109 protein-coding genes, 1 tRNA gene, 1 other RNA gene, 1 pseudogene and 1 riboswitch (2 of these 113 cut by a window edge) are annotated in these 115,343 nt (G+C 45.5%); of the genes and pseudogenes, 48 read left to right on the top strand and 64 right to left on the bottom strand.

The window, feature by feature from the left end; genetic code table 11:
• Nucleotides 1–235, bottom strand: partial view of a hypoxanthine phosphoribosyltransferase gene (hpt, locus tag C1710_RS07815; RefSeq protein ID WP_102281658.1) — the beginning only. Its footprint begins 305 nt before the window's first position; only the first 235 of its 540 coding nucleotides appear in the window; it begins with the start codon at nt 233–235; the stop codon falls past the left edge of the window.
• A 211-nt stretch (nt 236–446) separates the two neighbouring features.
• Here hpt and msrB point away from each other — a divergent pair, with 211 nt between their 5' ends.
• Nucleotides 447–878, top strand: a complete 432-nt coding sequence (msrB, locus tag C1710_RS07810) for a peptide-methionine (R)-S-oxide reductase MsrB (RefSeq protein ID WP_102281655.1) — start codon at nt 447–449, stop codon at nt 876–878.
• 34 nt (nt 879–912) lie between these two features.
• Here msrB and C1710_RS07805 read toward each other — a convergent pair whose 3' ends face one another.
• Nucleotides 913–3,135 carry a PBP1A family penicillin-binding protein gene (locus C1710_RS07805; protein WP_102281652.1) on the bottom strand — a complete coding sequence of 741 codons (2,223 nt, stop codon included), beginning with the start codon at nt 3,133–3,135 and terminating at the stop codon, nt 913–915.
• Nucleotides 3,136–3,146: 11 nt separating this feature from the next.
• Nucleotides 3,147–3,764, bottom strand: a complete 618-nt coding sequence (gene recU, locus C1710_RS07800) for a Holliday junction resolvase RecU (protein WP_102281650.1) — start codon at nt 3,762–3,764, stop codon at nt 3,147–3,149.
• Nucleotides 3,765–3,843: 79 nt separating this feature from the next.
• Between recU and C1710_RS07795 the strand changes: the two genes are divergently transcribed.
• From C1710_RS07795 to C1710_RS07780, 4 genes are all read left to right on the top strand, one after another.
• The gene (locus tag C1710_RS07795; protein ID WP_102281647.1) at nt 3,844–4,431 is read left to right on the top strand and encodes a DUF1273 domain-containing protein; all 588 of its coding nucleotides are present in this window, start codon (nt 3,844–3,846) and stop codon (nt 4,429–4,431) included.
• A 126-nt stretch (nt 4,432–4,557) separates the two neighbouring features.
• Nucleotides 4,558–4,929, top strand: a complete 372-nt coding sequence (gpsB, locus tag C1710_RS07790; RefSeq protein ID WP_180961330.1) for a cell division regulator GpsB — start codon at nt 4,558–4,560, stop codon at nt 4,927–4,929.
• 14 nt (nt 4,930–4,943) lie between these two features.
• Nucleotides 4,944–5,314, top strand: an RNA gene (rnpB, locus tag C1710_RS07785) — RNase P RNA component class B.
• An 84-nt stretch (nt 5,315–5,398) separates the two neighbouring features.
• A complete protein-coding gene (locus C1710_RS07780) occupies nt 5,399–6,538 on the top strand; it encodes a THUMP domain-containing class I SAM-dependent RNA methyltransferase (RefSeq protein ID WP_102281642.1) in 1,140 nt (379 codons plus the stop codon).
• A gap of 47 nt (nt 6,539–6,585) precedes the next feature.
• On the opposite strand, the gene C1710_RS07775 is transcribed toward C1710_RS07780, so the two are convergent.
• Nucleotides 6,586–6,975, bottom strand: a complete 390-nt coding sequence (locus C1710_RS07775) for a ribonuclease HI family protein (protein ID WP_102281640.1) — start codon at nt 6,973–6,975, stop codon at nt 6,586–6,588.
• A gap of 28 nt (nt 6,976–7,003) precedes the next feature.
• Between C1710_RS07775 and C1710_RS07770 the strand changes: the two genes are divergently transcribed.
• The 7 genes from C1710_RS07770 (at nt 7,004) to C1710_RS07740 (ending at nt 14,539) form a co-directional block, all read left to right on the top strand.
• Nucleotides 7,004–7,402, top strand: a complete 399-nt coding sequence (locus tag C1710_RS07770; protein ID WP_102281638.1) for an EbsA family protein — start codon at nt 7,004–7,006, stop codon at nt 7,400–7,402.
• Entirely contained in the window at nt 7,399–7,839 is a 441-nt protein-coding gene (gene lspA, locus C1710_RS07765; protein ID WP_102281636.1) for a signal peptidase II, read from the top strand. Before C1710_RS07770 ends, lspA begins: the two co-directional genes overlap by 4 nt.
• Nucleotides 7,840–8,751, top strand: coding sequence for an RluA family pseudouridine synthase (locus C1710_RS07760; protein ID WP_102281634.1), 912 nt, complete (start codon nt 7,840–7,842; stop codon nt 8,749–8,751).
• A 1-nt stretch (nt 8,752) separates the two neighbouring features.
• Nucleotides 8,753–9,832 carry a carbamoyl phosphate synthase small subunit gene (locus tag C1710_RS07755; protein ID WP_102281632.1) on the top strand — a complete coding sequence of 360 codons (1,080 nt, stop codon included), beginning with the start codon at nt 8,753–8,755 and terminating at the stop codon, nt 9,830–9,832.
• 1 nt (nt 9,833) lies between these two features.
• Entirely contained in the window at nt 9,834–12,335 is a 2,502-nt protein-coding gene (locus tag C1710_RS07750; RefSeq protein WP_180961329.1) for an ATP-binding protein, read from the top strand.
• 197 nt (nt 12,336–12,532) lie between these two features.
• Entirely contained in the window at nt 12,533–13,369 is an 837-nt protein-coding gene (locus C1710_RS07745) for a transporter substrate-binding domain-containing protein (RefSeq protein WP_102281628.1), read from the top strand.
• 15 nt (nt 13,370–13,384) lie between these two features.
• Nucleotides 13,385–14,539, top strand: a complete 1,155-nt coding sequence (locus tag C1710_RS07740) for an ArgE/DapE family deacylase (RefSeq protein WP_102281626.1) — start codon at nt 13,385–13,387, stop codon at nt 14,537–14,539.
• 48 nt (nt 14,540–14,587) lie between these two features.
• Here the strand turns inward: C1710_RS07740 and C1710_RS07735 are convergent, their stop codons facing one another.
• Nucleotides 14,588–16,273 carry an NFACT RNA binding domain-containing protein gene (locus C1710_RS07735; protein WP_102281624.1) on the bottom strand — a complete coding sequence of 562 codons (1,686 nt, stop codon included), beginning with the start codon at nt 16,271–16,273 and terminating at the stop codon, nt 14,588–14,590.
• Between the two features lie 180 nt (nt 16,274–16,453).
• On the opposite strand from C1710_RS07735, the gene C1710_RS07730 reads away from it, so the two are divergent.
• Both C1710_RS07730 and C1710_RS07725 read left to right on the top strand, forming a co-directional pair.
• Entirely contained in the window at nt 16,454–17,329 is an 876-nt protein-coding gene (locus tag C1710_RS07730) for a DegV family protein (protein WP_102281622.1), read from the top strand.
• Nucleotides 17,326–17,964, top strand: a complete 639-nt coding sequence (locus C1710_RS07725; RefSeq protein ID WP_146002386.1) for a hypothetical protein — start codon at nt 17,326–17,328, stop codon at nt 17,962–17,964. Before C1710_RS07730 ends, C1710_RS07725 begins: the two co-directional genes overlap by 4 nt.
• Before the next feature lie 240 nt (nt 17,965–18,204).
• On the opposite strand, the gene C1710_RS07720 is transcribed toward C1710_RS07725, so the two are convergent.
• A complete protein-coding gene (locus C1710_RS07720) occupies nt 18,205–19,038 on the bottom strand; it encodes an alpha/beta hydrolase (protein WP_102281617.1) in 834 nt (277 codons plus the stop codon).
• Between the two features lie 138 nt (nt 19,039–19,176).
• On the opposite strand from C1710_RS07720, the gene C1710_RS07715 reads away from it, so the two are divergent.
• The gene (locus C1710_RS07715) at nt 19,177–19,704 is read left to right on the top strand and encodes a GNAT family N-acetyltransferase (RefSeq protein WP_408065702.1); all 528 of its coding nucleotides are present in this window, start codon (nt 19,177–19,179) and stop codon (nt 19,702–19,704) included.
• 83 nt (nt 19,705–19,787) lie between these two features.
• On the top strand, nt 19,788–20,633 hold the full coding sequence (locus C1710_RS07710) for an alpha/beta hydrolase family protein (protein WP_102281614.1): 846 nt from the start codon (nt 19,788–19,790) through the stop codon (nt 20,631–20,633).
• A gap of 10 nt (nt 20,634–20,643) precedes the next feature.
• Here C1710_RS07710 and C1710_RS07705 read toward each other — a convergent pair whose 3' ends face one another.
• On the bottom strand, nt 20,644–21,513 hold the full coding sequence (locus C1710_RS07705; protein WP_102281611.1) for a LysR family transcriptional regulator: 870 nt from the start codon (nt 21,511–21,513) through the stop codon (nt 20,644–20,646).
• Between the two features lie 101 nt (nt 21,514–21,614).
• Here C1710_RS07705 and C1710_RS07700 point away from each other — a divergent pair.
• Nucleotides 21,615–22,401 (top strand): annotated as a pseudogene (locus C1710_RS07700) (PhzF family phenazine biosynthesis protein).
• A 133-nt stretch (nt 22,402–22,534) separates the two neighbouring features.
• On the top strand, nt 22,535–23,929 hold the full coding sequence (locus C1710_RS07695) for a DHA2 family efflux MFS transporter permease subunit (protein ID WP_235857995.1): 1,395 nt from the start codon (nt 22,535–22,537) through the stop codon (nt 23,927–23,929).
• A gap of 102 nt (nt 23,930–24,031) precedes the next feature.
• Here the strand turns inward: C1710_RS07695 and C1710_RS07690 are convergent.
• Nucleotides 24,032–24,104 (bottom strand) — tRNA-Ala (locus C1710_RS07690).
• 124 nt (nt 24,105–24,228) lie between these two features.
• Between C1710_RS07690 and C1710_RS07685 the strand changes: the two genes are divergently transcribed.
• A complete protein-coding gene (locus C1710_RS07685; protein ID WP_102281609.1) occupies nt 24,229–25,116 on the top strand; it encodes a LysR family transcriptional regulator in 888 nt (295 codons plus the stop codon).
• Between the two features lie 291 nt (nt 25,117–25,407).
• The gene (locus C1710_RS07680; protein WP_102281829.1) at nt 25,408–26,733 is read left to right on the top strand and encodes an ISL3 family transposase; all 1,326 of its coding nucleotides are present in this window, start codon (nt 25,408–25,410) and stop codon (nt 26,731–26,733) included.
• Between the two features lie 78 nt (nt 26,734–26,811).
• On the opposite strand, the gene C1710_RS07675 is transcribed toward C1710_RS07680, so the two are convergent.
• On the bottom strand, nt 26,812–28,179 hold the full coding sequence (locus tag C1710_RS07675) for a hemolysin family protein (RefSeq protein ID WP_102281607.1): 1,368 nt from the start codon (nt 28,177–28,179) through the stop codon (nt 26,812–26,814).
• Nucleotides 28,180–28,370: 191 nt separating this feature from the next.
• Between C1710_RS07675 and C1710_RS07670 the strand changes: the two genes are divergently transcribed.
• Nucleotides 28,371–30,380 (top strand): KUP/HAK/KT family potassium transporter, encoded by a 2,010-nt coding sequence (locus tag C1710_RS07670; RefSeq protein WP_102281605.1) that lies wholly within the window; start codon nt 28,371–28,373, stop codon nt 30,378–30,380.
• 69 nt (nt 30,381–30,449) lie between these two features.
• Nucleotides 30,450–30,935: a nitroreductase family protein gene (locus C1710_RS07665; RefSeq protein WP_102281603.1), complete on the top strand. Its 486-nt coding sequence runs from the start codon at nt 30,450–30,452 to the stop codon at nt 30,933–30,935.
• Nucleotides 30,936–30,997: 62 nt separating this feature from the next.
• Here C1710_RS07665 and C1710_RS07660 read toward each other — a convergent pair whose 3' ends face one another.
• The 5 genes from C1710_RS07660 to C1710_RS07640 form a co-directional block, all read right to left on the bottom strand.
• Nucleotides 30,998–32,722 carry an ABC1 kinase family protein gene (locus C1710_RS07660; RefSeq protein WP_102281601.1) on the bottom strand — a complete coding sequence of 575 codons (1,725 nt, stop codon included), beginning with the start codon at nt 32,720–32,722 and terminating at the stop codon, nt 30,998–31,000.
• Nucleotides 32,723–32,802: 80 nt separating this feature from the next.
• Nucleotides 32,803–33,342: a GNAT family N-acetyltransferase gene (locus C1710_RS07655; RefSeq protein ID WP_102281598.1), complete on the bottom strand. Its 540-nt coding sequence runs from the start codon at nt 33,340–33,342 to the stop codon at nt 32,803–32,805.
• 12 nt (nt 33,343–33,354) lie between these two features.
• Nucleotides 33,355–33,732, bottom strand: a complete 378-nt coding sequence (locus C1710_RS07650) for a VOC family protein (protein ID WP_102281595.1) — start codon at nt 33,730–33,732, stop codon at nt 33,355–33,357.
• A 13-nt stretch (nt 33,733–33,745) separates the two neighbouring features.
• Complete coding sequence (locus C1710_RS07645; RefSeq protein WP_102281593.1) at nt 33,746–34,426, bottom strand: TVP38/TMEM64 family protein; 681 nt, start codon at nt 34,424–34,426, stop codon at nt 33,746–33,748.
• 65 nt (nt 34,427–34,491) lie between these two features.
• Nucleotides 34,492–35,736 (bottom strand): DUF2075 domain-containing protein, encoded by a 1,245-nt coding sequence (locus C1710_RS07640; protein WP_102281591.1) that lies wholly within the window; start codon nt 35,734–35,736, stop codon nt 34,492–34,494.
• A gap of 177 nt (nt 35,737–35,913) precedes the next feature.
• Between C1710_RS07640 and C1710_RS07635 the strand changes: the two genes are divergently transcribed.
• The 18 genes from C1710_RS07635 (at nt 35,914) to C1710_RS07560 (ending at nt 56,680) form a co-directional block, all read left to right on the top strand.
• Nucleotides 35,914–37,686, top strand: coding sequence for a 1-deoxy-D-xylulose-5-phosphate synthase (locus C1710_RS07635; RefSeq protein ID WP_102281589.1), 1,773 nt, complete (start codon nt 35,914–35,916; stop codon nt 37,684–37,686).
• Nucleotides 37,687–37,804: 118 nt separating this feature from the next.
• A complete protein-coding gene (locus C1710_RS07630; protein WP_102281586.1) occupies nt 37,805–39,187 on the top strand; it encodes an LPXTG cell wall anchor domain-containing protein in 1,383 nt (460 codons plus the stop codon).
• A 239-nt stretch (nt 39,188–39,426) separates the two neighbouring features.
• Complete coding sequence (gene proB / locus C1710_RS07625) at nt 39,427–40,251, top strand: glutamate 5-kinase (RefSeq protein ID WP_102281584.1); 825 nt, start codon at nt 39,427–39,429, stop codon at nt 40,249–40,251.
• The gene (locus tag C1710_RS07620; RefSeq protein ID WP_102281581.1) at nt 40,248–41,492 is read left to right on the top strand and encodes a glutamate-5-semialdehyde dehydrogenase; all 1,245 of its coding nucleotides are present in this window, start codon (nt 40,248–40,250) and stop codon (nt 41,490–41,492) included. The genes proB and C1710_RS07620 overlap by 4 nt, the downstream gene beginning before the upstream one ends.
• Before the next feature lie 124 nt (nt 41,493–41,616).
• The gene (locus C1710_RS07615) at nt 41,617–42,996 is read left to right on the top strand and encodes an amino acid permease (RefSeq protein WP_235857994.1); all 1,380 of its coding nucleotides are present in this window, start codon (nt 41,617–41,619) and stop codon (nt 42,994–42,996) included.
• A 69-nt stretch (nt 42,997–43,065) separates the two neighbouring features.
• Nucleotides 43,066–43,881 (top strand): DNA/RNA non-specific endonuclease, encoded by an 816-nt coding sequence (locus C1710_RS07610; protein WP_102281578.1) that lies wholly within the window; start codon nt 43,066–43,068, stop codon nt 43,879–43,881.
• 182 nt (nt 43,882–44,063) lie between these two features.
• Complete coding sequence (locus C1710_RS08380; protein WP_235857993.1) at nt 44,064–44,297, top strand: MFS transporter; 234 nt, start codon at nt 44,064–44,066, stop codon at nt 44,295–44,297.
• Between the two features lie 18 nt (nt 44,298–44,315).
• Nucleotides 44,316–44,600 (top strand): MFS transporter, encoded by a 285-nt coding sequence (locus C1710_RS08375; RefSeq protein WP_235857992.1) that lies wholly within the window; start codon nt 44,316–44,318, stop codon nt 44,598–44,600.
• A 33-nt stretch (nt 44,601–44,633) separates the two neighbouring features.
• Complete coding sequence (locus C1710_RS08370; RefSeq protein ID WP_235857991.1) at nt 44,634–44,936, top strand: hypothetical protein; 303 nt, start codon at nt 44,634–44,636, stop codon at nt 44,934–44,936.
• A 343-nt stretch (nt 44,937–45,279) separates the two neighbouring features.
• Complete coding sequence (locus tag C1710_RS07600) at nt 45,280–45,735, top strand: GNAT family N-acetyltransferase (RefSeq protein ID WP_102281576.1); 456 nt, start codon at nt 45,280–45,282, stop codon at nt 45,733–45,735.
• A 121-nt stretch (nt 45,736–45,856) separates the two neighbouring features.
• Nucleotides 45,857–46,708 carry a hypothetical protein gene (locus tag C1710_RS07595; RefSeq protein WP_102281574.1) on the top strand — a complete coding sequence of 284 codons (852 nt, stop codon included), beginning with the start codon at nt 45,857–45,859 and terminating at the stop codon, nt 46,706–46,708.
• Between the two features lie 56 nt (nt 46,709–46,764).
• Nucleotides 46,765–47,994 carry a hypothetical protein gene (locus tag C1710_RS07590; RefSeq protein WP_102281572.1) on the top strand — a complete coding sequence of 410 codons (1,230 nt, stop codon included), beginning with the start codon at nt 46,765–46,767 and terminating at the stop codon, nt 47,992–47,994.
• Nucleotides 47,991–49,304 carry a hypothetical protein gene (locus C1710_RS07585; protein WP_102281569.1) on the top strand — a complete coding sequence of 438 codons (1,314 nt, stop codon included), beginning with the start codon at nt 47,991–47,993 and terminating at the stop codon, nt 49,302–49,304. The genes C1710_RS07590 and C1710_RS07585 overlap by 4 nt, the downstream gene beginning before the upstream one ends.
• A 12-nt stretch (nt 49,305–49,316) precedes the next feature.
• Nucleotides 49,317–51,206, top strand: coding sequence for an AAA family ATPase (locus tag C1710_RS07580; protein ID WP_102281566.1), 1,890 nt, complete (start codon nt 49,317–49,319; stop codon nt 51,204–51,206).
• Between the two features lie 608 nt (nt 51,207–51,814).
• Nucleotides 51,815–52,591: a triose-phosphate isomerase gene (gene tpiA / locus C1710_RS07575; RefSeq protein ID WP_102281564.1), complete on the top strand. Its 777-nt coding sequence runs from the start codon at nt 51,815–51,817 to the stop codon at nt 52,589–52,591.
• A 33-nt stretch (nt 52,592–52,624) separates the two neighbouring features.
• Nucleotides 52,625–53,521 carry a ketose-bisphosphate aldolase gene (locus C1710_RS07570; protein ID WP_102281562.1) on the top strand — a complete coding sequence of 299 codons (897 nt, stop codon included), beginning with the start codon at nt 52,625–52,627 and terminating at the stop codon, nt 53,519–53,521.
• Between the two features lie 16 nt (nt 53,522–53,537).
• Nucleotides 53,538–54,191 carry a histidine phosphatase family protein gene (locus C1710_RS07565; RefSeq protein ID WP_102281560.1) on the top strand — a complete coding sequence of 218 codons (654 nt, stop codon included), beginning with the start codon at nt 53,538–53,540 and terminating at the stop codon, nt 54,189–54,191.
• Between the two features lie 257 nt (nt 54,192–54,448).
• Nucleotides 54,449–56,680 carry a phospholipase D-like domain-containing protein gene (locus tag C1710_RS07560; RefSeq protein ID WP_235858019.1) on the top strand — a complete coding sequence of 744 codons (2,232 nt, stop codon included), beginning with the start codon at nt 54,449–54,451 and terminating at the stop codon, nt 56,678–56,680.
• A gap of 51 nt (nt 56,681–56,731) precedes the next feature.
• On the opposite strand, the gene C1710_RS07555 is transcribed toward C1710_RS07560, so the two are convergent.
• Nucleotides 56,732–57,058 (bottom strand): DUF454 family protein, encoded by a 327-nt coding sequence (locus C1710_RS07555; protein ID WP_102281557.1) that lies wholly within the window; start codon nt 57,056–57,058, stop codon nt 56,732–56,734.
• A gap of 137 nt (nt 57,059–57,195) precedes the next feature.
• Here C1710_RS07555 and C1710_RS07550 point away from each other — a divergent pair, with 137 nt between their 5' ends.
• Complete coding sequence (locus C1710_RS07550; RefSeq protein WP_102281554.1) at nt 57,196–58,056, top strand: alpha/beta hydrolase; 861 nt, start codon at nt 57,196–57,198, stop codon at nt 58,054–58,056.
• On the opposite strand, the gene C1710_RS07545 is transcribed toward C1710_RS07550, so the two are convergent.
• On the bottom strand, nt 58,053–58,919 hold the full coding sequence (locus tag C1710_RS07545) for a patatin-like phospholipase family protein (protein WP_102281551.1): 867 nt from the start codon (nt 58,917–58,919) through the stop codon (nt 58,053–58,055). The two genes, C1710_RS07550 and C1710_RS07545, sit on opposite strands and share 4 nt — an antisense overlap.
• A gap of 128 nt (nt 58,920–59,047) precedes the next feature.
• Here C1710_RS07545 and C1710_RS07540 point away from each other — a divergent pair, with 128 nt between their 5' ends.
• Nucleotides 59,048–59,545, top strand: coding sequence for a phosphatidylglycerophosphatase A family protein (locus C1710_RS07540; RefSeq protein ID WP_102281549.1), 498 nt, complete (start codon nt 59,048–59,050; stop codon nt 59,543–59,545).
• 70 nt (nt 59,546–59,615) lie between these two features.
• Here the strand turns inward: C1710_RS07540 and C1710_RS07535 are convergent, their stop codons facing one another.
• From C1710_RS07535 to parE, 7 genes are all read right to left on the bottom strand, one after another.
• Nucleotides 59,616–60,458 (bottom strand): IS3 family transposase, encoded by an 843-nt coding sequence (locus tag C1710_RS07535; RefSeq protein ID WP_235858018.1) that lies wholly within the window; start codon nt 60,456–60,458, stop codon nt 59,616–59,618.
• A 2-nt stretch (nt 60,459–60,460) separates the two neighbouring features.
• Entirely contained in the window at nt 60,461–60,994 is a 534-nt protein-coding gene (locus C1710_RS07530) for a helix-turn-helix domain-containing protein (protein ID WP_102281098.1), read from the bottom strand.
• Between the two features lie 605 nt (nt 60,995–61,599).
• The gene (locus C1710_RS07525; RefSeq protein ID WP_102281544.1) at nt 61,600–62,094 is read right to left on the bottom strand and encodes an ECF transporter S component; all 495 of its coding nucleotides are present in this window, start codon (nt 62,092–62,094) and stop codon (nt 61,600–61,602) included.
• A 34-nt stretch (nt 62,095–62,128) separates the two neighbouring features.
• Entirely contained in the window at nt 62,129–62,959 is an 831-nt protein-coding gene (locus tag C1710_RS07520; RefSeq protein ID WP_102281541.1) for a PfkB family carbohydrate kinase, read from the bottom strand.
• Between the two features lie 193 nt (nt 62,960–63,152).
• Nucleotides 63,153–64,085, bottom strand: coding sequence for a manganese-dependent inorganic pyrophosphatase (locus tag C1710_RS07515; RefSeq protein ID WP_102281539.1), 933 nt, complete (start codon nt 64,083–64,085; stop codon nt 63,153–63,155).
• A gap of 87 nt (nt 64,086–64,172) precedes the next feature.
• Nucleotides 64,173–66,644 (bottom strand): DNA topoisomerase IV subunit A, encoded by a 2,472-nt coding sequence (parC, locus tag C1710_RS07510; protein ID WP_102281536.1) that lies wholly within the window; start codon nt 66,642–66,644, stop codon nt 64,173–64,175.
• An 18-nt stretch (nt 66,645–66,662) separates the two neighbouring features.
• Nucleotides 66,663–68,708 (bottom strand): DNA topoisomerase IV subunit B, encoded by a 2,046-nt coding sequence (parE, locus tag C1710_RS07505; RefSeq protein ID WP_328587351.1) that lies wholly within the window; start codon nt 68,706–68,708, stop codon nt 66,663–66,665.
• A gap of 158 nt (nt 68,709–68,866) precedes the next feature.
• On the opposite strand from parE, the gene plsY reads away from it, so the two are divergent.
• Entirely contained in the window at nt 68,867–69,481 is a 615-nt protein-coding gene (plsY, locus tag C1710_RS07500; RefSeq protein ID WP_102281531.1) for a glycerol-3-phosphate 1-O-acyltransferase PlsY, read from the top strand.
• Between the two features lie 108 nt (nt 69,482–69,589).
• On the opposite strand, the gene C1710_RS07495 is transcribed toward plsY, so the two are convergent.
• The 10 genes from C1710_RS07495 to C1710_RS07450 all read right to left on the bottom strand — a co-directional run bounded on the left by C1710_RS07495 (nt 69,590) and on the right by C1710_RS07450 (nt 79,204).
• Nucleotides 69,590–70,465 (bottom strand): aldose 1-epimerase family protein, encoded by an 876-nt coding sequence (locus C1710_RS07495; protein ID WP_102281528.1) that lies wholly within the window; start codon nt 70,463–70,465, stop codon nt 69,590–69,592.
• Nucleotides 70,446–71,444 (bottom strand): tyrosine recombinase XerC, encoded by a 999-nt coding sequence (xerC, locus tag C1710_RS07490; protein ID WP_102281821.1) that lies wholly within the window; start codon nt 71,442–71,444, stop codon nt 70,446–70,448. The genes C1710_RS07495 and xerC overlap by 20 nt, the downstream gene beginning before the upstream one ends.
• Nucleotides 71,445–71,695: 251 nt before the next feature.
• Nucleotides 71,696–73,801 carry a type I DNA topoisomerase gene (gene topA, locus C1710_RS07485; RefSeq protein ID WP_102281526.1) on the bottom strand — a complete coding sequence of 702 codons (2,106 nt, stop codon included), beginning with the start codon at nt 73,799–73,801 and terminating at the stop codon, nt 71,696–71,698.
• 149 nt (nt 73,802–73,950) lie between these two features.
• Nucleotides 73,951–74,823, bottom strand: a complete 873-nt coding sequence (gene dprA, locus C1710_RS07480; protein WP_235857990.1) for a DNA-processing protein DprA — start codon at nt 74,821–74,823, stop codon at nt 73,951–73,953.
• A gap of 60 nt (nt 74,824–74,883) precedes the next feature.
• Nucleotides 74,884–75,663, bottom strand: coding sequence for a ribonuclease HII (locus tag C1710_RS07475; protein WP_102281524.1), 780 nt, complete (start codon nt 75,661–75,663; stop codon nt 74,884–74,886).
• Nucleotides 75,656–76,522 (bottom strand): ribosome biogenesis GTPase YlqF, encoded by an 867-nt coding sequence (gene ylqF, locus C1710_RS07470; protein ID WP_102281522.1) that lies wholly within the window; start codon nt 76,520–76,522, stop codon nt 75,656–75,658. Before ylqF ends, C1710_RS07475 begins: the two co-directional genes overlap by 8 nt.
• A gap of 11 nt (nt 76,523–76,533) precedes the next feature.
• Nucleotides 76,534–76,758, bottom strand: coding sequence for a YozE family protein (locus C1710_RS07465; RefSeq protein ID WP_102281520.1), 225 nt, complete (start codon nt 76,756–76,758; stop codon nt 76,534–76,536).
• Complete coding sequence (locus tag C1710_RS07460) at nt 76,748–77,371, bottom strand: YpmS family protein (protein ID WP_102281517.1); 624 nt, start codon at nt 77,369–77,371, stop codon at nt 76,748–76,750. The genes C1710_RS07465 and C1710_RS07460 overlap by 11 nt, the downstream gene beginning before the upstream one ends.
• Entirely contained in the window at nt 77,368–78,300 is a 933-nt protein-coding gene (locus C1710_RS07455; RefSeq protein ID WP_102281515.1) for an SGNH/GDSL hydrolase family protein, read from the bottom strand. Before C1710_RS07455 ends, C1710_RS07460 begins: the two co-directional genes overlap by 4 nt.
• Nucleotides 78,301–78,361: 61 nt before the next feature.
• Nucleotides 78,362–79,204, bottom strand: coding sequence for a DegV family protein (locus C1710_RS07450; protein ID WP_102281513.1), 843 nt, complete (start codon nt 79,202–79,204; stop codon nt 78,362–78,364).
• A gap of 177 nt (nt 79,205–79,381) precedes the next feature.
• Here C1710_RS07450 and trhA point away from each other — a divergent pair, with 177 nt between their 5' ends.
• Nucleotides 79,382–80,044, top strand: a complete 663-nt coding sequence (gene trhA, locus C1710_RS07445; protein WP_102281510.1) for a PAQR family membrane homeostasis protein TrhA — start codon at nt 79,382–79,384, stop codon at nt 80,042–80,044.
• Here the strand turns inward: trhA and C1710_RS07440 are convergent.
• From C1710_RS07440 to C1710_RS07425, 4 genes are read right to left on the bottom strand one after another with little or no spacing between them, the layout of a single operon-like run.
• Complete coding sequence (locus C1710_RS07440; RefSeq protein ID WP_180961328.1) at nt 80,024–80,521, bottom strand: dihydrofolate reductase; 498 nt, start codon at nt 80,519–80,521, stop codon at nt 80,024–80,026. The two genes, trhA and C1710_RS07440, sit on opposite strands and share 21 nt — an antisense overlap.
• Nucleotides 80,522–80,536: 15 nt before the next feature.
• Nucleotides 80,537–81,499, bottom strand: coding sequence for a thymidylate synthase (locus C1710_RS07435; protein WP_102281506.1), 963 nt, complete (start codon nt 81,497–81,499; stop codon nt 80,537–80,539).
• 14 nt (nt 81,500–81,513) lie between these two features.
• Entirely contained in the window at nt 81,514–83,409 is a 1,896-nt protein-coding gene (locus C1710_RS07430) for an ABC-F family ATP-binding cassette domain-containing protein (protein ID WP_102281503.1), read from the bottom strand.
• Complete coding sequence (locus tag C1710_RS07425) at nt 83,409–84,620, bottom strand: CCA tRNA nucleotidyltransferase (protein WP_102281817.1); 1,212 nt, start codon at nt 84,618–84,620, stop codon at nt 83,409–83,411. The genes C1710_RS07430 and C1710_RS07425 overlap by 1 nt, the downstream gene beginning before the upstream one ends.
• 140 nt (nt 84,621–84,760) lie before the next feature.
• Here C1710_RS07425 and C1710_RS07420 point away from each other — a divergent pair, with 140 nt between their 5' ends.
• Nucleotides 84,761–85,591, top strand: coding sequence for a phage integrase N-terminal SAM-like domain-containing protein (locus C1710_RS07420; RefSeq protein WP_102281500.1), 831 nt, complete (start codon nt 84,761–84,763; stop codon nt 85,589–85,591).
• A 46-nt stretch (nt 85,592–85,637) separates the two neighbouring features.
• On the opposite strand, the gene C1710_RS07415 is transcribed toward C1710_RS07420, so the two are convergent.
• The 11 genes from C1710_RS07415 to C1710_RS07365 form a co-directional block, all read right to left on the bottom strand.
• The gene (locus tag C1710_RS07415; protein WP_102281497.1) at nt 85,638–86,894 is read right to left on the bottom strand and encodes a tetratricopeptide repeat protein; all 1,257 of its coding nucleotides are present in this window, start codon (nt 86,892–86,894) and stop codon (nt 85,638–85,640) included.
• A 127-nt stretch (nt 86,895–87,021) separates the two neighbouring features.
• Nucleotides 87,022–87,297: an HU family DNA-binding protein gene (locus C1710_RS07410; protein WP_102281494.1), complete on the bottom strand. Its 276-nt coding sequence runs from the start codon at nt 87,295–87,297 to the stop codon at nt 87,022–87,024.
• Nucleotides 87,298–87,495: 198 nt separating this feature from the next.
• A complete protein-coding gene (der, locus tag C1710_RS07405) occupies nt 87,496–88,809 on the bottom strand; it encodes a ribosome biogenesis GTPase Der (RefSeq protein ID WP_102281491.1) in 1,314 nt (437 codons plus the stop codon).
• A 124-nt stretch (nt 88,810–88,933) separates the two neighbouring features.
• Nucleotides 88,934–90,163 (bottom strand): 30S ribosomal protein S1, encoded by a 1,230-nt coding sequence (gene rpsA, locus C1710_RS07400; protein ID WP_102281489.1) that lies wholly within the window; start codon nt 90,161–90,163, stop codon nt 88,934–88,936.
• A gap of 82 nt (nt 90,164–90,245) precedes the next feature.
• The gene (gene cmk, locus C1710_RS07395; RefSeq protein ID WP_102281487.1) at nt 90,246–90,920 is read right to left on the bottom strand and encodes a (d)CMP kinase; all 675 of its coding nucleotides are present in this window, start codon (nt 90,918–90,920) and stop codon (nt 90,246–90,248) included.
• 12 nt (nt 90,921–90,932) lie between these two features.
• The gene (locus tag C1710_RS07390) at nt 90,933–91,475 is read right to left on the bottom strand and encodes an SAG1386/EF1546 family surface-associated protein (protein ID WP_102281485.1); all 543 of its coding nucleotides are present in this window, start codon (nt 91,473–91,475) and stop codon (nt 90,933–90,935) included.
• A 49-nt stretch (nt 91,476–91,524) separates the two neighbouring features.
• A complete protein-coding gene (locus C1710_RS07385; RefSeq protein ID WP_102281482.1) occupies nt 91,525–92,997 on the bottom strand; it encodes a RecQ family ATP-dependent DNA helicase in 1,473 nt (490 codons plus the stop codon).
• Nucleotides 92,990–94,036, bottom strand: coding sequence for a helix-turn-helix domain-containing protein (locus tag C1710_RS07380; protein ID WP_102281480.1), 1,047 nt, complete (start codon nt 94,034–94,036; stop codon nt 92,990–92,992). The genes C1710_RS07385 and C1710_RS07380 overlap by 8 nt, the downstream gene beginning before the upstream one ends.
• Before the next feature lie 15 nt (nt 94,037–94,051).
• Nucleotides 94,052–94,624 (bottom strand): ECF transporter S component, encoded by a 573-nt coding sequence (locus tag C1710_RS07375; protein WP_102281477.1) that lies wholly within the window; start codon nt 94,622–94,624, stop codon nt 94,052–94,054.
• Nucleotides 94,625–94,717: 93 nt separating this feature from the next.
• Nucleotides 94,718–94,837: riboswitch (FMN riboswitch) on the bottom strand.
• An 81-nt stretch (nt 94,838–94,918) separates the two neighbouring features.
• Nucleotides 94,919–95,245, bottom strand: a complete 327-nt coding sequence (locus tag C1710_RS07370; protein WP_102281475.1) for a branched-chain amino acid transporter permease — start codon at nt 95,243–95,245, stop codon at nt 94,919–94,921.
• Nucleotides 95,235–95,618: a hypothetical protein gene (locus C1710_RS07365; protein ID WP_235857989.1), complete on the bottom strand. Its 384-nt coding sequence runs from the start codon at nt 95,616–95,618 to the stop codon at nt 95,235–95,237. The genes C1710_RS07370 and C1710_RS07365 overlap by 11 nt, the downstream gene beginning before the upstream one ends.
• A 155-nt stretch (nt 95,619–95,773) precedes the next feature.
• Between C1710_RS07365 and C1710_RS07360 the strand changes: the two genes are divergently transcribed.
• Nucleotides 95,774–96,697, top strand: a complete 924-nt coding sequence (locus C1710_RS07360) for an IS30 family transposase (protein ID WP_102279266.1) — start codon at nt 95,774–95,776, stop codon at nt 96,695–96,697.
• Here the strand turns inward: C1710_RS07360 and C1710_RS08365 are convergent.
• Nucleotides 96,681–96,860 carry an AzlC family ABC transporter permease gene (locus tag C1710_RS08365; RefSeq protein WP_235858014.1) on the bottom strand — a complete coding sequence of 60 codons (180 nt, stop codon included), beginning with the start codon at nt 96,858–96,860 and terminating at the stop codon, nt 96,681–96,683. The genes C1710_RS07360 and C1710_RS08365 overlap by 17 nt on opposite strands.
• A gap of 94 nt (nt 96,861–96,954) precedes the next feature.
• Between C1710_RS08365 and C1710_RS07350 the strand changes: the two genes are divergently transcribed.
• Nucleotides 96,955–97,653: an aminotransferase class I/II-fold pyridoxal phosphate-dependent enzyme gene (locus C1710_RS07350; RefSeq protein WP_102281470.1), complete on the top strand. Its 699-nt coding sequence runs from the start codon at nt 96,955–96,957 to the stop codon at nt 97,651–97,653.
• A 197-nt stretch (nt 97,654–97,850) separates the two neighbouring features.
• Here the strand turns inward: C1710_RS07350 and pgmB are convergent, their stop codons facing one another.
• From pgmB to C1710_RS07285, 13 genes are all read right to left on the bottom strand, one after another.
• Nucleotides 97,851–98,510, bottom strand: a complete 660-nt coding sequence (gene pgmB / locus C1710_RS07345; RefSeq protein WP_102281468.1) for a beta-phosphoglucomutase — start codon at nt 98,508–98,510, stop codon at nt 97,851–97,853.
• Nucleotides 98,511–98,522: 12 nt separating this feature from the next.
• Nucleotides 98,523–100,778 carry a glycoside hydrolase family 65 protein gene (locus tag C1710_RS07340; protein ID WP_102281465.1) on the bottom strand — a complete coding sequence of 752 codons (2,256 nt, stop codon included), beginning with the start codon at nt 100,776–100,778 and terminating at the stop codon, nt 98,523–98,525.
• Nucleotides 100,779–100,831: 53 nt separating this feature from the next.
• Nucleotides 100,832–102,178, bottom strand: a complete 1,347-nt coding sequence (locus C1710_RS07335; protein WP_102281462.1) for an SLC45 family MFS transporter — start codon at nt 102,176–102,178, stop codon at nt 100,832–100,834.
• A 135-nt stretch (nt 102,179–102,313) separates the two neighbouring features.
• The gene (locus tag C1710_RS07330) at nt 102,314–103,234 is read right to left on the bottom strand and encodes a LacI family DNA-binding transcriptional regulator (RefSeq protein ID WP_102281460.1); all 921 of its coding nucleotides are present in this window, start codon (nt 103,232–103,234) and stop codon (nt 102,314–102,316) included.
• Nucleotides 103,235–103,252: 18 nt separating this feature from the next.
• A complete protein-coding gene (locus C1710_RS07325; protein WP_102281458.1) occupies nt 103,253–103,969 on the bottom strand; it encodes a pseudouridine synthase in 717 nt (238 codons plus the stop codon).
• Nucleotides 103,941–104,573, bottom strand: a complete 633-nt coding sequence (gene scpB, locus C1710_RS07320) for an SMC-Scp complex subunit ScpB (protein ID WP_102281456.1) — start codon at nt 104,571–104,573, stop codon at nt 103,941–103,943. The genes C1710_RS07325 and scpB overlap by 29 nt, the downstream gene beginning before the upstream one ends.
• A complete protein-coding gene (locus C1710_RS07315) occupies nt 104,557–105,339 on the bottom strand; it encodes a segregation and condensation protein A (protein ID WP_102281454.1) in 783 nt (260 codons plus the stop codon). The genes scpB and C1710_RS07315 overlap by 17 nt, the downstream gene beginning before the upstream one ends.
• A complete protein-coding gene (locus C1710_RS07310; RefSeq protein WP_102281452.1) occupies nt 105,290–105,691 on the bottom strand; it encodes a reductase in 402 nt (133 codons plus the stop codon). Before C1710_RS07310 ends, C1710_RS07315 begins: the two co-directional genes overlap by 50 nt.
• Before the next feature lie 24 nt (nt 105,692–105,715).
• A complete protein-coding gene (gene xerD, locus C1710_RS07305) occupies nt 105,716–106,633 on the bottom strand; it encodes a site-specific tyrosine recombinase XerD (RefSeq protein ID WP_102281450.1) in 918 nt (305 codons plus the stop codon).
• Nucleotides 106,626–107,519 carry a CvfB family protein gene (locus C1710_RS07300; protein WP_102281448.1) on the bottom strand — a complete coding sequence of 298 codons (894 nt, stop codon included), beginning with the start codon at nt 107,517–107,519 and terminating at the stop codon, nt 106,626–106,628. The genes xerD and C1710_RS07300 overlap by 8 nt, the downstream gene beginning before the upstream one ends.
• 116 nt (nt 107,520–107,635) lie before the next feature.
• Nucleotides 107,636–108,313 carry a type 1 glutamine amidotransferase gene (locus C1710_RS07295; protein ID WP_102281445.1) on the bottom strand — a complete coding sequence of 226 codons (678 nt, stop codon included), beginning with the start codon at nt 108,311–108,313 and terminating at the stop codon, nt 107,636–107,638.
• Nucleotides 108,314–108,455: 142 nt separating this feature from the next.
• A complete protein-coding gene (gene pyk, locus C1710_RS07290) occupies nt 108,456–109,877 on the bottom strand; it encodes a pyruvate kinase (RefSeq protein WP_102281443.1) in 1,422 nt (473 codons plus the stop codon).
• A 128-nt stretch (nt 109,878–110,005) separates the two neighbouring features.
• A complete protein-coding gene (locus C1710_RS07285) occupies nt 110,006–113,377 on the bottom strand; it encodes a DNA polymerase III subunit alpha (RefSeq protein WP_102281440.1) in 3,372 nt (1,123 codons plus the stop codon).
• A 137-nt stretch (nt 113,378–113,514) separates the two neighbouring features.
• Here C1710_RS07285 and C1710_RS07280 point away from each other — a divergent pair, with 137 nt between their 5' ends.
• Nucleotides 113,515–113,709 (top strand): DUF2929 family protein, encoded by a 195-nt coding sequence (locus C1710_RS07280; RefSeq protein WP_102281438.1) that lies wholly within the window; start codon nt 113,515–113,517, stop codon nt 113,707–113,709.
• Between the two features lie 52 nt (nt 113,710–113,761).
• On the opposite strand, the gene pepT is transcribed toward C1710_RS07280, so the two are convergent.
• Both pepT and C1710_RS07270 read right to left on the bottom strand, forming a co-directional pair.
• Nucleotides 113,762–115,021, bottom strand: a complete 1,260-nt coding sequence (gene pepT, locus C1710_RS07275; protein ID WP_102281436.1) for a peptidase T — start codon at nt 115,019–115,021, stop codon at nt 113,762–113,764.
• 14 nt (nt 115,022–115,035) lie between these two features.
• A protein-coding gene (locus C1710_RS07270) for a Nif3-like dinuclear metal center hexameric protein (RefSeq protein WP_102281435.1) crosses the window boundary here: on the bottom strand, nt 115,036–115,343 show its 3' portion. It continues 520 nt past the right edge of the window; 308 of the gene's 828 nt are visible here — the last part of the coding sequence; its start codon lies off the right edge, out of view; its stop codon occupies nt 115,036–115,038.

Genomic DNA, 115,343 nt, shown 5'->3' with positions numbered 1-115,343 from the left:
CTTGACCGGTCGACTGATCGCCATTTTCATAACTAGAAACATCGACATAGTCAACATTCAACTTAAAATTCATTCGTTTAATCATGTCGGTCGCAAAAACCATTGCACCAGTCATAACGGAGACGATGACTGGGAATTGATCGCGGTATTTCTCAGTAATTGTGTTAGCCAACTGGTTTAGCCGTTGATTGATGTCGTCTTGACTGTACACAATTGTTTGAATGTCGTTATTCATGATGGGTCCTCTCAAGTATTGTTCGTAAATAACGAACTATTTTCTGGTTAATAATTATTGACGTTAGCATTTTAACATAAACATACGAAATTAAAAGCTTAAAAGTGAATTATCTCAACTTTTTTAGTGACGCCGAAACTAGGCAAATAATTAGGGGGTCCGTCCTGCTTCATCTTAGAATTAATAGTATAAGCTGAAGGAGGGCACCATAATGGATAAAGACGAATTAAAGAAAAAACTATCGCCGCTTCAGTATGCGGTGACGCAAGAAGCTGCCACGGAACAGCCCTTTACTGGGAAGTACGACCACTTTAATCAGCCAGGAATTTATGTTGATGTTGTGAGTGGTGAGCCACTCTTTTCTTCACTGGACAAGTATGATTCCGGTTGTGGTTGGCCAGCTTTTACTAAGCCCATTGCTAAACGGACGGTAAAAGAAAAACGGGACCAATCTTTTGGAATGGAGCGAACAGAAGTCCGAAGTCGCCAAGCCGATTCACACCTCGGCCACGTTTTCACTGACGGTCCAGTGGAACGAGGAGGACTCCGGTACTGCATTAACTCGGCTGCGCTCCGCTTTATTCCAGTTGATGAATTGGAAAAAGCCGGATATGGCGATTACTTAAGATTGTTTGACAAGTAAAAAACGGTTGGGAATTTTCCCAACCGCTTTTTTGCTAATGACCATCGTTACTTGGCTGTGTTGGCCCCGGTTGTGCAGATGACGATGACGACTCTGCAGAACTAGCACTGGAGCTTTCGGAACTGGAACTGGAACTATCTGAGCTGGAGCTTGATGAACTGTCGGATGAAGATGAGGACGAGTAAGAAGATGAGCTTTCGCTTGATTCTTCTCGTTCACTATCGGCAATCATCCCAATAGCCCACTTCGAATCCTTAATAACCAGTTCACGATGACCGTGGTAACGGACAGCTTCCACGGAGGAAGGCATTCGCCAGTTACTTGCGTGGTTACGATTATCTAGGTAAGCCATCACTGACTTGTACAGCAACTGCGCAGAGTTGACATAGGTGTCAGAAATGCCGCCACCAGCTGCCATCGGGTGATCATAGCCGGTCCAGACAGCAATGGAATAATTCTTGGTGTAACCAGCCATCCAGGAATCCATCACACCGCTATGCCCACTAGTAGGGAACTCGGTTGTCCCCGTCTTGGCTGCCTGGTGAACACCGCTAAGCCGGGCGGCAGTCCCGCTCCCCTGGGAACTGTTAATAACGCCCTTCAGCATGAAAGTCATCATGTACGCAGTAGCGCGGTTCATCACTCGCTGCCCATGCTTATGGTAAGTCTTGGTATTACCATCCTGGGTCGTAATTGACGAAATGTAGTAAGGGCGGTAGTAGATACCACCATTAGCAAAAGCCGCGTAAGCCGCTGATAGTTGGAGTGGCGAGATATAGAGGCCGATCCCGTTTTGCAGGGTGTAAGGCTTCTTTTGCGAAATCCCCAGTCCCTTCAAGAAATCGGTAGCCCGTGAAATCCCGACTGTTTGCAGGGTGCGGATTGCCGGCACGTTTCGTGACTGAATCAGGGCTTCACGCATGGTCATGGTTCCCTTGTACTGGTGGTCGAAGTCGTGAAGGACGATGTTTGTTCCCGGGTAGGTGAACTTAGTGTCCTTGACACTCTTATAGGTTGGCCACTGTAAGTATTCGATTGCCGGACCATAGTCCATAATTGGCTTAGCAGTAGAACCAGATGAGCGGTCAGTTTGAACTGCCCGGTTGAGACCAAAGACGGTTTTGCCTAAATGGCGTCCACCCAGCATGGCCACGATTTGACCGTTATGCGGGTCGGTTACGGCAACACCTGCTTGCATCTGATTGCTCTGGAATGGAATTGAATTATTGGCCGCATTGTAGAGGTGCTTTTGGGCACCCAGGTCCATGTTAGTGTGAACCTGTAGACCGTCAGTATAAGGATTGTATCCCTTAGCATACAACTGGGACATGACTTCCTTGACGTAAGGATCGATAACTTTTTCGTCAACGTTGGCGTCGCCGCTAGAAGTATCACCGTGGTCAGGGTCTAATCCATCGGTAACACTTTCCTTTTTGGCACTGTCAGCATCGGCTTGGCTAATGTATTTGCTGCGAACCATTGCATTTAAGACTTCGTTACGGCGTTTAGTGGCATTGCTTGTATCATTAGCCAGTGGGTTATAATACGTTGGTGATTGAGGAATGCCGGCTAACAACGCTAACTGCGAAAGGGACAGTTGATCCAGATCTTTCCCATAGTAGTACTGAGCCGCGGTCTTCATTCCGTATACGCCGTTCCCCATATAAACCTTATTAATGTAGAAATCTAAAATCTGGTTCTTGGAGAAATGGTGCTCAACGTTAATCGCTAACCAGGCTTCCTGGGCCTTCCGTTTGAAGGTACGGTCAGAAGCGGCCGTTGAAAAGACGGACAGCTTAACTAGCTGCTGTGTCAGGGTACTTCCGCCCTGCATTTCACCACTGGAGCGGCCAAAGACATTATTGACGGCCGCGCCAACGATCCGGACAGGGTCTACACCGTGGTGACGGTAGAAACGACGGTCTTCAATAGACACAACGGCGTGTTTTAAGTTGTCTGGAATTTGATCGTCTTTGGCGTAGTCACGCTTTTGGGCTCCCAAACGGGAAATTACCTTATCATCCTTATCGTAAATCGTCGTGGTCGTTTGACTAGCTAACTCATTACGGCTAATTTTTGGCGCGCTTGACGCATAATAGAAGAAGAGACAAGCACCGGCAAGAACTAAGAGAACGATAATTCCTAAGATCCACAGCAGGATCCGTTTGACCGAGAAGCCGTGATTATTTTTTCCCCCACGGGGTGGTCTTTTATCCATCAAGTAGTCTTCTCTTGACGGTTGATTATTATCTGCCATGTTTTACTCCTTTATTGCTGACTGGCGGCGATTAGCTGGTCGACTCCTGCGAGGTAGTCAACGCGAGGGTTTAAACCGCTATAGACCTCATAGCCGTCAGAAATAATTTTGGTTAAGGGAATCGATTTCTTTTGACCATTGCAGTAGTGATCCCAATCCGTTAACAAGCTGGAAGCGGGGTAGACAAATATTCTCTCCAACGTGGTAAAACGAATCAGAGCGAAACAAATCCCGTCTTGCAGCAGGCATTCTTTCAGATGGGTCACCTGGTGCTGGTGAAAATTTTTGAGTGGAAACGAGCACTTATTCCTGGTTTCCTTAGCATCGAAATCGAGGTAGTAGCCATGATATACACCGTTGTAGTCGGTAGTTGATGGGCGGCGAAAATATGCCTCCTTGATCACTGCCTTGCTACGTTTGGGGTAATCAACTTTCACTAATTGAATTGGTGTTGGCTTTTTGTGGACAACAGCAATATTGTGGGTGCGGTAGAAGATATTACTGTCATTAACCGCTTTTTCTAACGTCATTCCCCGTCGGGCAAAGCTCGACTGGTGAGGCGCCGGAATTTCATCTTTAAAGTTGCTGCCAACGTGAGGCCGCTGACCGTTCGGGTAATGAATAGAAATGGGTACTCCCTCCCTTGACTAGGTGCTATTATACCAGAGAAAGCGAAAGACGGCGGAGATATTAATACGGGGTAGAAAAATGAAAAGAATCTGGGTAACGGGCTATCGAGCGTTTGAGTTGAATGTTTTTAAGGATAATGACCCTAAAGTGACGGTAGTAAAGGAAGTAATTAGCGAAATACTAACTGAAAAGTTAAATGAAACTACTGATAGTTTCTGGTTGCTGACCGGGGCTAATCTTGGTGTTGACCAGTGGGCTGCCCAGGTGGGGACGGTCCTTAAAGACAAGTATCAGCAATTAAAGATCGCCATCATGACCCCTTATGAACAGTTTGGCCAGCGCTGGAACGAAAATAATCAGGCTAAACTAGCACAATTGCGCCGACAAGTAGATTTTGCTTCTTCTGTGACCAAGGGTCCATACCAGACGCCAGCACAATTACTGGCTTATACCGACTTTATGGTCAATTACAGCGATGAAGCAGTGATGATTTATGATCCTGATCACGAAGGTAAACCACAATGGGACTATGCAGCCATCAAAAAGGCTGGCCAAAACCATAACTACCCGTTACGTTTGGTAGACTTTGACGAATTGCAAACGGCAGCTGAAGAATGGAGCGAACGTCAACGGGAAAAGAATGAAGATGGTTGGCCTAATGATTAAATAGTAAAATTTAACAAAGATTGCGGATTTGATCATCATTTTCGTCTTTAACTCTTTGCAATAAAGCAATTTTTTGGTAACATAAAACTTGTTGACGGATAAATCAGCGAATGAGGTGTGAATAAGTTGAGTGAGATCAAATTTACTGCGCAGGATATCCTGCATAAGCAGTTTAAAGAAAAAAGAATGGGAAATGGGTACGATATGGCGGAAGTCGATGCGTACTTAGACGACATTATTAAAGACTACGATACTTTTCATTCTGAGTTGACCCAGCTGAAAAACGAAAATGAACGTCTCCGGGCCAAAGTTGATGAATTAAACCGTCAAGTTGCAGTGGGCTCTAACATGAGCCACAGTGTAAATGAAGGGTCACAGCCAGTTTCAAGTGCTACCAACATTGACATCTTGAAGCGGTTATCTAACCTTGAACGTCGTGTCTTTGGTACCCAAATGGGTAACGGTGAAAGCGACGATTCAGACTCACATTTACTCTAATAATTAGTTTTGCAAATCTTGGGTTATTGAGCGCAATCTCGCATTGCGTTAGGAAGGTCCATGCTCGCACGGACTGCGATGTCCGTAGTGTTTGTGCTCGCTGAAAAAATAAGGCGGGGCACCTTTTTAGGTGACGGCGAAAGAAACGGCTAAGGCTTCGGCTACGCCCGAGTATTTCTGAAAAGTGCCACAGTGACGATACTTGTTGGAAACAGCAAGGGTGGAACGCGGTAAACCCCTCAAGCGGTAAACCCAAACTTTGGTCGGGGAGCTTTGGATAGCGAATTGAAGCGATTCCAGGGGAGGGCAAATGCCCTGAGACAGATGATAACCTCGGTTCGGTTGTGCCTGACGACTGAATTACGACAAAACATGGCCTACAGAGGTTTGCAAACAGGCACCCGGGATTCTCCCGGGTTTTTTTGTGGAATTGAAAACTTAATGAAAGTTAATGAAGGTAGGGACACAGATGCAACAATACCAGTTAATTGCTACCGCAGCATCCGGCGTCGAAGCGTTAGTCGGTAAGGAATTACGCCGTTTGGGATACCAAACGCAAGTTGAAAACGGACGGGTCCGTTATCAGGGGACCATGAAGGACGTTATTAAAACGAATCTCTGGCTACGAACGGCGGACCGGGTCAAAATTGTCGTTGGTGAGTTTAAAGCAACGACTTTTGATGATCTGTTTGAGCAGACGCGCGCTCTTCCGTGGGACCAGTATTTGCCGGTGGATGCCCAGTTTCCGGTTGAAGGAAAAAGCCATCGCTCACAATTACACCACGTCCCTAGTGTTCAGGCTATTGTCAAAAAAGCGGTGGCTAAGTCATTAGCAGATAGTTATCACCGGCGGACACGTCTTCCTGAAAATGGGATGCTTTACCCGCTAGAGGTTGCCATCGTCAAAGACCACGTCATGCTGACGCTGGATACAACAGGAGATAGTCTTTTTAAGCGGGGTTATCGTCAGGAAAAGGGTGGCGCTCCTCTCAAGGAAACGATGGCGGCAGCCCTGGTTTTACTGGCGCACTGGTTTAATGATAATCCCTTCGTCGACCCCGTTTGTGGTTCCGGAACCATCCCGATAGAAGCCGGGTTAATCGGCCACAATATTGCACCGGGAATTAACCGTGATTTTCTCTGTGAGCGCTGGATAAACTTAGTGGGGCCAACCGAGAGTGATGATGTTCGTGATGAGGCAGATAGCCTTGCTGACTACGATGTGCAGTTGGACATTCATGGTTATGATATCGACCAGCAAATGGTCGATATTGCCAAACGCAACTGTCAGGCAGCCGGTTTAACTCACGATATTACCTTCAAGCAGCTGGCGGTCAAAGACTGGCGGACTGATGAACTGAATGGAGTTATTGTGGCTAACCCGCCATATGGTGAACGGTTAGGCGACCGTGAAGAAGCGCGCCAACTTTACCGCCAAATGGGAGCACTTTACCGGCCACTGACTTCGTGGAGTAAGTACATTTTGACTGCTGATCTTGAGTTTGAAAAATATTACGGTCAACAAGCAACCAAGCGACGAAAACTATACAATGGTGCCTTACGGACGGACCTTTTCCAATACTGGGGACACAAGGTGCGTCCACGCTAGTCCCTGTTTTCATGATTTTTTGCTATAATTTTGGGAAAGAGTATCAATCACTCAACTTGGCGAAGGGCCTGATTTGCGAGGTGATGGGCACCGTGGTTTTCCTTTTCGGGAATCCAGCGGGTAATTACCGTTTCGAACTGGTCCATCAGCTGGAGAAGGGTAGCCAGCTCATCCGCATAGTGTTTAGCATAGCTTTTACTAATTGCGTCTTTGACAAGTTGGCTGTCCGTGTGAAATATCACTACTTCTTGTCGAGAATAATTGGTAGTCAGATAGCGAAAACCGTGAATGGCCGCTTGAAATTCTCCCTCGTGGTTACTGGCTAGCGAGATGGTATCCGTTAATTGGAACTGCTTTTTATTAACGACAACTAGGATGCCAAGACCTGTTGGACCCGGGTTGCCCTTGGTTGCCGCGTCGGTATAAATAGAAATCATAAAATTACTTTCTTTCTGGAGGGCGAAGATGCAGGAAACAAAAAAATACTTTTATCAGCCTGACCTTACCAGTTCAATTATTGACTGGTGCTGGACGCTGTTGATTTTAATTGTTGGTGTTGTTGTTTGGTTGGAAATCACACACTTTCAGTGGATTTCAGCACTATTTATTCTGATTTTCTTGATTTTAACATTTTTCGCGATTCAGCGGCGGACGGTCACCGTTAATTCAGAATCGATGACGTTTAGTCGGTTATTGCAGCGTGACTTTTTAGTGGTGCCATTAAAAGATATTCGGCAGCAGCGGTTTACTAAGCACACCATGACAATGACTGTTAACGGCGAGGTAATGACTTATACTTTTTCGCACCGGTCCATCGTTGACCTTCAACGCACGCTGAAAAATGCTCAGCAAGGAGTTAAATGATGTTTTACTTCTTACTGACGGTGTTTTTTCTTGGTCTTGATCAACTGGTAAAGTGGCTGGTAGTGGTTAATATCCCTCTTAACCAGTCTCACCCGTTTATTCCGGGACTGTTTAACCTGACTAACCTTCGTAACCCTGGCGCCGCCTGGAGTATCCTGGAAGGACAACAGTGGTTCTTTGTAGTGGTGACGGTGGTTGCTTTGGTAGTAATTGGCTTGTTGATGAAACACTATCGGGGTTATCAGTGGGCCGAGGTCAGTTTGTGTCTGATTTTAGCGGGAACGTTAGGGAATTTTATAGATCGACTGCGGTTTGGCTACGTTGTTGATATGTTTGAACTTTTACCAGTGAATTTCCCTGTTTTTAACGTTGCTGACGCACTGTTGACGGTCGGCGTTGTCCTGTTGGCCATTCAGATTCTTAAAGAGGATGATTAAATGACGCCAATTCAACTGAAAATTGAACAGGGAGATAGTGGGCGATTAGATAAGGTTCTTGCTGGTCGACTAACTCAGTTTTCGCGTTCCAAGTTGCAGCGTTGGATTAGTAATGGTTTGGTGTTGGTCAACGGACAGCAAGTAGCCGATAAATACAAGGTGAAGATTGGTGACCAGGTCGTCGTGATGCCGGAAGGGCCGCATCCGATTGACCTAAAACCAGAAGACATTCCGCTTGATATTGTCTATGAGGATGATGATGTGCTGGTAGTGAATAAGCCGCAGGGAATGGTTGTTCATCCAGCGCCTGGTCATCCTGACCATACCTTAGTGAATGCCTTGATGTACCATAGCCCCTTGTCGACGATTAATGGAGAATTTCGTCCAGGTATTGTTCACCGTATTGATAAGGACACTTCCGGTCTGCTGATGGTAGCAAAAAACGATCGGGCTCATCAAAGTTTAGCGGCCCAGTTAAAGGCGAAAACTACTAAGCGGGAATATATTGCGCTGGTACACGGCCGAATTAAAGAGGAGAAAGGGACCATTGATGCTCCTCTCGGCCGTTCGCGAAAGGATCGCAAAAAACAGGCAATTGTCGCCAATGGGCGTCATGCGGTAACCCATTTTAAAGTTCTTGAGCGCTACCGCAATTACACGCTTATTAAGTGTCGGCTAGAAACCGGTCGGACCCATCAAATTCGTGTTCATCTAGCATCAATTGGTCACCCCCTGGCAGGTGACCCGCTTTACGGTCCACGCAAGACGTTACCAGGGAGGGGGCAATATCTTCATGCCCGTTTATTAGGGTTTGTTCACCCAACGACGGGAAAGGAAATGGTTTTTACAGCCCCGCTACCAGCTTATTTTCAGCAAATGATTGCAAATTTACGGCAAGGTGAGAAGGATTAACATGGCTGATCGTTATTTAATTCTAGAAGATGGCTCCGTTTTTCCGGGGACCGCTTTTGGTTCTCCAGCGGTCACTTTCGGGGAAATGGTCTTTACGACGGTAATGACTGGTTACCAAGAAATCATCACTAACCAGGTTTTTCATAACCAGATCGTTGTCTTTACGACCCCCAATATTGGTAATTACGGGATTGAACGTAATATTTACGAATCAATTGTCCCCACCATCAAGGGTGTTGTTGTGAAAAATGTCGCTAACGTTTCGACTAATAAGAAGCGCCGGTTGACGCTTGACCGCTACCTCAATTCGATGAACATTCCAGGAATTGCTAACGTTGACACACGGGCCTTAACCCATCGGCTGCGTGATGCCGGCAAATTGTTGAAGGGAAGTATTGTTCCCGTTCCCGACGAACACGCCTTTGACCAACTTCAGGCGACAGTATTAACTAACCAGCAAGTTGCACAGGTATCGGCGCCCAAGCCATACCCGAATCCTGACGTGGGGATGAGTGTCGTGGTGGTTGACTTTGGCCTGAAGAACGGGATTTTACGGGAACTGAGTCGTCGCAAGTGTAACGTCACGGTCTTACCCTACAACGCGACGGCTGAAGAGATTTTACGATTGGATCCGGATGGGGTCGTTTTATCGAGTGGTCCCGGTAATCCGGCGAGCTTACGGGCCTCAGTATTAGAAATGATTCGTGAGGTTGAAACGCGTGTTCCGCTCTTCGGCATTGGGCTGGGTCACGAGCTGTTTGCTATTGCGAATGGTTGTAGTTTGAAACCAATTATTCCGGACCATAGTGGGATGAACCACCCGATTAAAGAGGTCATTACGGGACACATCGTCTACGCGACCCAGAACCAGGGATATATTCTCACCCATGATGCGGTTGATCGTTCTCAGCTTTACGTTACTTATGTCGACTTGATTGATGGTTCCATCCAGGGCCTTCGCCACCGGGACTATGCGGCCTTTTCGGTACAGTTTTTCCCGGATGGGGCTCCAGGACCAGATGAGACCAATGGCTTATTTGACGAATTTATGGACACGATGCGCGTTCGGGAGGGGCGGTAATATGGCTCAAGATTGTGTCTTGTTGATTGGAACCGAATCCGATAACTTGCAACATGGTGACGAGCTCGATACGTTAACACTTGACATCGCGGCTAGTCTAAAGAAACAGGGGCTGACGACGGTCTTGATCAGTACCAACCCCTTTTCGTTTTCACTGGACGCCAAGCAAGCGGTCGACCATGCAGAAATTGTCCCCGTGACGAGCATTAATGTGGAAAATATTATTAATAAGTATCATCCTCGCTACATTGTTCCCACGTTAGGCGGACGTCACGCTTTTGAAGTAATTCAGGAAGTGGCCGAAAGCGGTACTCTCCAAAAAAATAACGTCGAATTGCTGGGTAGTCCCTTATCCACCATTCGTCAGATCAACAACCCGGTGATGTTGAGTAGAACACTGCACACGATGGATGCGCCAACAAAAAAGATTGCAACGGTTGATAATTATCAGGCTGCTGATGATACCGTTACTCAGATTGGGTATCCAGCAATTATTCGTTCAATCATGCCGAAGACGAGCAGCTTTTGGCGGATTGTGCATGATAAGAACGAGATGCATGAAGCCGTTACCATCGGTTTGCAACGATCCCGCGCCGGTCAAATTCTGATACAACAGAGCCTGGCAGGCCTTAAAGAAATAGAAGTCATCGTTTTGCGTGATGCATCAGGAACAATGATGCAACTGGCAATGGTGGAAGACATTGACCCCATTGGGACGCATGCTGGGGATTCCATTGCGGTAACCCCCGCGCAAACACTGCTTGATAGGGAAATTCAGGATATGCGTGATATTGCCTTTGCAATCACCCGGAAGTTAAGAGTGGTGGGGATCAATCACGTTCAGTTTGCTCTCGATGAAGAAAAAGAACAGTTTTACGTAATTAAGAACAGTCCCTACCTTGATCGGATGAGTACTTTTGTCGGCCAAGCGACTGGCTATCCGGTGGGGATGGTAGTAGGCCAGCTCTACGCGGGAATGAATCTGGTAGATATTCACCTTGACCATGGTTATTACCGGCACGCGGCAGTAACGGAACCGGTAATGGACCGGGTCGCAGTCCGCGTACCTGTTTGGCCATCCAGTATTCTTCACGGGAAGAACCGCCTTTTGTCAACCCAGAAAAAATCACTCGGGTCGGTCATTGGTATTGGGCGAAGCCTAGAGGAAGCCTTATGCAAAGCCATTTCCTTTGATCATGGCGAAGACCTCCGTTTACAAGCAGAGAATAAGCTTAGCGAAGACGAACTGATTTCGGGACTGATTCACCCGCAAATAGGGCGGCTGTACCTGCTGATGGAGGCATTACGGCGTGGCTACTCTCCCGAAGAATTATCGGAGATGACTAAGGTTGATGAGTACTATTTTGTGGAGCTTGACAAATTACTAGACCTCGTCAAGCAACTAAACGGTCACCCTGGTGACGAAAAACTGCTTGGCCAGGCGAAGTATTTGGGAATCCCGGATAAACTGATTGCCGACTTATGGGGACTGAGTGAAGGTCGCGTTGCGGCTATCCGCCACGGTAACGGTATCAACCGGACTTACAAGATGGTTGAACCAACAGGTGGTGAATTTGCGACTGATGTAGCTTCTTATTACAGCACATTTGAAATGGAGGATGAGTCGCAAGTAACGCCGACTCCCAGTGTTATGGTGGTGGGGGCTGGTCCCCTTCAGCTAGGGATGGGGAGCGCCGGTGACTATTTTTATGCTGCTGTGTTGGCAAAACTGCGTCATTATGGCTACCACACTATCGTGGTCAACAACAACCCTAGTTCGGTTACCTTGTCACCACTTCTGGCTAATAAGCGCTACTTAGAGCCGCTGATCGCTGAAAATATCCAGTCAATTGTTGGAATAGAACATCCAGACTATTTACTTGTTCCGGCCAGCCGTTCCGACTTACTATCAGCATTAAATGTTGCAGATGAAACGCAGTTACTAACGATGCCTATCAACCGTAATACTCGCAGTATCAGCAGCCATTTTCCGCTCTATAATTGTGACCTCTTATTTGACGGAAAACAGCTCTACCAACTCGCAATCACCGCTGATTATCAGTCACCACTGAATTTAAAGTATCAGTCGACTCACCAGTATTTACCGGTGGAATTAACACCGCTGGATAAGCACCAGGTTGAACGTTTAGTCGACCAGTGTCGCTCCTCGCTGACGAAGCCGGGATTATACCAGCTTGTGATGTCAGTTCATCAGGATGGCACGATCAAGCGGGAAGGGCTGTTGCCGCTGCCGTTGACCGATGTGGCCTTCTTGTCGAAAGTGCTGGCGCTTGATATTCCAGGATTATATAGTCAAATTGCCACCGATGTCCTTGATGATGAGCAGCAGCTTGCAGTTCAGCATCCCCGGTTAGTGGAGCGTGCGGTTTATCAGGCGCAATTTCCCTTTAAAGCGTTACGCGTGCAAAATGGTCAACTAAGTGTGAAAAACGTGATGGGAGCAACAATGTTTTTGTTCCCACACCAAAATAAACTATCGTAACAAGGATCCAAAAGCGTGATTAAAGTTTGTTTAGCAACTTTAATTACGCTTTTTTTGTATTTTATTTGAATAAATATTGCATATCAGCTTTTTAAGTGTATAATGAATGCATAAATAATCAAGAAACGGGGTGCTGGTAATGCGACGACAAAGGATGGAAGACGGTTGTTAAGCGGCAGTTTAATGGAGGAATAATTATGAAATTTAATGTTAAAAAAGGAATATTGCTTGCGTTTGCCACGGTGATCGCACTTGGCGGACTACTTGGTGGTTGTGGGAAAAAAGATAATAGTTTTCAGAAAGTTAAGGATAAGAATGAATTAGTTGTCGGGACATCCGCCGACTTTGCACCGTATGACTTTCAGATTGTGAAGAATGGTAAAAAAGAAATTATCGGTTATGATATCATGCTGGCACATGAAATTGCTAAGCAGACGGGAATTAAACACGTCAAAGTGGTTAACATGTCCTTCCCGTCGTTGATTACTGAACTCCAAAATAAGAAGGTTGACGTTGTGATGGCAGGGATGGCTTACACCAAGCAACGGGCCAAGGTGGTTGGCTTCTCCAAGGTTTACCACAACGATAGTGGACGGGCCCAGGTTCTCCTGGTTTCACCAAAGAATAAGGATAAGTACAAGAGTGTTGCCGACTTAAGTGGAGCCAGTCTGGGTGCACAGCAGTCGTCAGAACAAGAAAAAATTGCCAACAAGGTTAAAGGCGCCAAGGTAGTAACCGAAAGCTCGCTGGCTGGGTTAACAACAGAACTGAAGAACGGCACCCTAGATGGTGTTGTTTGTGGTGGTGATACCGCTAAGGCTTACGTCAAGGAACACCCTAATGACTACGCTATTGCCGACAACATCAACTTTAAGTACAGTAAGCAGGCGGCCGGTGTTCGGATTGTTACCCGGAAAGACGATAAGCAGTTGTTAGAGCAGATTAACCAGGTTATTGAAAAAGATAAGAAGAACGGTAAGCTAGATAAGCTCTACCAGCAAGCTGTTGATCTTCAAATTGCTAATAACCAATAACGTGAGGACGGTAAGATGAATAAAGACCAACAATTATCAATATTCAAACATATTATTAATACGAAAACGGTCAATGACAACGAGGCAGAGCTGGCTGACTATTTGGCAGGACTCTTTGCACCGTATGCTGACCAGGCCGTGAAGGTGGAAAAAGTTCATTACGCACCAGGGCGTGATAACCTGGTTGTAACGATTGGGCACGGCGGTAAGGTTCTTGGTTTCACAGGTCACATGGACGTGGTTGACCCTGGTGATTTATCAGCCTGGGAGACCGATCCATTTGATGCCACGATCAAAGATGGAAAGCTTTACGGTCGTGGCGCCTGCGATATGAAGAGCGGGCTGGCAGCCGTTGTGGTCGCTTTATTGGAATTACTGGAACAAGGTGTCCACTTGCCAGGGACAATCAAGTTGCTGGCAACCGTGGGGGAAGAAACTGGTAATTATGGAGCAGCGCAGCTCACACAAAAGGGTTATGCTAACGACTTAGATGCCCTCCTTGTTTGTGAACCTAATAATGACCTTCACGATGTGACTTATGCCTGCAAGGGGGTTGTCGACTACTACGTTACGGCAGTGGGGCGGGCAGCTCACAGTTCCCGACCGGAAAACGGGGTCAATGCAATTGACCACCTCTTTGAATTTGCCCGGCTTGCAAAGGCAAAATTAGACCAGTTTGACCAGGAAGACCCTGCACTAGGGAAACTCACCCATATTGTTTCGAAATTTAACGGTGGGGAACAGATCAACAGCGTGCCGTCACATGCCGTGATGGCTGGTAATATTCGGACTATTCCGCAATACCCTAACAAGGCGGTTTATGAGGCACTTAATAATACCGTAGCGGAATTGAATCAGCAGCCGGATCATCAGTTGAGTATTCTCTACAGTTTCCCGGAAGAACCCATGGGTGGGAACGTCAAGTCGTCATTAATCCAAGAAGTACAAGCGACGGCAAATCAGGTACTGGGATGGAAACCGACGCCAACAGTCAGCACTGGCGCTAATGATGGTCAGGAGTTCACCCAGGCTGACAAGGAGTTTACTAGCGTGATCATTGGACCGGGTGGCGACTGCTCGCATATGCCAAATGAATATGTTGATCTGACCGCTTATTACCAGGCAATTGCCTTTTACAAGCAATTTGCGCAGGATTTTTTAACAGAATAGCATAACAAACCGCGGATTCTTCTAACGAATCCGCGGTTTTAATTCAAATTATTCATTTAATAATTTTGGCATTACGGAAATGGTCTTTTGATTGCGAAAAGTGACAAATCCCGGTTTAGCACCATTCGGTTTATGAAGCTGTTTGACTTTTAAGTAGTCCACTGGAACGTTAGCTGAATCGCGCGCCTTGGAGAAATAGGCTGCGAGTTGTGCCGCTTCAGTAATCGTTTCCTCAGATGGGTGAGCATCACGAATGACAACGTGTGAACCAGGAAGATCTTTGACGTGTAACCAAGTGTCATTCTTGTTAGCAATCTTGAAACTCAGCCGGTCATTTTGTAAATTGTTTTTCCCAACCATGACCAGGGTACCATCGCTGGTGTGGAATTGTGCTGGCTTGCTGACCTTTTGCTTGCGTCGACCCTTATGTTGCTTTTTCAGGTAGCCTTCTTGCTGGAGTTCCAGTTTCATGTCCTTAACATCAGCCGGCGCAGCAAAGTCAAGCTGGTCCTTGATATTTTGGAGGTAGTGAATCTCATCTTGAGTTTTAGCTAGTTGTTCGTTGACGTAAGCAACGGATTTTTTTAATTTATCGTAGCGAGTAAAGTACCGTTGGGCGTTTCGTGACGGCGTCAAATCCGGCTGCAGCTTGATCGTGAGCTGCTTATTGTTGTCGTAAAAATTAGGTAAGTCAATTTTCTCCATTCCCGCTTTTAACCGGCCCAGGTAAGTAGTGAGGATCTCACCGCGAATACGGTAGTAATCGGCGCGGGCGGCATCATCAAGCTCCCGGTGTAGTTTTTTCACTTTCCGGCGGTCCTTTTTCAATTCATTATTAACTACCTGTAAGACCTGACCGGCCAGTTCCTTCGTCCGGTCTAGTTCAGCTTTGCGGACGTAATAAGCATCGAGTAATTCCGAAAGGGTCGCAAAACTGCTGGTAGACGCTCCGGCTGGGAGTTTTAGCGGCGGAAAGGCAGCAAATGATTGTTTATTATTGGACTGACGAATAAGCACTGGCTGGGGCGTTTCAAAACCAGCTAAAAATTGGTGATAAGTGGTCGGTAAGTGGGAACTTGCGTGGAGACGTTCAGCAAGGTCGACAGCGGAACTTCGCCCAAAACCTTCGTAGTGTTTCTGCAATTGATTGGCCAGCTCGCTAGGATTATCCGCCAACTGTGTTGCAAAGTCAGAGTATAGTTGATTGGGTAAGTATGGGTTAACTTTATCCTGCTTGGGTGGCATGATAAATTTTGCTCCCGGTAAAAGCGTTCTGACGCGGTTTTGATCGCTGGAGACGTGCTTAATCGCATCGATGATTTTGCCAGTTTTTCGGTTAACAAGGGTGACGTTACTGTGCCGCGCCATGATTTCGACGACGATCACTAGTTGCTGGTTATCACCAATCTCATCACGGGAACTGAAGTAAAATTCCACTATCCGGTCGTTTCCCACCTGCTTGACTTCTTCGAGAATGGCACCTTCCAAATACTTTCTCATTGTCATCGTAAAATTGGTGGGTACCTGGGGATTGCTGTAAGGAATAGTGGTCAGCTGGACCCGCGGATAAGAGGGGTTGGCCGACATTAAGAGCGTGTAGTTGTGGCGGTGTGCTCTAATCACCATTAGCAGTTCGTTGGGGTAAGGTTGACTAACCCGACTGATTCTCCCGGTTGCCAGTGTGGTTTGTAATTCATGCACGATTGCATGGGTAAAAAGTCCGTCAAAAGCCATTAGAAATCCTCCTTGATCAATCCAATCCATTATAACCGAGTGAATGTTGTGAAGCTACCAAAAGGGGCAGGGCTTGACGTTGGTTTCTGACTTATCTTGTGGTATTCTTTAAATAACGTTGCCCTTAATTACGATTAATAAATTAACAAAAAAGTTTAAACGAAAGTTGTGGTGTTTTCCATGAAAATTGCTGTTGTGACTGACAGCACTGCTTACCTCACCAAGGAAGAGCAGGAAAAGTACAACATCCATGTTGTCCCAATTCCGCTGACTATTGATGGTCAGAGTTACCAGGAAGGGGTCGATATTTCTAACGCTGAATTTTATGAAAAACTGGCACATTCTTCAACCTTTCCTAGTACTTCTCAACCGCCAGTGGGTGAAATGATTGAGCTCTATCAACAACTCGCTGATGAGGGCTATGAGGCGGCAATTAGCATTTTCTTAACCAGTGCAATCTCTGGTTTTGTGAACACAGTGACTCAGGTAGCTGAACAGTTAAAAGACCAAATCAAGATCATCCCCTTTGATTCACACATTACAGTAAAGTTGATGGGGTACCTCACTATTGAAGCGGCCAAGGAAGTAGCTGCTGGCAAAGAGCTGGACACTATTTTGGCTAACCTGGATAAGTTGCGCCAGACTTTTCACAGTGTCTTTGTCGTTGATGACTTACAGAACCTTGTGCGTGGCGGGCGCTTATCAAACGCTAGTGCCATTGTCGGTTCTATTTTGAAGATTAAACCACTGTTGACGATGGATACGCCGAGTTACTCCATTGAGGCTTTTGAAAAGGTGCGGTCAATGAAACGGGCAAAACTACGTTGTGAAGAAATTTTCGAACAGAAGATTTCACAGGTTGACTACCCGGTTCACGCCATTGTTATTCATGCCAATGCTCCAGAAGCAGGGCAGAAGTGGTTGAATAAGCTAGCGGCAGACCACCCAGAAGTTACATTTGAACTTGGTTACTTTGGACCAGTTATTGGGACGCACTTAGGACAGGGGGCATTGGCGATCGGCTGGATGCGCGATACTGATCGCCGCCCATTATGAAACTAGGATACCGCGCGGGACTATTGTTTTTTGACGTTGTCTCATTGCTATTAATGTTGATTTTGTCAGTGATTCAATTCAATGTTTCCATTCCAAGTGGTAACCTGCATATCACAGTGGTTGCGTTAATAGCAGTTGCTTTAATGACGTTGACTGACGTTGTCAACGGATTAGTCGTTACTGGTATCAGCTTTCTTGTCATCTTTTTCTTGAGGATCATGAACTGGCAAAACTTGGTGCCGTTAGTCCTGCTGGTGTTGGTTGCTGCCATTATCATTGCAACTTGTTTGCCGCATCATCAACGGTTAAGTCACCAGCAAACAATTTGGTTAGGGCTAGCCATTGGTATTTGTCAGCTGGTACTGTTAGCACTGATCTTTTTTACGATTGGCTGGCATTACTTTGGTAACCTGCGGGGAGCAGTGATTGAACTTCAACAAGCTTTCCCGGCAGCTCTACTGAGTGGGTTGTTAGATTCTCTACTGGTGCCACCGTTCGTTTTTGCCGGTGCCAGGATGGCAGATAAATTAGGGTTGTTTAAACATCACGGCGACAGTGGACAACAGGATCCGCCATTGATTGATTTAAGTAGTCATCACTCACCAAAGGATGACGATCATCAAGAACAACATTAAAAATGGGGATCGTGACAAACCGTGAAACAGAAATCAGAATGATTTCGTTTTTGAACGGTTCTAACGCGGAAGTCATTTATGACTTCGTCGTCACGACACGCAGCTAGGCTATCCGCCGCCCCAGCGAGCAACAATAGGCCTCTAGCGTTCGGTTTTACCAGAACGTTAGAGGCCATTGTTGTACCGCCGGTTAACTTTTAGTGTGAATAAGAGGGATTATGTCACAACCCCCTTGTTATTTTATTTGCCCCAGAAAAATTGGATGAGCAGTTGGTCAACTTCCGGGTTGCGATGTAGTTGAACGTGATCAGCACCGGGACCGGTGATTTTCTTTTCGCGGAATGATTTTGCCCGGTTGCTTTCAAGGTACTTGAGTGACTGTGCTGAACGAACATCGACCTGGTTGTCAGTACGGTTGCCAACGTTCCCGTAAATGTTTAGAATCTTCACCTGGTTTTTAGGGTAAAGGTGGCGCAACTGTGTCATCTGGCGATAATTAGCCGACATAACTGATGGTTTGCCAGTTTGCTGGTTAACGGTGAAATTGACCGGCAAGTCATATCCCTGAATCCCATTCATCGGTGCTGCTAAATCTAACTGTTTACGGACCCTGGGCATTTGCTTATTATGTGCGTTCTTCAAAAAGTAGTAAGCTAACGCCATGTTACCCATTGAGTGGGCTTCCAGGTTCACGTTCTTGATGTGGTCGACAGTTTTGAGGTGGTGGAGAACGCTAGCGACGTACTGGCCGTCTTGTGAGTAGTTTGTGTTCTCATTATCCTCGAAGTTGACCATTACGATAGGGTTGATTGCATGCCGAGGGATTTTCTTTGAAAATGTGACGTGGCCATTAGCATCGACATTGGCCGACACGACTGTTTTGGTTACCCCGGCGTTAACCGCGGCATTCACCATGTGTCGTTCTGCGTGGGCACCAGAACCATAGCCGTGAGTTGCAGTTGTTGACTGACGAAAACGGTGGCTAAGGGCGGCGTGAGCTGATAGCGGCATTCCAGCGAGTAAACTAATGGTGATGGTTGCTGCAAGCGTGAGGTAAGAAAAATGGTGTTTCATTATCATGACTTCCTTAATGTGTTATCAGCTTTATTGTAAGTGACGAAAAACTGTTTGCCAACCAGGCAAAGGCCAATTATTTGCTTTATTGAAGCTGCTTATGCTAAAGTTACTAATTGGATTTTATAATGATAGGAGATGGCGATTATCAAACTGGTAAAAGCAACTCAAAACGATCTCGACCGGATTATCGAAATTTTGGCTGATGGCCGTAACCAGTTGGCCGAAAAAGGTGTTGATCAATGGCAGGGGGATTACCCAAACCGTGAGCACGTTAAGGAAGACATTGAAAAGGGGTTTGCTTACCTGGTAGTGTCTGACGATCAAGAAACGGTTGGTACATTGTCGATCGTTGCTCCGCCGGAACACGATTACGACACAATGGATGGTCACTGGCTGGTTGATACTGACCAGTACCGTGTCATACACCGGGTTGCAATTCACTCCAATCATGCGGGGCATGGGTACGCATCCCGGATGTTTGAGTCGGTAATTGACTACGTTGAAAAAGCCGCACATATTAAGTCTTTGCGGATCGATACGCACGAAGACAACAAGGCGATGCAGCACCTAATCGAAAAGAATGGTTTCAAGCGCGTCGGCACACTTCACGGGGTTTACCGGAAGAACGAAATCTCTTACGTTTATGAGCTGGTCGTTGGTTAGTGGGACTAGTCGGCCTATGATAAAATAAACACGTTAGCGGGGAGCTAGCGTGTTTTTTGTAATTTGGAAGGGGCTGAGAGGGCTTGGGCAACCGACAATTAACAGACCGTCAACGGATCCAATTAACGGAGTTGGCCTACCATCAGTGGCGGGTTGGTCAGTCAATTTACCTGGATTACGGACGCAATTTCATCGGTAAAGTGGGAAAAATTATTCACCAGGTTAATGATCTTTATCTAACGGTTGTTGTCAACCATCTGGAACAAGAGGTGACGGTTCTCTTCCGTGGTTCGACAGGGATTATCAGTGGTGGTCATGATGCCTGGGTGAATCAGTGGTTAAAAACTAATTTCCCGGTTGGTTCGGCGATCTTGACGCGGCAAACTGCCATTCCGAATCAGCTGCTTAGTGCGAGCGCAACGCTTAACCGGCTGATGAGAGCCTATCCAAATGCACGGTTTTGGCTTTATGGTCACTCACTGGGTTCCATTAATGCCCAGTATGCACTTGCCAACTGCTTCTTTCCAAACCAATTAGCAAATAGTTACTTGTTTGAGGGGCCAAATATTTACTGGTTATTGTCACCGGATCAGCGAAAACGTGCCCTGCAAATTCGTTGTCAGATTTTTAATTATATTGATCCACGGGATATTGTGACGCTTGGTTACTTGGATTACCAGCGAGTGATTGGGTTACTGCGCGTTGTTAATTCGCGCTTAGTTACCCCCATCAGCCAGCACTTGTTTGGTGGTTATCAGTATGACAGTCAGGGGAGGCTCCTAGTAAACCAGGGGGCCAGTATAGAACTGAGTCAAAAGCGAGCCCAAATTGATAGCCGGTTGATTAAACGGGCAGGACACCTTCTCCAGGCAATTGATCACTTACAAACTCGGCAACAGCTCAATTTAGGTCAGCGGCATGGAGAATAAATTCCGCCAATTAGGGTAGGTCACTTGCCTGTTGAAACAGTTCATCAATAAATCGCTGACTTGCCAACGACATTAATTGTGACGGCCGTTGGTAAATACCAATTTGTCGATATAACCGGGGGAGGAGCGGTCGGATGGCCACTTGGTAGTTTTGCTTCTTCAACACTAAGTCAGCAAGGATACTAAATCCCAGTCCTGCTTCAATCATTGCCAGTAATGAGTAGTCATCGTGGACGCGTAACTGAATATTAGGTTGGATGCCTAGCTGGTGAAAAGCATTCAACGGTTCGCTGTAGAGCCCTTCTTCAAGCATGAGGAAGGGCTCTTTTGCTAGGTCACTAAGACTAAGCTTCTGCTTTTTTGCCAGCGGATGGTTAGCCGGTAAAACGGCCTTCAATTCGCCACTTTTGAGGTATTTTACCGGAAGGGTTGGCTGAGCAGCAGGGTTAATGAACCCGAAATCAACAGTATTGTCGTCAACCCATTGGGGGATGGTGGTGTAATCTCCCTGCAGGAGGGTGAAGTGGACCCCGGGATACTTTTGTTGAAAGTTGTTAATCAGTGGCGGCAGCCAGTGTGCAGAAATACTAGAAATAGTACCGATTTTGATTGTTGAAGACTGAAGGCCCCTGATTTCAGCCGCCCGGTCCTGAAAGGTTGACCAGTCATTACATAGCTGTTCTACTAGCGGTAGTAATTTTTGACCGTCAGGCGTGAGTCCTACTTGGCCATGGGTTCGGTGCAGCAGGGGGAAGCCCACGTCGCTTTCAAGGCTGTTGATCATCTGACTGATTGCAGACTGTGAATAACCAAGAAGCTGGCCAGCAGCAGTGAAACTGCCGGTTGTGAGAATTGCTTTTAAAGCGCGCAATCGATTCATCTATAAGTTCTCCTTATTAAACCATTCAAAAGATTTGTTTCACTAATCTTGAACCAGTCACTATAATAATGTCAAGTAAGTTAAGGAAAGAGGGAATAACAATGAAAATGTACCATGTTGATGCTTTTACAAAGAACTTATTTACTGGCAACCCAGCTGCCGTCTGCTTTGCTGATCACTTTCCCGACGAATCGTTGATGCAGCATGTAGCGATGGAAAACCGCTTATCAGAGACCGCCTTTGCTGTTCAAAAACAACCTGCGGAATATGACTTACGATGGTTCACCCCGGGCGGGGAGATTAACTTGTGCGGGCACGCAACACTGGCGACAGCCTTTTTAATATTTACCTTTCGTCAGCCAGCAGCTGACCTGGTCAGTTTTAATACCAAGTGGTCAGTTGAAGGTCCGCCAGGTGAACGGTCACCTTCAGATGGACTTTCCTAGTTATCGGTTAAACGAGGTTGCCGTTACACCGGAAATGACTGCCGCATTTGGGGTACGTCCCGTCGCTGCTTATCAGGACCGTGATCTCCTGTGCGTGTTACCAACAGCTGGTGATGTCCGCAAGTGCCGTCCACGCACCGCAGACTTATTGAACTTGCCGGGGTTGCTGCAGAGTATCACGGCAGCGAGTGATGACAAACGTTATGATTGTGTATCACGCTCGTTTGCACCGAAACTGGCGGTAGCCGAGGACCCAGTTTGTGGCAGTGCTCACTGTCAAATTGTTCCTTACTGGGCTGACCAGCTAGGAAAGAAACAGGTTACCGCCTTTCAGGATTCAAACCGAACTGGTGTCCTATACTGCGAGGATCGGGGAAGCAGGGTGACAATCGCTGGGGATGCTGTTCTTTATTCCAGAGGAGAGCTTCTCCTGCCAGACTGAGACAACTTAATTTTATTAAGGATAGTAGTTAACAAAACAAGGAACATTTAAAAATCACTTACGAAAGATAATTGATTCTGGTAATGTAACCAATTGTGTTTGAAGAAGAATCAATGAGGAGTGATTTTTAATAATGAATGAACAAAAGAATCAACAACACGTTCGCCATCCGAAATTAGCGATGGTTAGTATGCTGCTGGGCGCTTTTGTTGGGATGTTAAGTGAGACTTCGCTAAACATTGCCCTACCGCAATTGACACTGGCCTTTCGGACGAATACAGCCACTATTCAGTGGTTAGTGACTGGATATATGTTAGTGATTGGCATTATCTTGCCACTGTCAAGTATGATTTCAAAGTGGTTCACAACGCGACAAATTATCATTTTTGCGTTGCTTGACTTTATTGTGGGAGCAATGATTTCCGCTCTTGCGCCAAACTTTGCTGTTTTGTTAATTGGACGGATGATCCAGGGAATTGCTACCGGGCTAATCCTACCGTTAATGTTTGCTGTAGTTATGCAGATTTTTCCACCACAGAAGATTGGGGCGGTAATGGGCGTCTGTGCGTTGGTAATTATGTTCGCACCGGCCATTGGGCCAACGCTAACCGGCTTAGTTCTTGGTAAGTTATCGTGGCGTTGGATTTTTTGGCTCTTTATTCCGTTTCTGTTAGTTGCCCTGATTTTTGCGTTAACGTCACTTGAAAATGTTGGCCAGATTACCCGCCCATATGTCGATGTTTTGTCGATCATCGAGTCTGCCATTGGCTGCTCAGGCTTGGTAATTGGTGCCAGTTTATCCAGCCGTGATGGCTGGTTGTCTCTACCGGTGCTTTGTTCATTGCTAGTTGGCATCATCGTCCTTGGCTTGTATGTTCACCGGCAACTCAACATCAAGACGCCCATTTTAAACCTGCGCGTCTTTAAAACGCCGACCTTTGCGATTGGCTCAACGTTAGTAATGCTTGATTTTGGCATTATCTTGTCTGCCATGTACCTGCTGCCAATGTATATTCAAAACGGCCTCCTACTGCCGGTCGCTTTAACGGGGGTCATTATGCTGCCAGGTGGCATTGTCAACGCCTTGACTTCTGCAGTTGCTGGTCGAATGTATGATAGCATCGGTGCCAAGAAACCAGCACGATGCGGGTTTTTGATTGCACTGGTCGGTGGGTTAATGTTGGCCTTTACAACTGACCGCTCACCTGTTGGCTATGTTATTGCGGCACACGTTATTCTAATGATCGGCTGTCCACTTGCGATGTCACCATCCCAGACAAGTGCGCTGAACTCATTAACGGGGATGCAATCTGCTGATGGTAGTACAATTTTAAACACGATGCAGCAAATTGTTGGGGCGCTAGCAACTGCGCTGGCTACCAGCTTCCTTGAACTGGGCAGCCGGACCGCAGCAGGTAGTGCGGCAATTCGTTTTACCACTGGTGTTCATTACGGGATTTACTTTACACTTGTACTGATTGTCATTGGTATCATTTTGACCTTTAAGATGGTCGATCAGACTGAATAGGGTGTTTAGTAATTGCGTCTTGACCCGTTAGCTTGAACTTACATTGGTATTCTAAATGAAAAAACCTCAGTAAACCGCTTGGTTTACTGAGGTTTCGTTATATGGACCATGCGAGATTCGAACTCGCGACCTCCTGCATGCGAAGCAGACATTCTCCCAACTGAACTAATGGCCCATTGCTATTGACGATGCCTATTGTAACACGTTCGTGGTAGAATTTTAACTAATAATATTGTTTTAATCACATTGATTGTTGCACGCTTTTGACCTTGACAGCAAAAATTAGAGGAGTGTTTTCAGTGGAAACGCGGGTTCTCAAATATTTTTTGACGGTAACACAGACAAATAATATTACAAAAGCAGAGGTAGAACTGCACGTGACCCAACCAACTCTTTCACGACAAATTATGGAGCTGGAAAAAGAACTGGGGGTCAAATTATTTATGCGTCGTCCTCGTCTGATGTCATTAACGGCTGAAGGAGCGTTGTTTCAGCAGCGAGCACAGGTGCTGCTCCGCCTATGGGAGCAGGCCAAAGAAGATGTGGCCAACCAAGAGAAGGGGCTTAGGGGGACCGTTCGGGTAGGTTGTGTTGAGAGTTCAGTATCGCCTTTTTTGATGAAGGTCATTGGGAACTTTCTTGATCAGTACCCGCTAGTTCAGTTATCTATGCTTGACGGTGACGGCGATACTCTCCGTGAAAACCTTGACCGTGGCTTATTGGACATGGCGGCTTTAATTGAACCGGTAGAAGCCGCTAAATATAACTGCATGAAATTGCCCGTTAAAGAAGAGTGGGGAATTATTATGCGCGCTGATGACCCGCTGGCTGGAAGACAATTTCTGACGCGTCGTGATGTGGAGCAACTACCACTAATACTGACACGTCGTAGTATTGTCCGCGATGACCTTAGTCAGGGACTCCATTTAACAAAAGGAAAATTGAATGTTCGCATGACAATTAACCTGCCTGGTAATGCTAACCAGTTAATTCGTGATGGGCATTACTATGCTCTTGCTATCAAGGGAGTCTACGAGGGAGCTCACGACCAAGCACTTGCGTTTGTTCCCTTGAAGCCGCGCCACACAACTGGTCACGTCATGGTCTGGCGCAAAAATAGCAACCTCACCCAAGCAGCAACGACTTTTCTTCAACAAGTAAAAACTGCTGCCACTGCCCAACAGTAAAAGAAGGCCTCCTGACTTTGGTTCTACACTATTCGGTACTGATGGAATTTTCCATCGGTACCGTTTTTCGTTTATGATGACAATAAAAAAAACGGACAATCACCCCAAAGCCTAAATCGTGGTGATTGTCCTCCAGAAAGGAAATTAATCCTCATGACTAATGATATCAACTTTTTAACCGGAATCCAAGACCCAGGGCTTCAGCTGGATAAANATGACAATAAAAAAAACGGACAATCACCCCAAAGCCTAAATCGTGGTGATTGTCCTCCAGAAAGGAAATTAATCCTCATGACTAATGATATCAACTTTTTAACCGGAATCCAAGACCCAGGGCTTCAGCTGGATAAAGAAGGGGCTGAGACTATTGATGACCAAACCAAAATCATTCATTTGGTCAAGACTGGTGAATGTCGTTGTCCTGTTTGTGGACGCCCGATGTTGAAGAATGGTTTTCGTCATCGCCCAGTAGTCATTACCGCCCTGTCGGTCGCTGGTGTAAAGACCATTCTCATGATTAAAAAACAGCAGTATATCTGTAAGCCGTCCACTAAATGTCCGCAAACCGTGACGAAAATCGCCACGATTAAAGGCATTAGCCGCGGCTGTCGGATTGCTAATAACGTGAAGCAATTCATTATCAAAGACCTTCACCGTAATATTTCACAGAAAGAGTTAGCCCATAACTATTACGTGTCTGCTAGTACCGTTTCCAGAACCATCGATACGCTAGAAAACACCTTTGTTCCTGAGAAAGATTGGCTGCCGGCAACGATTGCTTTTGATGACTTCAAGTCAGGCCAATTCGCTGATAGTGGGATGAGCATGCTCTTAATGAATCCGACTAATCATCGCACCATCGATATTATTAAATCCCGGAACTCGCGTTATTTAAAGCAATACTTTTATCGTCACTTTACCCGGCGGGCCCGATGTGCTGTCCGTTTGATTGTCGTCGACCTTTATCAACCTTACCGGAGCTTAATCAAGGAACTCTTTCCTCATGCCCGAATTATTGCCGATCATTTTCATATCGTTGCCCAGGCGTATCGGGCACTTCAAGCGGTGCGGATTAAAGTAATGAATCGTTATGGTCATGGCACCCACGAGTATCGCGTTTTAAAGCGTTTCTGGAAGTTACTTTTACAAAAAATCGCTCATTTAGATAATATTCACCACTATCCACGGCGCAACTTTCGTGGCGCCTGGTTGTCTGATAGTGAGGTCATTGATCGGCTTTTGTCCATGTCACCCGAATTGCAAATAGCTTATGACTACTACCAAACTTTGATAGAGGCAGTGGATCAAGGTCAAGCAGCAGAGTTAACGGCACTCTTACAACGCAAACTCACTAATCTGCCTAAACAATTACAAAAAGTCCAGCGGACTTTACGGCAACACCAGGAAGAAATCATCAGGAGCTTTCAATACCAGTTAACTAATGGTCCCATTGAGGGTACTAATAACAAAATCAAAGTAATCAAACGGACGGCTTATGGTTTTCGCAACTTTTTCCGGTTCCGGATTCGCATACTAATAGCATTAAAAAATTCGCACATCATGGTTCAGGCACCCATAATCACAAGAAAAACCAGCCCAAGCAAACTAGTTGCTTGAACTGGTCAAAATTAGCTATCAGTACCGATTGACAAAGAGCCCTGACTTTAACCAGGAGACCTTCTTTTTATCGTCGTATTAATTCTTTTGCTGTTCTTTTGTCTCAGCTTGTTCCTTATTCTTTTGGGGATGCTTTTCGATATGAACTACGTGGAAATTGTCGACAAAGGCGTTTTCAAAATCCAGGGGAGTGAAACTGAAACCATCGACCCGGATTGGTCGTCCGACAGCGAGCTCATACTTCTCTTCGAGGAAGAAACCAGTGATTGTCGTTGCGTCCGACTGGTCAAACTGGTCAATCTTCACGTTGAAGTAGCGTTCAAAGTCGTCAAGGTTCATCTTACCAGAGACGGTGTAACCCTGGTTGCCTTTCTCATCGACCTTTCCCTTTTCAATCATGTCGTCACTATCATGGTCGATTTCTTCGTGAACCGTTCCAAATAGTTCTTCGTAAATATCTTTATCAGTAACAATCCCGGAAGTCCCGCCGTATTCATCTTGAACGACAACGATGGGAACGTGTTCCTTGACCATTAGCTTCATGACGTCAGTCAATGGTTGGCTTTCGTAAACCATCGGCACTTGACGCATGATCTCAGTGACACGCATCTTGCCATCATCGTTACGGAGGGCATTCATAATGTCATAGTTGAAGACATAGCCTAAAATGTGGTCCTTGTCATTATTACGAACGACAGGGTAGCGGGTAAACTTCCGCTTAAAGTACATTTTGGAAGCATCGGCAATCGTCGCCTTGCTATCGATCACCGATAACTGGGTCCGGTCGACCATGACCTCAGAAGCAACCTTATCGTTCATTTCAAAGGCCCGTTCCATAAAGACCACGTCTTCTTTGTCTAGCTCGCCGGCCTTTTCAGACTCTTGAGACAGGGAAATGATTTCGCTTTGTGAGTAGATATCCTCGTCAGGGTGGGGATTGAAACCGAGCAACTTGGTAAAGGCTGCAGCAGTAACGTTAAAAATCCACACCAGTGGGAAGAAGATAACGTGGAAAAAGTGAACAGGACGGACAATCGCCAGCAGGATCCGCACCGGCTGGTCAATCGCCATGTTCTTTGGTACCAAGTCAGTAAAGACGGCGTGCAGGAAGGTAAAAATCAGGATACCGATAATGGAGGAGAACTCTGCTGCCAGGTTATGAGGAAGCACGTGCAACTTCATTAACATTCCAACGGCGTAGTCTTCACCAATCCACCCAAGGATCAAGGAAGTAATTGTGACTCCCACTTGGGCGGTAGAAAGATACTCTGATAAGTGTTCCAGCATGTACTCGGCACGTTTGACTGCCCGGGTTTGCTTACGTGTCTTTAGTTCACTTGGGCGTGTCTTCACTAATGAATACTCAAGTAGTGTGAAGAGAGCCGCCAGCAACAGAATAAAAACAATAACTAGTAAAACAACTGGACTAGTTGGACTAATACCCATACTTAGAATAGGTCCTTTCTCAGTAATTCTTACCACTTATTATACCAGTCTAAAGTGAAAGCGCCTATTTCAAACCCTGTCCGAAGCAAATTAGCTTAGCTAAGTAAACTGGACTATTCTAACTTGGAGAACTAAAATGTTCCATATCAACTAGAAATACAATTTCCTTAAATATGAAAGGAGAATGAGTGATGCAGAAAGGTCATAAAAAGTTACTGGCCAATGCTCTGATCGCTTTAGGTGTCGTCTATGGAGACATCGGGACGTCACCGCTTTATACGATGAACGCACTCATTAACGATGTTGGCGGGACGCAACACCTGACGGAAAGATACGTGATTGGTTGCTTATCATTAGTCTTTTGGACATTAATGTTAATGACAACGATCAAATACGTGTTGATTGCGATGCGCGCTAATAACAAGGGCGAAGGAGGGATCTTTGCTCTTTATGCACTTGTCAGAAAGTACGCCAAATGGTTAATTATTCCGGCACTAATTGGTGGGGCGGCGTTGCTCGCTGACGGGACTTTAACGCCAGCCGTAACGGTTACTACCGCTATTGAAGGACTCAAGGGCGTCAACTTTGGTTCCCACGGGGTGCTCGTTCATGATCAGGGCGAGGTCATTATTATTACACTGGTCATCTTATTAGCTCTTTTCTGTATTCAACGTTTTGGGACCAGTTTTATTGGTGGGGCATTTGGCCCAATTATGGTTGTCTGGTTTGGCTTTTTGGCAGTCTTTGGCCTTAAAAATATCAGTGCTGATCCCTTCGTATTACGGGCAATTTTGCCACATTACGGGATTGAATTGCTCTTTGACCCACATAATAAGGTTGGTATTTTTATTCTGGGGAGTGTTTTCCTGGCAACGACCGGGGCTGAAGCCCTGTACTCTGATATGGGGCACGTCGGCCGGAAGGCAATTTATGTCACCTGGCCATTAGTGTTTATTTCGTTAACTTTAAACTATTTCGGTCAGGGAGCCTTCTTAATTAGTCGTTTGTCGACTTTGGGTTCTAATGGTTCGGGATATAACCCGTTCTACCAGATGCTGCCAGCAGAGGTTTATCTTTTTGGGGTGGTCATTGCAACCTTGGCAGCCATTATTGCCTCCCAGGCATTGATCACTGGTTCATTTACCCTGGTCGAAGAAGCAGTTGGGTTGAAACTGTTGCCACGCATGCCAGTCGAGCATCCATCGATGGCTCGTAGCCAGATCTATATTTCGCCAATTAACTGGTTGCTTTGCCTGATCACTTGTTCAATTTTGCTCTTCTTCCGGACGTCAGCACACATGGAAGCAGCTTATGGGCTAGCCATTACCATTACGATGCTGATGACTTCTGTCCTTTTGCACCAGTATTTGTTAGCCAATTCTAACCGTTTCTTTGCCACTCTCTACATTGTTTTGTACGCCACGATTGAAACAATCTTCTTGATTTCTAGTCTAACCAAGTTTATTCACGGTGGCTATGTCACCCTGTTACTAACTTTTATGATCTTAATGACCATGGTTAGTTGGTACTACGGGAATAAGTTGCGTGGTAGTCTCTATGGGGAAAGCGAGTACCTTTGCCTAAACGACTACAAGCAGATGCTTCAGGATCTGTCAAACAACGAGGATATCCCACTTTACGTCTCTAACCTGGTTATGATGGCGCGAATTAACGAGAATCGGATGGTCAAAAGGGAGACGCTTTACTCTATTCTTGATAAAAACCTGAAGCGGGCAAAGGTTTACTGGTTTGTGACAATCAATACTACTGATGAACCATATACTAGTTACTACACCGTCGACATGATGGGAACTCGGAACATTGTTAACCTGCAGCTTTACCTCGGCTTCAAGATGGGTAATAGTGTCAACATGTACCTGCGTCAGGTTGTTTCTGATCTGATGAATCAAGGAATCATTGATAAACAACCACAAGAATATACGACCCAGCCGGGACGACAAGTGGGGGATTTCCGGTTCGTCTTCATCCGTGAACTTCTTGATAAGAATACCGCTATTTCTGGTTGGCGGCGTGTCTTGATCCAGGTTCGGATCTGGTTGCAAAATCATACCATGTCTCCGGTACAGTATTACGGACTGGAATTTAGTGATACAGTTGTTGAAACCGTGCCGTTATTCTTGAAGCGGCGAGTCGCTAAAAAGCTTCGCCAGAACGTAATTGCTAATAAGCGTCAGGAGTAAGTGGTCACGGTTAAGCACCTAATGGAATATGCAAAAGAGTGTTACCAATAAGAAAAGGGGTTTTTAGTGATGTTATCAGCAATTAGTAATCGTCGTGCCGTGCGCAAATATCAATCCAAGCCGGTGAGTGAGAATGATATTCAAGCATTAATTGAAGCTTTTCAGGCATCCCCGTGTGCCATGAAACAAACCGATGACTTGCGAGGAATTGTTGTGACAAACGAAGAGTTTCGGCAACGAATTGAGCATTCCACCAATAACTCCTGTTACGGAGCTCCACTGCTTTTCATCTTGACAACAAAGAAGGAGAGTAAGTTTGGTGAGCGCGATTCATCCGTTGCTGCTGAAAACATCATGTTGCAGGCTACCGCTCTTGGCCTCGGTTCTGTTTATATCATGGGTGGTGCGTTGGTATTAAATGATGATAGTGACTTATTGGCTGAACTAGGGGTCAAAGATGGCTATGAGGTCAGTGTCATTGTTCCAGTCGGCTATGCGGCTAACAAGACAACTGGCGAGGATCGGTCGCACCGGTACCACCTGTCACGAAAATAAATTATTGAAACTTACTTAAAGGAAAAGGTTCCGTGCTCAACTGCACGGAACCTTTTTTATCATTATTTTCGGTGCCGCCATCGTTCGATCAAGGTGCTAACCAGTAAAATAATGATCACTAAGATAGCGACCAAGTAACCAATCATCCCAATATGGTTAATGGAGGAGTGATCGTCGCTACCCTTTACGAGGATGGAAGAGCCGAGAATGACTGCTGCCAGGATAATTACAACCATCAGTCGGTCAACAATTTTTTCAAGGTATTTGAGGACTTTACGTTCATTTTGATAGCGAAAGTTAATTTGAACCTGGCCGTTGCTGAGAATTTGCAAAAAACGATTGATCCTAGTTGAGAACTGGCTAGTTGATTGCACGCCCTTCACCAGGGCCAGTAATTGTTCATCCACCAGGTTGCGAAAGTTAAACTTCTGCCAAAAGTACTTTTTGGCAAATGGTCGCGCGACTTCCATCATTGACAACTCGGGATCAAGCTTGGCAACGGTATTTTCTAGCATTCCAAATGCCTTGACTAGGAGGGTGACTTCAGATTTAACTTGTAGGTTATTATCTTCACAGAGGTGGATGATGTGAAAGAGAAGGTCAGCAAAATCAATGTCACCTAGTCCTTCATTAAAGTAGGGACTGATCAATTCTCCTAACTGCCGGTAGAATCGTGGTTCGTCAACAGGACCGACCCGGTTGCAAACTGCTAAAATCGCCGCGCCAATGGCTTGCTCATCCTTGGAATTCAGCGCCAGTACAATTTGGGCAATGCCGTCTGCCAGGTTTGGGGTTAAACGACCCATCATACCAAAATCAAGGTAGACAAGACGAAGTGGTGGAAGGACCGTTTGTGTCTGGGTAGCAATGCTGGTCCCCATTACTTCTTTAGACCACTGGTGAGTGGTTTTTAAGGTTGGTTGATCATTGACTGGTAACCGGTAGAACAATATATTTCCGGGATGTGGGTCAGCGTGAAAATAGTGATCGTCAAAGACTTGCTTTATGAAATTACGGACAAGTTCCTTCGCTAAATAATGACGTTCCTTCTGTTGTGCTTGTCGCTGTTGTTCGTCTTCAGCTAACGGCTGAGCAAGGTAGTGTTTAATACTTTTGCCATTCATGGCCTGGTTAACGAGGACCCCTTGACCACTATATTGTGGGTAGACTTTTGGAACCCGGATGATCCCGTCACCATTGTTTAAGCGATAAAATTCCGCCCCGTTGCTGGCTTCAAGTTTGGTATCAATCTCGTTTAGTAAGGATTTCCGTAATTCCTGGTAAGCGCAGTCAATATTAATTGCAGACTTCCCGGTAGGAACGATTTTTAAGATGCGGAGTGCCTTGTCAAACAGTGACAGATCAGTCCGGACCAATTCCGGAACGTTGTGGTTCTGGACCTTGACGACCACCTTTGTTCCATCCGTTAATTGGGCGTGGTAAGTTTGACCAATAGAAGCAGAAGCAAAGGGGTGCTGATCAAATGACGAAAAAACTTCTTCAATTGGTTGCTGAATGGCTGCTTCAACTGTCTTTTTAGCTACAAGAAACGGCTCAGGCGGGACATTGTCCTGCAATTGTTGTAGTTCTTTGATGTAAGCAGGCGAAACTAAGTCTGGGCGTGTTGAAAGCAGCTGACCGGCTTTGATAAAAGTTGGGCCTAATTGTTCTAACGCTTCACGAACTGCCTGGGGATTTGTCTGGTGGTAAAAATTAGTTACCAATTTGTATTGACGAATAACTGAAAGAATCTCTTTCAGGCGCCCTTGGGTGGATTTTGCTGGCATGACGCCACCTCCGAATAAGGAATACTTACCTTATTTTAACATTGTAATAAAAAAGCTGGCCAACTTGACCAGCTTATCATTTAATCTTCTTTAAGGTTCATTTCATAGGCGTTACGTAAGTCGGTTGGCCGCGGACCAGTGTAAACAGTCCCGCGTTCGACAAACCCAAAAGCTGCAAGAATTTTTTGCATCGGGAGATTTTTCTCGTGTGTTGAAATTCGAAAGTTGCGAACGCCTTCGCGATAAGCAATGCTGATGAGATCAGAGAAGAGGTAAGTGGCTAGCCGCATTCCCCGGAAGCGGTTAGAAATAGCAACCCGGTGAATAGTCGCAAAAGCGTGACCAGGACGAGCCCACATGCCTGATACGATGTGAGTATAGTAAGTATCACCGTCGAGCATCAGGGTAGCGCAACCAGCAATTTCGTTTCCATACATTAGCAGGTAACAATTTTCTGAATCGATGTCCTGATGCATGGTCAAACGGGACGGGTAACCATCTTGCCACTGGGGAACGCCATTTTCCTGTAAGGCTTTGCGACCATCTTCGATTAGTTCCATGACATCGTCAAGGTCTTCCATGGTTGCTTGTTGAACGTAAATTGCTTTGCTTGGTTTCATGATTAAGACTCCTTATTTGTTCTGGTAGACAACGACATTGATAGTATTACTGTCTGGATCGGCAATTGTAATTTCCTGCATTTTACCTTCAGCACCGAGTGCTGAGTGTGCCGGTTGGATAATCGGAACTTCATAGCTAATGAAGTGGTGTGAAATATCATGGATGCTATCACGGGCAACAACGCTGAAAATGGCCTTGCCAACCATTGATCGGTGGGCGGTATCAGCAGCCATCAACCGGATTAACTGATGCCCGCAACGGAGAGTGACGTGGTTATCATCACTTTGCTCTTCAATGATCGGCATGTCGAAAACTTCGTGATAGAAACGACGGGATTGTTCTAAGTCGCTGACGTAAATTGTCAGATCGTCAAAACGACGCATTCGCATAATAAAACCTTCTTTAATCTTTTGCTGTGTTTTTGTTGTTACGCATGATGATTCGGTAGCAGCAGACAACTGCAAGAATGAGGACTACATCTACCACGAGCCGCTTAATGTTTCCCCGGAAGATAGCATCACCACCGAAGGCGTAAAGAAAAGACGTAGGGAGCATACCGATGATGACCAGTGGTAGGAATTGCTTCAGGTTCATTTTTTCCTGGGCGCAAGCGTAGTTAACAATAATGCTGGGGATGATTGGCACCATGAAGGAGATAATCAGCCGGAGCTTTTTATGAGCGCTGTGATTGAGTTCAGTCAGCAATTTGTTGTGGGTCCACTTTGCTGGCAGGGATAGCTTGCTAAGGAGTGAGTAAACTACCAGGTTACCGAGGATGTTGCCGCTCCAGTTGATGGTTAATCCTAACCAGGGTCCAAAACAAATCCCCGCAAATAAGCAAATGACCGAGTTAGATAGTCCTGGAATTGAGTTTAAAACGGCAACGAGGACAACCAGTAGCAACATATCCGGAAGACCGTGACTACGCATCATCACCATCAATTTGGCTTTGTTGTGACTATTGAGATGCATCAGCAGCTGTAGCTCTGGTTTAAAATCGTGATAAATAAAAGTGATTCCAGCGAGGACAATGATGATCCCGATAATAATCAGGAAAATCCCGCTGGTTTTTCTTTTCGTCATAGGTTGACCTCCCGCCATTGGATAACATTCTTATTTTAGCATAAAACGGGAATTGGCGGTGAATGTTAGCAGTGAAGAACATTGTTCCACCCATGAGCTTGAAAAAGCGAAGAAAGCGTTTGCCGCAAGAGGGGGTCGTGAGCATAGAGGTAAGTGCCGTGAACACCGCGTTTGAGAATCACGTTGAGGGCGTTCATGATCATCCACCGTTTCAATTTGTCAATTTCCACCGGATCAGTTAAGTCGGCTCTTTTTTTGAAGGCTTCACTGTCGGTAAAACGATCGAGGTTTACCTGCAGGGTGCGGCTATTTGGCTGTTGACTGATAACCGGTCCAATGATAATGCCGGCATAATTGAGGTCAAATCCTTGACACGTATAAATTGATCCGACTTCGTCAATTGTCTGGGAAATTTCCGCCCAGGGGGTTGCCGTAAAATTGTACTGGTCCCAGGGCATTTTAAAGTTGCCTTCTTGGATATAGTGTTTACCACCGTCGAGGGTTGATGGGTAGCCAGATGTTGATAACACACGTGATAAGCCAACTTCCTGATTACGGCGAACAATGGCACGTCGCATTTCTTCGGCATCATCGTAAACGCGAAAGTCATAATTATCTCGGGAGCTATCGGGCAAGTTGTCAATGTGACAATCCTCCGTCAGTGTATTCAACCAGTCGACTAGTTCGTCGCTAGCCGTCATGCGGAACTGGTGAGTTAAGTGGTATTGTTCATGCGGAACGTTCTCGATTATGTTGGCAAGTCTCCCGGGAGTCCACAGACTTTTCATCCGGAGAACTTGTGAATAGTCTATTACTAAGATGACGATTTGTGCGCGCTTGAGCAGTTCTGTCAACTGGTTGTTATGGTAGAAATTGTTGTAATGGTCGGGCTTGGATAAGAGGAGGTGGGCTTCATCGACGACCACAACATCCACCTGTTCGTCTGCTTTGTTTAAGCGGTTAATGAGACTGGTGGGCCGCTGAAAATCTTTTTTTAAAAGTGAAGTTTGCTGCCCCGCCAATTCGCGATAAACCTTGAGAATTTCCGGGTGGTTAACTGTAAAGTAATTGCACGTTTGGAACAAGGGACTGCTTTGGTTGTGACGCGCCAACTGTTGCAATTTGGTGAAGAGATGAGTCAAGACGACACTCTTGCCAGTCCCAGCATCACCAATAATGCTAAAGACAGCAGGAGAACCATCGGCGAGGTGGTCAGTGATAAAATGAATGATGCGATTAACTAGCGCTGACTGTTCACTTGTTAGTGGCAGGTTGGGTGAAAGTTTTGCAATTGCTTGATTAGTTGTCATGTCAGATCCTCCCTCTTTACGACCAAATCATAGCTTTGGCCTTATTAGTCGTCAACTAAATTCCAACAGAATATTTTCACTTACTTGTGATTTGTTGTAAAATAATAACTAAGTTGCACAAAGATTAAATACAAGTCACACGTAGCAGTTTCTCAACCACAAGAGGTGCACATTATAATGAATCAACATCCTGATTTTTTGTTGAATGAAGTGAATGAGCCAGAAGATATTAAAACAATGTCTCTTGACGAATTAAAACAATTAGCAACAGAAATGCGCCAGTTAATCCTAGAGCGAGACGAGAAGATTGGCGGACACGTGGGTCCTAACTTGGGAATTGTTGAAACCACGCTGGCACTACACTACGTCTTTAATTCACCACACGACAAGATTGTCTGGGACGTTTCTCACCAGTGCTATGCGCACAAGATGCTGACGGGGCGGAAGCAGGGCTTCTTAGATCCTGACCACTACGATGAAGTTTCTGGATTTACCGCACCAGAAGAAAGTGACCATGACTTCTTTAAAGTTGGCCATACATCAACGTCGGTTGCTCTCGCTGACGGTTTGGCCATTGCTCGTGACAAGCTTGGCAAAACGGATAACGTCATTGCCGTGATTGGGGACGGTTCGCTCTCTGGCGGGCTGGCCTTTGAAGGACTAAATAACGCTGCCAAACTGCAGTCTAATCTGATTATTGTCGTTAATGATAACAACATGTCGATTGACGAAAACCAGGGTGGTCTTTACAAGGGCTTAAAGGAGTTACGTGATACCCACGGGCAAAGCTCAAACAATATTTTTAAGTTTATGGGGCTGGACTACCGTTATGTGGAAGACGGCAATGACCTTTCCGAGATGATCAAGGTCTTCAAGAACGTTAAGGATATTGACCACCCGATTGTCTTGCACGTGCATACCCTCAAGGGGAAGGGGTTCAAGCCCGCTGAAGAAAATGAGATGGAATATCACTGGCGTGGACCATTTGACCCACAAACTGGCAAATCTACTGAGCCAGCGGCAAAGGAAAGTTACAGTGCTGCGGTGGTTGATGAGTTGGAAAAGCAGGTGGCTGCGGGTGTGCCAATCATGGCGATGAACGCCGCTATTCCGGGGATGTTCGACCTTAAACGCTTCCAGGCCAAGTACCCAGATAATTATTGGGACTCAGGTATTGCCGAGCAAGAATGCGTCACTTCAGCCGTGGCGATGGCTACTCGTGGTATTCGACCGGTTGTTTTCATGAACAGTACTTTCCTGCAACGTGCTTATGACCAGTTAGTTCATGACGTAGCATTAAACGATGCGCCAATTGTGATGATTGTTCGGGGTGGGACAATTAGCGATGATTCGGCTACTCACCAGGGATCCTTGGATATCTCGTTTATTAAGAATATTCCAAACCTGGAATACCTGGTGCCTACCAACTTGGAAGAAATGATGGCCATGCTAAAATGGGCAATCAAGCAGACTGATACGCCAATTTTGATTCGCCAACCAGAAAAGCCGGTTATTCACGGTCAGGCTAGTCAAACTGACTATTCCAACATTGACTACAACTTTGCTCACCACGGGAACAAGGTGGCTATCATGGCGGTTGGTGATTTCTGGCAACTAGGTGAACATGTTCGTGAGTTGATGAAACAACAGTTGCACATTGATGCCTCACTAATTAATCCTGAATCCGTTACTGGAATTGACCAGCAGGACCTCCATTATCTCCAAGAAGATCACGATTTAGTAGTGACCTTGGAAGATGGCACGGTTCACGGTGGATTTGGTGAGACGGTTGCTCGTTATTACGGTCCAACCGACATGAAGGTGCTGTCCTTTGGAGCACCGCGTGAATTTGCTGATAATGTCCCGCTGAACGTTCTTTATGAATGGTACCACCTAACTCCACAACAAATTGTCGATGATGTTGAGCGGGTACTTTATTCTTCACTTTAAAGACCATTATATTAATTAGTCGCGGTTTGGGGCCGCGACTTTTTTCGTTCATTTAATTTCTTTTTACCGTACTTAATGATTAGGGGTACTCCCCCAATCAGAAGTACGGAGGATGATTATGCAAAAAGAACGTAGTATAAAGAACCAACTAGCGGTTGTCATTGCTGTGGGAACGGTTTTGACAGCTTGCCAAATAGGTGGATCCGCTCAAGCATCCCAGCGGGTGACAGATGATCTGCCGATATCCAAAGCTAGTCAGACAAAAACTATTTATATCCGGTTGGTAGAAAAAGGCCAGTTGGTAGATAAAATTGTTTTGACTGGTAAGCCGGGGGAAACGGTGCCAATTAAGATTGAAAAAAGAAGACCTTTTTTGTTGGTTAATGGTGACCAACTATCAGTAATGCCAGGCACTTTTACCATTCCCCAAGAAGGAGATCAGGTCGATTGGACAGTCACTCGACGCAAACTAGCTCAGAAACAGGTTCATGAGGTGGTTGTCACGCTCCAGCCAGAGGTAGATCAAAAACCAATTGATGGTGCCCCAACACAGGAGGTTCGTTTTAAAGTTGTCGCAAGCTATCAGTATGACCAGTTACACCATTGGAAAACGAATATCAAATACCAGGTTGATCCTGAATGGCTAGAAGTAGTCATCCCCCAAACACTACCGGGATATGAATCGATAGATACTGAAGGGATTAAGCTATCACCACAAGAGTTGGTGAAGAGTCGAGAAGCATTAGCCTTATTTTTTGACAATGTTGATCCAGCACCACTGCATTTTACAAAAGCATCTCATTACCGGTCATTAGAAAATGAGGAAGATGATCAACAACATGGCAAAGAAGAACAAACCAAGTCACCAACGGAACAGGATCAACGACAACCAGATCCGGGTGAAGAAGATAACCAACCAGCGGAAAAGCCAGTAGATAATGATAATGAATCTTTAGACCCTGTTGATAGTACCGTGGATCAAACAGTAGAAGAGACAAAACGTCCAGTTACTGATGAGAGTGTTCAAACTCCCGTAGAACATCCGGAACAAGTTGACTCTTCACAACAAACGGCGGATGACGCTCATCATGCAGTTGACGAAAGTACGCAAACAACGGATGAACACCCGGAAAAAGTCGACGCTTCGCAGCAAACCACAGCTGAGACAAACAATGTTAATAACCAAAGCGAGTCGACACAAGTTGAGAACGAAATTTCTAATGACGTTCATTCAGAAACTCCAGCAAATGCGAAAACTTTACCAGAAGAGGGTCACAAGGCAGCGGCTGAAGATAAAGGATCGACAAAGTCAGATGATACCCTGGCCGCGGAAAAAGAGTTACTTAGCCAATTAGAGCATCAGCAGGTCCCAACTAGTGCCAACGATCAATTGCCACAAACTGGCGATAGTAATCGAGGCCAATTAATAGCTGCTATCGGTGGTCTCATTAGCGGCCTGACTGGACTCGTTACCGCTTGGCTTTTCCGACGAACCGAGTGAGACTTGCTTCTTGACATCAAAAAAAGAATCGAATAAACTGTCGGTGTAGCTGAAATAAGACCATTCAGGGAGCCACCGGTAACTGTAAAGGTGACAAAGTGTCGAAGCCGGGTTACATATTTAAGTTAACAAGTTAATAATAGAATTAAAAAGGGTAAAGCATGTCTTTAAAGAGGAATGGTACCGCCGTCATTGGTGTCCTCGTTAAGGACGTGTTTTTTTTTAGAGGAGTGGTGAGAATGGCAAATAAAAAAATCAAACGGGTAGTCATCAAAGTTGGTACTAGCACCTTAGTACAGAAAAACGGACAAGTTAATTTACCCGTCATTGATAATTTGGCACTGACACTCTCGGCGCTAAATAACCGTGGCCTAGAAGTTATCCTGGTCTCATCCGGCGCGATGGGGGTTGGGTTAGAGAGCCTGGGCTTAAAGCAGCGGCCAAAAGCAATTGCGGAACAGCAAGCACTTTCTTCAGTGGGACAATTAGAATTAATGAGAATTTATTCCCAACGCTTTTTGAACTATCAAACGAAAGTCTCCCAATTATTGTTAACGCGTGATGTCTTGCACTACCCAGTCAGCAAGCAGCATGTTTTAAACACTATTGAGGTTCTCATGACGAAACGAATTATTCCGATCATTAACGAAAACGACCCGGTTTCTGTTGATGAACTGGATCATCATACAACTTTTTCTGATAATGATGAGTTGTCGGCACTTGTAGCTACTAAGATTGGTGCTGACTTGTTAATTATTCTCTCTGACGTGGATGCACTTTATACTGCTGACCCTCACCGCAACCCTGATGCTCAACCAATTCGCAACCTTGATCATTTAACTAGCGGCATTGAAGCGGGAGCAGCTGGAACCAGTACACGCTTTGGAACCGGTGGAATGGTTACTAAACTACGGGCTGCTAAGATGATGATGCAAGATAACCGGCAGATGGTGTTATGTAATGGTCGCGACCCACGGATTATTATTGACATATTAAAGGGTGAAGAAGTCGGAACCCACTTTGGTGCTGACAAGATTGCTAATAGTTTGGAGGAATCGAAATGAACGAGCAATTAATTAAGATAGGCCAACGTGCCCAAAAAGCAGCTAACCAGCTGGCATTATTATCGACAAGTCAAAAGAATGAGGCATTAAATAGGATGGCCGATGCGCTCGAAAAAGCAACGAACAAAATTTTGGCTGCTAACCAGGAGGATATGGCAAAAGCCACCGAGCTGCCAGCTAAGTTTCGTGACCGTCTGTTGCTTAATCAGGAACGAATTAATCAAATGGCTGACGAGTTAAGACATGTTGCTATGCTTCAGGATCCAACAACAAAGATTGACCGTGGCTGGATTAACAAAGATGGGTTGCAAATTATTCAGCAACGCATTCCCCTTGGCGTCATTGCCATTATTTACGAAGCGCGTCCTAACGTCACTTCTGGGGCTAGTGCACTGACTTTTAAGAGCGGCAATGCCGTTATTTTGCGTGGTGGCAAAGAGGCACTGAGGACCAACGAAGCGACAGTCAACGTTTTACGGCAGGTCCTGGTAGAGTTAGGGCTGCCAGCTGATGCAATCCAGCTAGTCAAAGATACTAGTCATGAGGTTGCTCAGAAACTGATGGAGCTCAACCGCTACGTTGACGTGATTATTCCACGGGGAAGCCAACGCCTTATCCAAGCCGTGGTAGAGCATGCAACTGTCCCGGTCATTGAAACTGGTGCGGGTAATTGCCATGTCTACGTTGACCGGGATGCAGATCTTCAGAAAGCTACACCGATCATCATCAATGCCAAGGTTCAACGGCCATCAGTCTGCAACGCCGCAGAAAAATTACTTGTTCACCGTGATGTTGCTAAAGAATACCTTCCCGTGGTCATTAAGGCTTTACGTGAACAAGGGGTGGAAGTCCGTGGCGATGCGCGTGTTTGCGCAATTGTTAACGACGTAAACCCAGCAACCGCTGAAGACTGGGATACCGAATATAATGACTTGATTATGGCGGTGAAGGTTGTAGATTCACTGGACGAGGCAGTGGAACAAATTAACGAACACGGTACTCACCACTCGGAGTCAATTATCACTGAAAATGGTGCTCGTGGGCGCGAGTTTCAGCGCAGGGTCAACTCGGCTGTCGTTTACGTTAATGCTTCCACCCGTTTTACTGACGGTGGGGAGTTTGGTTTTGGTGCCGAAATTGGGATCAGCACGCAAAAGTTGCATGCCCGTGGCCCAATGGGGTTAGACCAGTTAACAACGATTAAGTACGAAATTACCGGGAATGGCCAGGTCCGTAAATAGTTCTTGATTTTCGGCCGTGAAATGTTATTCTTAAAAAATAATGGCGAGATTCTAATTGAAATCCAACCAATTAACGCCAGCCTCTTACCAAGACTGGCGTTAATTTTTGTAAAGGAGAGGTCTTATGTCTGACAAGAAAACAACGCACGTTGAACTGAACCGAACACTAACATCGGGGCAGATGGAAATGATTGCCCTTGGGGGGACAATCGGTGTGGGTTTATTTATGGGTTCAACGTCGACAATCAAATGGACGGGACCTTCTGTACTGTTGGCTTATGCTTTTGTTGGGATCGTGCTTTATGCAGTGATGCGCGCGTTAGGGGAAATGATCTACATCCAACCAGGGACGGGATCATTTGCTGATTATGCGACCCACTACATCAGTCCGCTGGCTGGCTATTTGACGAAGTGGAGTAACGTTTTTCAGTTTATAATCGTGGGAATTTCCGAAGTGATTGCGGCTACCCAGTACCTGAATTTCTGGTGGCCACACCTACCTGACTGGGTAGCTGGGTTAGCGGCCATTCTCTTTTTGACGCTGGCTAACCTGGCCTCAGCCAAGGCCTATGGACAGTTGGAATTCTGGTTTGCAATGGTCAAGGTCGTCACGATCGTTGCCATGATTATCCTGGGGATCCTAGTTATTACTATCGGCTTGGGTAACCATTGGCACCCTGTTGGAATCAGTAACCTTTGGCGACATGGTGGATTTTTCACTGGTGGGGTTAAAGGGTTCATGTTCTCCTTATCAATCATTGTGGGTTCTTACCAGGGAATTGAGCTTCTGGGAATTACGGCGGGGGAGGCAGCTCAGCCACAGCACGCGATTGTCGAAGCGGTTCGTTCCATTATTTGGCGAATCTTAATTTTCTACATTGGCGCCATTTTTGTGATCGTTTGTATTTACCCGTGGAATCAGCTAAAAATGGTTGGCTCACCATTTGTGGAAACTTTTACCCGGGTGGGGATTACTGGTGCTGCCGGGATTATTAACTTTGTCGTTTTAACTGCCGCATTATCTGGGTGCAATTCGGGGATTTATAGTGCTAGCCGGATGCTTTATAAGCTTGCTATTGATAAGCAGGCCCCAAGGTTCTTCGCTCGTTTATCTAAACGAATTGTCCCGAATGTTGCTATCTTATCAATTGCATCAGGGATCCTAATTGGCTTTGTCCTCAACGAAGTGCTGAAGGTTCTCAGCCCATCTTTTAATAATATCTTCGTTGTGGTTTATAGCTCCAGTGTCTTGCCTGGAATGGTGCCTTGGTTTGTCATCTTAGTATCCGAACTGCATTTTCGTAAGCAAAAGCACGAACAGCTTTCTGCTCATCCCTTTAAGATGCCTTTGTTCCCGTGGTTTAACTACTTTGCTATCCTGTCGTTATTGGTTATTCTACTTTTCATGTTCATTAACCCGGATACTCGCGTGTCAGTCACTGTTGGTGCTGTCTTTCTTTTAGTTGTAACACTGGTTTACCAGGTTAAACACCGTGTTAAGTAAAGACGAACGTGCATTCGCATCGTGAAGTAGTATATAATGAAACTACTTTACAAAGTGGGAGGCAGGTCAATGAGAAATAAGCGGATAATCAGGCGGTTGATTGCGTTAACCGTCGCGGTCATGGCTGCACTAGCTATGTCCATGATTAGCCCTCAACAGGCTGGTGCATGGTGGCGACATTATTCTGGGTATTCAGTTACCCGTGTCAGCAAACTACCACCAACACAAGAACAAGCAGAAGCGGTATTAACGCCACAGGTCAAAACTCAGCTGGGCGGGAATGTGGAGTGGAATGGCGCCGGTTCGTTTGTCGTTAATAACAACCAAACCAACCTCAACACTAATATAGCCAGTGCTCCCTGGGCGGTGAACCACCTGGATAGTCAGGGAAGGCCGTGGCAAGGCGACGCCTGGTTAAGCCGTGCTACTCGCCAGTACCGTAACCGTCAATCAACTGGTAACGGGGCTAGCAGTTGGAAACCGGCTGGCTTTGAACAAGCATCACACCTGACTGGTGGTTACGGTCATGCTTATGACCGCGGACATTTATTAGGATACGCCCTCGTTGGCGGCTTGCCTCACTTTAACGCTTCTGAGTCCAACCCCCAAAATATTGCCACCCAGACAGCCTGGGCGAATGAAGCTCGGAGTAGTCGTTCGATGGGACAAAATTACTACGAAGGGCTGGTTCGGCGAAAGCTTGATCAGGGAGTAAAGGTGCGCTACCGGGTAACAGATATTTATAATGACAATAATCCTGTCCCATCCGGTGCCCATATCGAAGCGAAAGCAGCTGATGGTTCCCTGCAGTTCAATGTCTTTGTCCCGAATGTGCAACGTAACATCAATATTAATTACCAAACCGGCAGGGTAACGCAGCGCTAAAGAGATCACACTCTTCTTACTTAGTTAAGAAGGGTATTTTTTACACTTGCGATTGCAGCTGATACCCGTATTCTAATCTATAGGTAATTTTATAAGAGTAGAGAAATGATAGTGACAATAAAACAAAAGTTTGTGTTAAGCATCATGATCCTTGGCACATTTTTGGAATTATGTGTTCAACGATGATGAATATCGCTTTACCAACGTTAATACGCCAGTTTGACTTATCCTCTGCACGGGTTAGTAACGGTTACATGCTGGTGAATGCCTTGATGATACCAGTTAGTGCTTACCTCATTAAGAAGTATTCATATAAAAACCTGTTTGTCGGTTTCACGGCAAATTTCGGTGTGGGAACAATTATGGGTGCGATGGCACCGACCTTTCAGCTGATTGTCTGTGGACGGATGGTATGAGCAGTGGGTTCCGGTATTATGATGCCACTTGTTAATGTCTTAGTGATGGAGTTTGCCAGTGACGGTCACCAGGGGGCATTGATGGGGCTAGTTGGTTTGGCATTCAATTTTTCACCGATTATTGGGCCCTCCGTGGCAGGGTTGATCTTAGACTTTTTCTCCTGGCGGTATCTGTTTTTGCTTGTCCTGCCGTTTATCATCCTCACCATGGTATTGTCATTGATTTTTATGCCGCACCTGCAGACTAAGCAACATCCGCAGTTTAATTACTGCGGGTTAGTCACGTGTAGTCTCAGCCTTTGATTTTTATTAAATGGGTTTTCTGAGTTTGGAACGATGGCATTTGCCAGTTGGTCAGTTGCTGGCGCTCTCTTCATTGGTTTGCTTTTTTTAATTATTTTTGTTGGTGCGCAGTGGCACAGTAATCATCCGTTTGTCAACTTGCGGATCTTTCGCCATGCTCAATTTACCTTGGCAGTCATTGTCAATTGCTTACTGGTATCAACGATGTATGGCAATAACTATCTTATTATCGCTGCTGGTACAAAACGTCATGTGAAAGAGCCCATTTATTTCTGGATTAGTGATTTTACCGGGAGCCTTGTCCACGGGGATTACGGGGATTCTCTCACCAGTTAGCGGTAAGTTATTTGATCGTTTTCCAATTCGCTGGATGGTAACTTATGGTTTGGCAGTGGACCTCTTTGGGACAGCCTTCGTTGTGGCAATGGTCAACATGTGTATCTCGGGACATCACGACAGGGGATCCAGGCCGGCTTTTTGACCTGCTTTGCTATCCTTATTTTGGCATTAGTAATCGCCCAGTTCTTCCACACCGATCGCCGAGAGTTTTTTCATCATGCGAGGATAGAAAATTAAATAATATTGCACTTACAACAATTTGCTTAGAGTGACATTGTTGAATTGTCAACAATATCATTGACATTTTATACGTCGTCCAATTACGAAAGGAAGCTTTATAATGACTGTTGATGTTCACGAAATGAAAAGGAATGAAATTTCGCAGACTTACCCGTTAATGAAGGGCTTAGCCGAATATGAGCATTATATTGACAGCTTTGCCATTACTGAGGAAACGATTGTTCGCGATGCTTTTGAAACTGTTCCGCCAAAGTTCCACTGCCTAGTAGCAACTGTTGATGGACAGGTAAAAGGGATGCTGGTTTACTACTTCCTTCCATATACTGCCCAGGATCGTGCAGATATTTATATGAAGGAACTATTTATTGATGAAAGCGCCCGTGGACAGCACCTGGGAACTAAATTAATGGATGCACTTAAACAGGTTGGTCGTGACCATGGGTGTGGTGTCATTAAGTGGACCTGCGCACCATGGAACAAGAAGGCCCAGGAATTCTACAAAAAACAGGGCGGCCAAGAAAATCATGACTGGCTTGACTATCAATTAACTCTTTAATCTATCCTTTAGCCCAGCGGCGATTATCCGCTGGGTTTTTGTTTATCATCAATGGGTGACGGTAACCAATGCAATTGTTCATTATTTCTATTAAAATAAAGGGGAATTGAGGAGGAGCATCATGTTATATATTCTTGCTCGCCCGCAACAACAACTGCACCAAAATGCTGACTTTTGGGAATACACCGAGACACGACTAAAGACGGCTACTGAATTTCGCGGCGTTTCGTTTCTGTCATCAGTTAGTTTTATTGAGAAGTATTTATTGCCTCGCTATTCGCGGGTGACGCTCATTTTAGGGCTGAGTGATAACGGTAAGGATTCCTTTGGCAAACGGCTAGCGGCCCATCTGAATGGCAGTGGTAATTTTCTCGATGGTGGTGTCTTTGGTAAAAGAAACTATGAGTTTGCCAACGTTTCTACCGAAGACGAACAAAAGGTTGAAAAAGACTTTCTCTTCCCAATTAAGAGTGTGCTTAAAAAGGCATTGAATCAGTTTGAGATGTTTGACCAAGTGGAAGAGTATTTCCAGGATAACTATGATTATTCAATTTCTATGGGCCGCAATGACTGGACAATGTTGGTCAACCAGGCGGATGTTGGCACCGACATTACCTTTGTCAAACAAGAGGGCCAGTTAATGGCCCAAATTAATAAGCACCTTTTCAATAAGGTGTCGGACCGGACAAGTCGCAACAATGGTTCGATGATGAACCGCTATTTCTACTATCTGCCACGGAAATATCATAATAGTTACCAGTACACTAGTACCGGCTTTATCGTCAACGTTGCGAACTTCGATAAGTGGTTGAATAGTGATACGCTGCTTCAGCATTACCAGACTAGCCAAGATGCCCGCCATGAGCAGGAACTTAAGAACCAGGCCAAGTTAACCGAGGCCATTACCAAGCTGACTGCAGCAACAGTAGAACAGCGACGTCATCGCGGCATTTTCGGTTGGTTTAAACGGTAACCGCTTGTTTGGCTTGGCAACTGTAGTAAACTAATAATGTTTAAAAGGGGGAAATTATGGCATCTGGTTTTATTTTAGCGAATCAGCGGGGAATCGCTGTTTCAATGGATACAATGGAAGCAAGCACTAGCGGGGAAGAATATCGCGGAATTAACAGACTGTTCCCACTTGGTAGGAAGCATAAGGTGGTTGCTGTGTCGACAGGAATTGATAAGTTTATGAACATCCCCGTCGAGCTACTGATTCAGCGTTTTGCGGATCAGTTAGGGACACAGCCATTAAACAAACTAACTGATTATTCGTCTTCTTTTATTGCCTTTCTTAATAGCAAACAGAGCGGGCTAGGGGAACAGTGGTATCTGCGTGACAATGTGCGATTAATCTTAGAAAACTTGTTTAATAACTATATGCAGCTGCAACAGGCCAGCCGCGAGCAGCAATCTTTTGAAGCAGTTATTAACCAGGCGGTGGATAAGATTTGTCAGCAATGGCAGCAGAGTAGACAGAATCAGCCAATTTTTGTACTGGACCGCCAGCAATTTATTGAAAAGTATCAGCAACCTATTTCGGCTATTATTAACGAATGGGTGAAAGAATATGCTAGTTATGGCAACAACACCAATGGTGGGGTCTTTGCCAAGCAATTGCTAATGCCAAGCCAGGAGTCTGCCCAGGGTCAGAGAAGTGTCTTCTCGAGTATTTATCCACGCCTGTTTGAGGCTATTCGCACCATCTTAACCACTGATATTAGGCAAAACTATGCTTCTATTTACTTCGTTGGCCTTGGCGGAGGTGAAGCATTTGGTAGTTGCCAGCTCGTTAACCTTTATGGCTTTTTGGGAAGGCTATTGGCAAAAACTGGTGAAGTTGAACGAATTGATCAGGATCATAATCAGCTGTTTAAAGCCGTTTCGACTTATACCCGCCAATCGGTTGGTGCTGAATTACTGCAACAAGGGATGGCCGAGGTGTCATTTCAACAAATTGCCCGAATTATTGCTGACAAGGGAATGCAGTTAACCGACCAGCAACGGGTACTCAGAACTGTCAGGCAGGCGATGGACAATCATACCGCTGGCATTAGGCAAACGATTGTTAATCTCAGCCCAGCTGAATTAGCGCAGATGTCAAGAACAATGGTAGAAGCAAATAGCTTTGTCGCACGTTACTCATTCCGCAACGCAGGAGTAGGTGGCGATATTGAGACGATGACGATTACTTTTCAAGATGGACCGGTGTGGGTTTATCGTCAGGCTGCATTAAATGAGGGAGGAGCGAAGCAATGACTGCAGAGATCGGAATCGGCAACCAAGCTGGGATTGTGCTGGCGGCAGATAGTGCCGTGAGTGAGACGGATTATACCGGTCAGGTTCAAGCAATCTATGATTCAGCCCAGAAACTATATACATTGGATTGGCAGCACTATGTTGGTCTGATGATGTATGGCAATGCTTCATTCGAAGGAACTCCCTGGAGCGTGTTGGTTCAACACTACCGGCAACAAGTTGGTAGCCAAAGGCTGTCCCACCTCAGCGACTATCAAGAAGCATTTCTCCATTACTTGGTGAACGAGCCTTTGGTGAATTTACCGGTGACTGATCAACGCTCAACAGTGAACCGGGTTGTTTCATCGCTAACTTATACGCTTTGCCAAGATTTTCAATATCAAGACCGTAATAGTGATGAAGTTGCCTTGTTTATTAAACAGAGTTTGACGAATTCTGCCAAGAACTATGCAAAAGCGGCTAATCATCAATTGGCCACTAACGGATACTCTGAGCATCAGTTTATTACTGATTATCAGCAGTTGCTGTTGACAGTTGACCCAGCTCATCCCGATCGGGAAGGGCTGGTTGTTAAAATGATGAAAGAGCAGGCTCAACAAGTTGGCTTAAAATTGAATGGTGATAACAATTATCATAACCTCTTTGATGAGCAATTGCAGGGAATTTGGTTGCATGCTATCTATATCATCATCTTCGCCGGCCTCAGTACTGGGCAGTGGAAGGGGAATGGTGAATCAGGCATCGTAATTGCTGGTTACGGTCAAGATGATGACTGTCCAGTAGTTGAGCAGCTTCATTTGTATGGCAGTGTTGGCTCTCATCCTGTATTTAAGCGGGAAAAAATTGACCAGATTGGACAGCTTAACCAGGTGGGGGTGCCAATTAGGAACCTTTTTCTGCCATTCGCACAAACTGACGTAGCTAATACTCTTCGTTTTGGTGTCAGTGATGATATTTATGGTCAATTGACGGACACCGTCATGCATAAAACTGATTTACCTGTTGATGTGAAAAATCAAATTAACCAGCAACTAGCTGAATACTTTTACAACACTTACGGGGCCCCCTTTGAATCCGAAATTGCCATGTTAAACATTCCTGAACTGGCAGAGATTGCTGAGACTATGATTAAGGTGACAAGTTTTGAACGCCAGTATAACGGTGATCACTTTGCGACTGTTGGTGGACCAATTGATGTTTTGGCCATCACACCCAATGATGGTCCCGTTTGGATCCAAAAGAAGCAGTATTTTGATCCCAATAGCCGGGAAAATCTTGGCTGGCAGCTGCGATTACAGCACGGGATGTAGGAGGTATGATGGATGGTCGATAAAAATGTAATTGATAACCAACCAGACTTCGAGGCTGCCTTTGCCCGGGGAACGGGCGAGATTAATTTGGCCCCGGGATTTTATAATGTTCCCCATCCAGATTCAGAAAAGACGGTTTACACATTTAACGGCAGTATCACAGGTATCGCCGACGATAATCCTAACGATAATGACGATGACAACGTTTATCTTATTGGTGAGCTGGGGACTGAAACTAGTTTGAAGTTGACAAACTTGGTGATGGTTAATAACCGTCAAATTAACGTCAGTGTCTTAAAAGGAGCAACGGCAACGGTTGATCATGTTACTTTTATTAGAGACCCTGATTCGCTAACCGGTCCGCTGGAGCAGACGGCTATAGGCTGTGACCAGGGTGCTAACCTTGTGATGAAATCTTCGACAGTTTTTTACCGTGATTTTGGTGGTGCCATTAAAATGGCCACTGACGTTACGGGAGTTATTCGCCAAAGTAACCTAATGATTATCAATTTGCCCAAGGGAAGTAGTGGCAACCTTGTACTGGACCAAGTTGAAGTGGGCACTCTGTCCGTTGCTGGCGAGTGGAATATTGTTAGTCAAAACCTTAGTTTTTCCGTGCATGAGACTCAACATTATCTGCCTTATCAAGTAGCAGATAATCATCAAGATCGTTTGTCTACAAAACGATGTCTTTGTTACCTGCTAAACTCAAGAATGATTGCGGATAATTTGCATTTCCCGGTAACATTGCCAAAGTCAATTACGCCGCTGGTCGTCGATCACTCACAATTAACTGGTTCGCTAGCTGAAAAGAGACTTAACTATCAGCCATGGATTGAAGCGGTGGACAGTCAGGTATCAGTGAAGAATTGCCAGGTAACTGGAAATGTCCAGCGCGGCAGCAATTCTCTGGCAGGTGAAGAGGGTTCATTGACTTCCCAGTCATCAGCTGTTAGGACTAATGATCACGCTGCCCTGAAGAAACTGAAGCAACTCATTGGCTTAACCCGGGTAAAGGAACAGGTGAATACCTTTATTCAGATGGCGTTAATGAATAAGCGTCGGCAGGAGCACGGAATGAAGACAGTGTCGAGTTCTTTTCATTCACTTTTTGAGGGTAACCCAGGGACCGGTAAGACAACGGTCGCTCGGCTGGTCGGCAAGATTATGTTTGAAGAAGGAATTTTGCCAACTGATAAGTATGTTGAAGTTGATCGCACACAGCTAGTCGCTGGTTACGTTGGCCAGACTGCCAAACAAACCCGGAAGGTCCTCGAAGAAGCTACCGGGGGGATGCTGTTTATTGACGAAGCTTACGACCTGGTGCATGGAAACGATGACACCTTTGGTCGTGAAGCGCTTGATACCATCATGAAGTATATGGAAGACCACCGAGAAGAACTTATGATCATCTTTGCTGGCTATACTGAGGATATGAAAAAGCTATTACAGCAGAACCCAGGGATGTCTTCACGGGTTCCCAATGTTTTCACGTTTGATGATTATAGTGTTGATGAAATCATCGCTATTGGCCGCTTGCAGCTGCAACAGCAACAAATGCATTTCGATTCGCCGAGAACGGAGAAACTCTACGAGCAGTTGGTAAGCGAGCAGTATCAAAGTAGCAATGACCACAGTAATGGTCGCTGGATCAGAAACCGTAACGATCAGTTGCTGCGTCAAATAGCGGTTGATACCGGGCAAAATGAGGAGCACCCGTTAGATGAGATTTGGTCTGACGATATTCAAAAAGCTTTTGGTGGTTCTGTGCATGATGATCATAACGCCAAACAAGGCAATGAATCACTTTCACAGGGGGAAATTCCTAAAGACTTATGGCATGATTTTTCGTTAGGTAGTGATTCAACACTTCCGTTATTAAATGGCGATGAATTAAAGTAAATGACGATCATCTCAGGCGAGTGGTTCGCCTGGGTTTTTTATTACTCTTAAACCATAATTTTTAATTTTTTGCAAAATGGTTTACGGATTGGTTCTAACGAAAATTGCACCAATAAGGACACCTTAAGAAAATTTTTACGAAATGGTATAGTTAATATTTACTGAATATAGGAGACAGCTTAATAATTGTCATTAAGATAATTGGTCTAGTTTAGCGACGGTGACCAATCGTCTTGTTAACAGAAATAACCAGAATTCCTCCAAAAGTATGACTATACCAATTATAATAAAGACTAAGGATACACCTCGTCATAAATAAACACCCGTTTAATTATTTTAGTATATTTATGCATAGCAAATTTTTGCTAATTGTGGTTTATGTCATAAATTGCTTTGACTTATTAATTAGCAACACTTATACTACGGTTGTTGGCTTGGTTAAATAATAGATTTCAATTAATCAGTCAGCATTAATGATTTTCCCACGTGAATACTAAAGAATAACAATACGTGATAATAGGTTGGCAATGGCCAGCTTAATTGTTATTCATTAAGTAGACCGATTTGAAAAGACTGTGTAAAAGAGTCCAATGGGGTGAAACTTGAAAATGCGGAAACCGTTAATAGTTGCCAACTGGAAGATGAATAAGAACGTGGATGAGGCGCTGACCTTTCTCCACCAAATTCTTGACGAACTTCCAGACTATGACCGAGAGGAAGTTGGTATTGCGCCACAGGCTTTTGCCATTTACCCAATGATGAAGGCAGTTTCTCAAACGCCGTTGCAAATTATTGGGCAGAATGCGGCAAGTAAGTGTAATGGTGCATATACTGGGGAGATTAGCGTTCGTGATCTGGCAGCAATGGGTGTCAACTATGTGATGCTGGGCCACGCTGAGCGTCGTGAGATTTTTAAGGAATCAAATCGCACCATTAACCAAAAGTTGTTAACAGCACTTCGTGAAGGCGTAAGACCGATCGTTTGCACCAACGGTGAACAAAAGATGGTTGGCCAGCATAACAGCTGTTATAGCATTTTTCGTCAGTTAGATAACGTTTTGACAGGGGTGCCGGTGAGTCAAGTGACAAGGATTGTTTTTTCCTTTGAGCCGACTGATGCGATTGGTACCGGCAAACATGCCGATCTTGAAACAGCTGAGCATGGCTGTCATCTTCTACGTCAGGAAATTGGTCAACGTTATGGTAGCCAGATTGCCAATCAAGTTCGAATTCTTTATGGTGGCAGTGTTAACCCGAACAATATTCGGTTATTAATGGCGGCTCCAGATATTGACGGTGTGCTGATTGGCCGTGCAAGTTTGGACGCCGATAGTTTCATTCAGATGATGAACTACCAACAAATGGCTCTAGCACAAGTGATGTAGGGATTAACTTAGTAAACAATGGAGGAAAAAATAATGGCTAATTTAGTAAATGGTAACGATCTTTTTGCAGATGCCAGGGCAAACCACTATGCCATCGGAGCCTATAACATTAACAATCTGGAATGGACCCGGGCAATTCTAAAGGGCGCACAAGAAACTCAGACTCCGGTGTTAGTCCAAGTTTCCATGGGGGCTTCGCGTTACATGGGTGGCTATAAGTTTGTTAAGGATATGGTTGAGGACCAAATTGACTCGCTAGGAGTTAATGTCCCAGTCATTCTTCACCTTGATCATGGTGATTACGCGGCAGCGTTGGAGTGTATTAAACTCGGCTACCCGTCAGTTATGTTTGACGGGCATAAGCTGCCAAATGAGGAAAACTATCAAAAGACGAAAGAAATTGTTCAGTTGGCCCATGCAAGAAACATTTCTGTCGAAGCAGAAATTGGTAAAATTGGTGAAAACCGTGATGCTACCAGCGGCGAGCTGGCGTCAGTTGAAGATGCTATCCGCTTTGCCCAACTGGGTGTTGATAAATTAGCTTGCGGTATCGGCAACATTCATGGAATCTATCCTGCAGACTGGAAAGGACTGAACTTTACCCGCTTAGAGCAGATTGCCCATGCTATCAGCATCCCACTAGTCCTTCATGGGGGTTCCGGAATTCCGCGCAATCAGGTCGAAAAGGCAATTGCCTTGGGAATTAGTAAGGTCAACATTAATACCGAATTCCAGCTAGCCTTTCAGCAAGCCACCCGCCGCTACATTGAGGAAGGACATGACTTGGATAAGGTCCACAAGGGTTATGACCCCCGTAAGTTGCTGCTGCCGGGTACTGAAGCCATTACGTCTTCGATGAAGGAAATGATTTCCTGGCTGAAGACCCCGTCTGTTAATGAGATTAGGGCTGCACAAGTAGCCATTGGTTAATGTGAAGGGATAAACAATGGCAACTACCATTTATTTGATTCGACATGGTCAAACGTACTTCAACTGTTTTGCACGATTGCAGGGGTGGTCGGATACACCGTTAACTGAACAAGGTGAAGCAGATGCTGCCAATATTGGTCAGACACTGGCTGCACTAAAGGTTGATTATCTTTTTTCTAGTGACATGAAGCGGGCAATCGATACTGCTAAAATTATGATTGCCCAAAATAACTACACACCAAATAAAATTCCTGTTGCTAAATCGTTGTTCCGTGAGGTTTTTTACGGGTCCTTTGAGGGTCACAGTAACGAGGAAGGCGCTATTTGGGCCAGCAGGCTGGGCAACAAGCGTTTTCGTCGGATTGGTCAACTTGTAGCAGAATTTGGGGTTGAAAAGTCGCACGACCTGCTAAAAGAGGCAGATCCTGCGCACCTTGCCGAGGGCAGTAAAGAATTAAATCAACGAGTAGCAGAGATGATGAATCTTTTTGAGCAACTCGGCGATCAAAAAAGAGTAATTGTGGCGACTCACGGCTCTATTATTCAGTACTTAGCAAGTCGGATTGATGGGACCCGCACTTACCCGAACCTTGATAACGGTGAGATGATGAAACTAGTTATGAATGAAGGTCGACCGCGGATTGCGGCTTACAATAGCAAACACCTATAACCAACTGGAAAGATAATTAGAAAAAACTAACGAAACAGTATAATATTGGCTTTCACTCTTCTGAGATCCCAGAAGGTGGAAGCCTATTTGTTATTAATGGAGTGTTATAATAATGATACGTATATCTAGCTGGAGGGTTTAATAAGATGGCAGACCAAAAGAAGCGGTCAAAGAAAAAACAACATCAACAAAAAGCCAAACAAGTTGGTGATACAATCAGGCGAATTCACGTCATTTATAATCAACAAAGTACCAAAATGTCGATTAGCGAATTATTTGACAGTGAGAAATACAGCCAGCTTGTTGGTGTGTGCGGTGACTTGTCTGCTGACTTTATTAACCGCTACCTAGCTGACTTCGTTAAAATTGAGCTAGTTCTTGGTTCCGAACAACTGGCAGAAAATTACAGTGCGGCCGAGTTATCAACGAAAGTCGCCCTTGTAGAGGCAATGCGCACAATTGGGGATAAGCAACCGACACGGCTTTTCCAGGAACTTAGTGGTCAACTACAACTGGCCGCATTGGGCAATATTTTGTCGATCGAAATAGCACCGACGCAGGTGATTCATTCACGTTTTTACCTGTTAAGTAACCCTGATAATCACGAGCAGCGTGTTATTATTACCTCTGCTAACTTAACTAAGCAGGCCTTCACGGATGCCCAAAACCGCTTTGAAGAAGTTTTGGTTTTTGATGACAGTCCCTTGTTTGATAGCATGATGGTTCACTTTAAAACGGATATCCGGCCTGTTGTTATTCCTTATTTTGCGGAAAGCCTCCTTCGGGCAGCCTCTCACCAACTGAGTGAAAGTCATAAAAATGGGCGGGGCAGCAACGTTGTCATTCTCGACAATAGCACTGCCGATGCAATCGCTGAAGATACGTTGACTAACGTCTTGACAGCTGATATTCCGCAACAAATTGAAAAGCATATCGTTAGCGCCAATTACCCGCGCTTTATGCGTGATGCAACAGTTAACCGCACTGCTGATAAGGAAAAGAAACGGCGTCAGATCCAACAAGATGATATTCTGCTTAATTTGCAGAAGGAGTCGGTTTCACCACGTGCGGCTCACCCGAAGATTAAGGCAAAACAGCAAATCATGAACAATGTGCACCGGGCACTGCAATCGCCATTAACTGAAGAAGAGCAGGCAGTAGAGAAAAAGTACGCGACCTATCTGTACGACCGGCCAATGGAGCGCAATTTGGCGCGGCACATTACGGGCTTGTTTACCCCTAGTCAGACTGGTAATTTTCCCTTGCCGTTTGGTGAGAAAGCTAATCAGTCCACTATTAAAGAGGGCTTACAGGCCATTGATAACATCATGAAGGGCTACCAACAATTTGTCGTTGATTATAATCCTGACTATGGAAAGCGGTTCTTCGAAGCGATTTTATATAGTTTTACTGCTCCTTTCCTTTGGGAAATCCGTCAAAAAACTAGTTTGAATGCAGAAGACGGTAACGATGTCCCAAATTTTCTGTTTTTAGGGGCAACGGCCGGTTCTGGCAAATCAACCCTTTTGCGGATGATCAACCAGCTGACTTGGAATACTGATAAGTCATTGATTGATTTTGGGACCATCTATCCATCTAGTACCGCTCAACGGAAGGCTAAGACCGTTCAGGCTTTAGAGAACTACATGAAACAAGGTAGTTGTTACCCGGTCTTGGTTGATGAAATTGATCCCTACTTTTTCCAACAGCCACAGTATAGCCGACACTTGGTTGTGGACACCATGAACGAAGTTGTGAACCACCCGCGGGCAATTGCTCCGCTCATTGGGACAACCAACTATAACTCTGGTTTTACAATGGTGCGTGAAACAGCACGACGGTCGTATTATCTGCAAATTGATAAAGTGATCGACGATAGCAAGAAGGGGGAAGCTAATAAGTACATCTTCAATGTTAGAAAAACCCTCAATAACAACTTATTCCAAGACTTTGTTATTCGGATGGCCAACTTACTAGAAGATGACCAAACGGCTTGGCGAATCTTTAATGAATCGACTGGCCGACTTGACTTCTTAGCAAATACTCGTTTAATTTTTAAAGATTACTACCATGAAGCGGGGATGGAGTTACCTAATTATTTTGCTGATGCCATCTGTGATGACTTTCGTGAAACGGCGCGGAGCAAGTGGGCAAAACTCTATATTACCCAGCCTGATGATTTTGTTTACCGCAAAGAAAAGCAAAGTTTACTGTTCGATATGGCCAAACTTAGTAGTTTTAACGGATTTGGTGGTGAGAACAGTATGGAAGAATACCGAAACGCTTTACCAGTTGAAATTTGTGTAGATGGTGTTACCGGTAAAACAGGCAAGTTTGCGGAGATTAAAGCACCAGAGTTTTTCCGGTGGATTGGCGAAGAAAACCCATATGCCGATAAGAAAGAACAAGGGTCACCCGACGATCATGAACAAGGAGACGATGGTAAGCCAAAAAAGCGTCGCGGTTTCTTTGCCCGACTATTTGGATAATAAAAGCAGAGCGATCCATTCAAATCGCTCTGCTTTTTTGTAATTGTTTAATTATTTTTGATCATCTTTATTAATTCGAACTGGTTCCACTTGCCACTGGCGAGTTAACCACTGCCAGTTAATTTGACGTTGGCGAAGGAAATTGTCAGTTCGTTTGGCCCAGCGGCGTTTCCAGACAAGCAACTGCTCAACAGTCTGTTGGTACCATCGCTGGCGATGTAGCCAGTTTTCAAAGCGTGAAGATGCCTTGGTTAGTGACCAGGCCGCGCCAAAGAAAAATGGTACTTGCGGAATGATTGGTAACAATAGTCCCACAATACCGCAAATAAATAGCACTAGCGCTAAGATAAGCCAGAAAGCCTTATGAAAGAGTACCATTTTCTTCACCACCTTTCACTCAATGGTTAATATTATATCAGGAAAACAACAAGGAAGACAACTATTAGCCTCTTTAGCTAGCTAATAATCGTTATGTAGCGATATAATAAAGGGCAAGAACAAAAGGGGCCGGAAGAATGAATAAAGTGGGAAAATATGGAGTAAGATTACTGGCAATTGTGGTGGTTTTACTATTATGTGGGCAATTGATCATGATTAGTGGTAGTCGGTCGAATAGGCTTAACCACTTCGCAGCAGGGGTTCAAAAATCAAATACCCCAACCTTATTAATTTCAGGGTGGGGTGGGGGTACACCGACATATCACCGCTTAATCACTACCTATTATCAGCAAAAAATTGCCCAAAAAGTTATGACCATCTGGGTTTTGCCAAATGGGAAATGTCTTGTTCATGGACACCTTGACGCTAATCGTCCCAACCAGTTAATCCAGTTATTATATGTATGGAATTATACCCCGACCTATAATCCGCAGACCAAGCAGTTAACCGCAGTTTTAACAATGCTTCATGATCGTTATCACGTTGATAAACTTAACGTTATTGCTCATTCTTATGGCGGTAGTGAGTGGGCTAATGCCGTTTTCTGTTCTCCTCGGTTGCAGAAAGAGATCAAATACCAAAAAGTTGTTTTGCTTGGCGTACCGGTTGATGAAAGTTTTGGGACCAAAACAAGGTTTGGCTTACACCTCTTACACAAGAGTACTGACCACAATTTCAAGCAACTATTACGTGGTGCTAGTTTGATGCAAGCCAATCATAATCAACCAGAAATCTTTAACTTACTAGGTAGTAAAGAAGGAAAAAATGACCAGACAGATGGTTCTGTCCCCCATGTTCAATCGCAAATGATGAGGTTAGTAGTTAAGAAAATGGGATCTACTTATCACGAACGGACATACGCTAACACTACCCATTTCCAGCTACACCAAAAAAAGGCAATCTTAAAAGAGGTAGCTGCAGACATTTGGGATAATTAATACGCTTTATCAGCAAGGAACTTACGAATGGCTTTTGTTTGTGATTGACCATCCTTTCTCCCTTGCAAGTAAAGAGTAGTTAATTTCTTCGTATTGTATTCGAGACGGCTAACCTTAACCGGTTGCTGTGGGGCAATGCATAATGCCTTTCCATCCCGAACCAGGTCTGCAACGCCGCTCACCTGTTGGTTGTAAACGAGAGGGCGGTTAATCCCCGTCTGAATAAAGGCAGGGTAGTCTTTGTAAACTCGTCGGTACGTCATTTTCTCGAAGTGTGAAGAAGGTTTTTTGCGGAAACTGGCGTCCCTTGTACGAACGATAATCATTTTGTCAAATCCTTGTTGTAAGGCAAGATCGTACGGGATCGAATCTGCCACACCGCCATCTAAACATTCACCCTTACTAGTTTTTTGTGGATCACCAATAAATGGAATCGAAGAAGAGGCCTTCAAAGCGGTAATGAGGTCCTCGCCTGTCGGTTTTGCAAACGTAACTGCTTTTCCAGTAGCCAATGAAGTGGCAACAATAATGAAATTAGAGGCGGACCGTTGGTATGCTCGTTCGTCAAATTGGTGCCAGTCCCAGCCATGGTCAGCAAATAGAAAGTCGAGGTTAATGATGCTTTCTTTTTTAAACATCCTGGTCATGGAAATGTAATCACGACGGTGACGGTAACCAGTGTTAACGTTGGTCACGCGGCCAAACTGTTTGGAAACAAAATTAGCGCCACACAAGGCGCCAGCAGAAACGCCAATCACACAGTCAAATTCAATTCCGTTTGCCAAAAAGCTGTCAACAACGCCAGCGGTATACTGCCCACGTAAGGCACCGCCTTCTAAGACAAGTGCTGCTTTATATAAGATTTTAATTACCTTCTCTCAAAAAAGAGTGCTGTTAATTATTATAACAGTAGCAATTGAAATAATTGGCGAAAAAGAGTGAAGAGGAGTAAAATTTTAACTTAATATTTAAGAAAACGGAGGCAGGAATTATGCAAAATAAAGGTTTTAAATACCCAGATACGAAGGCATACCAATTCATTATTGATGAATTTAATAAACGAGGTATTACGCTGCATGACCTAGCAAAGATCGTTCACAAAATGGAAATTGATTACATTCCCGAGCTTACCGTCGAAAAGTGTGCACGCGTCCTTATTAACGAAATGCATAAACGTGAATTGATGAACAATGTTATGGTTGGCCTCGAATTAGACCGGTTGGCCGAAGAAAAAAAGCTAAAGGAACCACTCCTATCAATCATCCGTAACGATGCTGGTGTCTTTGGTGTGGACGAAGTGCTGGCACTACAGATTGCAAATATCTACGGGACCATTGGTTCCACTAACTTTGGTTACCTTGACCGGGTCAAATATGGTTTAATCAAAAAATTTGATGAAGACAAACAACACGTTAATACCTTTTTGGATGACCTGCTAGGGGCAATTGTTGCTGCTGCCTGTGCCAAGTTAGCTCATGAGTACGCCTAAAAATTTAGATGATAAAAAACCGCGCCCTGATAATGAAGTGCTATAAAAAAGTTGGACACTTTACTAACTTTTAAAGATTGGAATGATATCGAATATATTGATTCGGTGTCATTCCTTTTTTATTTGCTGAAATTCGTACGTTGTTGTACCAATAGATGTATTGCTCAATGACAGTTTTAAATTGCTGAAATGAAGTGATCTTTATCCGATTCAAACACTCACGTTTCAAGTTAAAAAAGCTTTCGGCTGGTGAGTTATCTAAGCAATTTCCTTTACGGGACATCGACTGAGTAATTCCGTGTTGACGTAATAAAATTTGATACAAGTGGTGTTGATACTGCCATCCTTGATCTGAATGCATGATGGAGTTACTACGTTGTGGCAGTTTATTAAATAAACTTGCCAACATAGTGCTAACTAATTTCATATTAGGATGAGTTGAGGTCGCGTAAGCGACCACGGCACCACTGGCCTCATCAATGACTGGTGATAAATAGCCTTTGACCTGTTCATTAATAGAAATTTGTGTGATATCTGTATGTAGAACTTGATATGCTTTTTGTGCATTAAATTGCTGATGTAAGTAATTAGGGGCAACCTTGCCCACATGACCACGATATGAATGATAGTGACTCTTGGCTGAGTACACAGTTACCTTTAATCCCATGCTAGTCATTAATCGACGCACTGTTTCTTGACAATATGTGAAGCCTTTCTTGATGAGACAATACCAAATTCGGCGATAACCGTAGGTTTCCTGACTACGTTTAAATTGCTTCGCAATTTCCTGCTTTACCTGATGATACTTATCGATACGCTTTGCGGCTTTAAGACGTTCATAGAAGGTGGATCGTGGAATACCAAAATATGTTAACAACTTAGATAATGGGTACTTAGCCCTAAGATCTTGGATCGCTAGTGCTTGTTCTTTCCGCGCTGCTGTCTTAGGGCTTGTAATTTTTTTAAGATGTCGATCTCCATTTCTTGATCGGCGATCTTAGCTTCCAGATCGGCAATTTTTTGCCTATATTGTTCTTCTTTAGTAGGCTTGATTTTATATTTGTTAATCGTTTTATGTTTGTTCATAGTTTTAGCTGGTCGACCCTTAGGCTTTGACCGAAGGCCGACGATCCCTTCATTTTTATATTTACGATACCATGAATAAACTTGTGTGCGATTCAAATTAAATTTCGCAGCTACTTTATCTATGCTTAACTCGTGAGTACGGTAGTAAGTGATTACCTGAAGTTTATAATCAAGTGAATAAATACGATGGCTCCTCTTGGGAGCCAAACTCTCATAACCACATGCTTGAACATCCTGTACCCATGCCATTAAGCTATGGTTGGAAGAAATGCCATATTTCTGACAAACTAATGAATAGTCATGACTTTTGTTCAAGTAGTCTTGAACTGCTCTAACTTTAAATTGATATGAATATTTAGACATAAAAATACCCCAGAATTGTTAGATTCGTGTCTAACAATTCTAGGGCACTTCAATAATGGAGCGCGGTTTTATAGTGATATTGTTACTGACAATCAACGTCCACTGTTAGCAACAATAAAATAATAAGGAAACAACGAATTAGTGCTGTTGAACATGGAATTGATGAAGCATTGGGTATGCCAACGACGCGATTACCAACGCAATAAGACTAACAACAGCAATGAAGTTGCTAAGAGCTGACATCATATCCGCTCATCCTTTCCAATAAAGATAATAATAAGGCTAGTTGCTTAATAGTAAGCGTTAACTGCCTTTTCGATTATCATTGTATCTAACTAATCCGCAAAAAGCTAGTACTCTTTCAATTTCTTAGCAAAGTATTATCAGCTTCTTATAATTGAAAAAGAAAGCTAATCATTCTTCTTAGTTTAGATTAATAAGAATACTTGACGAGATAGTTAATAATCCAAGGAGAGAGTTGGAGGAATTATTAGGGGGGGATTAATGGATAGTTTATTGTTTTCGGTTTCTAGTTTACATAATATATATTATTCAAAGTAATAGTTAAAAGAAAAGAAGACCCCCTCCACCGTGGGAGCCTCATTTTACAAGTGCAGACGTTTTTCTAGTAATCTTTCAACCATTACCGCGACGATTGCGCCAACGATTCCCTGGATTAGGTTTGTTCCAATGCTCAAAAGTCCAGTTAACAATGTTTTAGATAAGTACCAGTCTGCAAAAAAGTAACTAGCCACCATCAAGAAAACACCGATACTAAGCGCCAAGCCTTTATTTTTGGTTTTCTGATAGAACCATCCAGCAGCAAAACCTTCAAGTCCGTGCGCAATAAAGGAAAATAACATGTACTGGGTATATCCGGAAAATAAATCAAGAAGCATCCCACTAAAGCCGCCAATTACTAAGCCATACCATGGACCCAGTAACAGTGAACCGATGAAGATTCCAAGGTCACACAGATTAATATTTCCCTTCGTCATCGGAATGGGAATCAAAACGAGCCGGCCGAGCACGACACTAATGGCAATTAGTAACGCCCCAAAGACTGTTTTCTGAAGGTTGTTATTATTTCTACGCAACATTAATCAAGCCTTTCATGAATTTTTTCACCAGTTATTAAGTATTTGTTAAGTAATTTAATAAGCGACGGGTTTTCATTCCGTAGACCCGGTCGGCTTGGGAAATCTCCGCCGTTTCCGCTACTGCAATTTGAATTGCTACGGTTGATTTAGTAACAGCAGCAACCAACGATAACCCCTGCTGAAGATAACCAACTAATAGTGCAGCGAATGTATCGCCGGTACCATAGAAGTGACCAGGGAATGGTTCATTCCCGGCAAAAAATGGTGTGGTTTCATGTCGAAGGAAGGTCAAGGAACCAATTTTTCCCTGACGATGGATTCCTGTTAGGACGATCGTGCTCTCAACCCCCTTTTGCCGAATTTTATTAACAGCGTTAGCAATAGCCTGGTCAGACTCATCGCTCTTGACTGGCTTTTCACCAATTAGCAGCTGTAATTCTGTCCAGTTAGGGGTTATTACCGTGGACAATTTTGCTAGCGTCATCATTTTAGCTGGATAATCAGGAGAAAAACCGTCATACAAGCGACCATTGTCTCCCATTACGGGGTCGACGAGCAGCGTTTGCCAGTTGTTATGAGTGGCGAGGGCAGCTACTTCTGCAATTGCCCCTGTTGTCCCGAGATAACCGATGAGTGCAGAATCAAGCTCTAAGTGCCTGACAGTTTGCAAGTGGGCAACGGTTTTTCTAAACCAGCTGCTTGCTGTCATTTTGACAGGTGTTCCAAACCCTTCCGTGGATGATGACAAAAACATTGCTGGTAGCACAGCAGTGGTAATCCCCATTCCGTGAAGAACATTCATTGCTGCTACCGATGAGATGGTACCCAGGGCGGAAAAATCTTCAACTACCGCAGTTGCCTTCATACCATCACCCCAAATCTTTTTTATTACACATGTGTTATTATAAGTGAATTGCTGTGTAAGGTAAAGTCACCTCTGCCCTACCCTCATCTGTGTTTTCGTCATAATCTGAAATGAAAAGCCGACACTACTAAAAATAAACACAGGATGGCCGATAACCAGCCACCTGTGTTTTGTATTTTATATGATCAAGAAATTATCCTTCAAAGGCGTCCGTCAATGGAGGAACCACTTGCTTCTTCCGTGAAACAACTCCTGGCAGGTTCATCCGGTGTTGATCACTGAGCTTCTTGCCAAAGGCCTTTTCAACCACGTCGGTAGGTTCGCCCGTAACCAGCAAATCAGAATCACTGTTTAAGATGTTTGTTACGATGAGGATAAACAGGTCATAGTTATTCTTATCCATTTCACTGTGCATCGTCTTTTCGAGGTCCGCTTGACGAGCAAAGACATCATCAAGGTCAACAGTATTGACTTGACCGATACGAACGCTCTTACCACCCAGTGTAAAGGACTTAGCATCTCCTTCAACGATATCCATGTCAGAGCGCTTTGCAATATTAGTGCCAGCCTTGAGCATAGCCAAGCCATATTCCTCATAATCCACGTTAGCGACCTTGGCCAGGTACTTAACAGCTTCCCGGTCGTGGTCCGTCGTCGTTGGTGACTTCAGCAGTAAAGTGTCTGAAATGATTGCGGACAGCATCATGCCGGCCAGGTTAGCCGGAATATCGATGTGCTTTTGTTGGAACATTTCAGTCAAAATGGTGCTGACACACCCGTAAGGACGAGCAGTGTAATACAGCGGTTGAGCAGTATTAAAGTTAGCGATCCGGTGGTGGTCAACAACGTGAGTAACAGTGACCTTATCAATATCTGGTGCACTTTGCTGTGGTTCATTGTGGTCAACCAACATTACCTTGTCCACTTCGTTAGCAACGGTCTTAACGACCCGTGGTGCCTTCATGTTGAAGTGATCCAGTGCATACCTGGTTTCATCATTTGGCTCACCAAGGGCAACAGGCTCAGTTTCATATCCCAGTTGGTTTTGGTAGTACGAATAAGCAATTGCTGCCGTAATTGCATCTGTGTCAGGACTTTGGTGCCCAAATACTAATTCCTTACTCATCTTGCAAGTTCCCCCTTGAAGAATAGCAGGTCTTTCCTGCCAAAATTTCATCGTATCCTCATTTTATCACAAAATTAACATTCGAAATCAATTATTTTGCGGCTGTTCAGCACCGTCAACTGCAGTGAGTTGCTGGCGAATCCAAACCGGTGTTCCCTGTGAATCCGTATCCACAACAAACATTCCATTAGACTGGGCAACACTGACGTGGTGGTCGGCCACTGCCACTTCAACGATTTGTGGACGGTCGGTAATGATCTCTAATTTGCCATCATAGTCTGCTGGATACGAAGTTAAGCCGGCGACTTCATGAGGGTTCTTCTTCAAGCGACGGAGAATCAGGTTCCCCCGCCGAGCCCGTGAACCGAGCTCTAATTCATTGGCCTTCATCAATTTGAAAGCTCCCCGTTGGGTTACGACGGCAAGAAGTGACTCATCATCGACGATTGTCATCGCGCTTAAGATATCGTCTTCTTTGAGATTAATACCACGAACACCTGCGGTCCGGGCGCCAGTTGGTGAAACTTCAGCAATATCGAAACGGAGGGCATATCCCTGGCGACTAGCAAGCACCACTGACTGCTCTTTCTTTGCTGTTGGCTCGTAATATTCAACGTTAACGACCTCAGCATCAGCTGATTTAAGCTTGATGTACTTCGTCGCGTGGGTCTTGTAACGAGAACCGGGTTTGTAGTCACTAAAACTGGTTCGCTTAACCTGGCCATCAGTCGTAGCCATGATGAAACTCCCCTGCTGCTTTAAGTCCGCGAAGGTAAAAGCTTGAATGATCATTTCATCTTCAGCAAGGCCGACCGTTTGTGAAAGGTGCTCACCCATATCCTTCCACCTCGTGTCCGCTAATTCGTGAACTGGCCGGTAAATCAGGTTGCCAAGGTTAGTGAACATAAAGAGGTGGTTAAGCGTCGAAGTTTCCTTGATGAGGATTGGATAATCGTCCTCACGCAAGCCATCATCATTAATCGCCGAAGCGTTGAAGGAACGTAAACTGCTCCGTTTGATGTAACCAAATCGTGAAACCATGACAACCACTTGTTCATCCGGAACAGTGACGGTCGTTGCGACGGTCAATTTTTGAACGTGGGCTTCAATCTTTGTCCGCCGCGGGTTACCAAATGCTTTCTTTACCGACTGCATTTCCCGCCGCAAGACGGCATTTAACTTGGCCGGCTGTTCCAAGATTTGGTGGTATTTACTGATTTGCGAACTTAACTGTTTCTTCTCATTTTCTAACTGAGTAACATCAGTATTAGTTAACCGGTACAGTTGTAAGGTAACAATTGCCTCTGCTTGGTCAGCAGTGAAAGCGTACTGGGATACTAAATTTTGCTTTGCATCCCGACGGTTTTTGCTGCCGCGGATGGTCTTGATTACCTGGTCTAAAATCGACAGGGCCTTAATCAACCCTTCAACAATGTGTAACCGTTTATTGGCCCGGTTCAACTCAAACTTGGTCCGCCGGGTAATGATTTCCTTTTGAAATGCCAGGTAGGCACTTAAAAATCGTTTCAAACCAACGCGCTGGGGGCGCATTTCATCAATGGCAACCATGTTGAAGTTGTAGTTGATCTGCAGGTCAGTGTTTTTAAATAGGTAGTTGAGGATGCCTTGAGCATCAACGTTTCGCTTTAGTTCGACGGCGATTCGCAAACCTGTCCGGTCAGTTTCGTCACGGACTTCAGCGATCCCTTCGACCTTCCGGTTAATCCGTAAGTCGTCTATCCGTTTGACCAGCTGCGCTTTGTTGACTTCATAAGGAATTTCACTGATGTTGATTTGTTGCTTGCCACCACGAAGACTGACAATCTCGGTTTTAGCCCGGACAACAATTCGTCCACGGCCATTTTCGTAAGCTTCCTTGATGCCCTCTAATCCCTGGACGATCCCGCCGGTGGGAAAATCTGGTCCGGGGATAAATTTCATTAAATCATTCAGCGTTGCCTGGGGGTGGTCTAGAAGGTAGTCCAGTGCGTCAATGACTTCCGCTAAATTGTGCGGTGGAATTTCGGTGGCATAACCAGCAGAGATCCCTGTGGCACCGTTAACCAGTAAGTTAGGGAAACGTGCCGGGAGGACCGTCGGTTCTTTTTCTGTATCGTCAAAGTTTAACGTCATATCGACAGTGTCTTTGTCGATATCCTGGAGCATTAACCCCGCGATTTTACTAAGACGGGCCTCTGTATAACGCATGGCAGCAGCTGGGTCCCCGTCCATTGACCCGTTATTACCGTGCATTTCAATTAATGGTTCCCGCAGTTTCCAATCCTGGCTCATCCGTACCAGGGCTTCATAAATCGAACTGTCCCCATGGGGGTGAAAATTACCCATGACGTTACCAACGGACTTAGCTGACTTACGAAAGCCCTTATCGTAGGTATTGCCATCCTTATTCATAGCAAACAGAATTCGCCGCTGGACCGGCTTCAGCCCGTCACGAATATCTGGAAGAGCCCGCTCTTGAATAATGGATTTTGAATAACGGCCAAAACGGTCGCCCATCAACTGCTCAAGTGTTTCTTCCCTAATTTTTGCCGTGGTCAAGTTTGTCGTCCCCCTCTTTTACAAATCTAGGTCTAGTTGACCATTGCTTTCAGCTGTTAAATCTTTGCCACCAGACTGGGGATGTGATTGCTTTGCTGATGATTGTCTTTTCTTTTGCAACTTTCCCTTATTTTCGACTAGCTGGTCGCTTTCCTCATCATTGAGGGTAAATTGGACGTGGCTGTCAATCCACTTTCGACGTGGAGCCACCTTGTCCCCCATCAGCGTGGTAATCCGTTTTTCCGCTTCGGCAGCGTCTTCAATCCGCACCCGAATCAGCGTCCTCGACGCAGGATTCATCGTTGTTTGCCATAGCTGGTCGGCGTTCATTTCACCAAGACCCTTGAACCGTTGCAGACTACCACCGTGACCGTGGCTAGTCAGTTTAGTCAGCTCTTCGTTAGTCCAGGCATATTGGATGGTTGTATGGTCACCACGGCCTCTTTGCAAACGGTACAGTGGTGGCAGAGCGATGTAAACACGACCCGCTTCAATCATTGGCCGCATGTACTTGTAGAAGAAAGTCAGCAACAGGATTTGAATATGGGCACCGTCATCATCCGCATCAGTCATGATGATAATTTTATCGTAATTAGCATCTTTAATGTTGAAATCAGCACCCGCACCCGCGCCGACTGTGTAGATGATCGTGTTGAGCTCTTCATTCTTTAAAACATCGTCCAGCTTTGCCTTTTCAGTATTCAACACCTTGCCTCGTAAGGGCAGAATCGCCTGGAACTTGCGATCGCGCCCCTGCTTGGCTGACCCACCGGCAGAGTCACCTTCCACCAGAAAGAGCTCATTTTTCTTAGCGTTCTTTGACTGAGCAGGGGTTAACTTGCCGGAAAGGTTGCGTTCCTTACGTCCCTTCCGCTTGCCGCGGGAGAGGTCGCGGGCTTTGCGGGCTGCCACCCGCGCTTGGCGTGCTCGCAAAGCCTTGCGAATCAGATCCTGAGCTTCGTCACCATTTTCCATTAGTTCGTAGGACAATTGATCGCTGACGATTGAATCGACAATTCGCCGGGCCTCTGGTGTGCCAAGCTTATCTTTCGTTTGTCCTTCAAATTGGAGCAATCGTTCTGGAATACGGACTGAGATGACTGCGGTTAACCCTTCGCGGACATCTGATCCTTCCAGGTTTTTGTCACGTTTTTTAAGCAATCCCACTTTGCGGGCGTAATCGTTAAAGGTCTTGGTCCAACCGCTACGAAAACCGGCCTCATGTGTTCCGCCATCAGGAGTACGAACGTTGTTGACAAAGGAAAGGACCGTCTCCGAGTAGCCATCATTATACTGAGCCGCTACTTCAACTTCTACCCCATCTTCCTTGCCGTCAAAGTACATTGTTTTTCCTAGGACATCTTTATCTTCATTTAAGTAAGCGACAAATTCCTTGATTCCGTCATCATACTGATAAACTTGGGTTTGTGCTTGGCCTGGACGTTGGTCTTCAAGAACAATTTTAATTCCCTTTAAAAGGAAGGCTGACTCGCGAAGACGCTTGGCTAAGGTATTAAAGTCAAAAGTGGTCGTCGTAAAAACTGTCGGGTCAGGTTTGAAACTAACGGTTGTTCCATTATCATCACGCGTTTTCCCGAGCTTTTTGAGTGTGCCAACTGGATGTCCACCATTAGCAAATTTCTCTTGATAGCGAACATGGTCGCGGACGATCGTCAGTGTGAGGTGAGTCGACAAGGCGTTGACAACAGATGCTCCGACCCCGTGGAGGCCGCCAGAAGTTTTGTAACCATCGTCTTGCCCAAATTTACCACCGGCGTGAAGGACAGTCATAATGACTTCGGGGGTTGGTTTTCCACTAGCATGCATGCCAACTGGCATCCCACGGCCGTGGTCTTGGACGGTGATGGAGTTATCAGCGCCAATTGTTACTAAGATTTCGTCACCGAATCCCGATAGCGCCTCGTCGACTGCGTTATCCACGATCTCATAAACCAGGTGGTGAAGTCCACGGGCATCAGTGGAGCCAATGTACATTCCTGGTCGTTTTCTGACCGCTTCAAGCCCCTTTAAAATGCGAATTGACGAGGCATCATACTTGCTCACAACAATTCCCCCTAATAATTGTCTGAAAATTACTGCCTCGTTGGTACAAGGCAGACATACTCATTTATTTTACTCAATATTTTAGTAAGTCGCAAACCAGAGTGGTTATCTCTGGTTGCCCATGATATGATAAAACCGTTATTGAAAAGGAGTTTATTATGAAAACAGGCTTGATGATTATCATCGCTTACCTACTCGGATCAATTCCCTCCGGTTTATGGGTTGGTGAATTGATGTATGGTAAAGATATTTCTAAAATGGGTAGCGGCAATATTGGGACGACCAATGCTTTTCGTGAACTCGGGGTAAAAGCTGGAATAATCGTGTTGACAATGGATGTTTTGAAAGGAACACTGGCTGCCAGCCAGCCCTACTTCTTTCACTCATCAATTAACCCCTTATTAATTGGGGTCTTTGCTTCACTTGGCCACAGTTTTTCGCTATTCGATCATTTTCATGGTGGTAAAGCAGTCGCCACCAGTGCTGGGATCCTATTGGCATATAATCCACCCTTGTTTTTAGTGGCGGCGTCAATTTTTATTGGCGTCCTCTTACTAACCAGTATGGCCAGCGCTGCAAGTATGATCGGCATCACATCCGTACTGGTTATTGCCCTTTGTGAACATGACATCATTTTGTCAACCATTGCTGGCCTACTGACTGTTCTAGTCTTATGGCGCCACCGAAGCAACATTCAGCGAATTATTCATGGTCGCGAATCACTCGTCCATTTCGGATTGCTTTACTACCTTAAGCATCATCGTGAATCCTAAATTTATCCTCAATGAGATATTGAAAGAAGCAAAGACGGCCCCGCCTTCTGTTTTCACAGAACGCATTAGGGCCGTTTTAATTTAGTCATTTTCTGCTTTTTTGTGAACTTAGAATGGTTCAATGCTAAACGAATGATTATTGTGGTGACCACCAGCAAGGCGGTGCATAACATTTTTATGAACCAGTTGGCCATCGGCATGAAGGTTGTCGGCAATGCCCCACCATGGTTCCACGCAAACGAAGTTACCCGTTTGCGGATATGACGACCAAATGCCAACAAACGGTGTTTGGTTCAGGCGAACATGAACACCATGGCCGCTTGATGGTTCGCTTAACGTGACCGTCAGTGACTTGTAATTTGTCACTAGGATTAGCGCGTCCTGATTAAAGTCCCGATGGTTAAGCTGGTGTGGTGAACGCAAATCAATAGATCCTGGATGCTGGATGTCGTTGTACGGGCCAATAAGCTTGATTTGGGGGTAAACCGCTGCTGGCGATACTGTTAAGTCGACATTTTCAAAGGCAAGGTCATTGCTGAACGGAACATTGAAACCGGGGTGAGCACCAATTGCATAAAGCAGTGGCTTAGTGTCAGGATTATCAACATGGTACGAAACAATCAACCGCGGTCCCGATAACTTGTACTTAACAGTTAGTGAGAAGGAGAATGGGTAGACTAAACGAGTACTGGTAGTGTCAGTCAACCGTAACCACACTTCATCCGCGAACTGTTTGACGATGATAAAACGACAATCGCGGGCAAAGCCGTGTTGTGTTTGGTGGTAAGTCCGTCCCTCAAAACAATACTGATTATTTTTTAGGCGACCAACAAAGGGAAAAAGAATTGGTGCTTGCCGATTCCAGCTACGCTGATCACCTTGCCACATGTATTCGTGAGCAATACCAGTTCTTTTAATACTATGCAATTCGGCTCCAAGCTGGTTGATTTTAACTGTTAGTTGTTCATTTTTGATCGTAATCATGAGAATTACCTCCTTCTTGGGCTCGTGGAAAGAACTGCCGGTAGTTTTTTTGCAAGTTTTCTTTAGTAATATGGGTATAAATTTGTGTGGTACTAAGACTCGAATGGCCTAGTAATTCCTGAACACTGCGGATATCTGCACCCCGGTCTAATAAGTGGGTGGCAAATGAATGACGAAGCATGTGGGGATGAATAGTACCAGTTAGCGTGCTGCGTTTCATGACCTGTTTAAGAAGGTACTCAATGCCGCCACTAGTAATTGGTTTTCCTCGATTATTGATGAAAACATACTGGTGGTCCTGGTGGTACTGATCCATTAATGGTGTTCGGCAGTAGTGGTAGTAGTTATCAAGCGCCTGGGTAACAAAGTGGCCAAAAGGAACGTAACGCTGTTTGCCCCCCTTCCCTTCAATTAAGATCATTTTAACGTCGTTATCAATTTGTGACAGAGTTAGGTTGGCGCACTCACTGACCCGCATGCCAGTATCATAGAGAAGTTCTAAGACGGCCCGGTTACGATAATCCAGTGGTTTACCATCTCCATCTGCTGCCTTGAAAAGAGCGGTCATTTCGGGTTCGTAGAAATACCGTGGTAAGGCGCGGGAATGTTTTTTAATTTGAACGTCATCAAACGGATTCTTTGTCGTTAGGTGATTCAAAATCAGAAAATTAAAGAAAGAACGGAGACTCGAAACCTTCCGTGAAACTGTACTTTCGGCATCTTGCTGGTCATGAAGATGAGTGAGATAGACTTGTACGTCTAAATGATCCACCGCAGTCCAGCCGCGAAAACCATCATTGTTATCAAGAAATTGCTGAAAAGCTTTTAGGTCCTCACGATAAGCAATTACGGTGTCATCCGAATATCGACGTTCACTCTTTAGGTAATTAACATAGAGCGCAGTAAAAGTGAGTGGATTGCTAGCTAATCGCTGGTTAGCGACCAGTAATTCGCCTAGCTGTTCCAGTTGGGTGACCATCTGATTAATTTTCTTTTTCGGTTGACCAGACTGATTAAGACTTTCAACGAAAACTGCCAACTCGTTACTCGTTAAGTGTTCCCATCCCGGAAAACTACCAGTCACCTCGTAAAACTGTTGAAATTTCTTGGCAGTATGAAGTAGTTGTTGTTTTTCACTCTGACTAAGTTTGGAGCGACCAACAAGCTCCTTAATACTAAAATCTTTGGACAAAAAAGCCCTCCTTTCAGCAGAAAGCAGGGCCAAAATGACTATTTTTGTACTGGTTCTTTATAGTCACCATTTGGACAGACAACCTGCTTGCCACCCTTGAGTTTCTTTTCAACGAGGAAATGACCATCCTTTGGACAGGAACGACCAATTGGCTTATCCCAAGAAACGAAGTCACAATCTGGGTAACGAGAGCAGCCGTAGAAGACGCGGTTGCGTTTTGACTTTCGCTCAACCACGGTTCCCTTACCACACTTGGGACAAGCAATCCCCGTATCCTTAACAATTGCCTTAGTATTGCGACACTTTGGAAAACGCGAACAAGCATAAAACTTCCCGTAGCGCCCCATCTTAATTACCATCGGCGCCCCACAAATATCACAATTCATACCGGCAAGCTGGTCACGCATTTCAATCTTATCGACTTGTTTTTCGGCTGCATTAACCTCTTTTTCAAAAGGCTGGAAGAATTGATCAACAACTTCGACCCAGTTACGTTTTCCTTCTTCAATTTGGTCAAGGTGCTCTTCCACATCGGCAGTGAACTTAACGTCGACAATTTCCGGAAATTGTTTTTCAATAATTTTATTGACGATCTCGCCAAGCTCTGTTGGTTCAAAATGACGACTAACTTCACGGACGTAGTATCGCCGCTGAATGGTATCAAGCGTTGGCGCATAAGTAGATGGCCGTCCAACCCCGTTGGCTTCCAAAGTATGGACTAGAGCAGCTTCGGTATACCTTGCTGGTGGTTGAGTAAAATGTTGGGCTGGATCATCTTTAACTAACTGTACGCGGTCATCGACTTGCAGGTCTGGTAAGAGATTATCTTTTTCTTTCCCCTGATGGTAAACCTTGGTAAATCCTGGGAACTTGACTTTGGAGCCATTTGCCCGGAATTCAACGCTATTTTGGACAATTTTGACGCTCATCGTATCAATTAGCTGCGGAGTCATTTGACTAGCGACAAATCGTGACCAAATGAGGTTATAGAGCTTGTATTGATCGTTTGTCAAAAATTTTTTCATTGCTGCTGGTGTCCGGGTGACTGCAGTGGGGCGAATCGCTTCGTGAGCATCCTGAGCGCCTTCTTGTAGTTTGCCCTTGACTGGTTTGGTGGCAGCATATTCGGCGCCGTAGTTATCATGAATGAACTGTGAGGCCGCGTGTTTAGCAACTGACGCGATTCGTGTGGAATCGGTTCGCATATAAGTGATCAACCCGACAGCTGCTCCCTTGCCAATATCGATACCTTCGTAAAGTTGCTGAGCTGCCATCATCGTTTTTCTTGTACGGAAATTCAGACGACGGTTGGCTGCCTGTTGCAGAGTGGACGTCGTAAACGGTGGTTGTGGCATCCGGCGGCGTTCCTTTCGGTTAACAGCCGTAATGTCAAAATCGGCAGCCCTATCGAGTTGCCCTAACACCCGCTGTACATCTTGATTATTCTTTAATTTAACTTTTTTTCCGTTCACACCATAAAAGCTAGCAGCAAATTCTTCGTTATCCTTGACAAAATCGGCGTCAATCGTCCAGTATTCTTCGGGCTTGAAGTTCCGGATCTCATTTTCACGTTGGATAATCAAATTTAAGGCTACTGATTGGACACGGCCTGCACTCAGACCACGTTTAACTTTTTTCCAAAGAATTGGGCTGATGGAATAACCAACGAGTCGGTCTAAGACCCGGCGTGCCTGTTGGGCATCCACCAGGTCCATGTTGATCGTTCGTGGCTGCTTAAACGATTCTTTGACAGCATCCTTAGTGATTTCATTAAAGGTTACCCGATTTTTTTCTGCCGGATCAAGTTTTAGTAGGTTAGAGACGTGCCAAGCAATTGCCTCCCCTTCCCGGTCGGGGTCTGATGCAAGATAAACTGCCTTAGCGTTTTTAGCATCAGCACGCAGTTCCTTGATGACTGGTCCTTTCCCGCGAATAGAGATGTATTCTGGTTGATAGTCATGGTCAACGTCGACCCCCATACGACTCTTCGGCAAGTCACGAACATGACCTAAGCTAGCTACCACTTTGTAGGTACGACCCAGGTACTTACCGATGGTTTTAGCCTTGGATGGTGATTCAACAATCACTAACTTACGTGTATTACTTTTTCTTTTACGACTTTTCTTAGTTTTACTGGCTGCCATTTAAAGGCTCCTCATCAAATCAAATTGTCTTGATAAACCTCTTCTTAAGAGTTACCAAGGGACTCATGAAACAGGATATTGCATTGTTGAAATAATGTCAAACGAGTTTCTACTATATATAGGACCAGATAAGTAACCTCAGAAGCTTATTAGGTATCTAATTCATCAAGTAAATCTGATGGTTTGAGAATTGGCCGTGCACCAATTTCTATAAGTTCATTACAGCCAACAGAAGATGAAACATCGATTGGCCCGGGTACCGCACACACATTACGGTTTTCTCGTAAAGCGATATTAGCAGTAATTAAAGTACCACTTTTTTGGGCACTTTCGACTACCAGACAGGTATGGCAAACTCCGGCAATAATTCGGTTACGTTCCGGAAAATGGTGTGGATAAGGCGGTGTCCCAATCGGATATTCACTCAGCAGTAATCCAGCCCTCATGATCTCATCTTGTAAATCACGGTTTTCCTTAGGATAGGTTTGGGTAAGGCCACAACCGATAACACCGACGACCTTCCCGCCGCATTCTAACGCTACTCGTTGGGCAGTCGAATCCACCCCGCGGGCTAAGCCACTGACAATTGTGACGCCAGCATTCACAACCGGTGGCACCAACGCATTAATGATCTTGTTGCCATATTTTGTCATCCGCCTTGAACCAACAACTGCCAGCGTTTTGCTTTTGAGGATAGACGGTGACCCATAATAATAAATTAAAATGGGCGGACAAGCAGTTTCCTTGAGCAGTGGCGGGTAATCGTCGTCAATGATCGTAATAAACGGGTAAGAGTGGCGAAAATACTCAAACGTCAAGTCAAATTCAATTCGTTGACACTGTTCTTTAACAATCTTCGTAATGCGGGAATTGACGCTATACTGTTCAAATAGCTTTTCAAAATCAAAGACACCTGCTTCATGAGCCAATCGCCACAGTTTAAACCTGCTAACCGGTCCCAGTTTCTCAACGAGGGCTAAGCGCACAATAAAGTCACGTTCTTGCTGCTTTTGTGAAATCAAAAAAATTCCTCCTTAGTTTTCCCTATAAATAAGATACGGAAAAGAGGAGGAATTTATACTTTATTTTTTTGAAATTATTTTAGCAACCGGGGAAAAAGAACGACGGTGAATTGGTGTTGCCCCCAGTCTGGCTAATCCGGCTAGGTGTTTTGCTGTTCCATAACCCATATTGTTTGCAAAATCATAACCAGGGTAGACCCGGTCATAGTCCTTCATTAGGTGGTCCCGGTATTCTTTGGCAACAATGCTTGCCGCCGCTACGCTAATACTTTTCTGATCACCTTTAATAAGGGTAGTCTGGGGAATGTTTATTTTAAGCGGAACAGCATCAACAATTAAGTGTTCGGGTCGGTGATGAAGCTGATTAACAGCGCGAATCATTGCTTGCTGAGTAGCCGCATAGATATTTAAGCGGTCAATTGTTGGTGCATCATTAACCGCAATACTGACCTCAATCGCTTCATCAACGATTTTCAGATAAAGTTGTTCACGTTCATGAGCAGTGAGCTGTTTTGAATCGGTAACGCCAACCAGGTCAAAGTGGTCGTCTAAAATTACTGCACAAGTAACAACCGGTCCGGCAAGCGGTCCACGGCCAACTTCATCCACCCCAGCCACATAGCGGCAGCCTTTCTGCCACAACTCTTTTTCAAAACGAAACCGTTGAGTAAACGCGGTTTGTGCAGCCATTTGGCGAGCTAAACGGCGCCGAGTTTGTGCGATAATCTTCTGCACCCCACTACGCGGATCATCAGCATAAGACTCAAACAATTCGTCGTCGCTGTTTTTCACCATTGAGAAAAGTTGACGGACTTGTTTAACGGTTGGTTTACTAGTCATGATTAATCTCAACTTCCAATGGTGTTTCTAAAGTGAAACGGCCAAACTTACCCTTTCTTAGTTCCCGGAGCAGACGCTCACTTCCCCGTTCATAATCATCACGAAAGCCCATTGTAGCAGTAATGGTCATTAACAAGTCAGGGTCGCTGACCGAAGGGGTCAATTCGTTCGGGGTCAGATGGTAACGATCAGCCAATGCTGTCTTATGGTGTTGGCGAAGAAAAGCTAGTGCAAACAGCGCAACGTCATCAACAGCATAGATACCATCTTTAATAGCGCCGGTAGCTGCCAGTTGGGTTCCCTGTTTCTGGGTGGCAAACTTTGGCCACAGCACACCTGGGGTGTCCAATAATTCTAGGTCAGCGGAAGATCGTAACCACTGTTGGCCTGTTGTGATGCCAGGCCGATTACCAGTAGCAGCGATGTTCTTACCAACGAGGTGGTTGAGAAACGTTGACTTACCGACATTTGGCACTCCCACGCACATTGCACGAATTGCTCGTTTCTTCATTCCCTTAGCCTGTTCAGCCGCCAATTTCGTAGACAGGATTTGCTTAGCCTGGGCAGTGACTTGTTTTTTAATCCTGTCTGCCCGCGAATCCAGTGCTAATGCTGGCTGATGATGGTCATGAAAATATTGTAACCACTGCTTGGTTTCTGTTGGGTCAGCCAGGTCGGCCTTCGTCAGTATTAATAAGCGTGGTTTATTACCAGCTGCGGTTGCCACTTCCGGGTTCTGTGAAGAATAAGGTAGACGAGCATCTACCAACTCAAAAACAATGTCCACGGACGGCATTTGTTCTCTAATTAGTCGTAAGGCCTTTGCCATATGGCCAGGAAACCATTGGATAATGGGCATGTTATAACCTCCTAGTTCATCTTATCAAGATACATCTGCCAGGCAGAATCAAAAATGGTCATCGTTGGTAAGTAATCAGCATTTTCTTCTAAATAATGAGAGATTTCGTCAAAATCTTGAGACTGCTTTGGAAAAGAGGTATCTAAAAAAGCATTATTGGCAAACTGTTCAACCGGTGTCGGGTTATCTGGCTGACGCTGAGTCATCAGAAAATGATAAAAACTATCACGGAACATTTGGTATCTCCTTTGTATTGTTAGGAATAGAAAGTTTCATCTGGAACCGACCATTTGCCATATCAATTTTTTCCATCGAATAATGAAGTTGCTTATGACGACTGTACTTGTTTAAGTCAAGAAGAATTGTGTGCTTCTTAGCGTTAACCGTAACCCAGTTAGGCAACTTATACTGTTTCGCGATAAATCCCATCACAAAGCCAACCGGCACGTTTAAGCGCCCAACGTTTAGTCCTGCGGCTTTAAGTAACACGTTACCGTTGGCTAGATGCTGTGGAATGAGGTTGAGCGAAAACTGAATGTTGGCTCCCAAAAACTTAGTTTTGCCGATAATTGTTGCGTATTTGGGACCAACAATAAAACGATACTTAATTTTACTCTGCCGGAGGAATTGGGCAAGGTAGTTGGCGGATAAAGCATTAAGTTGCTGGCGAGTCAGGTCAATTTGTACAGAATTATCAGTTTTTGCATAAGCCGCCTGTCCAGTTGTTGTTTGTGGAACTGGTGCACTAGCCGCGTGAAAAAAAGTTGCGATGGCAATAACAATAACTGCAGCTAGTGTAATAAAAGCCCACTTCCACCAGTTAATTTTTCTGAGATTCTCTTTCTTCAATGCTTTGAGCTCCTTTTTGTTTGGTATAACCAAGCATTATGTTTTTTCATGGATGCGAAAAGTTTTTTCGCAATTGCTTCATAACCCTTGTGGTTTGGATGGAAATTATCCTCAGGAGAAATGTACTGATTGAGGTTTTTCTTATCGTGTTTTTGGATGGCAATTACTTGTTTCTGGTTTAAGGTATTACTGCCATTTTTTTGGTCTTCATCAATTAGTTGCTGCCGCTGTTTACTGGTTTTGTACTGGCCATACGACATTAAGTGATTGATGTCGACGAAATAGGTATTGTCAGTTTGACTAACAGTTTGTTCGGTTATTTTGTTCCATTGAGCAACTGAGCGGCTGATAACAGTAACGTTAGCAAAGTAAGCATAAACAGGATTATAAATGCTGACAACAAAGATCGGCGCCTGGTGATTTTGACGGCGAATCACGGTAAATAACCTGACTAGCTTTTGTTGGTAGGTCTGCCCTGCTTTATTAACAGCAGAAGTGATTTCATCTTGTTGATTCTCTGCAATTTCTTTTTGCAAGGTCTGCATTAAATCATTGCCACCTACCGTCATAGTTATCACATCGGCATGCTTTATATCATTACGAATCTTTTTTTGCTTATTAATCCGGTCCAATATTTGATCCGAGCGGTCACCACTAACCCCGTAGTTAACAGTGTTCACTTGTGTATGATAGCGTTGTTTAATTTTTTGCTTAATGATCCCGACATAACCACCATTTTTGCTCTCATCACCTTGACCATATGTCAATGAGTCACCAATAGCCACTAAGTTTACTTCTTTTTTCATCACGCGTTCATGTCGAACAGGTGTCGTTGGGCTAGATTTTTGGTTTAAGTGGTACCAGTAGCCTGCAGAAATTGTGAGCAAAATGATGACGATCAGAAAAGCCCAGTTACGTAATTTTTTCAATTTTTCACCCCAGATAAATAAAACTGCGTCATCTCGAATGAGTTGAACGCAGCCTTATTATTTATTCAGTGTAGTATAAGAGGCAACAAGCACCGAGACCGGTGTGCGTTGCAATAATTGGAACGGTTTCGCGAACAACGATCGGAATGTTCGGGAAGATTGCCGAAATCTTCTCTTTCAGTCGTTCAACCTCTTTTGGTGCGTCGACGTGTGAAATGCCAATTGCCTTCACCTTTGGACCATTAGCCATTTCATCAACCAGCTTATCCCATTCACGATGCATAGCCTTTTTGCCCCGCCCCTTCATCTTGACATGAAGGTCGCGATCGCTTACTTCTAACATAATTTTGATGTTCAAGAAGTTGGATAAAGCACCAGCAAATTTGCTAATACGGCCACCTTTCACAAGGTTATCTAACTTATCAATGGCCAAGTATAGCTTGGACTTAGCAAGGACATCCTTCATCTTTGCGACGGCTTCGTCAACACTGCCCCCGTTTTCAAGAGTTTTAGCTGCTTCAATCACCTGAAAGGCCATCCCACGGTCGGTAGTGCCAGAATCATATACGGTTACCTTTGTTTTCGACATGGTGGCAGCTTGCTCAGCAGCGTGAACAGTGCCACTAATTGCCGCCATCATGGTAACGCACAAGACCTCACTACCATCTTCTCCCAGGCGGTCAAAAGCATCGACAAACTTACCAATTGGCGGTTGTGATGTCTGAGGCAAAGACTTGGCGTTAGCCATCATTTCTGGAAACTGGTCGTTAGTGATTGTTTCGCCTTCAACATAGATAGTACCGTCAATCATAACCGAGAGCGGAACAACCGTAATATCATACTTTTTAACTTCCTCAGCAGTTAAACCGGCGGAAGAATCGACAACAATTTTGGTTTTTGACATGAACAATACACTTCCGATGTAATTAATTTGATGATATACTTACTAAAAACGTTAACTAGTCTTTAAGACTAGCAAATTAAATGTTGAGACTAGGTTCGTTTTTGGTTAACAACTCTTCGCTTAGTATAACAGAACTAGGCAGAGATTTCATGACTACTTTGAGAGGAGAAATATATGATGACAAGGGCAGAAGTTGAAGGCGGACGGAAGAAAATAAGCAAAACAACTCTCTGGATTGAAATTGGCAACGCCATTAGTCACGGGATTGGCGTTGGCTTATCCATTGCCGGCTTAGTCTTGCTGATAGTAAAAACTGTGAAGTCAGGCGGAGGCCCAATGCGGGTTACTACCTTTGCCATTTATGGGGCGATTATGGTGCTATTTTACTTATCCTCCACACTCTTTCATTCATTAGTTTTTACCAGGGCGGCTCATGTCTTTCAAATTTTTGATCACGATATGATTTACCTTTTAATTGCTGGTTCCTACACTCCCTTTTGCCTCGTCGCTATTGGTGGCTGGCGTGGTTGGACGTTATTCGGCATTATTTGGGGACTAGCAGTCATTGGGGTGGTTTACAAAAGCATTTGGCTCAAGAAAAAAAGCAAGTGGTCCACCCTTTTGTATGTCTTAATGGGCTGGCTCTGCATGACCTGCGCGCCACAATTATGGCACTCACTTGGCTCCACTGGCTTTCTCCTCTTGTTAGCAGGGGGAATTACTTTCTCAATTGGTGCCGTGCTCTACAGCTTTCCGACACGCTATACCCACCTTATTTGGCACTTCTTCGTCCTTGCCGGAACCGCACTAATTTATTTTTCAGTTCTTTTCTTCGTTTAAACGCTGCCAAAGTTGAAATGTACAGTCGGGTTCTTCACTCTTTTGAGCAACGACAGTCTTGCTATCTACTAATTGCCACTGATCATAATTGATCGGTGGCATTTTTGTTTCTCCGGAATAGCTTCCCTTAATCACAGTTCGATAAAGTTGCGTTGCAAATGGCAGGAGTTGCCGGTAAACGCTAGCCCCGCCAATCACAAACAATTCATCACTTGAGTGCCCTGCAAGTCGTTGAATGTCTTGTAAAGAGACTGGAGTGACATCTCCTGGCAGTGATTTACGGTGGGTTAAAATCAGGTTTTTTCTGTTGGGTAGTGGTTTGCTACCGAGGGACTTAAAGGTGTTCCACCCCATTAGTACTGGATGCCCCATCGTTAGTTGTCGAAAGTGAACCATATCTTCGTGTGAATGCCAGGGCATCATTCCATTTTGGCCAATGACTCCGTTAGCTGCCTCGGCCCAAATTAGGTTAATCATCAACATACCCCCAGGTTACACGGCTACCGGTGCTTTGATCGCCGGCTCGTGTGTATAATCAATCAGCTGGATATCTGACATTCCGTATTGATCAATGGCTTTCGGCTGATCAGGCAAAATTAGCTTTGGCGCGCGGTGCGGTGTCCGGGAGAGTTGAGTACGCACCTGCTCAAAGTGATTATTATAAATGTGCGCGTCTCCCAAAGTATGAATAAAGTCGCCAACCTGTAATCCGCACTGGTGGGCAATCAGGTGGGTCAGTAGCGCATAACTTGCGATATTAAAGGGAACCCCTAAGAAGATGTCTGCACTGCGCTGGTATAACTGACAACTTAACTTGTTATCGTTGACGTAGAATTGAAACATGGTGTGGCAAGGTGGCAAAGCCATCGTTGGAACGTCCTCAGGATTCCAAGCTGAAACGATCAACCGACGTGAGAATGGGTTCGTCTTAATTTGTTCAATAACGTTACCCAGCTGGTCAATAAAGTGACCATTACTAGTCTTCCAGTGGCGCCACTGCTTACCATAAATATTTCCCAGTTCGCCGTATTTCTTAGCAAATTGATCATCATCAAGAATTCGTTGACAAAACTCGTTTTTTTGCTGGCGATAAAGCTGGTTGAAATCTGGGTCCTTCAGTGACCGTCGACCAAAGTCTGTCATATCTGGACCGGTATATTCATCACTTTCTACCCACCGTTGAAAGGCCCATTCATCCCAAATGTGGTTATGATGTTCGAGGAGAAAACGAATATTGCTATCCCCCCTTAGAAACCATAACAGCTCACTTTTAATTAAGCCGAATGGTACTTTCTTGGTAGTTAGTAACGGAAATCCTTGTTGGAGGTTAAACCGCATTTGATAACCAAAAATCGACTTCGTACCAGTACCAGTCCGATCATCCTTTTGGTGGCCATGTTCTAACACCTCACGTGCCAGGTTAAGGTATTGTTGTTCATTATCATTAATAGTCACGGTATTTCCCCCCCCTAAATTTTGTCATCATCGACAAATTGGCTTAAGTACTCCCAACGTGCCATCTTTCTATCGTTTTCAGCATTGACCTCGTCAAGTTCTTTTTGCAACTCGGCCAGTTTCTCGTAGTTGTCGCCGTTGGCTGCCATCTCGTCATTAAGCTCACTGCTCCGCTGATCAAGCTTTTCAATAGCAGGCTCCAGACCGCGCCACTCCACCTGTTCTTTATAAGTCAGCTTATGTTTTGCTGCTTTGGTTGATTGCAGTTTGGCTTGTTTCTGTTTTGTTTTCTGCTGTGGCTTCCGCTGACGGCTCAGTTGGTCAGCTGCATTTTTCAGGTAATCAGTAAATAATCCAGTTGCCGGTTGGATTTGACCATTTCCTTGAAAAATCAGGAGCTGGTCCGCTACCTTATCCAAAAAGTAGCGGTCATGTGAAACCGTAATTACAGTCCCAGCAAAGTGATCAAGATAGTCTTCCAGGACAGTTAACGTACTGATATCAAGATCGTTAGTTGGTTCGTCTAGTAGTAGCACATTAGGCTGTTGCATCAGTATTTTGAGCAAATAAAGCCGCCGTTTTTCACCACCGGATAGTTTTCGAATGAGCGTTCCGTGCATAAACCGTGGAAACAAGAACCGTTCTAGCAACTGAGTAACACTAATCTTTTGCCCCTGGTCGTCATAAATCGTTTCAGCTACTTCGCTTAGGTAGTTAATCACCCGTTTATCTTCGTCAATTGGCTCGGTCTGTTGGGTGTAATAACCAATCTTAACAGTTTCACCAACCTTAAGGGTGCCACCGTCTAATGGCAACCGGCCTGCTAAAACGTTCAGCAGGCTACTTTTTCCGGCCCCATTATTACCACTGATACCCAAACGCTCGCCAGCTTCAATCAGTAAGTTAAAGTGCTGGAAAATGTTGTGCGAACCAACCTTCAGACTAGCATCCTTCAATTCCAAAACATCGTGGCCCAAGCGAGTCGATCCCAGACCAATATCGAGCTTATCCTCCGTTCGTAAGGTTCCTACCGTTTGGGAAAGTTCATGGAATCGATTGATCCGCCCCTTCTGCTTAGTAGAACGGGCTTTGGCTCCCTTCTTCATCCAGGCCAATTCGTGTTTATACAGTTGCTGACGCTTATGCTCCGCGGTCGTTTCCCGCTCCTCGCGTGCCGCTTTTTCTGCCACGTAGTCCTGGTAATTACCGTCATATTTGTAAAGCTTGCCAAAGGACAGTTCCCAAATCTGGTTAGCCACCTGGTCCAAGAAGTAACGGTCATGGGTAACAATCATGACAGCCCCCCGGTACTTGGCAAGGTAGTCTTGCAGCCAAACGATGGAGTCAATGTCCAACTGATTGGTCGGTTCGTCAAGCAATAATAGGTCCGGTTGCTGAATAAGAACCTGGGCGAGTCCCACTCGTTTTTGCTGGCCACCTGACATTTCACCAATTTTGACCCCCATGTCCTTGATTTTCAGCTGAGTCAAAACAGTTTCCACCCGACTCTGAACTTCCCAGGCATCTTGCTGGTCCATCTGCCGTTGGAGGACTGCCAAGCGGTCATTTTCTTCCGTGGTCCCACTAAAGTTGCCGACCAAGTTCTCGTATTGGCGAATTAAACGAAAGAGTGGTTGGCCCCCAGCTAAAACCGCGTCAATAATTCTTTTCTCAGGATCCAGTGGTGGCTGCTGCTCAAGGTAGCCAATCGTGTAGTCATGTGGATGGTCGATATTACCTTCTTCTGCACTAGTATGGCCACTAATAACGTTAAGCAACGATGTCTTGCCACTACCGTTCACCCCGATGAGGCCAATTCGGTCGTGTTCTTTGATCAGAAAAGAGATATGGTCAAAGAGTGTTTTTTCTCCATAAGTACTCGTCAGGTCATCAGCACGAAGCATCTGCATTATAATTCCTCTTTCCGCTGGCGAATTGCCATTATAATTTTTTCTGGACGGTTTTCCACCTGCTGGTTAACTACCGCTTTTTCAACCCATTTCAATGTTTTACCGAGGTCTGGCCCAGGAGTCATCAGCCCTTTTTTAATCAGGTCGCCGCCAGTTATTGCCAATTCTTTACTATTTTTAATGGGCAACTGTTGATAATGATCAAGTAGTTCCTGTACCGGGAGATCCCAGCCGAAGACAGCGGCAATTTGGTTAGCGTTGATTACCCCATCACGACCACACCGATAGAGAATCTCAGCTGAAACCGACCTTGCTTTAATGGCAGAGACAGCCGGCAAGCAGGTTTGAACACTCTCAATTAGCTGGTTCGACAGTTTCCATTGTTTTAGGAAAGTCCGGCTCGAATGACTATTAAGTCCCAGTGCAACTGCCAACGTTCCCCAGGCTTGAGTGGCATTGCTTAATTGCCAATTCCTCATCAGTGTCAATTGAGTGAGGGCAGTCTTGGCATTGGATAAGCCGGGACAGTAACGGTAAAGTTCAGTTTGCACCATCGCAACTAAACCTGCAGGCGGGTTTTGACCAAGGAGCAGTTTTTCCATTTCTACCTGGATACGTTCAACAGCAATTTTACTGAGTAATTGAGCATTGTCAGCAATTCCATGCAGGGTCATCGCGTCAATATCAAAATCGAGTTTGCTGGCAAAACGGACTGCCCGCATCATTCGTAAAGCGTCTTCGTGAAAACGTTGGTCTGCCTTGCCAACGGCACGAATAACGTGTTTTTTTAGATCAGTTAACCCGTTGAACAAGTCAATTACCTCACCATTTTCGCGTAAGGCAAGAGCGTTGATCGTAAAGTCGCGTCGTTTGAGGTCATCTGCAAGTGAACGGACAAAGGTTACCTTGTCTGGTCGTCGAAAATCCTGGTACCCACTCTCGGTTCGAAAAGTCGTAATTTCATAACCAGTTCCGTGATCTAAGACCATCACTGTTCCGTGCTGAATTCCAGTATCGACCGTTCGTTTAAAAAGCGACTTGATTTCGCTTGGATAGGCACTTGTCGCGATATCGATATCATGAATATGGTCCCCAAGAATCGTGTCACGAACACAGCCACCCACAAAGTAAGCTTGATAGCCTGCATTTTCAATTCGCTGTAAGACTGGCCGGGCCGGTTCAAAAATCGCGGGTAATTGTTTGATTACCATAGTCGATCCCATTTTTACGCCCCTCTCATTAATTGTCGGTTCCATTTTAGCAAAAGCCGGCGTTGATTGTTAGTGTTGAAGGGTTTGTTATTTTGTGCTAAGTTAAGGTAAATAATTACTTTTTATAAAAGAGGTTAACCATGTCTTCCTATCCCGCTAAACAAGGATTCACTACGTTCCTTACCAACCAGGGGCTCGCCGCTTCGACTATCGATTCTTATGGTCAGACAATCCACCAGCTGCTGACTTTTTTGTCCGCTAATCGTCCAGAAGCCCTGACCGATTCGCTTAACTCTGTCTCCACTACTGACCTGCGAGCCTACCTTAACTATCTTCGAGAACAGCGAAAAATCACTTTAAACTCCCACAATAAAACACTTGCCCAGTTAAACCGTTACTTCACTTACCTGTTTGAAAACCATTTAATCGATCACTACCCAACGCTCCCCCTCCATGGCAAGGCAGTCAAACCTACTAACAAGCTTCGCAACCGTGAATGGCTCAATAAATTACCGCGAATTCTCGCTGACCAGCAAGTCAGCTTCTATACTAGGCTGACATTATTGCTGCTCGCTCATGGTTTTACCGTCGGTGAGTTTCTCCAACCTGGATTCGTCAAATCATGTCGCCAATTAACACCGGTCGTTAGTGGGGAAAAACAATTTTGGACTTCCTTTGCCGCTTTTCACCAGCCGTTGGTTGACAAACAGCAATGTGATGACCTGTTTTTGAAACAGCGGGCTGACCTAGCTAACCCACGTCTTTCTAATTCTGCCCTTCACAAGTACCTTCACAGTGACGAACGGTACTTAGGAATGGACTTATCACCGACCAAACTACACCAGGACTACCTCCTTAACAAACTAAGGACACTTGAAGGACAACCAAACAGTGTCATTATGAGAAAACTAAATCTTACTCCTGCTTCCCTCCTCTACTATCAGCGTTTACTAGTAAATCAGCAGGAATAAAGAAAGGCAGCCTCCGTTATTATCCGAAGGCTGCTTTTTATTGTTATCAGTTCAATTCATCAAAGAGTTCCGCCATTTCACTGTCGGTTGGTTCTAATTGCAAGTAACGCTGCAAGACACTCTTAAGAGTGGTCAAGTCACCGGCAGCCCTTGCCCACTGGGCATAATCATGAAGAAATTGCGAGTCGTCTTTTAACAGCGGAGCTGCTGCTTGAAAATAAGGAGCAGCAGCCTTTAATTTGTCCAGCCCATAATAAGACCGCGCCATATTCCATTCTACCTGCGGGTCAACTTCTTCGGCATTAACTAATGGTTTAAGCAGTTCCAAGTTCGGCTGATACTGCCCCGCTTGCAACAAGTAATTACTGTAAGCCAGCGCAACGGTAACGTTATCTGGAGCTAACTGGTGAGCTTGTGCAAAGTAACTTTCTGCTAACTTTCTATTGCCGAGCCGGCTAGCCAGTTGTCCAGCATGGACAAAAAGCTGCTCATTGTACTCATCCATTCCTAACCCTTCCTGAAGGGTTTTCAGCGCCTGGTCTAATTTATGTTCCTGCTGGTAAACCGTCGCTAGTTGCTCGTATGCACTCGTATACTGTGGGTCGTCTTCAATCAATTGGCGGAGTGTTTTGCCCGCCTGTTCAAACTGCTTTAAGTGTAATTGAGTCATCCCAGTTTGAAAACGCAAGTCGCTAGTCATTGCTGTAGGTGCGACCTGTTTAAAATAACCGAGCGCCTGCTCGTAATGACCACGCTGTGCATAGCACATTGCCAGTCTACCAGCTAGGTCAACTGCAGAAAAGTTTGTTATACCGAGTTGAATCAGGGCGAAATAAAAGGGAATTGCCCGTTCAAAATTACCAACGAGGTAATAATATTCAGCACAGGCGAACAGGACAGCCGGCTCTTGTGGAGCTTGCTGATATGCCTCCAGGAGCTTGCTCTCACAGACTTCCACTTCACCCTCTGTTTGGTATAGGTCCGCCGCCACTAACAAGGCTTGAACGTAAGCTGGTGATGATGGCTTCACCTGGTTCAAATATTGCAGCGCTTGGTCGTTATCTCCATCATCGATCGCTATCTCAGCCAGTGCAGTCTTCAACTGATCTTCATCCGGGTACCGCTTCAGTAATAAGCGATAAAGTTCCCCGGCTTTGTCCGTCAAGCCAAGCGCCGTTAATTCGCCAGCAAGGTTAAAGAGCGTTTCGTCATCGTCGCTTTCTAAAGCCTTGGCCAACAGCTGGTAGGCTTTCTTCAAATGGCCATCATCAATTTCTTTGAGCACTTGTGCGGAATATGTCACTGTCAGAACCCCTTTCATTAATCCAGCAGTATTTTACCAAAAATATGGTTAAAGCCCAATGAAAGGCTCTCATCAAATAAAAAAGTGATGGTCCTAGTGACCATCACTTCAGTAATGTCGACGTTAATTACTTAACGGCGTCCTTCAAAGCCTTGCCCGGTTTGAATGCCGGAACCTTGCTTGCAGGAATCTGGATTTCTTTACCAGTCTGTGGGTTGCGGCCCTTACGAGCTGCACGGTGACGTACTTCAAAGTTACCGAAACCGATAAGTTGAACCTTTTCACCCTTAGCCAGTGATGCCTGGATTGAACTAAATACTGCATCAACAGCAGCAGTAGCGTCCTTCTTAGTCAGACCAGTTGCAGTTGCAACGTTGTTCACCAGTTCTGCCTTGTTTGCCATTACTTTCACCTCCCACATCTGCCGTATTTATTCACGGCTGTGCTCAGTTAATTTTGAGTGGTCCAAAATTAACGAAACAATAACGAAAAGTCGTATCATTTCATGATTTAGATTATCATAGTAAAACGCTGTTCGCAAGCGGTTTAGGCGGCTTTTTCGTCCTTTTTATCAATATTTTGGACAACGGTCCGTCACTTTTTACTGTCGATGGCGTTTAATGATCTTAATTGGTGTCCCCGTGAAGTCAAAGGCATCGCGAATCTTATTTTCTAGGTAGCGAAGATAAGAAAAATGCATTAGTTCCGGATCATTAACAAAAACAACAAACGTTGGCGGGGCAACTGCTACCTGAGTCATATAGTAAACGCGCAGACGACGCCCGTTAACTGTCGGTGTCGGGTTAGCAGCCAACGCATCGACGAGAACATCATTCAGCGTCGACGACTGCACACGACGGTTATGATGTTGATAAACCGTTGCCACCAACTCTGGCAGCTTGTTTAACCGTTGCTTCGTTTTAGCAGAAACGAAAATGATTGGCGCATACGATAAGTACTGAAATTCCTGACGGATAAGGTTAGTGAAATCAATCATCGTCTCCTGCTTATGGCCCTTCAAGAGGTCCCACTTATTAACGACAATGATTACACCTTTGCCCGCCTCATGAGCGTAGCCGGCAATATGCTTATCTAGCTCACGAATCCCCTCATCAGCGTTCAGGACTACCAAGACAACGTCCGAATCGTCAATCGCTCGCATCGCCCGCATAAGGGCATAGCGTTCGGTGTTCTCATACAGCTTGCCCTTCTTCTTCATGCCGGCGGTGTCAATCATTGTAAACTCGTGACCCTGATCATCTGTAAAATGCGTATTGACCGCATCACGAGTCGTTCCGGCAACACCACTGACGATGACCCGGTTTTCTCCCAGAATCGCGTTAACTAATGATGATTTCCCAACATTTGGGCGTCCAATTAAACTCAAGTGGATTGAACGATCATGAGCCTGTTGTTTATCTTCTGGCAAGTCATCGACAACGGCGTCCAATAAGTCCCCAATACCAACACCGTGAACACTCGATACCGGGTATGGTTCACCAAGGCCTAGTGAATAAAAATCATAGGCATCGTTACGCCGGGCGATATTATCGGCCTTGTTAACCGCTAACACGACCGGCTTATCCGAACGGTAAAGAATCTTCGCCACCTGCTCATCAGCAGCGGTGACGCCAGTATCAATGTCCGTCACCATAATAATCACATCAGCTTCATCAATCGCAATTTCGGCTTGCTGGCGAATCTGCGTTAAAATCGGCTGATCAGAAATTTCAATCCCGCCGGTATCAATAAGTGAAAACTCCTTACCAAGCCATTCGGCATGAGCGTAAATCCGGTCACGAGTTACACCAGGAGTATCTTCAACAATCGAAATACGTTCACCGGCAATCCGGTTAAAGAGGGTCGATTTACCAACATTTGGGCGGCCAACAACCGCAACAACTGGAGCTGCCATCCTGATTCTCCTTTCTATAATGAAAAACCCAGCACAATAAAGGGGTGCGGCAACAATTGTCCACCGCACCCCTCTTTAAAATTTAATTAAATACGCAAAACGGTCAATCCGTGATGGCACTTAATTACTTGCCAGCCTTCTTCAGTTCATCACCGATCAGGTCACCAAGCGTAAAGCCGTTTTCTTCTTCAGGAGCATCTGCAGCAAAACTGCGACGACGAGGACGACGGTTGCCACCACGACGGTGGTTGCCGTTATCTTCAGCACCAGCAGGCTTTTCTTGCAGAGCCTTGATTGAAAGGCCTAAGCGTTGACGTTCAGGGTCAACGTTCAATACCTTAACCTTGACTTCTTCACCTGGAGTCAGCACATCAGCTGGAGTAGCAATGTGCTTATGTGAAATCTGTGAAATGTGAACCAAACCTTCAACGCCTGGGAAAACTTCAACAAATGCACCAAAGCTAGTCAGGCGCTTAACAGTCCCCGTCAAAACAGAGTCAACTGGTGCCTTTTCCTCGATGTTGTCCCATGGACCAGGCAGGGTCTGCTTAATAGACAGTGAGATCCGTTCACGTTCTGGGTCGACATTCAGAACCTTAACCTTAACCTTTTGACCGCTCTTCAGAACATCTGAAGGCTTGTCAACGTGTTCGTAGGCAATTTCAGAAACGTGGCACAGACCGTCAACACCACCGAGGTCAATGAATGCACCGAAGTTAGTCATCCGGGCAACAGTACCTTCGACAACGTCACCTGGTGCTAATTCAGCAAAAATCTTCTTGGCAGCTTCTTCGTGTTGAGCCTTGACAATTTCACGGTGTGAAAGAATCAGACGGTTGTCACTCGGTTCAATTTCGATGATCTTGAATTCAAGTTCTTGACCCTTGAATTGGTTCAGATCTTCAACATAGTGATCAGTGATCATTGAGGCCGGAACAAAGCCGCGAACGCCAGCGTTAACAACCAGACCGCCCTTGACAGCCTGGGTAACCTTGGCAGTAATTGTTTCACCAGCATCAAACTTAGCCTGCAGTTCATCCCAAACCTTGCGAGCTTCTAAGCGCCGGTGTGACAACAGGTAAGAACCGTTTTCCTTGTCGCTACCGATCTTAGCGATAACAACCAGGTCCAGTTCGTCACCCTTCTTCACTGCTTCGTTGACGTCTTCGACTGGCTTTGAGGACAGTTCCTTTGCCGGAACAACACCTTCAACACCGGCATCTTCAATGCCCACAATTACCTGACGATCATCGTCAATCTGCAGTACTTTACCCTTAACAACATCACCAATCTTGATTTGCTTGATGCTGTCAAGCGCTTTAAGCATTGCGTCTTTGTTTTCGTTTTCAGCCATTAATAAAAATCCTCCTTGCAACACAACTCTGATAGATATTCTAACAGAAAAAGCTGGTCATGACTACAATTTAACTAAATTGTTACCTGCTTTTTTCGATAATCGATAAAATGCGTGAAACAACCTCATCGATACTCAATGAAGTTGTATCTAACTCAACCGCGTCATCAGCCTTGCGCAGTGGTGATACTTTCCGGCTCGAATCTTTTTGATCACGAAGCTTAATCGCTGCTTCAATGTCCGCTAACGACTGACTGTCCAGGCCCTTGGCAACATTTTCCTTATAGCGGCGAACAGCACGTTCATGAGCCGACGCCACTAGGAAAATTTTAACTTGCGCATTTGGCAAAACGGTTGTCCCAATATCGCGGCCATCCATTATAATTCCACCACGAGACGCAATTGCTCGCTGCTGGTCAGTCATGGCCTGACGAACAGCCGGGATGGCAGCGACAGTTGAAACGTTGCTGCTGACTGCCGCTTCCCTGATAGGCTTAGTCACTTCTACGTCATCAACAAAAACACGCTGGTCTGGCGTTCCGGGTTGAAAACTGATCTTAATTTGCGAAGCCAGTTTAGCAACAGCCTGCTGATCAGCCAGGTCTACTTGGCGGTCCAGTGCGGCCCACGTTACCGACCGGTACATCGCACCGGTATCACAGTACACTAAACCCAGCTTACTGGCGATAATCTTGGCAACCGTACTTTTGCCCGACGATGCCGGTCCATCAATGGCTACTTGAATTTGCTTGTTCAATCTTAATTCTCCTTACTTCACACGTAAACGCTGACCTGGATGAAGCTGAGCGTTTGGTGAGATATTATTCAAACGTGCCAATTCATCCACGGTCAACCCGTTGTTCACGGCAACCCGGTAGATACCCTGACCCTGTTCCACCGTTGTATACTTGGCACCAGCCGTTGAATGACTGCTGCTTGCTGATTCCTCGCTATTCAACTCACTAGAAGTACTACTGGATTTAGCAGTGGATTGCTTGCGATGACGTTTGCTTTCCTTGTGGCTAGATGACTGTTTTCGCTTACTCGCCGTGTGGCTGCTTTTCGCCGTTTTCTCGGTCCGCACCGGATGATTAAACGACTGCTGGTGGTTCATCCAGTAAAGAACTGGTGCTGCCGCCAAGACAATAATGACAATTACCAAAATGGTTGTCACCATCGTGTTATGAGAATTACGCTTGCGATATTCTGTCCGTGACAAGTGACCATCGCTACCGATATTTGGATCCTGAGTAAAGGTCTTGTCCCATAGCTTTTCATCTTGCTGGTGCTGATCTTCGCGTTTCTCGCTCATAAGCACCCTCCTCATTTCAAAATACTCTTAAAAATTGTATCGCAACTAATTAGTGACTGTCCAGACCACTAGCAGATTTAGCGACAAAATTAAATAACAAGGATAACTGCTGTCGCCAGTCATTAACTGGCTGTTGTGATGATTTCTCCTCATTAATCGAGGGTAAGTGAACATGCTGATCCCAATCAGGTTCGTCAAAACTACAGCACCAGGTAGGCTTTCGTGTTAGTCGTTCGCCAAAGTGTTCACTAATTATTTGACGGCGACAAGCATTTGCTGTTGCGTAGTCCTTCATCGCGGCTACTTGTTTTTTTGCCAGTCGCCAGCGCTGCTCAAACAACTGACGGATTTGCGTAGGCTGCCAGCCATGGTCGAGGTAAAAAGCCAATAGTTCACCTGACTCCCCTAATTCATCAGTTTTGATTTGGTGGTGTTGGTAGTCCAGCATCAGTTCGTTTGATGGCAGTTCAACCCGACTCAGGGCCAATGGCAACTGCTCGTCTCCCGGCGCATAAAGGAGCACTGCTAGTGCTTGTTGGCCATTGCGGCCTGCCCGGCCAATTTCCTGAACGTAGGCTTCCAAGCTTTTCGGGAGGTGGTAGTGGATAACATATCTGACGTCATCCTTATCAATCCCCATCCCAAAAGCACTAGTCGCGCAAATCACCTGCAACTGGTTGGTCATAAACTGTTGCTGAATCCGGTAGCGCTCGACAGAATCAATCCCCGCATGATAAGGTGCAGCGATTATCCCTGCTTCCCGGGCAAGCCATTCCGCCAGCTGGGTTGCCAGCTTTCGACTAGAAAAATAAATAATTCCGCCATCACCATAACGAGTCACTAACCGCTTCAGTTCCAGACGCTTTTCATGGTCATTAGCGACTTGTTTGACAGCCAGCATAATGTTGGGCCGGTCAACACTTTGCCGGATCACACGCACATCCCCTCCCCGAAAGCCAAGGCGGCTAATAATATCTTTTGCCATGCGTGGGGTTGCCGTCGCGGTAAGCATAAGGGTTAACGGGTTAGCTAAGTTTGCCAGCGTCTGCTTTAACAGTAAGTAATGGGGACGAAAATCAGGGCCCCATTCCGCAACGCAGTGGGCCTCATCAATTACCACGAGACCTAGCTGGCAACGCCGCAAAGCAGCTTCAATCCGCGGACTGGTTACCATTTCTGGTGACAAAAAGAGGTAATGGTATTCCGCTAAGTGGTCAAGCACTTCCTGGCGAGCACGTAAGTCAACCAGTGAGCTAATCACCGCCACCCGTTTCTCACCGTCCAATCGCAGTCGGTTAAGCTGGTCTTGCATCAGCGAGAGTAACGGTGAAATGACCAATACTAACCCCGGTTTGACCTTACTGATAAACTGGTAAATCAACGTTTTGCCGGAGCCAGTGGGCAAAATGGCCAGTGCGTGGTGGTTGCCCAGCAGAGTCTGAATCGTTTTCAGCTGACCTGGGCGAAAATAGTCAAAACCAAATTCTGATTTCAACAGGTGTTTGAGTTGTTTTTCATCCATCAATATGCTGACTCCTCACAATTTGATAAAGACGAAATGCAAAAAAAGATTCAGCAGGATCTTCATTATCTTTAGAAACCCAGTGCCATTGGTCAACCGGCCCCGTATAGCGCCTCCTAAATTCTCGCCAACGCTGTTGACCAATCAACTGTCGTGCATCGAGCACTCCAGGCAGTTGAATAGCCGCTGACAATAAGTGCTCGCGAATCGTGGTGACCTTTAAATGACGGCGTTCGCTAATCTGCTGGATATGCATCCCGCCTAAGTAAGCAGTTAATGTTTGCTCTGCACTGGCACTTAACGGCGATCGACGTAGTAGTGGTTTAATGAGGATAGTCAGCAACCAGTCATTGTGGGCATTCAGCTGGTTGGCAATTGCCAGCCAAACATCGTGCTTCATCAACGAAAGACTATCAGCACTAACTTGAAGACTCCGCTGAAGCTGTTGGTCGTACATTCCAGTCGTTTGCCAGCCAACTAGTTGTGACACAAATAACTGTGGCCAGCGTGAATCAGTCTTTGCTAAAGACTCTCCTAACTGGTAGCATTCCTCACCAACGGTAGACACTATCGACTCCCGGTAAGTGTAAAACCACTGTTTGACGGCTGCCATTTCTGCGGTTGACACGTCTAGTGGTAAATAACGGTGGCTATGGTGGGCGAACTCACTGGCAACTTGAATCGCCAGCAGCAGCCGCTGGGCGAGCCGGTTTGTGTTGACTAACCAGGACAAGTGGCCACATTGCGGTAAATAATGGTCTCGGCGATACTCAGCAGCCAGCTGTTGACCAGTTGGTGTCAGTGTCACCGTTTTTGCTTGCTGATCAAGTACCACAATCCCCGCTTTTGCCCATGTTGTTAACTGATTATCAAATTGGGCGCGCGCAAGCTGTCGCTGATAACCGAACCACCCCTGAATCTGGTACTGTTGAGCCCAAAAAAGGGTGGCAACCGTTTGCCGCCCTTTCAAGGTACCCTCAATCACCCGGTAACGCCGGGGTCGGGGGCTGATTAAGTTAATTAAGTAATTTCCCTGCAATTTTACTTTCCTGCCTTATTTCAGCCGCCCACTCACTCGTGATGGCAAGTGGACATAAATGAGATCGGTAACGACTACTAACAAAAGTCCCTTTATCAGGTTAAAAGGAACTACTCCCATAACCACTAGTTTCACAATCGGTAAGGTTGGTTGCCAGGCCCACAGTTTCATATATAGTGGTGTCAGAACCCACCAGTTAGCCAGTGCCATCAGAACTGTCATCAGCAAGACACCCACTAACGAGCTCAACCAGAAACGCTTCTGGGAGTGACTGTCCTTCATCAGCCACCCAAATGGCAACAACAACGCCACTGTTGCTAAAAGGTCGCTAAACGATCCCAACAATGTTCCTACTGACAACCCATTAACTAACGCATGGAGGACAGCTTTCACCACTGCCACCGCCAGGCCAGTTAGCGGTCCGTCAATGAGAGTCGCAATCAAGACAATGACGTTAGAAAAATCTACTTTCAAGTACGGGACAACGGGAATTACCGGGAACTCAAACAGCATCAAAATAAAACTAAGGGCGCCCAGGCAGGCCACAATAGCCAAACGGTGGGTTTTCAACGACGACTTGCTTTTCATCAAAATAACCTCCCTGAGGTTATCTTCAGGTTTGCTAAAAAAGGCGCCCCGAAATACTTCAGGACGCCAGGTTGACCATCTCAACCATTATTTAGCAATCTTCTGCATACCAGACTTTACTGTCGGCACCCGGAATTTCACCGGATTCTACCGCGAACGCGGGTTGCGGGCTATACCGCCGGTCGGGAATTTCACCCCGCCTTGAAGATAAACCTATTAAAATTGCCTTAACCATAGCATACTTTACAATTAACCTCAACCATTTCGCAGTTCGGAACACCATCTTTCCTTGTGTTACCCAAAGCAATGAAGGAGAACAATGTACGTTCCCGTTCCCACTAAGATTGATAATGGCATGTTGCCTTTCCAAAGGTGAAGCCCCAGGGTTAACAGCCCGGCCAAAAGAGCGATTATCCCCTTCGTCGGATCTAAGAGTGAAAAGTGCCGATAACAATAGACAACCAGAACACCCATCAGGGCTGCAGGAAGAAAACGGCCCAATTGTTCCAGATACGGTGACATTGAATCTGATCGATTAAAGATTAGAAAAGGAAGAAAACGGGTTGCCATTGTTGCGACTGCGGCAATTACAATTGAGATTATCTGTTGGCTAATTGTCATTGTTCACCATCCCTTTCTTCCAGAAATAACTGATTGTAAAGATAAGTAATAACAAGAGAAGGGTTATTAACAAGAATGTATCTGGACCGCAGACTACTAGGCTAATCACCGTCATAAGTAGTCCGATAAAGGCGTTTTGTCGTGAATGGACGGACTTTAGCTGTTCGGTGAACAGCACAATAAATAAAGCCGTCATTACAAAGTCCAGTCCCTGAACGTTTAGTTGAACCAGACTGCCAAATAACCCACCGAGTCCCGCACCCAATACCCAACTACAATAATTAAAAATGGTGACATAAAAGTAAACGTAGTTTTTATCCAAATTTACGGGAACTTTCAAAGTAGCATTCAGCGAAAAAGATTCGTCACACATCCCATAAATCAAAAAAGGCTTGAGCCTGCCACTATTTGAATATTTTTTTAACATGGCAAATTGTAAAATTTAAGTTGAACATTTAAGTGGACAGAAAAACCCATCAAGGTCTTTAATGGTGCTACCACAACATTCCATTAGAAAGAAGGACCTTTATGGGCACCACTATTTTATCATTCCAGAACCGCGTTGTCATTGAAACGTTTCATAATGAAGGACGTTCCTTACGATACATCGCTAATTACTTAGGCTTTAGTAAAACCACAGTCTTTAACGAACTTCACCGGCTAAATAGTGAGTACCGGGCTGAGCTAGCGCAAACTGACTTTGAACGCAAGGTTAGTCAACGGGGGCGGAAGTCTTCGCTCACTAAAAACCTTAAACACTTGATCGAAGAAAAGATTCAAGTCCAGAAGTGGTCCCCTGAACAAGTTGCCCATGTGGTGGGGATTGCCTACAAGACGGTCTATAACTGGATTGATCAAGGATGGCTTGATGTACAGTTACCCGATTTGCCTGATCATGGAATGCGTCGTCATCGTGCTAAAGAAAAGCGTGGTACGTTCAGTCACGGCCGCTCCATTGAGGAGCGTTCTCATAAAGTCGAAACTCGCCAGGAATTCGGCCACTTTGAAGCTGATACCGTGCTTTCTGGCAAGCGTAAAGGTCAAGCTGTGGCTACTTTTGTGGAGCGTAAGAGTCGCCTGACAATTGTTAAACGGCTCCATGGCCGCGACAGTCAGTCCATGACTCAAGCCGTACTTGAACTAGCTAGTCAACTTCAAGACAAGCTCAAGACGCTGACCGTGGATCATGGTAAAGAGTTCGCTAACTATCAGACAATTGAACGGCAAACTGGTACTCCGGTTTATTTTGCCCATGCTTATTCACCACATGAACGCGGTAGTAATGAAAACCGTAATCGAGTTTTGCGACGGTTTATTCCCAAGGGACAAGCCATTGAAGAGTTGAGCGATCGCCAGCTGGTTCAAATTAATTGGTATCTGAATTCCCGACCACTTAAATGTCTTAACTGGCACACACCAATCGAGATCTTCTTGCTTAATCTACGTCACTAAATTCGTTCAAGTTATTTCTTGCAATCTGCCACATTGTAATACCATAAAAAATATGCCGTGAGTTAACTAGGAGGGTCAAGATCAGTACTGTCAACGGTTGAAAATGCTGCAATAATAAATTGCCAATAATAAATTCAACTGAACCGACAAAAATGTTAGGCATTTGTTTAGTAGCCATTGCCAATAACGATGAAGGTATGCTGCCAGCTGATTTGGAACGAAGCTGTAAAATCAACAACATTAGTGGACTTTACCTCATGCCTGAGTATCAAAATCCGACAGGAACCATTATCAGTACAAAGCGCAGGCAAGACCTTGCAACAGTTGCCAAAAGATTCAAGCTCCAAGTAATTGAAGATGATTACCTTAGTTTTCTGAACTATTACAATTCAGAACATCCACCAAAACTTTTCCAATTGTTACCTCAACAAACATTTTACGTTTGCAGTATGTCAAAAACGATTGCTTCAGGGTTAAGAATTGCTTACCTCGCTTTTCCTTCTACAGCAACCACCCAGATTGAAAACAGCTTTTTTAATATCAGTGTTAAAACGTCCACGCTAAACGCAGCCATTGCCACCACTGCTATTCAAACTGGAATTGCTGCCAAGATTATTCAAGAGAAGCTGCAGGCAGCCACCGCAATGAACCGTCAATTTAATGCCATCTTCCCTGCGGCTCCCAAAAACCAGCTTACTAATCTGGCGTTTTTCCGGCGCTTACCGCTAACCGGATCAGCAAAGACAGGCAAGGAAATTGAGCAGGACTTATTGAAACTCCACCTGCGTTGCTTTCATTCAGACCGTTTTACTACCGTTGCCAATCCTGATAAGCAATTCTTACGGGTATCACTCTCAGCCACCAACTCGATTAGTGAATTAAAAACCGGCTTGCTAAGATTAAAGCAGTACTTAGTAAAACAGCGTCTCATTGGTTCGCAACGCTGCTTTAACTGAAAGTCTATTACGACAATAACTAGGTATTCATCTCCAACTTGAATTTAATAAACTGCATAAAACCCAGTGGTGACCAATATACATTGTTGTCAATAGTTAACTCCCAATATAAAAATACCCGTAACGTCCTGGCAAAGCCACGCGCTACGGGCATTTTCATCTACCGACGTGTTGAAACGGCATCACCGTTAACACTGTTATTTTAACTCCATCAATTTTTCCAGGGTCACATCAACAGTGGAATCAAAGCGAACGTCGGCACCCGTTAAGCTTCTCCCGATACCGATGGACAGTTCACCAGCACCATTGATTGCTTCAATGCCTGCTTGCGCGTCTTCAACCCCCGCCACTTCTTCTGGCGGCAACTTTAACAGTTCTGCCGCCCGTAAGTAAATTTCAGGGTCTGGCTTACTGTGTGACAGGGCCGCCGGGTCCACGATCCCCATAAAGTAATCACTTAACTGCAGGTATTTCAAGACTTTCGGGGCGTTTTTAGAAGCTGACGCCAATACCAGCAGGTAATCTTTTTCCCGTAACTCGTCCAAAAAGCTCTTCATCCCCGGCAAAATGTCCTCAGGTGTGAGGGTTTCAACCAACCGCAGATAATTATCGTTCTTGGCCGTTGCCAACTGCACCTTTTCTTGCTGACTGTACTCATTCTCGTGTCCGCCAGCTTTTAGAATCATTTCCAGCGAATCCATCCGGGACACACCCTTGAGTCCGTCAGCCAGTTGCGAGGTCCACGGTGTCCCCACTTTGTCAGCTACTTGGTGCCAAGCCTGACCATGAAAACGAGCAGTATCGGCAATGACACCATCAAGGTCGAAAGCAAAGCCGCGAATCTTATCAAACTGCATTGTTAACCCTCCCTATTTTAATTCAAAGTTTTTGCCAGCTAAATCGATAGTCAGCGGTTCACCGCTAACGAGTTTAATGTGAGTGCCAACCTGATCTACGCGAACTTCAAGCACGCGGCCACGGAAGCTCTGCCGGAACTGGTAGGCTTGCCATTTTTTCGGTAAGAACGGTGCGTAATGAAGTTGGCCATTACGAACCCGCATTCCGGCGAAGCCCTGGACAATATCTAACCAGCTACCAGTCATCGAGGTAATGTGGAGCCCGTCAACCGTGTCGTTGTTGTAATTGTCGAGGTCGAGCCGGGCTGACCGTTCGTACAGTTCAACCGCCTTGTCTTCCTTACCCAGGTCAGCAGCAATTATTGAGTAAATGGAACTCGACAGTGAAGACTCATGGACGGTGTATTGCTCGTAGAAGTCAAAGTTATGTTCCTTTTGCTCCGGTGTGAAGTCGTCAATAAAATCCCAGATCCCCTGAATAACGTCACCTTGCTTAATATATGGCGAACGCAGGATCTTGTCCCAGGACCAATGCTGATTCAATGGCAACTGGTCTGCCGGAATTTCTGACACCGGTTGGAGATCTTTGTCTAAGAAGTCATCATCCTCAACAAAGATGTCCCGCTCAGCATCATATGGCAGGTACATGTTGTCAACAATACCCTTCCAGCGATGTTTTTCATCTGCACTGACCCCCAGCTGGTTAGCCGTCTGATCGTCAACCTCTGCCAAAACTTCCAACGTGTATTTCAACGTCCACTGGCAAAGAAGGTTTGTATACCAGTTGTTGTTGGCGTTGTTCTCGTATTCATCTGGTCCGGTAACACCATGTAGCATGTAGGCGTTCTTCCGCTGCGAATAGTGAACGCGGTCGGCCCAGAACCGAGAAATTTCTACTAAGACCTTGGCACCCTCATGGAGGACGTAGGACTTGTCGCCGGTATAGCGGGTGTAATTGTAAATTGCGAAGGCAATGTCCCCGTTTCTGTGAATTTCTTCGAAGGTGATTTCCCATTCATTGTGACATTCAATCCCGTTGAAAGTTACCATTGGGAACAGTGCCCCTGCCAAGCCTTGCTGGGCGGCGTTCACGTAAGCACCATCTAATTGCTGGTAACGATACTTAAGCAGGTTTTTGGCAACCTCCTGATCAGCCACGCCGAGATAAACCGGGAGACAGTAAGCCTCGGTGTCCCAGTAAGTGGCACCACCGTACTTTTCACCGGTGAAGCCCTTTGGACTAATATTAAGTCGTGAATCATTACCGTAGTAGGTTGAAAAGAGTTGGAATAAGTTGAAGCGAATCCCCTGCTGTGCCGCATCATCTCCTTCAATAATCACATCAGACTTTGCCCACCGGTCGGCCCATGCCTTGCTATGTGCAGCTAATAAGTCATCAAATGACTGAGCGTCTAGTTTGTCAGCCAAGGCTGTTAAGTGTTCTGCAATTGCTGCCTGGCTGTCAAAATCCCGTGAAGTTGCAACTAGCGACCGCTTTTCAATCACAGTGGACTTGCCTGCCGCCAGCTCACCAGCAAACTGGTTACCAACCAGTTTAGCTGTCTGTTGCTGCCCTTGTTCTGGCAAATCAGTCTTCGTTGTGGTCCTCATCCCCACAGTAAACTGCGGAGTACCGAACGGGTTCGGTTTAGTTTGTGAAAACAGTTGAGCATGGTGGACGTCCACCTCACTGGCCAACACGTTCCAGAACTGTTCATCGTAGTTAGAATCCTGGTTATAAACGTCGGCATCAATTTGGGTCTCAACTGCCAGCTTAACCGGTTGGTCGCTGAGGTTTTTAATGGTCAACCGCTGGCCGACTAATTCCTTATTGACAATCGAAACAAAACGTTCAAAACAAAATTGGACTTGAGCGTGCCCAATCTCGACAGTAAAAATCCGGGTAAATGTCCCTTTTTTCATATCAAGGTCCAGGCTAAAGTCAGTCGGTTGCTGGTGGGCTAAGTCTAATTGTTCCCCATTGACCTTAATTGTCATCTTCAAGAAGTTCACCGCGTTGATCATCTTCCCAAAGTATTTCGGGTAACCATTTTTCCACCAACCGACACGGGTCTTATCAGGGAACCAGACACCACCGAGGTAAACCCCTTCGAGCGTTTCGTCTCCCGAATATCCTTCTTCATAAAAGCCACGCATCCCCAGGTTTTCGTTGGCCAAACTAGTCATTGATTCCTGAAGTCGTTTGTCTTCTGGAGCCCATTGGCTTGTCTTAACGTGCCATGGTGAGATATCAAAAGTTCGTTTCATAATAATTACTCCTTTACTTTTTTGTCATGGATTAACTACTTTTTTGTCATGGATTAACGGACATAAGTTTCGTGAATAGTAATCACCGAGACTGCACTCAGCACCATTGCCACTCCAGCTGCCAAAAACATGTGCGCCTGGGAGTTGCCAAGTGCCGGGAATAGTGCAAAGCTCAGCAAAGAGGCAACAATTTGCGGCAGACAGATGGATCCGTTGAATAATCCGAGGTAAGTCCCCATGTGTTTACCGCTAAGGGCATTCGTGACAATCGTCAACGGATAAGTATTCATGGCTGCCCAGGCAACGCCAGCTAAGGCGTAAGAGAGAATCAACAGGTACTTATCAGTGACGAAGAAAACTGATAAGAAACCAACGGCACCGATCAGTAAGCTACCGGCATAGCCCAGCTTATGGTACTTATTCGGAACCTTCGCTAAAACGTACGACCAGATAACCGCTGCGATTGATTGAATCGCTGCTAAAACCCCGTACCAGTTACCAGCTGCCTGGTAGCCAGCAGAAGTGACATTGGTCGTCTGCCAAACGTTTTTTGCAATGGCACCAACTGAATAAGTCCACAGGTACTGAAAAGCAAACCAGCTAAACAACTGAACGAGTGATACAGTCCAGAAAGCCTTGGGCGCATTTTTAAGCAACTTGAACATGTTGCCGCCCTCTTCGTTATCCTCTTCTGAAATACCGTGGTACTTAGCGTATGTTTGCGGATCATATTCGTGGACCTCTTTAATCGTAAAGAGGCTGGTAATCACTAGTAATGCGGCACCGGTGTAAAAAGCGACTTTGACAGACATCGGGACAACACCCTTTTGGTCAGTATTACGAATCCCGAAGTAGGTAAAGAGGAACGGCAAGATTGCCGCTAGGACTGCCCCGGTGTTAGACAGAAAACTCTGGATCCCGTAAGCATAACTTTTCTGATTATCATTAACCATGTCGCCAACCATCATTTTAAACGGTTGCATTGCCACGTTAGACGAAAGGTCCAATAAGGCAACAGTGATTGCCCCAAACAATAGCGCAGCAAATGATCCGTAACCGAAGCCAAGGCTGCCAGAATTTGGTAGCAAGAGCATCACAACCACCGCCACAATCGTCCCCAAAATCAAGTAAGGCAAACGCCTCCCACCAAGTTTAGGAAGCCACGTCCGGTCAGAATAATAACCAACTAGCGGTTGAACAATCAGTCCTGCCAGTGGCGGCAGAATGAAAAACCAACCAAGATTGTTAGGATTAGCCCCGATCGTCTGAAAAATCCGACTCATTTGTGAGCTTTGCAGGGTAAAAGCAGTTTGAACACCCAGAAAACCAAAGTTCATCATCCAAATAAAACGCTGGCTTAGTACTGGCAACCCCGCTGGTTGTCCCGTTTGTTCAGTCATCACGCACACTCCTTTGAAAGCGGTTCATTTGATTGCCAATAATATAACAGAATATTTCTATTTGTGCAACCGTTTGCACAAATTTTAATAAAAAAGCTTGCCACCTTTTCAGTAGCAAGCCCTAATCCGCTATTATCAGCCAATAATTTTGAAATCCACTAAACGATGATTAATCGCCGGCTCAAAAAGTAAATCTACTGCCGCACTACCAATGGAGCGTGGCACTAAGTCGACCTTCATCACTCCTGGCATGATCATGCCTAATAAACGAGAATTATTAAAGCAAAGCGCAGGTAACGACGAGAATTGCGGGTGGGTCGTCACAAAATGCAGGTAATTGACGTCGTCACTAGCGATCAAAGAATCAAATTTTTGGGCATCAACCTCTTGGACACTGTCGATCGCTACTTCCTGTGCTGGCAGGCTCAATTCTTCCATCCGTTGTCGATAACCAGCCAATCTTTGCTCCTCATATGGCCAACGCTGCGCGGAACTAACAAAAAGCGGCCGACTAACAACCTTTTGTTTCATTAACAATTCTGTCCCCCGGTACCCTGCCAGGCGGTTATCACTGTCAACGAAACGATCACCTGCTTGTCCCGGCTGGCCGATAATCACGAAGTCTAAATTCTGTTTTCGTAAATAGTCGATTACCGGGTCTTTTTTTAACGAATAAAACACCAGTAATTTTGTCACGTTAGCGTTTTCTACCAGTGACTTCACATGGTTTAGCAATTCGTCCGTCGTTTGGCCGATGGCAACCGCCATTTCATAATGGTGCGGGGCTAACTTAGCGGCAACGCCCCGCATTAAGTCCAGGTGGAAAGGGTTGGCAAATGCCCCTTCCTCGGTGACTGGGAAAACCAACCCGACAATATTACTCTTGCCACTAGTTAAGTTTTTGGCGGCGTAGTTGAGACGATAACCCAACTTAGCGGCAGCTTGGCGAACCCGTTGACGTGTCGCGTCACTAATTCGTGGATTATTATTTAATGCCCGTGAAGCTGTCGATACCGAGACACCTGCTTGACGGGCAACATCCTTAATGGTGCTCATTAACTTTCACCACTCTAACTAAAGCTCACGAAGGTCCCGTACTTCTGCAGTCCGCAACGGCCGAAACTCACCACTGGCAAGTCCTGACAAGTCTAAGAAGCCGTAACTTTCCCGGTGAAGTTTAATAACCGGATGACCAACCGCTTCAAACATCTTTTTCACCTGGTGGTAGCGTCCCTCGTGAATCGTAATTTTAACCCGGCTCGTTTTTTTAGCCCGGTTTGTTTCCACCAGTCGTGGATGGCTCTCCCGCGTCATTTTCCCATCAATCTTGACTCCCCGCCTTAATGTTCGTAAGTCGTTGTTAGTAACTAAACCGCGAACTTTGGCAATATAGGTCTTATTGATTTCAAAACGTGGGTGCATTAGCTTGTTGGCCAGGTCCCCGTCGTTGGTCAGCAGTAGCGCCCCGGTCGTGTCATAATCTAGCCGACCCACCGGGTAAATTCGTTCGTCAATCCCCTCCTTTTTAAGCAAGTCAACTACCGTTTTGCGGCCGTGTTCATCATGAGCCGATGAAATAACTCCCCGCGGCTTATTCAGGAGAAAATACTCGTGCTGCTCCTTTTGAAGCGGGACACCATCCACAGCCACAACATCATTGCCATCAACCTTTGTTCCTAAGGTGGTTACCTTCTTACCGTTGACGGTCACTCGTCCTTCTAAAATAATTTGTTCACTGTGCCGCCGTGAAGCCACACCAGCTTCAGCCATTACCTTTTGCAGTCTTTCCATTGCCCTGTTCTTCCTCTCGTTCTCGTTGTTGTTCCTTCCGTTGCAGTGCCCTCATAAAGATATCACCATCAAGGTCATCAGTCGTCAGCTGCTCAGTTAGTGGCGGCAGCTCTTTTAGCGAAGACAGACCAAAATAGTCTAAAAAAGCCGTCGTGGTTGCGTACTGAAAAGGTCTGCCTGGCGCGTCCAACCGGCCACTGGTCGTTACCAACCCGCGAACGATCAATTTTTGAAGCGAACCAGAACTCTGTACTCCCCGAATGGCATCAATTTCAACTCTCGTAATTGGTTGCTTATAGGCCACAATGGCAAGCACTTCAAGGAGAGCGTTCGTTAGTGGAACGGTCAGTGGTACTTCAAAGTAATGCTTAATCACTGGTGCAAGATGGCTCTTGGTTGCTAATCGATAAGTATTCCCTGATTTCAGCAGCACTAGCGCACAGTCAGAATCATGCTCATACTTCTGCTTTAACCGTTCTAATAATGTTGAGACAGCTGGACGCATAAAGCCGGTCAGTTTAGCCAGGTCACTGAGAGTAATTCCCTCATCACCACTGATAAAAAGCAGTCCTTCAATGACCGCTAAATTACTCTGCTCTGCCATGGTGCTCTCCTTTCTTGGGACAAAGACGAACGATTAGGGGAGCCAGTGGGCTAGCCTGACTGACTAAGACGTGACCATGTTTGCACAAATCCAAAAGAGCCATAAACGTCGTCACCAGGTTTTCCTTACTAATGTCATCTTCAAATAAGTCAATAAACCGTTGCGGGCCCGCTTGCAACTGTTGGGTGATTGCGTGAAGACGCTGCTCCACAGTGACCCGTTCTCGGCTGACCGTTTCTTCGAGCGGTTGCTTCAGCTGATGTCGTTGAACAACTTTTTCAAATGCCGCTTGCAACTGGTTGAGACTAACTCCTGGCGCCACTTTGGCACTAATCATTTGCTCAGGTACCGCCATTGCCGCCCGGCTGAATTCTTGCTGGCGAAATTCTTCCTTATCCTTCAGCTTAGCAGCAGCATCCTTATAGCGCTGATATTCCAGTAATTGTTCCACCAGTTCCTGCCGCGGGTCTTCCGGTTCCATTTCTGGTTCATCATCTACTGGTGGTGCAGGTAGCAACATTTCACTCTTGATTCTCATTAAAGTAGCAGCCATAACAAAATAGTCTCCGGCAACTTCTAAGCGGTGCTTTTTCATCGAAGCCAGATAATCCATGTACTGGCTGGTGATCAATGCCACCTGAATATCCTTAATGTCCATCTCATTTTGACGAATTAGGTGGAGGAGGAGGTCCAAGGGGCCTTCAAAGTCTTCTAATTTAATCGTCGGCTGAAACGGGTGTTTCACGATGACTAGTTTGTCGTTCATGCAATTCCTTCTCCCAGTTAGTGATTAATGCCTGGTTAGTTAAGGTGCCAACTACCCGCTTATCCGGATAGCGCGCCGCAACTGCGTCCAACAGTGAGTAAATATTTCGCCCTGTCCGCTCGCTCGGTGTAAATGACAAGCGTCGTACCAAGACATAGTCATTCCCAACTTCCAAGATAACGACGCCGATAAAATGGCCCCCTTCAGGGGTTTGCCAAAGAAAAATGGGGTGGTCATCAGCGGTTGACCAAAAAATCTCGTCATGGAGTCGTTTGACGTTATTTAAGGACGGAATAAACGATAATAGTCCCATTACTATTTTCTGGTAATCCTTCCGGTACTTCACTAACATCCTGAACACCTCTTTATTACTATCCTAAGCACGCGGGTGGTATTTTTGATAAACAGCGGTCAACCGTTGCTTAGAAACATGGGTATAGATCTGCGTAGTAGCAATATCGGCATGACCTAACAATTCTTGAACGACCCGCAGGTCTGCGCCATGCTCTAGCAAGTGAGTTGCAAAAGAATGGCGAAGCGTATGCGGGGTGACATCCTTGGTGATTCCTGCGGCCAATACGTCTCGCTTTAAATTCTTCCAAACTCCCTGACGGGTCAATTGACGACCATGGGCGTTTAAAAAGACCGCCGTTGAAAACTGCTTTTTTAATAATTGCGGACGAACCTGTGTTAAATAACGTTGCACCCAGTCACTCGCAATGTCGCCAACGGGGATGATTCGCTCCTTGTCGCCCTTCCCCCGCGGCTGGATCAACCCAACAGCTAAGTGCAATTCCGTCATCGTCAGGTTGACTAATTCACTCACCCGAACACCAGTGGCATACATTAATTCCCACATTGCCCGGTCACGGATACCAAGGGGAGTACCCGTATCTGGAACAGCCAGCAGTCGGCTAACCTCCGACTCGCTTAGTACCGTTGGCAGTTTTCGGCGCCCTTTTGGTAACTGAACGAGTTTCATCGGGTTTTCACTAATCAACTCTTGGCGTGAGAGGTAGTCGAAAAACTGCCGCAGTGAAGAAACCATCCGCGATTCAGTTTCCGCTGCCCGTCCCTGGTTTTGCATGCTAGCCAGCAGTGATAGGACAGCAAAGCGGTCAACATGTTGCCAGTCACTAATGCCGTGTTGCTGCCAATAGGTTGCAGCTAACCGCAAATCCGACCGGTAAGCGTCCACCGTGTTCGCCGATAAGTTACGTTCAACCGCCAGATAGTTAGCAAAATCTCCTAACTGGTCGCCATAAAAGGTTTTTAACGGCTGATCATTACTCATGCTCCTGGTCCTCCTGGTTGCCGACCAACCGGAGTTGACCACCACGCTGGGTGATTAACTTTGCCTTCAGCAAGTGGCCAACTGACCGTTTAAACTGGCCCTTGGAAATACCGAGAAGCGCTTTAATATCCGCCGGTGATGACTTATCACTAAGCGGCATCGTCCCATCAACACTATGGTGTAGCATCGCCAGAATCATTTGCGAATCGTCATCAATTGCCTGGTAACCCCGTGGTTTAAGAGAAAGATTCAGTCCCCCGTGATTAGAAAAACCAATAACTCGCGCTCGCAACACCTGTCCCAAACGCGGTTCTGCATCGCGTTCACTCGGGTGAATAAAACCCAGTTGGTAAGTATCCGTGATAACGTGTGTCCCATTTAACTTCACCTGGGTGACCGTGGCTTCCACGTTAGCGTTCATCTGTTGGCGCTGCGGTTTCTGCGCAATGACCTGGAACAAATCGGGGGTTGCTAACTGCCCCCAAAGACGGTCGTGGTCATCGACCTTTAAGGAAATCATCAAGCGATCGCCCTTTTGCGGCCAAAGGGTTTTCATTGCTGGTAAATCATCCAGCGAAACAACCATATCCTTATTTGTTAAGCCCACGTCGACAAAGACGCCGAGGTTGCGGCGAACCCCCACTACCGTCCCAAAAGCATAGTGGTCTACCCGCACGGCAGGAATATGCGCACAAGTCATTTGCCGCTGGTGGTCTTCGTTTTCGTAAACAAAACCGCGGACCGATCCGCCAATATGAAGGACCTGCGGACTTTCTTCCTTCAATAACCGGTATGTTTGTCCGTTCCGTGATGGCTGAACAAAGTAATAGTCCTCATTTTCGTCGATCATTACGGCGTCGACAACTCGCCCCAGTTCTTGATTCATCAGCCGTCCTCCTCTATCATTCCTAAACTACTTCATTTTACACGTCTCATCAGGTTATGCCAAGAAGGTGAAGATAAGAAAACCGGGCCCGCAACGCAGCCCGGTCGGCTAAGCCATTAATCTTGTGAATCACTGATGAAGTCCAACATGTCGTAAATTGCCTGCTTATTTGCCGCCGGCACACCTTGAGAAATGATTTCTTCACTGGTTTGGTGAAGGGCGTTGCCAACCAACGGGTATTGGTAATCATTGACCGCAATCTCGCGGACGTTATCGAGTTCTGGTTCCAGGTGAAACTGAAGACCGATGACATTATCACCTAAGAGGAACCCCTGGTTAGTCAATAAGTCACTACTAAAGAGCAACTGAGCTTCTTTGGGAAGCTCAAACATTTCCTGGTGCCAGTGAAGAGCAGTTAATTTTGCCGGCAGCTGTGCGATAACATTGCTTTGCCGGTAAACTGGTGCCCAGCCAACCTCCTTATGTGGGGCCCCTTTAATTTCCGCACCAACTGTCTTGGCAATTTGTTGTGCGCCAAAACAAGCACCAAAGAGAGGCTTATGCGTATCAAGCAATTGCTGAATTAACTGCCGTTCTTGCTTAATCCAATCGGCGTCATCGTTTGGACTCATCGGCCCACCGAGAACCACTAACATCCCCGTTTGAGCAGCCGTTGGTAAAACACCAAACTGGTAAGGGTGATAGATAAACAATTCATGGCCGCGTTGGTGTGCCCACTCAGCAACTGACCCGGGTCCTTCGTTGGGCGTGTGTTGCAAAATATTAATTCTCAATGACAGTCCTTTCCATCGACGGCAATGTTGGATTAGGTATCGCCTGCAAGTACCCAAGATAGTGCTATTATAAACGATCTTCTTCAAGCAACCAAAAAAGACGGTTGGGTTAGCCAGCCGTCTTCACATTCTTTGCGGGTAACTACTTAATTTCCTGAATCCGCATCAGGTTAGTAGTCCCCTTCTTACCAACCGGCAAGCCGGCAACAACAATAATCTTGTCGCCAGTCTTGACCAGTCCTTCATTCTTAGCCACTTGGCTGGCCTTTTCAAACATGTCGTCAGTATCAGCTGGACGCTGAATCAGAACCGGGTGAACACCCCAGTTAACAGTCAACCCCAGTTGAACCCGTTCATCAAAGGTCAGTGCCAAGATATCAGCATTCGGCCGGTACTTAGAAATCATCCGTGCCGTGTAGCCAGAAGCAGTGGCAGCAACAATGGTGTGAATACCAAGGTCCTTAGCAGCACGAGCAACGGCAGAACCAATCGTTTCAGTAACGTCCGACTTATCAAAGTCAAAAGTTTCAGTCCAGAAGTCGCTCAGGTGATTTTCAGCCTTGATGTCGATCCGGTTCATCGTTGCAACAGATTCCACTGGGTATTCCCCGTTAGCACTTTCACCTGACAGCATTGTTGCATCCGTACCGTCAAAGATAGCGTTGGCCACGTCAGAAACTTCTGCACGAGTCGGCCGTGGGTTTTCCTGCATTGAATCCAGCATTTGAGTAGCAGTAATTACCGGCTTGCCCAGCATGTTGCACTTGCGGATCAGGGTCTTTTGAACCAGCGGAACGTTTTCCGCCGGAATTTCAACACCCATGTCACCACGAGCAACCATCAAACCATCAGAAACCTTGATGATTTCGTCAAAGTTATCGATGCCTTCTTGGGATTCAATTTTCGGGAAGATTTGGACATCTTCCATGTGCTTTTCCTTCAGCAGAGCCCGGATATCCAAAACATCTTGTGGCTTACGAACAAAGGATGCTGAGATAAAGTTAATCCCGTGGTCACAACCAAAGCGAATATCACTGCTATCCTTTTCAGTAATCCCTGGCAGGTTGATTGAAACACCTGGCGCGTTAACCCCCTTGCGGGAACCCATCACGCCATCGTTTTCGGCAACCGTAACTAATTCCTTGTTAACATCGTCCTTTTCAACGATCTTGAAATCGAGCAAACCATCGTCAACCAGGACATGGCCACCCACGTGGGTGTCATCGTACAGGCCCGGGTAAGTAACAGCAATCTTATCCTTGGTCCCTTCCAGGGAATCATCCATGGAAATCCGCAGCTTGTCACCAGTGTGGAACTCAATCTTCCCGTCCTTTTGAACGGTCGTCCGAATTTCGGCACCCTTAGTGTCAAGCATAATGCCGACCTTCTTGCCGGTAATTTCTTCAGCCTTGTGGACGTTCTTCAGCCGTCCCAGGTGTTCAGGGTGATCACCATGTGAGAAGTTAAAACGGAAGATGTTGGCCCCGGCGTTAATTAACTTAACGATCGTGTCCACATCAGTACTTGCTGGTCCCAGAGTGCTGACAATCTTTGTCTTTTTCATAATCGACATCTCTCCTTTGATTGTATCAATCGGGCGGTAGCAAACCACCAATTACACTGCTATCTTAACACTATTTATCAGCCCTGTCCGCCTTAAAATTAGTGGAAGCGCTTTTATTAATTAATGATTTATTTATGCCCTGATTGTTGCTGTAAGAACACATTTTTGCTACCAAACTGGTCTGCCAATTGAGTACGAACGGCATCATCTGCGCTAAGGTTTTGTGCTGGTGGTTGCTGGTAAGTTTTTCCGCTTGCCGCGTAGTAGACAACAACCGGACAATCACCTCCGTGGTGCTTGGCAATAGTTGTTAAAATTTGGTTCACGTTACTCATTGACTTGCCATCGATCACCTTAATGACCCACCGTTGATACGCGCTGGCTACCAGTTGGCCATTCAACCGGTTGGCGGCGGCCAGGCTGTTAGCGATCACTTGCATTTGGCCGTTGCGTCTTTCAACCTTGCCATCAACCACCAGAACGCTTCCTTCGCTTAAAATGTCCTGATACTTGGCAAATTGTTTTGGAAAGACCGTTACTTCTAAGGAGCCACTAGTGTCACTGGCGGTGAGGAAAGCCATTTGTCGTTGATCGCGACGAGTAGTAACTTGTCTCATCCGTGAAATGAACAAGACGAAAGTGGTACTTTGACCAGGATGAGCATCCACTACCTGACTGGCATGGATTTTCACTGCCAGCTGATGATAAGGGGTCGTCGGGTGTCCTGAAAGGTTTAAGCCCAATAGTTCCTTCTCAAAATTAAGTCTGGTAACCAACGGGTACTCCGCGCTCTCGGGCAAGGTGGTTTCAAAATCACTCCCCAAACCAAGTTGACCAAGGTTAATCCGTCCCTGGCCACTATCTTCGTTTAATAGGTCCGGTAGCGACTTGACCATCTGCTGACGGTTATATTTCAAGTGGTCGAACGCACCTGCTTTGATGAGGGATTCAACACTTGCCGCCGGAATGTTGCCGCGGATACTTAGTCGGCTCAAAAAACTGGGAAGATCTGTAAAGGGGCCGCTAGCTTGCCGTTCCTCAACAATCTCACCAGCAAAATCGCGACGCATTCCCTTGATCTGCGCTAATCCGAAGTAAAGTTCATCCCCGCGCCTACTAAATTCTACTTGGCTGAAATTAACATGGGGCCCATGCACCTTAACTCCCCGTCGTTGTGCTGAACGAACATACTCACGAAGTTTATTAATGGAAGCCGCTTTGCTTAACAATGCAGTGTAGAATTGCGGAGCAAAGTGGGTCTTCAGGTACGCGAGCTCAAATGCAAATTTTGTATAAGCCACGGCGTGTGAATGATTAAAACCATAATTAGCAAACTGATCGATGTAGTTAAAGGTCGCTACTGCCACTTCCTGGCTGTAACCCTTCTTCAATGCCCCAGCAATAAACTGGCGGCGCATTTTTTCCATGACACCCTTTTTCTTTTTGCTCATCGCGCGTCGCAATATGTCGGCCTGTCCCAGGCTAAAGCCAGCCATAGCCGCCGCCAACTGCATTACCTGTTCCTGGTACACCAGAATTCCGTAGGTCGGTGCCAAAATTGGCTTGAGTGACGGTGCTGGCAAGCGATATGATTCTGTCCCACGCTTACGGGCAATGTAGTGGGGAATATTTTCCAGCGGTCCCGGACGATAAAGGGCATCGACCGCGACAATATCTTCAAATTTTTCTGGATGCAGATCAACAAGCGTTTTCCTAATACCAGCCGACTCAAACTGAAAGATACCTGCAGTAAGCCCCTGTTGAAACAGCCGGAGTGTTTCCTGATCGTTCAAATCAATGTCATGAATTGACAGCTCTGGTTCATCTTGATGAACATCAGTTACCGCCTGCGCCAGGATGGTCAAATTACGGAGACCCAGGAAGTCCATCTTCAATAGGCCGACCCGTTCAACTGTCTCCTTCGCATACTGAGTGACTAATAAACCGTCGTTGCCCGCTGCCAGCGGAACAATCGAATGAAGGGGTGAAGACGCTAGCACCACCCCGGCAGCATGGACAGACGTTTGTCGGGGCAAGCCACTTAACTGACTTGCCACCTTCCCAAGCAACTGCCCCAGTGGGGAGCCATTAACCGCTGCCTGTAGCTGGGGCGAATGCCGGAGAGCATCATTAAAATTATTCACTCCTCCAGGAATCAGCGAAGCCCAATCGGCAATTTCATACTTGGCATAGCCCAAAACCCGCGCAACGTCACGAACCACTTGTTTTGCTCCCAGCGTGCCAAAAGTGATAATCTGTGCTACCCGACGGTGACCGTATTTTTGGTGAAGATATTGAAGAACCTCCATTCGCCGGTCGTCAGGAAGGTCTAAGTCAATATCTGGCATCTGTTTTCGCTCGGGATTCAAAAAACGTTCGAACAGCAGGTTAAACCGTAGCGGGTCAACTTCGGTGATCCCTAGGACGTAAGCAACGAGTGAGCCAGCTGCGGACCCCCGGCCGGCATCCGTAAAAATCTCGTGTTGCTTGGTATAGGCCATAACGTCGTGGACAATAAGAAAATAGTCATCAAATCCTAATTGATTGATAATCGCCAATTCATGATCCAATCGCTGCCGATAGCGTCGCGGATCAATCCGTGATGCCGGATGACGCTTTTCTAACCCCTTTAAACATAATTGGCGAAGGTAAGCTGGCGAGTCCAACCCGTTGGGAGTAGGAAATTGTGGAAGGACCGGTGGTTGAAACTGAAGTTGCACCTGACAAGCGTTAACAAGCTCTTCACATTGGGCTAGTGCATCAGCTAATCCCGCCTGTTGGTAGTCAGTAATAAGCTGCTTAACGGTTGGCAGAAAGTACTTGCCCTTCTTTTTTGCCTCTTCAAGAGGATTCGCAATAGCAGTATTTTCAGCAATGTGATGAACTGTTTCGTATGCAAAACGATCTTGTGGATCCAAATAACGGACTGACGTTGCAGCAATCAAGGGCATATGGTAATGTTTTGCTTGCTGGATAATCGTTGTCCGCAAGACATTCGACAGGTGGGGAGAAATCCCCATCAATAAATGACGGTCATCGACAACCTGACGCAGGCTAGCCAACATATCAACCGAACCATAATTTCCCGCAGCAAGTCCAACGCTATCTGTTGGCAAGACGACTGTAAACAGGTCTGACAAATAAGTCTTGATCTCGTTGACGGTCAACGGGTGTTGTTGCCCTGCTTGCTGAGTTTGTTTCATTGACGACAGAATCATTAAGTGCTGATAACCGGTCGAATTTTCCGCCACGAAAACTACTGGCAAAATATTATTACCGGCATCCCCAATGGCTAAGTCTAAGCGCAAGGCCAGCAACGGCTTGATTCCGGCCGCTAAAGCTGCCTGGTAAAACTCAACCGTTCCGTACATCACACCATGGTCGGCCAGCGCCATTGCCGAGTACCCCCGTTGCTTTGCTGCAGCAACCAGTTTTGCCGGAGTGAACAACCCGTCCAAGAGGGAATACGAACTGGCGGTATCTAGTGGAACCACTGGCATTGTGTCTGCTCCTTTCATCAGTATTATGTGCTAAGTTTATCACAAAAACGCTTGATGACGCCGAAAGCGATTTCCCCATTGTTAATCCGCTATTCCTTATGTTAGAATAAAACTGTTATAAATGAGGAGTTGAAACTATGAAGTGGCTTGTTAAAAACATCGTCATCGCTATTTGGGCCTTTGTCATCGGGTTGGTACTGGCTTACATTACCAGTCAGCTACAATTGATGAAAGCCGATTACATTACTGATGGCCTGGTCGCAATGGTTGCCGGCCTAATTATGGTGAACGGCATGAGCTACATTAGCACTCATGCTAATCCTCACCAATAATCAATTACATCGCATGAAAAAAGCTTCTGGTTTTTAACCAGGAGCTTTTTTGTTAGTTATTATTCGCTGTCAGATTATTAGTGACGTTTAACTGCACAATCTTCAAAAGTACTGCTAACGCCTTCTCCATTGTCTGGACGGAAACGTATTCGAAACGACTGTGCATATTCTCCCCACCGGCAAAGAGGTTTGGTGTTGGTAGTCCCATGAAACTGATCGTTGAACCATCAGTACCGCCACGAACCGGGTAAATTACCGGCTTAATGTTAAGGTCGTCCATCGCCTGCTTAGCCAGTTCCACGACGTCCATGTGCTTTGCTAAGACCTCACGCATGTTGTAATACTGGTCAGTAATAGTCAGCTGAATTCGTGGTTGATCAAATTGGTCATTGATTTGCTTAGCCAGTTGCTTCATCAACGCCTTCCGTGATTCAAACTTTTGGCGGTCGTGGTCACGAATCAAGTAAGTCATCGTCACCTCATCAACACCGCCATCGAACTGGTAAAGGTGGAAGAAGCCCTCGCGTCCTTCCGTTTTTTCAGCGCGATCATGTTCAGGCAATAAGTTATGAAAGTCAATTCCCAACTGAATGGCATTGATCATCGTACCCTTAGCAACCGCCGTATGAACGTTCTTACCGCTGATTGTCAGCTTTGCCTCCGCGGCGTTAAAGGTCTCATATTCCAGTTCACCCAGCGGCCCACCATCAACGGTGTAGGCAAAGTCAGCGGCAAAATCAGCGGTGTCGAAATGGTCGGCCCCCGTCCCAATTTCTTCATCCGGACTAAAACCAAGCCGAATTTCACCGTGCTTAATCTCTGGATGGGCCAACAGGTACTCTGCCATCGTCATAATTTCTGCCACTCCGGACTTGTCATCAGCGCCAAGCAGGGTTGTTCCGTCAGTTGTGACTAGCGTCTGCCCCGCATAATTTTTCAGTGCCGGGAATTCTTCGGGAGCTAACTGGTAGGTACCATCGCCCAGGGAAATCGGGGAGTGTCCATCGTAGTTTTCCACCACTTGGGGACGGACGTTCTTAGCATTAAAGTCCGCGGTATCAACGTGCGCTAAGAAGCCGATCACCGGAACCTGCCGGTCGACATTACTCGGGATAGTAGCGACTAAGTAAGAATTCTTCGGATTGATATGAACATTGTCGGCACCAATCGTTTTCAACTCCGCCGCTAACTGCTTCAAAAACGCCGTTTCCTTTGGTGAAGACGGGATTGTTTCACTATCAGGATTAGAACGGGTCTCAACCTTCACGTATTTCAGGAAACGCGGCAATAGATTTTCAAACTTTTCTGACATATTCTCACCTCATATTATTGCTGACGAACAAAAGTAAACGGCTCAGTATTAACTTGTGACTCACAGACGGTTAGGTCCCAATGTTCTTGCTTAGCCCACTGGTTAATCAACTGGGCTAATCCGTGTGCCGCAACTACTTCAATATGGTGACCTGCATCAAGGACAATCAAGTGGTAAGCCTGGATATCATGTGCCGTATGGTAGGTGACATCCCCCGTTACGTAAGCATCCGCACCGGCTGCCTTGGCTTGTTGGTAAAATTCACTACCACTACCTCCAAGGACCGCTACCCGTCGAATCATTTTTCCCCGATCAGCGGGGT

Origin of the sequence: [Lactobacillus] timonensis, assembly GCF_900240275.1 — a bacterium.
In the GTDB taxonomy this organism is placed as follows: Bacteria; Bacillota; Bacilli; order Lactobacillales; family Lactobacillaceae; genus Limosilactobacillus; species Limosilactobacillus timonensis.
Note: the sequence above shows the minus strand (reverse complement) of the source record. Positions and strands in the feature narration are given on the sequence as shown.

Coding starts and splice junctions, on each gene's coding strand:
- C1710_RS07365 (WP_235857989.1), bottom strand. CDS start 95,618: ATGTGTGACGAATCTTTTTCGCTGAATGCTACTTTGAAAGTTCCCGTA.
- C1710_RS07665 (WP_102281603.1), top strand. CDS start 30,450: ATGTTATCAGCAATTAGTAATCGTCGTGCCGTGCGCAAATATCAATCC.
- C1710_RS07315 (WP_102281454.1), bottom strand. CDS start 105,339: ATGAACGACAAACTAGTCATCGTGAAACACCCGTTTCAGCCGACGATT.
- C1710_RS07580 (WP_102281566.1), top strand. CDS start 49,317: ATGGTCGATAAAAATGTAATTGATAACCAACCAGACTTCGAGGCTGCC.
- der (WP_102281491.1), bottom strand. CDS start 88,809: ATGGCAGCTCCAGTTGTTGCGGTTGTTGGCCGCCCAAATGTTGGTAAA.
- msrB (WP_102281655.1), top strand. CDS start 447: ATGGATAAAGACGAATTAAAGAAAAAACTATCGCCGCTTCAGTATGCG.
- C1710_RS07330 (WP_102281460.1), bottom strand. CDS start 103,234: ATGAGCACCATTAAGGATGTTGCCCGTCAAGCAGGTGTCTCGGTATCG.
- C1710_RS07410 (WP_102281494.1), bottom strand. CDS start 87,297: ATGGCAAACAAGGCAGAACTGGTGAACAACGTTGCAACTGCAACTGGT.
- C1710_RS07495 (WP_102281528.1), bottom strand. CDS start 70,465: ATGATTACGATCAAAAATGAACAACTAACAGTTAAAATCAACCAGCTT.
- C1710_RS07650 (WP_102281595.1), bottom strand. CDS start 33,732: ATGCGAATGCGTCGTTTTGACGATCTGACAATTTACGTCAGCGACTTA.
- C1710_RS07620 (WP_102281581.1), top strand. CDS start 40,248: ATGAACGAGCAATTAATTAAGATAGGCCAACGTGCCCAAAAAGCAGCT.
- C1710_RS07735 (WP_102281624.1), bottom strand. CDS start 16,273: ATGGCTTTTGACGGACTTTTTACCCATGCAATCGTGCATGAATTACAA.
- C1710_RS07675 (WP_102281607.1), bottom strand. CDS start 28,179: ATGGGTATTAGTCCAACTAGTCCAGTTGTTTTACTAGTTATTGTTTTT.
- C1710_RS07740 (WP_102281626.1), top strand. CDS start 13,385: ATGAATAAAGACCAACAATTATCAATATTCAAACATATTATTAATACG.
- ylqF (WP_102281522.1), bottom strand. CDS start 76,522: ATGCCCATTATCCAATGGTTTCCTGGCCATATGGCAAAGGCCTTACGA.
- C1710_RS07325 (WP_102281458.1), bottom strand. CDS start 103,969: ATGGAAAGACTGCAAAAGGTAATGGCTGAAGCTGGTGTGGCTTCACGG.
- C1710_RS07610 (WP_102281578.1), top strand. CDS start 43,066: ATGAGAAATAAGCGGATAATCAGGCGGTTGATTGCGTTAACCGTCGCG.
- scpB (WP_102281456.1), bottom strand. CDS start 104,573: ATGGCAGAGCAGAGTAATTTAGCGGTCATTGAAGGACTGCTTTTTATC.
- C1710_RS07615 (WP_235857994.1), top strand. CDS start 41,617: ATGTCTGACAAGAAAACAACGCACGTTGAACTGAACCGAACACTAACA.
- C1710_RS07695 (WP_235857995.1), top strand. CDS start 22,535: ATGAATGAACAAAAGAATCAACAACACGTTCGCCATCCGAAATTAGCG.
- C1710_RS08380 (WP_235857993.1), top strand. CDS start 44,064: ATGATGAATATCGCTTTACCAACGTTAATACGCCAGTTTGACTTATCC.
- C1710_RS07515 (WP_102281539.1), bottom strand. CDS start 64,085: ATGAGTAAGGAATTAGTATTTGGGCACCAAAGTCCTGACACAGATGCA.
- C1710_RS07725 (WP_146002386.1), top strand. CDS start 17,326: ATGAAACTAGGATACCGCGCGGGACTATTGTTTTTTGACGTTGTCTCA.
- C1710_RS07450 (WP_102281513.1), bottom strand. CDS start 79,204: ATGTCAAAAACCAAAATTGTTGTCGATTCTTCCGCCGGTTTAACTGCT.
- C1710_RS07680 (WP_102281829.1), top strand. CDS start 25,408: ATGACTAATGATATCAACTTTTTAACCGGAATCCAAGACCCAGGGCTT.
- C1710_RS07550 (WP_102281554.1), top strand. CDS start 57,196: ATGAATAAAGTGGGAAAATATGGAGTAAGATTACTGGCAATTGTGGTG.
- C1710_RS07595 (WP_102281574.1), top strand. CDS start 45,857: ATGTTATATATTCTTGCTCGCCCGCAACAACAACTGCACCAAAATGCT.
- C1710_RS08370 (WP_235857991.1), top strand. CDS start 44,634: ATGGCATTTGCCAGTTGGTCAGTTGCTGGCGCTCTCTTCATTGGTTTG.
- pyk (WP_102281443.1), bottom strand. CDS start 109,877: ATGAAAAAGACAAAGATTGTCAGCACTCTGGGACCAGCAAGTACTGAT.
- C1710_RS07590 (WP_102281572.1), top strand. CDS start 46,765: ATGGCATCTGGTTTTATTTTAGCGAATCAGCGGGGAATCGCTGTTTCA.
- C1710_RS07760 (WP_102281634.1), top strand. CDS start 7,840: ATGACGCCAATTCAACTGAAAATTGAACAGGGAGATAGTGGGCGATTA.
- C1710_RS07335 (WP_102281462.1), bottom strand. CDS start 102,178: ATGACTGAACAAACGGGACAACCAGCGGGGTTGCCAGTACTAAGCCAG.
- C1710_RS07555 (WP_102281557.1), bottom strand. CDS start 57,058: ATGGTACTCTTTCATAAGGCTTTCTGGCTTATCTTAGCGCTAGTGCTA.
- C1710_RS07525 (WP_102281544.1), bottom strand. CDS start 62,094: ATGTTGCGTAGAAATAATAACAACCTTCAGAAAACAGTCTTTGGGGCG.
- C1710_RS07440 (WP_180961328.1), bottom strand. CDS start 80,521: ATGATTAACCTAATTTGGGCCGAGGCAGCTAACGGAGTCATTGGCCAA.
- C1710_RS07420 (WP_102281500.1), top strand. CDS start 84,761: ATGTCTTCCTATCCCGCTAAACAAGGATTCACTACGTTCCTTACCAAC.
- C1710_RS07475 (WP_102281524.1), bottom strand. CDS start 75,663: ATGACTAGTAAACCAACCGTTAAACAAGTCCGTCAACTTTTCTCAATG.
- topA (WP_102281526.1), bottom strand. CDS start 73,801: ATGGCAGCCAGTAAAACTAAGAAAAGTCGTAAAAGAAAAAGTAATACA.
- C1710_RS07300 (WP_102281448.1), bottom strand. CDS start 107,519: ATGAATCAAGAACTGGGGCGAGTTGTCGACGCCGTAATGATCGACGAA.
- tpiA (WP_102281564.1), top strand. CDS start 51,815: ATGCGGAAACCGTTAATAGTTGCCAACTGGAAGATGAATAAGAACGTG.
- C1710_RS08365 (WP_235858014.1), bottom strand. CDS start 96,860: ATGCCTAACATTTTTGTCGGTTCAGTTGAATTTATTATTGGCAATTTA.
- C1710_RS08375 (WP_235857992.1), top strand. CDS start 44,316: ATGATGCCACTTGTTAATGTCTTAGTGATGGAGTTTGCCAGTGACGGT.
- C1710_RS07390 (WP_102281485.1), bottom strand. CDS start 91,475: ATGAGCGAGAAACGCGAAGATCAGCACCAGCAAGATGAAAAGCTATGG.
- proB (WP_102281584.1), top strand. CDS start 39,427: ATGGCAAATAAAAAAATCAAACGGGTAGTCATCAAAGTTGGTACTAGC.
- C1710_RS07285 (WP_102281440.1), bottom strand. CDS start 113,377: ATGCCAGTGGTTCCACTAGATACCGCCAGTTCGTATTCCCTCTTGGAC.
- C1710_RS07350 (WP_102281470.1), top strand. CDS start 96,955: ATGCCTGAGTATCAAAATCCGACAGGAACCATTATCAGTACAAAGCGC.
- C1710_RS07655 (WP_102281598.1), bottom strand. CDS start 33,342: ATGAAACCAAGCAAAGCAATTTACGTTCAACAAGCAACCATGGAAGAC.
- C1710_RS07780 (WP_102281642.1), top strand. CDS start 5,399: ATGCAACAATACCAGTTAATTGCTACCGCAGCATCCGGCGTCGAAGCG.
- C1710_RS07755 (WP_102281632.1), top strand. CDS start 8,753: ATGGCTGATCGTTATTTAATTCTAGAAGATGGCTCCGTTTTTCCGGGG.
- C1710_RS07465 (WP_102281520.1), bottom strand. CDS start 76,758: ATGTTCCGTGATAGTTTTTATCATTTTCTGATGACTCAGCGTCAGCCA.
- C1710_RS07425 (WP_102281817.1), bottom strand. CDS start 84,620: ATGGTAATCAAACAATTACCCGCGATTTTTGAACCGGCCCGGCCAGTC.
- C1710_RS07385 (WP_102281482.1), bottom strand. CDS start 92,997: ATGGATGAAAAACAACTCAAACACCTGTTGAAATCAGAATTTGGTTTT.
- pgmB (WP_102281468.1), bottom strand. CDS start 98,510: ATGCAGTTTGATAAGATTCGCGGCTTTGCTTTCGACCTTGATGGTGTC.
- C1710_RS07630 (WP_102281586.1), top strand. CDS start 37,805: ATGCAAAAAGAACGTAGTATAAAGAACCAACTAGCGGTTGTCATTGCT.
- C1710_RS07805 (WP_102281652.1), bottom strand. CDS start 3,135: ATGGCAGATAATAATCAACCGTCAAGAGAAGACTACTTGATGGATAAA.
- C1710_RS07310 (WP_102281452.1), bottom strand. CDS start 105,691: ATGTTAGTGAAGTACCGGAAGGATTACCAGAAAATAGTAATGGGACTA.
- C1710_RS07340 (WP_102281465.1), bottom strand. CDS start 100,778: ATGAAACGAACTTTTGATATCTCACCATGGCACGTTAAGACAAGCCAA.
- C1710_RS07370 (WP_102281475.1), bottom strand. CDS start 95,245: ATGACAATTAGCCAACAGATAATCTCAATTGTAATTGCCGCAGTCGCA.
- C1710_RS07375 (WP_102281477.1), bottom strand. CDS start 94,624: ATGAAAAGCAAGTCGTCGTTGAAAACCCACCGTTTGGCTATTGTGGCC.
- C1710_RS07530 (WP_102281098.1), bottom strand. CDS start 60,994: ATGTCTAAATATTCATATCAATTTAAAGTTAGAGCAGTTCAAGACTAC.
- C1710_RS07570 (WP_102281562.1), top strand. CDS start 52,625: ATGGCTAATTTAGTAAATGGTAACGATCTTTTTGCAGATGCCAGGGCA.
- trhA (WP_102281510.1), top strand. CDS start 79,382: ATGACAAGGGCAGAAGTTGAAGGCGGACGGAAGAAAATAAGCAAAACA.
- C1710_RS07565 (WP_102281560.1), top strand. CDS start 53,538: ATGGCAACTACCATTTATTTGATTCGACATGGTCAAACGTACTTCAAC.
- C1710_RS07730 (WP_102281622.1), top strand. CDS start 16,454: ATGAAAATTGCTGTTGTGACTGACAGCACTGCTTACCTCACCAAGGAA.
- C1710_RS07795 (WP_102281647.1), top strand. CDS start 3,844: ATGAAAAGAATCTGGGTAACGGGCTATCGAGCGTTTGAGTTGAATGTT.
- C1710_RS07360 (WP_102279266.1), top strand. CDS start 95,774: ATGGGCACCACTATTTTATCATTCCAGAACCGCGTTGTCATTGAAACG.
- plsY (WP_102281531.1), top strand. CDS start 68,867: ATGAAAACAGGCTTGATGATTATCATCGCTTACCTACTCGGATCAATT.
- C1710_RS07745 (WP_102281628.1), top strand. CDS start 12,533: ATGAAATTTAATGTTAAAAAAGGAATATTGCTTGCGTTTGCCACGGTG.
- C1710_RS07600 (WP_102281576.1), top strand. CDS start 45,280: ATGACTGTTGATGTTCACGAAATGAAAAGGAATGAAATTTCGCAGACT.
- xerC (WP_102281821.1), bottom strand. CDS start 71,444: ATGGTCACCCAACTGGAACAGCTAGGCGAATTACTGGTCGCTAACCAG.
- lspA (WP_102281636.1), top strand. CDS start 7,399: ATGATGTTTTACTTCTTACTGACGGTGTTTTTTCTTGGTCTTGATCAA.
- C1710_RS07430 (WP_102281503.1), bottom strand. CDS start 83,409: ATGCAGATGCTTCGTGCTGATGACCTGACGAGTACTTATGGAGAAAAA.
- C1710_RS07645 (WP_102281593.1), bottom strand. CDS start 34,426: ATGACGAAAAGAAAAACCAGCGGGATTTTCCTGATTATTATCGGGATC.
- C1710_RS07280 (WP_102281438.1), top strand. CDS start 113,515: ATGAAGTGGCTTGTTAAAAACATCGTCATCGCTATTTGGGCCTTTGTC.
- C1710_RS07520 (WP_102281541.1), bottom strand. CDS start 62,959: ATGAAGGCAACTGCGGTAGTTGAAGATTTTTCCGCCCTGGGTACCATC.
- C1710_RS07560 (WP_235858019.1), top strand. CDS start 54,449: ATGTCGATTAGCGAATTATTTGACAGTGAGAAATACAGCCAGCTTGTT.
- rpsA (WP_102281489.1), bottom strand. CDS start 90,163: ATGGCTGAAAACGAAAACAAAGACGCAATGCTTAAAGCGCTTGACAGC.
- C1710_RS07660 (WP_102281601.1), bottom strand. CDS start 32,722: ATGCCAGCAAAATCCACCCAAGGGCGCCTGAAAGAGATTCTTTCAGTT.
- C1710_RS07670 (WP_102281605.1), top strand. CDS start 28,371: ATGCAGAAAGGTCATAAAAAGTTACTGGCCAATGCTCTGATCGCTTTA.
- C1710_RS07540 (WP_102281549.1), top strand. CDS start 59,048: ATGCAAAATAAAGGTTTTAAATACCCAGATACGAAGGCATACCAATTC.
- C1710_RS07770 (WP_102281638.1), top strand. CDS start 7,004: ATGCAGGAAACAAAAAAATACTTTTATCAGCCTGACCTTACCAGTTCA.
- C1710_RS07720 (WP_102281617.1), bottom strand. CDS start 19,038: ATGAAACACCATTTTTCTTACCTCACGCTTGCAGCAACCATCACCATT.
- C1710_RS07585 (WP_102281569.1), top strand. CDS start 47,991: ATGACTGCAGAGATCGGAATCGGCAACCAAGCTGGGATTGTGCTGGCG.
- pepT (WP_102281436.1), bottom strand. CDS start 115,021: ATGTCAGAAAAGTTTGAAAATCTATTGCCGCGTTTCCTGAAATACGTG.
- C1710_RS07715 (WP_408065702.1), top strand. CDS start 19,177: ATGGCGATTATCAAACTGGTAAAAGCAACTCAAAACGATCTCGACCGG.
- C1710_RS07775 (WP_102281640.1), bottom strand. CDS start 6,975: ATGATTTCTATTTATACCGACGCGGCAACCAAGGGCAACCCGGGTCCA.
- C1710_RS07705 (WP_102281611.1), bottom strand. CDS start 21,513: ATGAATCGATTGCGCGCTTTAAAAGCAATTCTCACAACCGGCAGTTTC.
- C1710_RS07635 (WP_102281589.1), top strand. CDS start 35,914: ATGAATCAACATCCTGATTTTTTGTTGAATGAAGTGAATGAGCCAGAA.
- C1710_RS07750 (WP_180961329.1), top strand. CDS start 9,834: ATGGCTCAAGATTGTGTCTTGTTGATTGGAACCGAATCCGATAACTTG.
- xerD (WP_102281450.1), bottom strand. CDS start 106,633: ATGAGTAATGATCAGCCGTTAAAAACCTTTTATGGCGACCAGTTAGGA.
- C1710_RS07640 (WP_102281591.1), bottom strand. CDS start 35,736: ATGACAACTAATCAAGCAATTGCAAAACTTTCACCCAACCTGCCACTA.